Below are 113,296 nucleotides of genomic sequence, written 5' to 3'. Positions count from 1 at the left end.
CCGTGGAGAAGGCGGAGGTCGCGGTCGTACTGATCGACGCGACCGAGTCCATCAGCGTCCAGGACCAGCGGATCATCACCATGGCCGTCGAGGCGGGCCGCGCGATGGTCGTCGCCTTCAACAAGTGGGACAACCTCGACGAGGAGCGCCGCTACTACCTCGAGCGCGAGATCGAGACCGAGCTCGGGCAGATCGCCTGGGCGCCGCGGGTCAATGTCTCCGCCCGTACCGGCCGCCACATGGAGAAGCTGGTCCCGGCGATCGAGACGGCGCTGGCGGGATGGGAGACCCGGGTCCCCACCGGTCGGCTCAACGCCTTCCTCGGCGAGATCGTCGCCTCGCACCCGCACCCCATCCGCGGTGGCAAGCAGCCCCGCATCCTCTTCGGCACGCAGGCCGGCACCAAGCCGCCGCGGTTCGTGCTCTTCGCCTCCGGCTTCCTGGAGCACGGCTACCGGCGCTTCGTCGAGCGCCGGCTGCGTGAGGAGTTCGGCTTCGAGGGCACCCCGATCCACATCTCGGTTCGGGTGCGCGAGAAGCGCGGCCGCAAGAAGTGACGTAACGACGTGGCGCTGCCCCGGACCGGTGAACGGTCCGGGGCAGCGCCATATGGTCTCTCGCGGGTCACAGACCTCTGCGGGGTGCCGGTGGCAGCGCCGCCGGCTTGTGCATACCGCTGTGCGGACGGACCCCGGGATACGACTGCCAGGTCCCGGGGTGGACCGTATGGCCCGGATGACCTGAGGGGCCGCCGTGGCTGCTGTGCGGCCCCGTGCCGAAGGCCCTGAAGTCGAGATCCTCCTCCCCGCTCCGGTCGCCCGGAAAGGCCCGGAACGCCCTGCGGTACTCGGAGTACAGCGCGTCGTAGATCGGCGTGGGCGAGTGGCCTGCCGGTCCGTCGCTCGCGGGGCGCATGGAGGGGATCTGGCTCTGGTACGGCTGGCGGGAGGGGTCGTATGAGTGCACGTACCTGCAACGAACTCGCCGTCGGACAGATGCGGTCTCGGCGGAGCCGGATTCTTCCGGGGGACGGTACAAAGACGTGCGCCGGGTGTACGTCTCCGTACTCCCGGCGTATGTCGCGCGCTCCGTCAGTCGTTCCTCAGGTGCCTGCTCAGGTGCCCGCGAGCGGCATGGCCGCGGCGACCAGCCGGCCGCCGGCCGCCGCCTTCTCCAGCGCCGCACGCAGCAGGTCCTCGCGGGGCTGCTGGCCGATGGAGCCCACCGGCGCGGCGAAGACCAGGACCGTGTGCGACTTGTTGGCGGCCGCGCGCCAGCCGTCCGTGACCTGCAGTGGCTGATGGGCCTGCCACCAGGCGACCGGGCTGCCGCCGCCGGTGCCGGGCTGGAGCACGGCGTGCAGCTGGCCCATGGCGACCAGGACGGACCAGCCGGGCAGTTGATTGGGCCGCTGGTTCACGTCGGCGATCGGCAGGAAGCCCTGTTCGATGAGGAGCGGGAGGAAGTCGTCGCCGCCGCTGCCGGTCGTGCCGGGGCGGGCGATGGGCGCGGTCGGTTCGACGACCAGGGCCGGGTGCAGTTCGCCCTCGATCAGTACCAGTCCGCTGGTGATGCCGAGGACGGCCTGCTTGGGACCGGCGCCGGGGATCTGCTGCTCCTCGCCGGTGATGGACCGTACCGCGCCCAGCAGTTGGTCCTCGGCGACCTGGACGACCTGTGAGGGGATGCAGGAGGCGTGGGCGAAGGCGAGAACGGCGGTCTCGTCGCCGACGAACAGCACCGTGCTGGTGCGTTCCTGCTCGGAGTCGCCCGGGGTGCGGCAGGAGGTGCAGTCGTAGCTGCCCGGGCTGTTCCTGCCGGCGAGCAGCCGGTCGGCCTCTTCGTCGCCGATCTCGGCGCGTACGTCCTCGCTGACGTCGAGCATGCGCGGCACGGGTGGCTCCTCGAACTTGAGCGGACTTGATACGTGCGCCGGGCGGTTCCCGGCTCGTCATGAGCTCAACGGGTGATCTGTGGCCGGAGTCACGCGCGAGAAGGAACGGAATCGCACCATCCAACGCAAGCGGTGATGTGACGGCCGGAATTGGTTACTCCATGTCAACAGCTGCTGGGTGCATGGAAGTTGGCGCGGTGAACCGAGTCACAGATCAGTTCACCGGCAGGTCGACAAATCATGAAATCAGCGAATCAAGTGGGTGACCGGAAATCGTCAGTACTGCGAGTAACAGGCAACTGGCCTGGAATGACAAGGGATTGGTTGATACCAGAGGGTTGACCTCTCTAGATTCCTCCGCCGTGTGCAGAGAGCACCGCCCGGGACAACCCGCCGGGCCGTACAGCCAGTACGGCACAGAAGCAGCACAGCACGACCACCTCAGGCGGGTGAGGCGGAGCGGACAAGGGCGCCGGATGCGCCGAAGTCCGCACCGCCCCGAGGGACCCCGGGTCCTTCGAGAGGGATTTGATGTTCACGAGTTCCCGTTCCATACGCAGGCGTGACACAGCAGCGCTCGTAGGTGCCGCACTGGTGGCACCGCTGGCACTGCTCGCCTCCACGGGCGAGGCCCGGGCGGCGGACAACGGAGTATGGGACCGCATCGCATCGTGCGAGAGCGGCGGAAACTGGCACATCAACACAGGCAACGGCTACTACGGCGGGCTGCAGTTCTCCGCCGGCACCTGGCGCGCCTACGGTGGCGGGGCGTACGCGTCCACCGCCGACAAGGCGAGCAAGGGGCAGCAGATCGCCGTCGCCGCGAAGGTCCAGCGGGCGCAGGGCTGGGGCGCATGGCCCACCTGCGCGGCGCGGGCCGACGCGTACGGCACTGCACCGGGGGCATCCGAGGCCGCCGCTCCCAAGGCCCACACCAACGCCAGGACCAAGGCCAAGGTCAGGACCAAGGCCAATGTCCAGGCCGAGGCTCCGGCAAAGGCGCCGGAGCGGGCATCGAACCACACCGGCCGCGGCAGCGCCCGCGGCGGCGACTACACCGTCCGCCGCGGCGACACCCTGAGCGGGATCGCCGCCGCGCACGGCGCGGACTGGCGCGTCCTGTACGCCGCCAACAAGACCGTCATCGGCGGTGATCCGAACCTCATCGTGCCCGGGCAGAAGCTCGCTCTCTGAGGCGTCCTTCGGCAGCCCCGCCCGGGTCCGACCGGGTGGGGCTGCCTGCCGTCGCGCGCGGCACCCGCTCTCGCCGTGCCGCGCTGCCTAGCGTGACCCGATGCCGAAGATCAGCTTTTGGCCCGCGGCCCTTTTGGCCCTGCTGCTGGCGCTCGTCCCGTTGCGCGGTGCGTACGCCGCGCCCCGCCTTCCACCGCCGCCCGCCCCCGGCAGTCCCGGTATCGGCAGCCCCGGTATCGGCGCAGACGCGGGGCCGCCCGACTGTGCCGCCAGTGGCTGGCCCTGGAGCTGCCTCGCCGAGTGCGAGGGCGGCGGGAACTGGCACATCAACACAGGCAACGGCTACTACGGAGGGCTGCAGTTCTGGCAGTCCACCTGGGTGAAGTACGGCGGACTCGTGTACGCGCCGCGCGCCGATCTCGCCACCCGCGAGGAGCAGATCGAGGTGGCGCAGGAGGTGCTGCGTATGCAGGGCTGGGGCGCCTGGCCCGCCTGCTCCAGGAAGTACGGGCTCAGCGGCCGGGTCCATACGGTCGAGCCGGGCGACACCCTCTTCGCGATCGCCACGCGCTACCGGATCACGGGTGGCTGGCAGGCCCTCTACACAGCCAACAAGAAGCTGATCGGGAGCTCTCCGGACCGGCTCAAGGCAGACACGATGCTGGTCATTCCGGCGTCGGCATCGGCATCGGCAGCTCGGTGGGCTCTCCGCCCGTCTCATCCCGCAGGGCCTGAAGGCTGAGGGCTACCACGTCGTCAGCGAACAGACCGACTTCGCCCTTCCGAATTTCCGTGCGGTCGCCGCCGGCCTCGAACCATCTCGGTACCGGCCGAGCCTCCCATGGCCGCCGCACCTGTCCGTCGTTCGCCCGCCGACAGGATGACAAGGGGCCGGGTCACCCGGAATGGAGAGATGAACGACAGCTGCTTCACCGTGCCCCAGCTTCCCTACCGGCCTTAGGAGCCAAGTAAAGTCCACTCGTGCCGAAACCAAGACCAGGGGGACGCGGCAGCGTATGCACATCTCTTTCCTGCTCCACAACGCGTACGGCATCGGCGGGACGATCCGGACGGCGTTCAACCTGGCCCATGCCCTGGCTCAGCGGCACGACGTCGAGATCGTCTCCGTCTTCCGCCACCGTGACGAGCCCACCCTCGGCGCCCCCTCCGGCGTCACCATGAAGCACCTGGTCGATCTGCGCAGAAACAGCCCCGACTACGACGGCAACCACCCGGACTACAAGCGCCCGGCGAAGGTCTTCCCGCGCGGCGACGGCCGGCACAAGCAGTACAGCCGCCTCACCGACGCCCGGATCGCTGCCCACTTGGGATCCCTCCGGGCCGATGTCGTGATCGGCACCCGGCCCGGGCTCAATGTCCATATCGCCCGCCAGACCAGGAACGGCCCGGTCCGTGTCGCCCAGGAGCACCTCACGCTGGACAGCCACGGCTACCGGCTCCGCCGCGAGATCGGCCACCGCTACCGCTTGCTCGACGCTGTCACCACTGTCACCGAGGCGGACGCCGGGTCCTACCGCACGCAGCTGAAGCTGCGCGGCGTACGCATCGACTCCGTCCCCAACAGCGTGCCCGTGCCCACCGTCCCCCCGGCCGACGCCTCCCGCAAATGGATCGTCGCGGCCGGTCGGCTGACCAAGGTCAAGCGGTACGACGTGCTGGTCAAGGCCTTCTCCAAGGTGGTCGCGGCCCGCCCCGACTGGCGGCTGCGGATCTACGGCAGCGGAGACGCGACGGGCAACGAGAAGAACGCCCTGCACGCCCTCATCGGGGAGCGCGGGCTGCACAACCATGTCTTCCTGATGGGGCCCGCCAATCCGCTCGAACCGGAGTGGGTCAAGGGCTCGATCGCCGCCGTCACCTCCAGCATGGAGTCGTTCGGCATGACCATCGTCGAGGCGATGCGCTGCGGCGTCCCCGTCGTCTCCACCGACTGCCCGCACGGGCCCGGCGAGATCATCGAGGACGGTGTCGACGGCCGGCTGGTGCCGGTCGGCGACGTGGACGCGATCGCCGACGCACTGCTCGAGCTGATCAACGACGACGAACTGCGCCGGCGCACAGGCCGGGCGGCGCTCACCGCATCCGCCCGCTTCGACCCGGCGAGGATCGCGGAGCGCCACGAGGCCCTGTTCACCGAGCTGGTCGCACGCGCCAGGAGCGGTCGCTCGCGCAGCGCGCTGCGCGACGCGCTGCACCGCGGCTGGGGCGCGGTGTACGACGCGGTCTACTCCCTGCGCTATCTGGCCGCCGACGCGATCCGGAAAAGGAAGAAGACCTCATGACCATGTCCACCACCTCGGCCACCGAGCGGCGGACACCACGGGCGGACTGCGTCGCGGACGCGGCCTGCGGTATCACCTTCGACCTGGCCGGTGCCAGCTCGCCGGACGCGGTGCTCGTGCTGAAGCGGCACGGCAAGGACGCGACGGACGAGGTGCGGCTGCGGCTGACCCCTTCGGGGGACGGCACTTCGCGCGCCGTACTGCCCAGCACGGTCGAACTGGCCGAGGGCCGCTGGGATGTCCGCACCGCCGACGGAGACGCCGTCGAGCCCGGCATACGGGATCTGCGGGCGCTCGTCGACCGCGCCCCCGAAGCCGGCCGGATCGACGTGCGCGTCCCGTACCCGACGGCGGACGGCAAGCTCGCGGTGCGCTGCTGGGTGCGCGCGCCGCACGCCGAGGCGGGCGACATCGGCCTGGCGCGCGAGCGGGGCGCGGTGACGGTGGAGGGCCGGCTGTACGGGGCCGAGCTGGGCGAGGGAGCCGTGGCCGAGGCCAGGCTCCGCTCCGGCGACCGGGTCCACAAAGTGCCGGTGACCGGCGAGGGCAGCTCCTTCGCCTTCACTCTGCCGTGCGGGCCGATGGCCGAAGTGCCTGTCGGCAAAGAGCAGTTGTGGGAGCTGTGGCTGCGCCCCGCCGCGGACGCAGCCGGGGTGCGGATCTCCCGCATCCTCGACGACATCTGGGACAAGAGGGCCATCTTCGTGTACCCCAAGGTGACCACGGACACCTGCCACGCAGCCGCCTGCTACACGGCCGACAACGACCTCGGCGTACGTCTCACCGCAGCGGGCTGACGTCGCCCTGCGCATCTTTGAGGACAGTGGCTGTCCTCAATGGCTGGCAGACTCGCAGCCATGTTGGAGACCTCGGCAAGACTGCTGCGCCTGCTCTCATTGCTGCAGGCCCACCGCGAATGGTCCGGCTCCGATCTGGCCGACCGGCTCGGTGTCACCCCGCGCACCGTACGGCGCGATGTCGACCGGCTGCGCGAGCTCGGCTACCCGGTCAACGCCAGCCCCGGCACGGGCGGCGGCTATCAGCTCGGCGCGGGGGCCGAGCTGCCGCCGCTGCTGCTCGACGACGAGGAGGCGGTGGCCGTCGCGGTCGGCCTGCGTACCGCCGCCGGAAACGGCATCGAGGGCATCGGCGAAACGTCCGTACGCGCCCTGGCCAAGCTGGAGCAGGTGCTGCCCAGCCGGCTGCGCCGCCGGGTCGGCGCGCTCAACGCCTTCACCGTGCCGATGCTGCGCAGCCCGCACGGCTCCACCGTCGACGCGAGTGTGCTGACCGAGCTGGCCAACGCCTGCCGGGACAGCGAGCGACTGCGTTTCGACTACCTCGACCACAGCGGCTCCGTCACCCGCCGCAGCGTCGAACCGCACCGCCTCGTCTGCACCGAGCGGCGCTGGTATCTCGTCGCCTGGGACCTGGAGCGCGCCGACTGGCGCACGTTCCGGGCCGACCGCGTCACGCCGAAGCCGCCGCACGGCCCCCGCTTCGCCCCGCGTACTCCGCCGGCCGAGGATCTCGCCGCATATGTCTCCCGTGGCGTCTCCACCCGCGCCTACGCGGCACAGGCGGTCATCCGGCTCCATACGTCCGCCGAGCTGGCCGCCCGGACCATCGGCCCGTCCGACGGGGTGCTGGAGGCGGTCGACGACAGCAGCTGTCTGCTGCGCACCGGGGCCGCGAGCCTGGATGTGCTGGTCATCCATGTGATGCTGATGGGCGTGGACTTCGAGGTGATCGAGCCGCAGGAGCTGACCGAGCACATCAGGACGGTGCGGGACCGGCTGTCCCGGGCCCTCGGTTGATGGCCTCCTGCTCTTCCACCAGCTGCTCCAGTACCGCGAACTCGGGATGGTGCAGATCGAAGGCGGGCGACTCGGAGCGGATGCGCGGGAGGGTCACGAAGTTGTGGCGCGGCGGTGGGCACGAGGTCGCCCACTCCAGTGAACGCCCGAATCCCCATGGGTCGTCCACCTCGACCTTCTTCCCGTACTTGGCCGTCTTCCAGACGTTGTAGAGGAACGGCAGCGTCGAGATGCCGAGCAGGAACGAGCCGATGGTCGAGACGGTGTTGAGGACCGTGAAGCCGTCGGCCGCCAGATAGTCCGCGTACCGCCGCGGCATGCCCTCCGCGCCCAGCCAGTGCTGGACCAGGAAGGTGGTGTGGAAGCCGATGAACAGCGTCCAGAACTGGATCTTGCCGAGCCGTTCGTCGAGCATCTTTCCGGTGAACTTGGGCCACCAGAAGAAGAAGCCGCCGAAGGTCGCGAAGACGACGGTGCCGAAGACGACGTAGTGGAAGTGCGCCACCACGAAGTACGAGTCGGTGACATGGAAGTCCATCGGGGGCGAGGCCAGGATGACGCCGGTCAGCCCGCCGAAGAGGAACGAGACCAGGAAACCGATGGCCCACAGCATCGGTGTCTCGAACGACAGTGAGCCCCTGAGCATCGTCCCCGTCCAGTTGAAGAACTTCACCCCGGTCGGGATCGCGATCAGGAAGGACATGAACGAGAAGAAGGGCAGCAGCACCGCTCCGGTGGCGAACATATGGTGCGCCCACACCACCACCGAGAGTCCGGTGATGGCCATGGTCGCGGCGACGAGCGTGAGGTAACCGAAGATCGGTTTCCGGGAGAAGACCGGGATGATCTCGGTGACGATGCCGAAGAAAGGCAGCGCGATGATGTAGACCTCGGGATGGCCGAAGAACCAGAACAGGTGCTGCCACAGCAGCGCCCCGCCGAACTGCGGCTGGAACACCATCGATCCGAGCCGCCGGTCCGACTCGAGCACCAGCAGCGCCGCCGCGAGCACGGGGAAGGCGAACAGCACCAGGATCGACGTGAAGAGCACGTTCCAGGTGAAGATCGGCAGCCGGAACATCGTCAGGCCGGGCGCGCGCATCCCGACGATGGTGGTGATGAAGTTGACCGCGCCGAGGATCGTGCCGAAGCCCGCCAGGGCGAGACCCATGATCCACATGTCGGCGCCGATGCCCGGCGAGCGCTCCAGGGAGTTGAGCGGGGCGTAGGCGAACCAGCCGAAGTTCGCCGGGCCGCTCGGGCTCAGCAGGGAGCCGAGCACGATCAGGGCGCCGAAGAGATACAGCCAGTACGAGAGCATGTTCAGCCGGGGGAAGGCCACGTCGGGCGAGCCGATCTGCAGCGGCATGATCTCGTTGGCGAAGCCGGCGAAGGCCGGAGTGGCGAAGAGCAGCAGCATGATCGTGCCGTGCATCGTGAACAGCTGGTTGAACTGGTTGTTGCTCATCAGCTGCAGCCCCGGGCGGGCCAGCTCGGCCCGCATCATCAGGGCCATCAGTCCGGCGATCAGGAAGAAGAGGAACGACGTGATCAGGTAGAGATGCCCGATCTTCTTGTGGTCGGTGGTGGTCAACCAGTCCACGAGCACCGTGCCCGGCCGCCGTACCCGGGCCGGCCCCGCTGTGGCCTCGGCGGTCTCCGTACCCATCGCTGCCCCCAGGCTGTCCGCGGCTCGGGCTTCGGTCATTCGGTATCGGGCTCCAGACATGATGCTCGCCGTCGGTCGTCTCCAACAGGGTGCGTACGCGGGGGAGTGGACGTTCGGCCGAGAGACGGTACGAAGGTGTCGGTGGATTCCGTAAGGAACCGGTGAATTCTCTACGCCCCGTCAATTCGCCCTCTCTCGCTTGACGGAGGGTATTTCTGCCGGGAATTGAGCATGGTAGCCAAGGGCTCCTGAATTACCGTGCAAGCCGCTCTGAACTGCTCGTTCGAGTGATGGCGTTCGAGTTAAACGCGTGTCGTGATCCTGTGACAGAAGCGTGACCGGTGAGGTACGTGGGACTGCTGATGCGTAAGCGGGCCCGGCTTCCGTCACCGTCCGCCGCCGCCTACGGTGGGTGGCATGGTTCCCACACCGACTCCTCCCGCACAGCCCGACGACGCCGCCGAGGCGTATGTCGGACTCGCCGCCGAGGACGCCGAGCAACTGGCCCGCGAGCGCGGCTGGACCACCGTCAGAGCGCTGCCGCCGGGCGCGATCATCACCATGGAGTACCTGATGGGCCGGCTCAACTTCGAGGTGGAGGGCGGCACCGTCATCCGCTGCTGGCCAGGCTGACCCAGCTGACATCCGGGTACGACGAAGGCCCCGACCAGGACGGTCGGGGCCTTTGTCGTACGGGCAACGGAGCGCGCTCCGTTCCCCGTCAGCCGCCCGTGGCCGGCCGTGAGGTCGGCGGACGGCGGCTGCCGGACGGAGTGATCGGCATCCGCTCGGAGCGCACCGCGTGCGACCGCGGCTGCGTGAGCTGCGACGTCGTCCTCGTGCTGGACGGCGGCCGGGTGCCGCCGCCTGCGGCCACCGGCTCGCGGCTCTGACCCTCGTCCTGCCCGGCCCCGCGCTGCGGGAACATCGAGGGCCTCGGACCACCGGCCGCGACCGGCAGCGAAGGAGCGAGCCGACGGCGCGCACGCCACTGCTCGCGCAGCGAGAGGATCCAGGCCTCCGCACGGCCGATCAGCGGCTCGCACCAGGGCAGGGCGAGCAGGATCAGCAGCCCGGCTGCCCAGCCGAGCAGCACATCGCTCAGCCAGTGCGTACCGAGATAGACGGTCGTGAGGCCGACACCGAGGGAGACCACCGCCGAGACCGCCGACAGATAGCGTCTGGCTCGCGGAGTGGTGGCCAGATACGCCAGGATTCCCCAGGTCACGACCGCGTTCGCGGTATGCCCGGAGGGAAATATATCGCCGCCGGCGAAGAGTTCGGCGGAACCGATCTGCGTCGCGTAGTGGGGGCCGAGGCGGCCGAGACCGATCTTGACGGCGCCAACCGTCGCGTTGAGCAGCAGCAGCGAGGCGCCGAGCGCGAGCAGGGGGCGCAGGGTGTGCTGACGCCAGGAGCGCCAGCCCAGCCAGGCCGCCACCATCACGGCCGTAGGCCCGCGCTGGCCGAGCACCACGAAGTAGTCGAGAAAGGCGTGCAGCTCCGGCCACTGCTGATAAGGCCGGAAGAGCATGACCTTCCAGTCGATGATCACCAGCCAGGTCGGGGCAAGCACGGCCACGACGATGGCGAGATAGAACACCAACGTCCCGCCGAAGAGGGCGAGACGGGTGCGGCTCATCCGCGGGATCTCTATCTTCGGCGGTTCCGGCTCCCGGTCCAGCCGGGCAAAGATGTCGGTACGCACCCAATCGACGTTACAGCGAGTGAGTGTCGGCCCAGGTCGATCCGGCGTGTTTGTGATGACGATGTGATGTGGAGTATGTCTCAGCTCCGGCTTTATTCCGGGCCAATACGGAAATCCCGGTGACCTCGTGTCCCATTTCCTCGGCGGCGCTCTCGGGGGTGCTCTTTCTGTGCATCAGAAATAGTTCACCGCTTGCCCGTACGGAATTTTCCCCCCATTCGGAGCCGCCCAAGATCGGCTCCGGTGAGGCCCTGGTCAGGGCGTCCACGGGGGGCCGACAGGGCGTCCGCGGGGCGTCCAGAGGGTTGCGGAGTGGCGTACGCCACACGCGAGTGGGCTTCGGGGTGAGAGATGGACCACGCGCCACACGCCTGAACTCGCGTACGCTGACGGCTCACTCGCCCGTCGATGCCGGGCCGCTCTGTGGGACACCACTCAATACCGTCCCCGGCTGGCCCACCGAGCGCGAGGGACTCATGGGAGGTACGTGTACATGTCCGGGACGACCACGGCCGGAGCGCGGCTGCGTGCCGTCGGCGGCGGTGCCAACCGCTGGGTCGTCCTTGTCGTCCTCTGCATCAGTCTTCTGCTGGTCGCCCTCGACGCGACCGTGCTGCATGTCGCCGTCCCCGCCGTCACCGAGGACCTCCGCCCCAGCGGCGTCGAGCTGCTGTGGATCGTGGACGCGTACCCCCTCATCTGTGCCGCGCTGCTGATCCTCTTCGGCACTCTCGGTGACCGGGTCGGCCGCCGCCGTGTTCTGCTGATCGGCTACGGAATCTTCGGCGCCGCCTCCGCGGTCGCCGCCCTCGCCACCAACCCCGAGGTGCTGATCGGGGCGCGCGCCCTGCTCGGCGTCGGCGGCGCGATGATCATGCCCGCGACGCTCTCGATCCTCCGCGCGGTCTTCCCGGACCGGCGGGAGCGGGCGATGGCGATCGGCATGTGGACCGCGGTCGCCGCGGTCGGCGCCGCCACCGGACCCGTACTCGGCGGCTTTCTCGTCGAGCACTTCTGGTGGGGCTCGGTCTTCCTGATCAACATTCCGCTGATGGCACTGATCCTGCCGATGGGCCGCTGGCTGCTCCCCGAGTCCAGGGGCGGCGCCGACGGACCCTGGGACGTGCTCGGCGCGCTGATGGCGGCAGGCGGAGTGCTCGGCGCGGTCCTCGGCGTGAAGCGGCTGGGCGCCGGCGATACGGTCCTCGACGTCAGAACGGTCGGCCCGCTGCTGCTCGGCGGTGTGCTGCTCGCCCTGTTCGTACGGCGGCAGAGGCGCCGTGCGCACCCGCTGATCGATATGCGGATGTTCGCCAGGGTCGCCTTCTCCACCTCCGTCGGCTGCATCGTGCTCGCCATGCTGGCGCTGGTCGGCCTGGAGCTGATCGCCGTCCAGTATCTGCAGCTGATCCTCGGGCTCAGCCCGCTGGAGACCGGTCTGCGGCTGCTGCCGCTGACCTTCGCCGCGATGGCTGCCGGCGCCACCGGCTCGCACACGCTGCACCGGATCGGCCCGCGCCGGATGGTCGGCTGGGGCTTCGTCCTGACCGCCGCGGCGGTGCTGCTGCTGACCCTGATGGGACAGCACGACCGGCCGTGGCTGCTCACCACGGGCTTCGTATTCCTCGGCTTCGGGCTGCAGACCACGCTGTTTGCCGCGTACGAGTCGATGCTCAGCGAGGCTCCGCCGGACCAGGCGGGCGGCGCGGCCGCGATCGGCGAGACCTCCTACCAACTCGGTGCGGGCATGGGGATAGCCCTGCTCGGCAGCGTCATGAACGCGGCCTATGCGCCGTCGCTCGTCAACCTCACGGGCGTCCCCGGCTCGGCGAGCTCCGCCGCGGCCCACTCGCTGGGCGAGGCCTACCAGGTGGCGGACCGGCTGGGCGGTGGCTCCGGAGAGTTGCTGCGCACCACTGCCCGTCACTCCTTCGTCAACGGCCTCCATGTCACGCTCCTGGTCAGCGCGGGCCTGCTGCTGCTCGGCGCGCTCGCCGCGCTGCGGCTGCCACGGGTGATGGAGTGCGCGACGGTCGAGAAGTGCCCGAAGCCGAGGCGCCCGGAAGTCTCGCTGCCGGCAAGCCGCCGGCCCGCCGAGGTGACCGGGTCTGGACGCACGGCACGCTGAGCCGTAACGTCAGCCCGTGCCGTAACTAACACTGCTAGTTTTCGGTGATCCTGTCCGTCACCTTCTCCGTTTCCCCGTTTCTCCGTGAACTTTTCTGTGAACCGCTGTGTGAGCGCCACCGGAGGCCACGTCATGTCCGCACCCTCGAAGCTGCCGCCCTTCGACGCCGGTGACCCCCTCGGTCTCGACGATCTGCTCGACCCCGAGGACCTCGCGATCCGCGACACGGTCCGCACCTGGGCCGCCGACCGCGTCCTGCCGTACATCTCCGACTGGTACGAGAGCGGAGAGCTCCCCGCCATCCGTGAACTGGCCCGCGAGCTCGGCTCGATCGGCGCGCTCGGTATGTCGCTGAAGGGATACGGCTGCGCGGGCGCCACCGCCGTCCAGTACGGATTGGCCTGCCTGGAGCTCGAGGCCGCCGACTCCGGCATCCGCTCCCTCGTCTCCGTACAGGGCTCGCTCGCCATGTACGCGATCCACCGCTTCGGCTCCGAGGAGCAGAAGCAGCGGTGGCTGCCCGGCATGGCAGCCGGCGAGATCATCGGCTGCTTCGGCCTGACCGAGCCCGACCACGGCTCCGACCCGGCCGGTATGCGCACCTTCGCCAAGCGCGACGGCGGCGACTGGGTGCTCACCGGCCGCAAGATGTGGATCACCAATGGTTCGGTGGCCGGTGTCGCCGTGGTGTGGGCACAGACCGACGAGGGCATTCGCGGGTTCGTCGTACCGACCGACGCCGCCGGCTTCTCCGCGCCCGAGATCAAGCACAAGTGGTCCCTGCGCGCGAGCGTCACCAGCGAACTCGTCCTCGACGAGGTGCGGTTGCCGGCCGACGCCGTACTGCCGGAAGTCACCGGTCTGAAGGGTCCGCTGAGCTGTCTGTCGCACGCGCGCTACGGCATCGTCTGGGGCTCGATGGGCGCCGCGCGGTCCAGCTTCGAGGCGGCTGTTGAATACGCGAAGACGCGCGAGCAGTTCGGCAGGCCGATCGGCGGCTTCCAGCTCACCCAGGCCAAGCTCGCCGACATGGCCGTCGAACTGCACAAGGGGATCCTGCTCGCGCACCATCTGGGCCGTCGTATGGACGCCGGGAAGCTCCGCCCCGAACAGGTCAGCTTCGGGAAGCTCAACAATGTGCGGGAGGCGATCGAGATCTGCCGCACCTCGCGCACCATCCTCGGTGCGAACGGGATTTCGCTGGAGTACCCCGTGATGCGTCATGCGACAAACCTCGAGTCGGTGCTCACCTACGAGGGCACCGTCGAGATGCACCAGCTGGTGCTGGGCAAGGCACTCACCGGCCTGGACGCCTTCCGGTAGGCCGGCGGACTGTCGTCCTTGAACGCCGGACAGGCTCGCGAGCCGGCGAGCACCTTGCTCAGCTCTGGTTGAAGAAACCGTCCTGAGTGGAACGGCCTGCGGCCTCCCCGCTGACCACCTGAGTGTCGGCGGGGCTCAGCAGGAAGACCCGGGTGGCGACGCGCTCGATCGAGCCGCGCAGGCCGAAGGTCAGTCCCGCGGCGAAGTCCACCACCCGCTTTGCGTCACTGGGCTCCATGGACGTCAGGTTCACGATGACCGGGACGCCGTCCCGGAACAGCTCGCCGATGGCACGGGCGTCCCGGAAGCTGTCCGGGGAGACCGTCGCGATCCGGCGGCCCTGCTCCTGGGCGGACTCGGAAGCCACGCGCACCCGGGGGTCGGTGACCCACGCGTCGCCCGTCTCCGCGCCCTCGGCGTACTCGTCGTCGTAGTAACGCTCGTCACTGTCCTCGACGAGTCCCAGCCAGGCGCTCGCCTTGCGCACCGAACCCATGACGCCTCCTTCCGCTCCAGTCCGCTCACTGCGGTCTTGTATCGTTCCGCATCCCTATGGTCGTCCATAGTGCGGATCGCGCGCCAAGTAGATAGTCGCCGCGCAGGTGATTCGTGACGGTACTGGTGCAGAAGATATGGCGATTCGTCAAGATTCGTCGTGCGCACGGGGCGTGGCGGACTCAAAATATGAAAGTCGGGCCGGACGGGTGATGGTGGAGCGTACGGGTGAACGGGTGGCTCGATACGATGCCTCCCGCACTGTTGAACGACTCTCGGGGGACCGTCGTGTTCGGAATCGTCAGACCATGCACTCACCGGCTCACGGACGGCCTCAAGGCCGAGTGGATGGCTCATCTCTGCGGGCTCTGCCTGGCACTTCGCTCCGACCACGGCCAGTTCGCCAGGGTCGTCACCAACTACGACGGCCTGATCGTCTCGGTTCTGACGGAGGCTCAGACCGAACGCACCCCCGCCGCACGGCGCATCGCGGGCCCCTGCCCGCTGCGCGCCATGCGTACCGCGCCCGTCGCCCGGGGCGAGGGTGCGCGCCTGGCGGCGGCCGTCTCGCTGGTGCTGGCCTCGGCGAAGGTACGGGACCACGTGGCCGACCGGGACGGGGTGTTGGCCCGCAAGCCGGTGGCCGCCGCGGCGCGCCGGGTCGCCGCGGGCTGGGACCGGGCCGGGGCACGCACCGGCGCCGAGCTCGGCTTCGACACGGCGGTGCTGCTCGACGCCATCGACCGGCAGACCGGGATCGAGTCGCTGGCCGGTCCTGGCACCCCGCTGCTGACCGTCACCGAGCCGACCGAGACGGCGACCGCGGCAGCCTTCGCGCACACCGCCGTACTCGCCGGAAGGCCGGAGAACGTGGCGCCGCTCGCCGAGGCCGGCAAGCTCTTCGGACGGCTGGCACATCTGCTGGATGCCGTGGAGGACAGGGAAGCTGACGCAGCGTCGGGTGCCTGGAACCCGCTGACCGCGACCGGCACCTCACTGGCCGAGGCACGCCGGCTCGCCGACGACGCGGTGCACGGGGTGCGCCTCGCACTGCGCGACGCCCGCTTCATCGACGACAGGCTGGTGCATGTGCTGCTCGCCCACGAGCTGCGTACCTCGGTGAACCGTGCGTTCCGCACGACGACCTGCTCGCATCAGGGGCACGGCGCGCCACAGCCGCCCCAGCACGGAAATCCGTACCAGGGCGGCGGCTACGGCCCTTACGGCTCGAACAACCCCTACGGCGGCGGCAACCCGGGAGTGCCCGGCGGGCCCGGCGGCCCCGGTGGGCTGCCTCCGCAGTTCGGCGGTGAACCGCCGAAGCCCAAGAAGCGCGGCTTCCTGGCCGGCTGCGCCGTCTTTACCGGGCTGTTCTGCACCTGCCAGATCTGCTGTGCCAAGGAGTACGAGGGCCCCTGGTCCCGCAAGAAGCGCGAGGGCTGCTGCCGCGACTGCGACTGCGATTGTTCCGGCTGCGACTGCTGCTGCCCCTGCGACGGTTGCTGACGGACCGTCGGATCACTTCGGTTCCGCCGTCGGATCACTTCAGCTCCGGCGGCGAGATCTGCGACTTCTCGATCGCCGACTCCGTGGTGCCCCACTTCTTCAGGATCCGGTCGTACGTCCCGTCCGTCTTGAGCTTGTTCACCGCGGCCTGGAAGGCGGGCGCCAGCGGTGTGCCCTTCTTGAAGGCGAAGCCGACGTCGAGCCGCTTGAACTCATTGAGGAACTTGGTGCCCTGCTGCTGGGTGACGGCGTAGCGGAGCCCGTTGATGGTGCTCATCACCACATCGCTGCGGCCCTGCTGCAGCGAGATCCAGATCGCGCCCGACTCGCCGTACGTCTGGACCTTGTACGGCTTCTTGCCCGCCTCGGAGCAGCGGCCCTTGTTCTTCTCCAGGGACGCCTCGAACGTGGTGCCCGCGCCGGTCGCGACATTCAGACCGCAGAGATCGGTGAAGTCCGAGATCTTCGTCAGTCTGCTGTTCTCGAGCGCGGCGAAGCCCTGGCCGTCATTGATGTACGTGACGAAGTCGATGGTCCTGCGTCGCTCGTCCGTCACCCCGAAATTGCCGGTGCCCAGGTCGTACTTGCCGCTGCTCAGCGCCGGCAGGATCGCCTCGAAGCTCGCCACCTCGCGCTTCAGCTTCAGCCCCAGCACCTTGGCGGCGGCCTCCGCGAAGTCGATGTCCTGGCCCGCGACGGTCTTGCCGTCCTCCAGGTAGGCGGCGCCCGGCGGATTGCCGACGGAGGTGGCGATGGTGAGGGTTCCCCTGCTGCGTACGTCCGCGGGCAGCAGTTTCGCGATCGCCTCGTCCTTCGGCACCGACGACACCACATCGTCGGTCGGGATCCGGCCGGGCCCGCCACTTGGCTTGGCGCCGACGCCGGCGGTTGCCGGGTCGCCCGAGCCGCACGCGGTGACGGTGAGCGCGGCGGCGGTGATCAGCGCGAAGACGGCGGCGTGGCGTTTCCTGCTCATGATGCGGGGGTCCCCAGGTGCTTCTCGAACGGCAGCGGGCCGATCGACTCCGGATCTGCGGACAGATCGAAGAGCGGGCGGTATCCGGCGGCCAGATAGAGGCCCTTGGCCTCGGGCTGGCGCGGACCGGTGGTCAGATGGATCCGGGAGTAGCCGTGCTCGGCTGCATCCCGTTCGAGTACGCGCAGCACGCGCCGGGCCAGGCCGCGGCGGCGGTGCGCGGAGTGCGTCCAGATCCTCTTGAGTTCGGCCGTCGTGGCGTCGTAGCGGCGGTACGCGCCACCGGCCACCGGCCGGCCCTGCTCCAGGAGCAGCAGAAACGCACCGCCCGGCGGAGCGAACTCCTCGGACGGGTAGCGCTCCAGATCGAAGGCGGAGCCGTACCGGCTGATGTACTCGTGCGCCAGTTCCTCGAGGAGCGGACGGGCGAGCGGGTCGTCGACCGTGGTCCGGCGTACGGACAGCGCGGAACCACGGCTCGGGGTGAAAGTCATGTGTGCCCTTCTTCGAGCAGGCAGAAGGAACCAGGGTGTGGCGAGGGGGAGTGATACGCGGCGTTATGCGGGTGAAGGCGCGACATGCGAGAAATGCAGGAAGACGGCGCGAAGGCGCGAGCGCGGGCGCGAGAAAGGCAGCGGGGTCAGCTCAACAGGAAGAGGACCACACGCGACCGAAGTCGATGTGGGAGCGCGTGACCAGCCACTGCTGCGAATGCATGGCCCAAGTGGAACAGGCATCCGTTTCTGCGTCAACTGTCCTGAGACGGACGGCTCACAGTACGGACAGGCTTGACATCGGGCCGTGCGCACCCCCTACCCTCAGGAACGGATCGTGCTGAGGGGCTCGGTCCGCGTTGTGTTTCTGGTGAAGGCATTCCCGTGTTCGATCTCTGCATCCACGGAGCCTTCGCATGGCTGTGCCTACAGACACCCTCCCCGAATCTCCCGCGGCTCCGCCCTCCAAGACCGACACCGTGCAGCCGCGCATCGTGCCCGTACGCCGAACCGGCCAGTGGGCGGCCGCAGTTGTCGTCCTGCTGCTGCTCGCGGGCGCCGTCAGTTCCGTCGTACGCAATGACGCCTTCCAGTGGGACGTGGTCGGCGACTACTTCACCTCGACGTCCGTACTGCGTGGCCTCGGCCTCACTCTCTGGCTGACCGGCGTCGTCATGGTGCTGGGCTTCGCGCTCGGCACACTGCTCGCCGTGATGCGGCTGTCCGGCAATCCCGTGCTGCGAAACGTCAGTTGGGGATACATCTGGCTGTTGCGCTCGACGCCGATCCTGGTGCAGCTGCTGTTCTGGTTCAACATCGGTGCGCTCTACCCGCAGATCCTCGGAGTCAGGACGGTCAATCTGCTCAGCCCGGTCACCATCGCGATCATCGGGCTCACCCTCCATGAGGCCGCGTACGCCGCCGAAGTGGTACGCGGCGGCATCCTGTCCGTCGAACGCGGACAGATCGAGGCCGCCGAATCGCTCGGCCTCGGACGGTGGCGCCGGCTGCGCCGGATCGTTCTGCCGCAGGCGATGCGCTCCATCGTGCCGCCGGCCGGGAACATGCTCATCGGCACCCTCAAAGGCACCTCGATCGTCAGCGTGATCGCCGTGCAGGACCTGCTCTACTCGGTGCAGCTCGTCTACCACCGCACCTACCAGGTCGTACCGCTGCTGCTCGTCGCCACCCTCTGGTACGTCGCGGTGACCTCACTCCTCAGCGTCGGTCAGCACTATGTCGAGAAGTACTACGCGCGCGGCACGGCAGGTGCGCGATGACGTCCATCGTCGTGATCGGAGCCGGTCCGCGGGGGACCGGTTTCCTGGAGCGGCTGGCCGCCAACGCCCCTGAGCTGTACGCCGGTCTTCCGCTGGACATCCATCTGGTGGACCCGCATCCGCCGGGCGGCGGCCGGATCTGGCGGCACGAGCAGTCCCCGCTCCTGTGGATGAACTCCATGGCCGAGGACGTCACCATGTTCACCGACGACACGGTGACGCTGGACGGGCCCGTACTGCCGGGCCCCACGCTCGCGGAGTGGGCAGGTCTCGACGGCCAGACCTTTCCCAGCAGACAGCAGCAGGGCGCGTATCTGCGCTGGGTGTACGAGGAGGCGGTGGCCGCCCTGCCGCCGGCCGTCGCCGTGCACGAGCACCGGGCGCGGGCGCTGCGCGTCAGCGGTCCGCGTGAAGGCCGCCAGCGGGTCTGGCTCGAAGGGCGAAGAGAGCCGCTCATCGCCGATCTCGTGGTGCTCACCCTGGGCCATCTCGACGCCGAACTCGACGGTGAACAGAAGGAGTTGGCGGACTTCGCGCGCCGCCGCGGGCTGCTCCACCTGCCGCCGGACTTCACCGCCGACAGCGATCTCGAAGGCCTGCCTGCGGGCGAGCCGGTCATCGTCCGTGGCTTCGGGCTCGCCTTTGTCGATTTGATGGTGCTGCTCACCGAAGGCCGTGGCGGACGGTACGAGCACGGCGAGTACCTGCCGTCGGGCCAGGAGCCCGTCCTGTACGTCGGATCACGGCGCGGTGTGCCGTACCACTCCAAGATCGGCTACGGCTGGGAGGGTGAACGGCCGCCGCTGCCGCGCTTCTTCGGTCCCGCCGAGGTGGACGCGCTGCTGAGCCGGCCCGGCCCCGTCGACTATCAGCGCGACCTGTGGCCGCTCATCGACAAAGAGCTGGGCTTCGCCCACTACCACCGTCTCTTCGCCGCCCACCCCGAGCGAACCTCGGTCAACTGGCCCGACTTCGAGGAGAAGTACGCCGCCGCCGCACCGGGCAGCCCCGAACTGCACACTCTGGTTGCCGCCTCCGTCCCCGACCCCGCCGACCGCCTCGACCTCGAGGCGCTCGACCATCCGCTGGACGGGCTGCGCTTCGGCTCGTACGACGCACTCCAGGACGGATTGCGCAGCTACATCACCGCAGACCTCGAACGCCGCCACGACCGCGCCCACAGCGAAGACCTCGCGGTCTTCCTCGGACTGCTCTCCGTCTACGGGCAGCTGATCCGCCTCGGCGACATCGGCGGCCGATGGCACGGCTTCTTCAGCTATCTCGCCTCCGGCCCGCCCGGGCCCCGGCTGCGCCAGCTCCTCGCGCTCTCCCGCGCCGGTGTCGTCCGCTTCCTCGGCGCGGGCATCACCGTCGAGGCCGACGAGGAACGGGCGGTCTTCCGGGCAGGCGGCGCCGGCGTGCCCGGGGAGTGGATCGAGGCGCGGGTGCTGGTCGAGGCCCGGCTGCCCGAGCCCTCGCTGGAACGCACCCGCAGCCCGCTGCTGCGCTCCCTGTACGCGGACGGTGCCGACGCGACCCCCACCGGTCTGCTGTCGGTGGACCCCGAGGACGGCCGGGTGCTGGAGCGAGGCGGCCGGCCGCATCCACGCCGCTTCGCGCTCGGCCCGCACACCACCGCGCGGGCGGGCGGGGCCTTCACCCGGCCGCGCACGGGCGGCGCGGCGTTCCGGCAGAACGACGCCACCGCGCGTACCGCGCTCGCCCTGCTTCGTGATCTCGCCTGTCGCGAGCGCCTGAGCGCCTGAGCCCCTCATCGCCCTGAGAACCACCCCCTGTCTCGTACGTACGAACGTGAGGACCCCATGTCGCTGACCAGCGATCCACCTGTCGACAAAGCGCCACCACCCACCGTCGCGGAACCCGAGGACTACGGTGCGCTGAAGGTGGTGCCCGTGCGCCACCCCTGGCGCTGGGCGGCCGTCGCCGCCACCGCGATCCTGCTTGTGCAGTTCCTGCACGGGCTGGTCACCAACCCCGGCTGGGAGTGGGAGGTTTTCGCGGAGTTCTTCACGGCCGAAGTGATCCTCAAGGCCGTCTGGATCACCCTCCAGCTCACCTTCTACGGCACGGCGATCGGCTTCGCCCTCGGCATCGTCCTCGCCTTCATGCGGCTGTCGGCGAGCCCCTTCCTCAAGTCGGTGGCCTTCGCCTACATCTGGGCGTTCCGCTCCATCCCGCTCATCGTGCAGCTGCTGTTCTGGTTCAACCTCGCCTACCTCTACAAGGAGCTGCAGTTCGGCATCCCCTTCGGACCCGGCTTCTTCTCCTTCGACACGATGGGTCTGGTCGGCGCGATGAGCGCGGCCGTCCTCGGACTCGCCCTGCACCAGGCGGCGTACGCGGCGGAGATCGTCCGCGGCGGAGTACTGGCCGTGGACAGCGGTCAGCTGGAGGCGGCGGCCGCGCTCGGCATTCCCAGGCTGCGCCAGCTGCGCCGCATCGTGCTGCCCCAGGCGATGCGCTCGATCCTCCCCAACGCCGCCAACGAGATCATCTCCCTCTTCAAGGGCACCTCGATCGTCTCCGTCATGGCGATCGGTGAGCTCTTCTACCAGGTCCAGGTCATCTACGGACGCAACGGCCGGGTCGTCCCGCTGCTGATGGTCGCCACCGCCTGGTACATCCTCCTGACCACCGTGCTCTCCGTCCTCCAGCACTACGTGGAACGCCACTTCGCAAAGGGGGCCACGCGATGAGCGCGATGGTCGACGTACGGTCCGTGCACAAGAGCTTCGGCGCGCTGGAGGTGCTGCGCGGAGTCGATCTCGAAGTGCGCACGGGGGAGGTCGCCGTCGTACTCGGGCCCTCGGGCTCGGGCAAGTCCACGCTGCTGCGCACCATCAACCATCTGGAGAAGGTGGACAGCGGCTGGATCAGCGTCGACGGCTCGCTCGTCGGCTACCGGCGCTCCGGCGACAAGCTGTACGAGCTGCGCGAGCGCGAGGTACTCAAGCAGCGCACCCAGATCGGCTTCGTCTTCCAGAACTTCAACCTCTTCCCGCACCTCACCGTGGTCGAGAACATCATCGAGGCACCGGTCTCCGCGCTGAAGCGGCCCCGCAAGGAAGCCATCGCGACCGCGGAGAAACTCCTCGCCAGGGTGGGACTCGAGGACAAGGCGTCCGCCTACCCCAAGCAGCTCTCCGGCGGACAGCAGCAGCGCGTCGCCATCGCCCGCGCGCTGGCCCTGGAGCCGAAACTGCTGCTCTTCGACGAGCCGACGTCCGCACTCGACCCCGAGCTGGTCGGCGAAGTCCTCGACGTCATCAAGGACTTGGCGCACCAGGGCACCACGATGATCGTCGTCACCCACGAGATCGGCTTCGCCCGTGAGGTCGCCGACACCGTGATCTTCATGGACGACGGCCGGATCGTCGAGCAGGGCGCCCCCGCCGACGTACTCGACAACCCCCGGCACGAGCGCACCCGCGCATTCCTTTCCAAGGTCCTGTGAACCACCCATGTCTGCAAGGAGTTTCCACGTGAACACCCGCCGCACTTTCGCCGTCGCCGCGATCGCCGCCTCCGGTCTGCTCGCCGCCTGCGGAGGCACCGGCGACGCGGCGACCGACGTGGTGAAGCCCAAGGGCCAGCAGGGCGCGGGCATCAATATCTCGCCCGACCAGCACCGCATCCGCGGCAAGAAGGTCGACGCCGTCGCCGCCAAGGTGCCCGCCGCGATCCGCATGCGCGGCACGCTACGCATCGGCGCCAGCGCCGATGCCTCGCCGCCGCTCGGCTTCTACGCGACCGACGACAAGACGCGGATCGGCGCCGAGATCGACATCGCCACTCTGATCGTCGACACCCTCGGCCTGAAGCCGCAGTTCGAAGAGGTCTCCTGGGAGAACCTCTTCGTCGGCCTGGACAGTTCCAAGTTCGACGGGGTCCTCTCCAATGTCACCGTCACCGAGGAGCGCAAGGAGAAGTACGACTTCGCGACCTACCGGCTCGACAACCTGGCCTTCGAGGCGAAGAAGGGCACCGGCTGGCGGGTGAAGGGGCCGAAGGACGTGGCAGGGAAGACCATCTCCGTCTCCTCCGGCACCAACCAGGAGAAGATCCTCGTCGACTGGAGCGAGCAGAACGTCAAGGCAGGTCTCAAGCCCGTCGACATCAAGTACTTCCAGAAGGACACCGACTACTACCTCGCCCTCCAGTCGGGCCGCATCGACGCCTATCTCGGGCCGAACCCGTCGGCGGCGTACCACGTGGCCTCGGCCGGACAGACCCAGGTCATCGGCACCCTGTCGGGAGGCGGCTCGCAGGTTCAGGGCAAGATCGCGGCCACCACGAAGAAGGACAGCGGTCTGGCCGCGGCGTACGCCGCGGCCATCGACCACATCATCGAAGACGGGTCGTACGCCAAGGTCCTGAAGCGCTGGGGCCTCTCGGGCGAGGCCGTCGCGAAGTCGGAGATCAATCCGCCGGGTCTGCCCAAGACCAAGAAGTGACCAGCGCCGGCTCCAGAGAGGCATTCATCGCCATGTCCCCCACCAGGCCCCTCCATCTGGCCGTCGCTCTCGACGGCCCGGCCCGGTACGACGCCGAGTACTACGCCGGGCTCGCCCGGCTCGCCGAGCAGGGCGCCCTCGACTTCGTCACCCTCGGCGATTCCTTCGCCCGGCCGGGACTCGACGCCCTCGCGGTGCTGTCGAGGGTCGCGCCCACCACCGAACGGATCGGTCTCGTACCGACCGTGACCACCACGCACACCGAGCCCTTCCATGTGTCCACGGCCGTGGCCACCCTCGACTGGGTGAGCCGCGGCCGAGCGGGCTGGCAGGTCGATGTGTCGACCACCGAGGCCGAGGCCCGGCTCTTCGGCCGTCGTCCGGCCACGCCCGGCGACGCGCTGTGGCGGGAGGCCGGCGAGGTCGCCGATGTCGCGGCCCGGCTGTGGGACAGCTGGGAGGACGACGCGGAGATCCGCGACATATCGACAGGGCGCTTCATCGACCGCGACAAGCTCCACCGTGTCGACTTCCAAGGCGGCACGTTCAGTGTGCGCGGCCCCTCGATCGTGCCGAGGCCGCCGCAGGGCCGTCCCGTCACCGTCGCGGACGGCACGGGGGAGCCGGGCCGGGACGCGGCCGCCCGGCACGCCGATGTCGTTCTCGTACGGGCGGACGCACCCGAACAGGCCGCCGCGCTCCGCGACGACATACGCCGGCGCGCCGAGGCGCAGGGCCGTGACCCGGACACGCTGCGCGTCCTGGTCTCGCTCGTCGTCGACCTGGGCGAGAGCGAGCCCGGACTGGACAGTGAGCCCCGTCTCGCCGGCGGTCCGCACTACAGCGGCGGCCCGGTCGACCTCGCCGAGCTGATCACCCAGTGGCACGCGGAGGCGGCGGTGGACGGCTTCCATCTGGCGCCCATCGCACCCCACCGGGACCTGGAGCGGATCGTCAACGGCACGGTCGCGCTGCTCCAGCACCGCAGTCTGTTCCGCACCTTCTATCCGGGCGGCACGCTCCGTGAGCATCTCGTTCTCGCCCGCCCGGCCAACCAGTACGCCCTCTCGGGGGGAACCTCATGACCGCCGAACGCAAACAGATGCATCTCGCCGCCCACTTCCCGGGCGTCAACAGCACCACCGTCTGGGCCGACCCGCGCTCGATGAGCCAGATCGACTTCTCCTCCTTCGAGCATCTCGCCCGCACCGCCGAGCGCGGACTCTTCGATTTCTTCTTCCTCGCCGAGGGGCTGCGGCTGCGCGAGCACAAGGGCGAGATCCACGATCTGGACGTGGTCGGCCGACCCGAGTCCCTCACGGTGCTCAATGCCCTGGCGGCCGTCACCGAACGGCTCGGCCTCGCAGCCACCGTCAACGCCACCTTCAACGAGCCGTACGAACTGGCTCGCCGACTCGCCTCCCTGGACCATCTCAGCGGCGGCCGGGCCGCCTGGAACGTTGTCACCTCCTCCGACGCCTTCACCGGGGAGAACTTCCGCCGCGGCGGCTATCTCGACCGGGCCGACCGCTACACCCGCGCCGCCGAGTTCGTCTCCGTCGCCCGTACGCTCTGGGACTCCTGGACGCCTGACGGGACGCCCCGTCCCTTCGCGCACTCAGGCCAACACTTCGCGATTGAGGGCGAGTTCACCGTTCCCCGGTCACCGCAGGGCCACCCCGTGGTCATCCAGGCGGGCGACTCCGACGAGGGCCGGGAGTTCGCCGCATCCACCGCGGACGTGATCTTCACCCGGCACGGCACGCTGGAGGCGGGCCGCGCCTTCTACGCCGACGTCAAGGCCCGGCTCGCCGCGTACGGACGGGAGCCCGGCGACCTCAAGATCATGCCCGGGGTCAGCTTCGTCCTCGGCGACACGGACGCCGAGGCGCAGGAGCGGGCCGCGGAGATCCGCCGCCGGCAGGTCTCGCCGCAGAACGCGATCCTCGCCCTTGAGCTGGTCTGGGGCCGCGACCTCTCCTCGTACGACCCCGAAGGGCCGCTCCCCGACATCGATCCCGATCCGGACTCGGTCCTCGTCCAGGGCCGGGTCAAGGCCGGCGACCCGTTCGCGATCGCCGCCAAGTGGCGTGCGCTGTCGGAGGCCAAGGGCCTGTCCATACGGCAGACCGTCATCGAGACGACCAGCCGGCAGTCCTTCATCGGCACCGCGAGGAGCGTCGCCGCCGCGCTGGAGGAGTTCGTGTCGAAGGACGCGGCCGACGGCTTCATCCTCGTCCCCCATCTCACCCCCGGCGGTCTCGACGACTTCGTCGACCAGGTGGTACCGCTCCTCCAGGAGCGCGGGGTCTTCCGCGCGGAGTACACCGGCTCGACGCTGCGATCGCACCTCGGGCTCGCCGAGCCGGTGTGGAAGGGTTGATCGTATGAGCAAGGACGCACACGCAGCCAAGGACCAGCAGAACTGGCAGAACTGGCACGAACAGCGTGCCGCCACGGTCGCGGCCCCGTACGGACCGCTCTCGCTCACCGGTACCCACTGGCTCTCCGACTACCCGGAAGGTCGAATTCCGGCCGTCCCCGGGAGTTGGCTGGAGGACGGTGACGCGGTGGTGCTGACGGCCTCGGCCGAGGACGGTCTCACCGTGGACGACAAGCCCCTCACCGGCCCCGTCCGCCTCACCGCGGACCACGGACCGATCCCCGAATCCCGGGTCGCGCACGGCGAACGGCGACTGGTCGTACTGCGCCGCGAAGGTCTGTGGGCGGTACGGGACTTCGACCCGGACTCACCGTCGCGGCACGCCTTCCAGGGCATCGAGGCGACGGCGTACGACGCCCGCTGGGCGCTGCCGGGACGCTTCCGTCCGTACAAGGAACACCGCAGCGTACGGGTCGAGAACGCCGACGGGCGTGAGCGCGGCCTCGGCCTCGGCGGCGAGATCGCCTTCGAGCTCGACGGCGAGGAGCGCACGCTGCAGGTCGCGGTCGAGCCGGACGGCTCGCTCTGGGCGGTCTTCGCCGATGCGACCAGCGGAAACAGTAGTTACCGCTTCCGTTTTCTGCGGCCCTCCGCACCGGCCGCCGACGGCACGGTGACCGTCGACTTCAACCGGTCCCTGCTGCCGCCGTGTGCCTTCGCGGACCACTTCATCTGCCCCTTCCCGCCCCCCGGGAACACCCTCGATACCGCCGTCCCGGCGGGCGAACGGAACCTTCGGAGTCACTGACCCGTCCTACGGGTCGGACAAGTACGGCACAGCCCCGGTGGCCAACGAGCCACCGGGGCCGTCCGGCATGGGGGCGCGGAGAGGCCGAAAGGCGCCCTTGCGCGGGAAGTTGACGCACCGAATACTCCCGAACAGCGCTTGTCAGGAGCACAGTCTGTCCGAAAACCGAACGTGCTCCCTGGCTGCGCCTCACGGGCCCGGAACCCCACAAAGGGCCCCCGATTCCCCTCGGGAGGAACGACAAGTGAGGATCAAGCGCACCATCCCCCGCAGTGGCACGGCGAGACGCATGCGTCTGCTCGCCGTCACCACTGGCCTGATCGCCGCCGCAGCGCTGGCCGTCCCCGCCGCCAGCGCCAACCCTGCACAGACCTTCAGCGCCAACCAGCTCACCGCCGCGAGCGACGCCGTACTCGACGCGGATGTGGCAGGCACCGCCTGGCTCATCGACAAGGCGACCAACACCCTGGTCGTCACGGCCGACAGCACCGTCTCGAAGGCCGAAATAACAAAGATCAAGCAGGAAGCCGGGGCCAACGCAGGCGCGATACGCATCGAGCGCACCGCCGGCACGTTCTCCAAGCTCATCTCCGGCGGCGACGCCATCTACGCCACCAGCTGGCGTTGCTCGCTCGGCTTCAACGTCCGCAGCGGCAGCACCTACTACTTCCTGACCGCAGGCCACTGCACCGACGGCAACCCGCCCTGGTACACCAACTCCTCGCACTCCACGAGCATCGGTCCGACGGCCGGATCCAGCTTCCCGGGCAACGACTACGGCATCGTGAGGTACTCCAACACCTCGATCGCCCACCCGGGTACCGTCGGCAGCCAGGACATCACCAGCGCGGCCAACGCCACCGTCGGCATGTCCGTCTGTCGCCGCGGCTCCACCACCGGCATCCACTGCGGCAGCGTCACCGGCCTCAACGCCACGGTCAACTACGGCGGCGGTGACATCGTCTACGGCATGATCCGCACCAACGTCTGCGCCGAACCCGGCGACAGCGGCGGCTCGCTCTACTCCGGCAGCCGGGCCATCGGCCTGACCTCCGGCGGCAGCGGCAACTGCACCTCCGGCGGTACGACATTCTTCCAGCCGGTCACCGAGGCGCTGAGCGCCTACGGAGTCAGTGTCTACTGACGCACCACCACCGCAACCGACAGCAGTCGAGCCCCCGTCCAATATCAGCGGACGGGGGCTCGACGTCGCTCTCCCTTTTGAGAGGATGTCAGAGCGGTCGGGCACCGGAACAACGGGGGTTGCGGATCAGTGAAACGCATTGGAGTGACCGGCCACAGAGGCATCCCGCCCGAGGCGCACGCCCATATCCGCGCCGGGATGCGCGCCGAGTTCTGCGGCCACGAGGGCTCGATGGAAGCACTCTCCAGTCTCGCGGCGGGCGCTGACCAGCTCTTCGCGGACATCGCTCTGGAGTACGGCGCGGAACTGACCGTGGTGATCCCCAGTGGCGACTACGAAGCCGGTTTCACGGCCCCGGACGAGCTCGCCAGGTACCAGTTCCTCAGGGGCAGGGCGAGCCGGGAGGTCCAGCTGTCCTTCCCGCACTCCACGGACGAGGCCTACTACGCGGCCGGCGCCTATATCGCCGACAACTGCGACCGTCTGCTGGCGGTTTGGGACGGACTCCCGGCCCGCGGTCTCGGCGGCACGGGCGACATCGTCCGCTACGCCCGACACCTCGGCAGGCCCGTGACGGTCATCTGGCGCGAGGGTGTCGAGCGCTACTGACCATCTCTCAACTTCGATGTCTCACAAGCCAGTCGGTGTGCTGGGGCGAGACGATGCGCTCGGTCTCGTAGACCGCCGACGGCCACTCCACATCACTGACCGAGGTCTCCATCGCCGTATGCATCGCCGCCAGGTCCTCCTCGACCAACGAGTGGGCGGCGATGAGGGGTTGATGGCGCCGGATCTCGCTCCAGGCCAGACAGGCGGCGGCCGCCGCCGACAACAGGCCCATCACATCGACGGATTCGGCGATCGAGAAGGTCCTCAGCAGCGCGAAGAAGAGTGCGAGCAGGGTGAGCAGCCCGATCGAGGCGGACCAGAGCGCGGTGGCGCGGCGGGAGTTCTCCGTGCTCCGGTGGTACCAGTTGCGCTGCTCGATCAGCCGGTCCCTGACATAAGTCTCCTTGCGGATGCTGAACGTCTTCGCGTGCAGCCGCCGCATGGGTGTGGTGATCAGGTCCGCGGCGGCCACCTCGGCATCGCCGTGGCGCGGGTCCTGCCAGCCGACTTTGGCCAGCTCCCGCAGCCCTTCCTCCAGGCGTACGGCGAACAGCTCGTCCGCATCGGTGGAGTGGGAGTCGAAGGGCGCTCCATGGACGGCGTACCGCCAGCACATCGACTTGATGAACTCCGCTGCGGAGCGGTTGAGTTGCCAGTGCGACTTTGCTCTGCGCCGGGAGGTGCGATAGCCCAGCGCGAGCACCCCGGCATAGGCCAACGTGCTGAGTGCGCCCGCGAGTTGGAAGGTGTCACCGAGCCTCAGTGAGGACGGCAGCGTGGCCAGGGCGGCGCCCAGGACCAGGAGCAGCAGCTGGGAGCGGGTGGAGCCGACAGCCTCGCGCTGGTGCGAGATCGCGACGCTGTCCGTGCGATGGAAGAGAACCGGCAGATCAGTGTTACGAAAGACCATGCTGTGCAGTGGGCCGGAAAATTCGGTCACGCGCACTCCCGTCTGCAGTTTTGCCTTCACTCTTTAGGCGGAATGGCTTGTTCCGTACTGTCCTGCGAGAATGCGCCACAACTCTTTTGTTCCGTCTCCATGTGCTGAGTTGCTGCGAGTGGCCATGAGAGTAAAGTCGTGCCGCCGGCATCGCAACGGTGCGTGGTATCTGTGCTGGACACAACGCTGGACACAACATCAAGGACGGCCCCTCATGAAGTTTCAGACCTCAGCGTCCTTCGCCGCTGCGAAGAAGAATCGCGTCCCGTTGGCTCAGATCGATCTCCGTGGCGCCGTTGCCGCCAGGAAGCTTGCCCGGGTGCTCCCCGTCTCGGTCGACGTCACTCGGCATGCGTCCACGTTCAACTCGGCGCTCTAGACTGGCGGAATGACTGGACCCCTGGTCCCATTCCGCGAGATCGTATTGAAGGTCCATAGCAGATGTGATCTTGCATGTGACCACTGTTATATCTACGAACACGCTGATCAGAGCTGGCGCACTCGCCCGAAGGCAATCTCTGACGAAGCGATTTCCTGGACAGCTCTGCGACTGGCCGAGCATGCCAAGAGTCATGCCCTGCCCTCCGTGTCAGTGATCCTGCACGGAGGGGAGCCTCTTCTGGCAGGGCTCGCACGGCTGCGGCATATCTGCGAGGAGCTCACCAAGGCCCTCGACGGAATCGCCGAACTCGATCTTCGTATCCATACGAACGGCCTCCAGCTCAGCCCCCGCTACCTCGACCTCTTCAGCGAGTACGACGTCAAGGTCGGGATCTCCCTCGACGGCGACCGGAGCGCGAACGACCGCCATCGCCGCTTCGCGGACGGCCGCACCAGCCATCCCCTGGTCCTCAGAGCCGTCGACCTGCTCCGCCAGGAGCGCTACCGCCACCTCTATCTCGGTCTCCTCTGCACCATTGACGTGGCCAACGATCCGATCGCGGTGTATGACGCGCTCACCGAGCTGGAACCGCCGCGTATCGACTTTCTGCTGCCGCACGCCACCTGGGACGCCCCGCCGGCCCGCCCGGACGGCTCGGCCACCGCCTACGCCGACTGGCTCCTTGCCGTCTTCGACCGCTGGGACGAGCAGGGCCGCAGCATTCCGGTACGGCTCTTCGAATCGGTGCTCTCCACCCTCGACGGCGGCCCCAGCCTCACCGAATCCCTCGGCCTCGCGCCCACCGACCTCGTCGTCGTCGAGACCGACGGCACCCTGGAGCAGGTCGACTCCCTCAAGAGCGCCTACGAGGGCGCCGCAGCCACCGGATTCGATGTGTATGCCCACCCTTTCGACGAGGTCGCGGCCCACCCCGGAATCAGAGCACGCCAGCAGGGACTCGCCGGAGTGAGCGAGACCTGCCACCGGTGCCCGGTCGTACGGTCCTGCGGCGGCGGGCTCTACACCCACCGCTACAGCTCCCGGAACGACTTCGACAACACCTCCGTGTACTGCGGCGATCTCGAGGCGCTGATCCGCGGTATCGAACAGCGCACCGCCGCCGCGACCGTGTCCGCCGCGGTCACGGACCCCGGCGTACTCATGGCCGAGCACCAGGACGTGACCCGCACCCTGCTCGCCGACGTCCACCTGGAGCTCGACGGACAGGGCGGCGAGGCCTGGGACGAGGCCTGGGAGTTGGCGTCCGCCCTGGAGGGGCGCTCCGACGCGCTCGACGTGGTGCTCGGCCATCCCTACACCTACACCTGGCTGCAGGACTGTCTGGCCGCCCTGCGCGAGGAGCGGCCGGAGGCGGCCGGGCTCGCGCTCCGGCTGCCGTCCTACCTCGCCGCCGCGGTCGTACGAGCCGGGCTCGAGATGCCCGTCCGGGCGCCGTACCGGAACGGCAGGCTCTGGCTCCCCACACTCGGCGAGCTGCGGCTGACGGGCCTGGGGGAGCACGGCGAGGCCGAGGTGCGCGCGGCCGAGAAGGGGTTCCTGGTACGCGTGGACGGCCGCGAGCGGTGGCACGTACGCGCCGATGAGGACAGCGGCGACTGGCGGCCCGTGCGCAGGCTCGGCGGCGACGGGGTGCCCGCGCTGCGCCTCGACGACATCGACCCGTACCGGGACTGCTTCGGCTTACCCGTGCGGGAGCGGCTCGGCTCCCGTGAGGCGGACGGCTGGAGCGGGCGGCTGGCCGAGGCCTGGCAGCTGCTGCGGCAGACCGTACCCGCACAGGCCGCGGAGGCCGCCGACTGTCTGACGACCCTGACACCGCTGGTCTCGGGTGAGGCGTCGGTGCGCCGGCACGGCTATGGAGCGCTCGGGATCGCGGTGCCCGGCACGCCCGAGGAGCTGGCAACCGCGCTGCTGCGCGGTTTCAGGCGGGCCAAACTGCAGGCACTGGTCGAGGTCACCGATCTCTACGCGCAGGACGGCTGGTGGACCCACCGGGCGCCCTGGCGGGAGACGCCGATGCCCCTCTCCGAGCTGCTGGCCGGAGCGTACGAACGTGTGGGCCTCGCGGCCTTCGAACCGGCCGGAGCCGAGCAGGCCAGGCCCGCGCTGGAAACCCTGGCGCGCGCGGCCGAACTGACCGTCAGCGGCCGGCGCCTGCTGGACGAGCTGTGGAAAGAGTCGGACTGTGGCTGAGCCCGGGCGGACACGCCGGCCGGCCGTCACCCCGGTGACGTGATGACACCCGAGCAGGCGGCGGCCTTCCGGGCGGACCTGCCGGCCCTCGACGCCGCCGGATCCGCAGCTCTCGGATGGGCCGGTTGGCCGAGTCCGCGCGGAGCGCCGAAGGGCCGGGTGGATTTCGCCGCCGCACTGCATTCCATCTCGCCGAATACCGGACCGGAGCACGCCCGCGCACCTACCGTTGTGTGGTGCAGCGACCGGGTGGGGACAATCAATGGGCCGAGTGCAAGGCCGTCTTCTTCTGGAAAAAGGAGCAGAAGGGACAACTGGGAGGAAGGCTCGCAAGGTTGTTCCCGATCAAGGAACGGGTCGGGCCGTGCGGAGAGCTGGATGACCGAAAAGCGGTGTTGATTGACCGAACATCGGGGGGATGGAGAGTGACCGGCTCCGGAATGATTAATTCGCTCGCAGCCTTAGGCGCTTGTGGGTCTGGGTGTGGGCGTTCACACAGGACGGGGGTCGTGTGTCAGATTCAGCGCAACGAGCGGCGGATCACCGGCCGTACTTCTTCTTGAGCTATGCGCACACACCGCGGTACGGGGCCGGCGGCCCGGACCCCGATATGTGGGTCGAACGGCTTTTCCGTGATCTGTGCGGCCATGTGATGGCCATGACCGATCTGCCGGCCGGTGCGCCCGCCGGGTTCATGGACCGGGAAATCCGCTCCGGGGAGGGCTGGTCGGAGCGGCTGGGCGAAGTGCTGGCCACCTGCCGGGTGTTCGTCCCGCTCTTCTCACCGCGGTACTTCGCCAGCGAGATGTGCGGCAAGGAGTGGTACGCCTTCGCCCAGCGGGCCATCTACCACCATGCGAAGAGCAACCGGCCGGCGGAGGCGATCGTGCCCGCGCTGTGGGTGCCGATGCCACCGGAGCAACTCCCGGGTCCCGCCGAGCGGTTGCAGTTCAACCACCGCGCCTTCGGCGACCGGTATGTCACCGACGGGCTCTACGGGCTGATCAAGTTACGGATATTCGCCGAGGAGTACGAGGCCGCCGTCTATGAACTCGCCAAACGCATCGTCAGCGTGGCGGACACTACGCGCGTCGGTTCCGGCAGCCCGGTCGACTACCGGCAGGCGCCCAGCGCCTTCGGCAAGCCCACCGGCGGCCCCCGCCCGATGCATGTGACCGTTGCCGCGCCCACCCGCCACGATCTGCCCGAGGGACGCGCCCCGGACTACTACGGCAAGCAGTCCCAGGAGTGGAATCCCTACCACCCGGACTCCGCACGGCCGTTGGCGTACATCGCCCAGGACCTGGTCCGCTCCCTCAACTACCAGGCGACCGTCTCCTCCTTCGACCACGAGACGCCACCCGACATCAGCCAGCCACCCACCCGGCCCGAGATACTTCTGGTCGACCGCTGGGCCCTGGAGGACGACGAACGGCGCGAACGGCTCGCCGCCTTCGACGCGGAGCCGCGCCCCTGGGTGAGCGTCGTCGTCCCCTGGAACCGCGACGACCCGCAGAGCCGGACATCGGAGGCCGAACTGGTCGAGAAGCTGGAACGGACCATGCCGCACCAGATGCGCCAGGGCCGGACCGCCTGCCGGGCGGCCGCCAAGGGCGTGCTCAGCATGGAGGCCTTCGGCCAGCTTCTGCCCCAGGTGGTGGAGGCGGCCGCCCAGGAGTATCTGCGGCACGCCGAGGTCTTCCCGCCGGTGCCACCGGCCGGCGCCGGTGCGCGCGAACGGCCCCGGCTGCGCGGCCCGATGGCCGAGTACGGCACCACCCACTACGTCCCGCACACGCATGACATCGCCCCTGATGCGGAGGACACGGATGACAGGCAGTCGTGACGGACGCATCGTCACCTTCTATTCGTACAAGGGAGGTACGGGCCGCACGATGGCCCTGGCCAACACCGCCTGGATTCTCGCCGCGAACGGCAAGCGGGTCCTTGCGGTCGACTGGGACCTGGAAGCGCCCGGCCTGCACCGCTTCTTCCACCCCTTCCTCGACCCCTCCACGCTCGGCGCCACCACCGGAGTCATCGATCTGATCACCGAGTACGCCTGGGCCGCGACCAGCCCCGAGCCGCGCCGCGACGACTGGCATCTCGACTATGCGCGCATACAGCCGCACGCCGTCTCCCTCACCCCCGAGAGCCTGGGCTGGGAGTTCCCGGACGGCGGCACGCTCGACTTCGTCTCCGCCGGGAAGCAGAACCGCGAGTACTCCGCGACCGTCTCCACCTTCGACTGGGACAACTTCTACGACCGGCTCGGCGGCGGCCACTTCTTCGACGCGCTGCGCGAGGACATGAAGGCCAACTACGACTACGTCCTCATCGACAGCCGTACCGGCCTCAGCGATATCGCCGACATCTGCACCGTCCATCTGCCCGACGTCCTGGTCGACTGCTTCACCCTCAGCGACCAGTCCATCGACGGCGCCGCCTCGGTGGCCCGGCAGATCGACGAGCGGTACGGCGGCCGCGGCATCAAGATCTTCCCGGTGCCGATGCGGATCGACGAGGGCGAGAAGGAGAAGGCGGACGCCGGACGCGCGCTGGCCAGGCTGAAGTTCGACCGCTTCCCCTCCGGGCTCAGCGGCGACGAACTGACCGCCTACTGGGGCGCGGTGGAGATTCCGTACCGGCCCTACTACGCCTACGAGGAGACGCTCGCCACCTTCGGCGACGAAGCCGGTCTGACCAACTCCCTGCTCTCCGCCTTCGAACGGCTGACCTCCGTCATCACCGAGCAGCGGATCACCTCCATGCCGCAGGTCGGCGAGGAGATCAGGCTCCGGATCAGGGACGCCTTCACCCGCCGCCGTCCCGCCCTGCCCGCCGACCTCTTCCTCAGCTATGTGGCCGAGAACCGCATGTGGGCCGACTGGGTCGAGTACATGCTCACCCGGGCCGGCTTCCGGGTCGTGCCACGCGATGTCTCCGTCGAACAGGAACCGGCCGGCGCGGACGCGCTCGCCGCCGAGAACGCCGCCCGCACGGTCGTGCTGCTGTCCAGCGCGTATCTCAAGTCCGCCCGGGCGGTGGAGGTCTGGTCGCGGGCCGCGGCCGAGGACCCGAGCGGCGGCCGACGGCATCTGCTGCCGATCAGAGTCGGCGACGTCCGGCTCACCACCCCGTACATCGACCGCAACCCGGTGGACCTCTTCCGCCTCGACGAGGTGGCCGCCACCACCGCGCTGCTGCGCGCACTGGACCGGCCGGTGCAGCTCCCCGACAGCGCGTCGCCCGGACCGCGCTTCCCCGGCACCGTGCCGAAGATCTGGAACGCGCCGCCCCGCAACCCCGGCTTCACCGGACGCTCGGTGGTGCTGGAGCGGATGCGCGACCAGCTCGGCGGCGGCATGGCCGTGGCCGCGGTGCTGCCCCAGCCGCAGACCCTCTACGGGCTCGGCGGCGTCGGCAAGACCCAGGTGGCGCTGGAGTACGTCCACCGCTTCATGGCCGACTACGACCTGGTGTGGTGGATCTCCTCCGAGCAGCCCGACGACGTGGTCGCCGGACTCGCCGAACTCGCCGTCCGGCTCGGCGCCCAGGGCGGCGAGGACATGGCGGCCGCCTCGGAGGAGGCCATCGAACTGCTGCGGAACGGAGTGCCGTCCTCGCGCTGGCTGCTGGTCTTCGACAACGCCGACGACCCCGAGCAGCTCAAGCGGTTCTTCCCGCCGCAGGGGCCCGGGCACATCCTGGTCACCTCGAGGAATCAGGCCTGGTCGCAGTACGGGGACGCGCTGCCCGTCGATGTGTTCCTGCGCGAGGAGTCCATCGAGCACCTCAGGCGGCGTGCCCGCGGACTGACCATCGAGGACGCCGACCAGGTCGCCACCGCCGTCGGCGACCTGCCGCTCGCCGTCGAACAGGCCGCGGCGTGGATCGCGGAGACTGCCACACCCGTCGCCTCGTATCTCGAGCAGCTGAAGGAACAGGCCGCGAGCGTCCTCGCGCTCAACCAGCCCGCCGGATATCCCGAGCCGGTCGCCGCGACCTGGAACGTCTCCATCGAGCGGCTCAAGGAGCGCTCGCCCGCCGCGGTGCGTCTGCTCCAGCTCTGTGCGTTCTTCGCACCCGAGCCGATCTCCGCGAACCTCCTCTACAGCAAGGAGATGATCGACGCGCTCAAGCCGTACGACGCCTCGCTCCAGGAGAAGCTGGTGCTCGGGCGGGTCATCCGGGAGATCGGCCGGTTCGCCCTGGCCAAGGTCGACCAGGTCTCCAACAGCATCCAGGTGCACCGGCTGGTGCAGGCGGTCATCAGGGCTCAGCTGACCGAACAGGAGCAGCAGGACGCGCGGCACGCGGTCCACCGGATCCTCGCGGGTGCGCGGCCCGACGACGACGAGCCGATCGACAACCCCGAGACCTGGCCGAGGTTCGCCACCATCTGGCCGCACCTCGGCACCTCGGAGGCGCGGTTCTGCAAGGAGCCTGAGACCCGTCGGCTGATGATCGACCGTGTGCGCTATCTGTGGAAGCGCGGCGACTGGAACGCCGCCTACACGCTTGCCGGCGAACTGCGCGACACCTGGAAGGAGATGCTGGGCAACGACGATCTGCAGTATCTCTACCTGCGCTTCCATCTCTCCAACATCCTTCGCTCGCAAGGCCGTTATGTGGAGGCCAAGGAGCTGGACGAGGTGACCCTGGAGCGCCAGCAGGAGGTGCTGGGCCTGTCCCATCCGCATACGTACATGACCACCAGCGGGCTGGCGATGGACCTGGGCACCCTCGGCCAGTACGGCAGGGCGATGGAGCTGGCGACCGAGGCGCACGAGGGATTCAGCCAGATCTTCCACGAGTCCCATCCGCGTACCCTCGCGGCCGCCAACAACCTGGCGCTGAATCTGCGCATGGTCGGCCAGTACGCCAGGGCGCGCGAGATCGACCAGGAGGTCTTCGACCGGCGTACCGAGGTGCTCGGCCCGGAGCATCCGTACACCCTCTCCTCCGCCGTCAGCCTCGCCAGGGATCTGCGGGAGGTCGGACGGTACGAGGACTCGGTCTCGGTGCTCGTGCGTACGTACGACATCTACAAGGAGCAGCTCGGCCGGACCTTCCCGGGCACCTTGGCGGCGGGCAAGAGCCTCGCCGTGTCGCTGCGCAGGGCCGGCCGTCTCGAGGACGCGCGGCGGCTGACCACGGCCACCCGCAACCGCTACCGCGCCAAGTACACCTCGGCCAACCCGGATTCGCTCGCCTGCGATCTGAATCTGGCGGCCGACCTGTTCGCGGCCGGGGAGCCGGTGGCGGCACGGGATCTGGCGCAGGAGGTCGTCGACCAGTACATGAAGGTGCCGGGGGAGCGGCATCCGTACACTCTCGCCGCCCTCAACAACCTCGGCATCTTCCACTGGGGCTGCGGCGCTCCGGAAGCTGCGGAACAACTGCTCGCGAAGGTGTCCAGGACGATGCGGGAGGTCCTCGGGGAATCCCATCCGCATGCGCTGTACAGCACCATCAACCTCGCCAACGCCCTCGCCGACCTGGGCGGTCTGGAGGAGGCGCTGGAGATCGAGCAGCGGACCGTGACCAGGCTGCGCGAGGTGCTGGGCGCGCACCATCCCGAAGTGCTCGGTATCGCCTCCAACATGTCCGTCACACTCGGCCTGCTGGGCCGCAAGGCCGAGGCGGCGCATCTGCGGGCGGAGACCGTGGAGGAGCTGCAGCGGCTGCTCGGCGAGGAGCATGCGCTGACCCGGATCGCACGCGACGAGCGCAGGGTGCACCGCGATCTGGAGCCGCTGGCGGTCTGAACCCGGGGCTCCGTCCAGGGCCCCGCTCCTCGAACTCCCCCCGGACCTGGTCCGGGGGGACCCGACGGTGGCTGGAATTCAGTGGTCCAGCAGCCAGGTGAGGATCCGGGGCAGTGCGTGCAGGGCGTCGAAGTGCGCGGCGGTCGGTTCGAGGACGGCCGTCGCGCCCGGGATGCGCTCCGCGAGCCAGCGGGAGTGGCCCACGGGTGAGAAGACGTCCTTCTCTCCGTGCCAGAGCATCACCGGGCCCTTGATGTCGGCGGGGTCGAAGCCCCAGGGACTGCAGAAGGCGAGCGCGTCGTCGACCCAGCCGTACGCGGAAGTGCGCAGCGCCTCCTGGTAGTTGCGGAGCAGCATGGACCTGACGCCCGCGTCCGACACCACCATCCGGTCGGAGTCGGTCAGCTCCCTGCGCAGATCGTCGAGCAGCCGGATCGGGTCCTGCCTGATTTCGGCGGAACGCAGGATGAACCGTTCGGTCATCCCTGCCGGGTCGTCCGACGCGCTGGTGTACTCCAGGACATTGGACGCGGCCATGCCCTCGAACCAGTCGAGTCCGTCGGCGTCCCTGGGCGCGAGCGTCACCAGAGCGGCGGTGCGGGTGACCCGCTCCGGCATCAGGGCCGCGCAGGCCAGCGCGTGCGGTGCGCCGCCCGAGCGGCCCACCACGGCGAACCGCTCCAGGCCGAGCTCGTCGGCGATCGCCCTCACGTCCTGTGCCACATCGGCGACGCTGCGGCCCGCCAGCCGGTCGGAACCGCCGTAGCCGGGGCGGTCGTACGCGATCAGCTGCGTACCGCGCTGGTACAGCACCATGCCGCGTGGTGCCGGGCCCAGTCGGCTGCCGGGGGTGCCGTGCAGCAGGAAGACCGGTCTGCCGCGCGGATCCCCCAGCCGTTCCACCATCAGATGCCGCCCGTCCGTCACGCGCATCCGACGTCGCACTCCCGCGCCCCCTTCGTCGTAAGTGCTCTGTGCAGGCATGGTGAGCCTGGCATTCCCCACCGATTCGATGATTACCCATCAGCGGGTCATACGGGGACTCCCTTTGACGTCATTTGGGGTCTACCGTCGAAGAGGTACGTGCACGCGCGTCCACATCGCACCCCAGGGGGCCGTGATGGTAGAGGCACTGGTGACGGCCGGCGCGACGGCAGTGTCCGTCGGAGCCGTCTACGTGATGGCGGCGGCCCGGGTCGTCAAGCAGTACGAGCGGGGTGTGGTCTTCCGGCTCGGAAGGCTCAAGTCTTCAGTGCGCGGGCCAGGTTTCACACTTGTTGTCCCGTTTGTCGACCGGCTGCGTAAGGTCAATATGCAGATCGTGACGATGCCGGTGCCCGCGCAGGACGGCATCACGCGGGACAACGTGACGGTGCGCGTGGACGCCGTGATCTATTTCAAGGTCGTGGACGCCGCCGAGGCCATCGTGCAAGTGGAGGACTATCGCTTCGCGGTCTCGCAGATGGCGCAGACATCACTGCGGTCGATCATCGGCAAGAGCGATCTGGACGATCTGCTCTCCAACCGCGAAAAGCTCAATCAGGGGCTGGAGTTGATGATCGACAGTCCGGCGATGGGCTGGGGTGTGCAGATCGACCGGGTCGAGATCAAGGATGTGTCGCTGCCGGAGACGATGAAGCGCTCGATGGCGCGCCAGGCGGAGGCGGACCGTGAGCGCCGGGCCCGGGTCATCAACGCCGACGCCGAACTCCAGGCCTCCAAGAAGCTCGCCGAGGCCGCCAAGGAGATGTCGGAGCAGCCCGCCGCCCTTCAGTTGAGGCTGCTGCAGACGGTCGTCGCCGTCGCGGCCGAGAAGAACTCCACCCTGGTGCTGCCGTTCCCGGTGGAGTTGCTGCGCTTCTTGGAGCGGGCCGCTCCGCCGCCGGCGGCACCGCCTCCCGCAGCGGCGCAACCGCCCTTGGAAACCGGTCCCGCAGAGTCGGAAACAAGACAGGACTAGTCCTTACGCGCTGCCCATGGCGTCGTTGCACGCGGTGTTCGCAAACGAAACCGACCAGTGTGGACGCTTTCCGTGAAGGTGCTGTGAACGCCTACGCGTTGTCGTGTGCCCGTCCTGAAGTCGACCTTGTGTGCTACCGAGCGGTATCGGAATAGTGGGCGCTCCATCCTCCGTGTCCGGGCACCCCACTTGTCCGGGCGCGGCCCCCACAGGAGGTTGATGTTGAAGCACCGACGCATGCCCAAAAGGAAAGTGGCGATGGCAGGCGGCGCTGTTGTCGCCCTGGTAGCCGCGGGCGTCACCTTCCAGAGTGCGAACGCCAGTGACAATACTGAGCAGTTCGCCGCCAAGCCGCTGTCGGCGGTGGCGGCCGGAAACCTTGCTTCCACCCTCAGCAAGGACCTGGGCGCCGACTCGGCCGGCACGTACTACGACGCCGAGGCGAAGTCCCTCGTCGTGAACGTCGTCGACGAGGCGGCGGCCCAGATCGTCCGCAAGGCGGGCGGCAAGGCCAGAATCGTGGAGAACACCCTCGCCGAGCTGAAGACCGCCCGGCAGACGCTCACCACCAAGGCGACCATTCCCGGCACCTCCTGGTCCGTGAACCCGGTCACCAACACGGTGGTCGTCACCGCCGACCGTACGGTCAAGGGCGCTCAGTGGACCAAGCTCAGCCAGGTGGTGAAGGCTCTGGGCGGCAAGGCGGAACTGAAGAAGTCCGCCGGGGAGTTCAAGCCGCTCATAGCGGGCGGCGACGCCATCCATTCGGGCGGCGGACGCTGTTCGCTCGGCTTCAACGTGGTCAAGGGCGGCGAGCCGCACTTCATCACCGCCGGTCACTGCGGGAAGGCCGGCAGCGAGTGGTCCGATTCCGCGGGCGGCGCGCCGATCGGCACCATGGTCGACTCGCAGTTCCCCGGCAACGACTTCTCGATCGTCAAGTACAGCGACAGCACCGAGCACCCGAGCGAGGTCGACCTCTACAACGGCAGCTCGCAGCCGATCACCAAGGCGGGTGAGGCGACCGTCGGCATGAAGGTGCAGCGCAGCGGTTCAACCACCCAGGTGCACGACGGTGAGGTCACCGGCCTCGACGCCACGGTCAACTACGGCAACGGTGACATCGTCGAGGGCCTCATCCAGACCACGGTCTGCGCCGAGCCCGGCGACAGCGGCGGCTCGCTCTTCGCGGGCGACACCGCGATCGGTCTGACCTCCGGCGGCAGCGGCGACTGCTCCGCGGGTGGCGAGACCTTCTTCCAGCCGGTACCGGAGGCGCTCGCGGCCTTCGGCGCCGAGATCGGCTGACGCGCGCCAGGCAAGAACCGGGGCTCCGCCCCGGACCCCGCGCCTCAAACGCCGGCGGGGCTGAATTTTCAGCCCGTCCGGCGTTTGAGGACTGGGGGGCCGGGGGTGAAGCCCCCAGTTCGCCGCCCGGCCCTCATACGAGGGTCCCGGCCGCGGTCCCGCCCCCGACTGTCACGTCGGCCCCGATCGTCGTCGGCCCGCGGCCGCGGACCAGCGCGCACGCCATCGTGACCAGCGCCCCGCCCACCGCCCACGCGGCGAGCACCAGCATCGGGCCACCCGCGCCGTTGCCCTTGAAGTACGCGATCGAGCGTGCCGTGAAGGTGCCGGCGCCCGGCGGCAGCGCGGGCCCGATGGCCCGCCGGAACGGCGGCAGCAGCGGATACGGGATACGCGCCGCCCGCGCTCGGATTGCCGAGGACGACCACGAGCAGGATCGCCAGGCCGATACCGACGATGCCCGCCAGCCCCTGGAACGCGAGGGTGATCGCCCCGACCGCGAAGACCACCAGGGCTCCGAGGCCCCACAGCGCCATGATGCTGCCGGGCAGCGCGCCGAGGATCGGGCCCGCGATCACCGTGCCGAGCAGGCCCGCGGTGATCGCGTACAGCAGCAGCGCCCAGTCTGATCAGGGCGCGTGCCGTATTCACGGGCCGCGCGCCCGCACTGATCGCGAGGGCCGCCGCGCAGAGGTAGCCGCCCACGCACCATCCGATCACCAGATGGAACGAGGACAGCCCGCGGGCGTCACCCTTGGCGTCCGGGACCATGTCCACGACGGTCACGGTGCGCCGCTGCTGTGTCTGAGCCATGGCCCCACGCTCCGTGGCGCACGGTGTCCATGCAGGTGGGACGGGGGCGAACGGACGATGGGACCGGTGTCGCACGAATGTTCGAAACTTGGTCTATGGTGGAGACGGGGGAGGTGAGACGGTCTGATCCAGGAGGTGCGGGTGCCCGGGTTCACGCATCTGCACACCGTTTCCGGGTTCTCCCTGCGCTATGGAGCCTCGCACCCGGAGCGGCTTGCCGAGCGCGCCGCCGAGCGGGGCATGGACGCCCTCGCTCTGACCGACCGCGACACCTTCGCGGGCGCGGTCCGCTTCGCCAAGGCCTGCGACAAGGCCGGAGTGCGGCCGCTGTTCGGTGTGGACCTCGCGGTGGGCGAGCGGGCGCGCAAGGAGGAGCCCACCGAGCGGCGGCGCACCCCGGTGCGCGGCGGGGCGTTCGTGGACGAGTCCGCGCCCCGTACCGTCTTTCTCGCCCGGTCCCGCCAGGGCTGGGCCGAGCTGTGCCGCATGGTGACCGTCGCCCACGCGGCGGACGACGGCGGCCCGCTGCTGCCCTGGAGCGAGAACCACGGCGACGGGCTGGCCGTGCTGCTCGGCCCGGCATCCGAGATCGGCCGGGCACTGGCCGCAGGACGTCCCGACCGCGCGGCCAAGCTGCTCGTGCCCTGGCAGGAGCGCTACGGCGACCGGCTGCGCCTCGAGGTCGTGCACCACGGCCTCAAGGGCACCGGCCCCGGCTCGCTGCGACATGCCGCCCGCACCCTCGGCTTCGCCGCCGAACAGGGCGTACGGGCCGTGCTGACCAATGCCGTCCGGTACGCCGACCAGGGGCAGGGCCCGGTCGCCGACGTCCTCGACGCGGCCCGCCGCCTCGTCCCGATCGACCCGCGCAAGGGCCTCGACAGCGGGGAGCGCTGGCTCAAGGACCCGGCCGGGATGGCCAGTACCGCCGAGCGGGTCGCCGAAGCCGCCGGCTTCCGGAGCGACACCGCCCACCGGCTGCTCGCCATGACGGAGGAGACGGCGGCCGAGTGTCTGGTCGACCCCGAGGACGATCTGGGGATCGGTGCCGTCCACTTCCCGGAGCCGCATCTGGTCGGCGCGGGTCTGCGCACCCCGCAGCGGGTACTGGCCTCCCGCGCCGCCGCCGGAATGGTGCTGCGCGGCTATGACGGCCGCCGTGAGTACTGGGAGCGGATGCACCACGAGCTGGACATCATCGCGCACTGGGGCTATGCCTCGTACTTCCTGACGGTCGCTCAAGTCGTCGACGACGTACGAGAGATGGGCATCCGGGTCGCCGCGCGCGGCTCCGGGGCCGGCTCGCTCGTCAACCACCTCCTCGGCATCGCGCACGCCGACCCCGTGGAGCACGGGCTGCTGATGGAGCGCTTCCTCTCCAAGCGGCGCGCCGTGCTGCCCGATATCGACATCGACGTCGAGTCCGCCCGTCGGCTCGAGGTCTACCGCGCGATCATCGGCCGCTTCGGCGAGGAGCGGGTCGCGACCGTCGCCATGCCCGAGACCTACCGGGTGCGCCATGCGGTACGGGACGTGGGCGCCGCGCTCTCCATGGACCCGGCCGAGATCGACAGGATCGCCAAGTCCTTCCCGCACATCCGCGCCCGCGACGCCCGCGCCGCCATGGAGGAACTGCCCGAACTGCGCGAGGTGGCAAGGGAGTACCGACAGGAAGGGGCACGGCACGGCCGGCTGTGGGAGCTGGTCGAGGCGCTGGACGCGCTGCCGCGCGGGATCGCCATGCACCCGTGCGGGGTGCTGCTCTCGGACGCCACGCTCCTCGCCCGTACGCCGGTGGTGCCCACCAGCGGCGAGGGCTTCCCCATGTCGCAGTTCGACAAGGAGGACGTCGAGGACCTCGGGTTGCTCAAGCTCGACGTCCTGGGGGTGCGGATGCAGTCGGCGATGGCGCACGCGGTCGCCGAGCTGCGGCGGGCGACGGGGGAGGAGCTCGACCTCGACGACCCGGAGCAGGTGCCGCCGGGCGACCCGACGACGTACCAACTCATCAAGTCCACCGAGACGTTGGGCTGCTTCCAGATCGAATCGCCGGGCCAGCGCGATCTGGTCGGCCGGCTGCAGCCCTCGACCTTCGACGACCTGGTCGTCGACATCTCGCTCTTCAGGCCGGGGCCGGTCGCGGCCGACATGGTGCGGCCGTTCATCGAGGCCCGGCACGGCCGGGCGCCCGTCCGCTATCCGCATCCGGATCTGGAAGGGCCGCTGAAGGAGACGTACGGAGTGGTCGTCTTCCATGAGCAGATCATCGAGATGGTGCACATCATGACCGGCTGCGGTCTGGACGAGGCCGACCGGGTGCGGCGCGGGCTCTCCCATTCCGAGTCGCAGGGGAAGATCAAGGTCTGGTTCGCGCAGCACGCGGAGGTGAGGGGGTACGGGCCAGAAGTGATCGCCCGGGCCTGGGAGATCATCGAGGCTTTCGGCTCGTACGGCTTCTGCAAGGCGCACGCGGTGGCCTTCGCCGTGCCGACGTACCAGTCGGCGTGGCTCAAGGCGCACCACCCGGCGGCCTTCTACGCCGGGCTGCTCACGCACGACCCCGGGATGTATCCGAAGCGGCTGCTGCTGGCGGACGCGCGGCGGCGCGGAGTACCGGTGCTGCCGCTGGATGTGAACCGGTCCGCGGTCGCTCACCGAATCGAACTGGTGTCTGATGAGGGGGCTGGGCAGGGGGTGTGGGGGCTGCGGCTCGCGCTCTCGGACGTCCATGGCATCAGCGAGGCGGAGACGGCGCGGATCGAGGCCGGGCAGCCCTACTCCTCGCTGCTGGACTTCTGGCAGCGGGCCCGTCCCGGGCGGCCGGTCGCCGAACGGCTGGCGCAGGTCGGCGCGTTGGATGCCTTCGGCGCGAACCGGCGCGATCTGCTGCTGCATCTTGCCGAACTCCATCGGAGCCATCGGGGCCATCGGGGCCACCGGGGTTCCGGGGCGGGTTCGGGAGCGTACGGAAGTCAACTCCCGCTGGGCGACGGGCAGAAGACGGCCCCGGTCGGCCTCCCGGACCTCGGCGACGCGGAACGCCTCAGCGCCGAGCTCGGCGTCCTCGGCATGGATGCCTCCCGCCATCTGATGGGCGATCACCACACCTTCCTGAAGGAGCTGGGAGTGCTTTCCGCGCAGCGGCTGCGCTCTGCACAGCACGGGCAGACGGTGCTGGTCGCGGGCGCGAAGGCGGCCACCCAGACACCGCCGATCCGGTCCGGCAAGCGGGTCATCTTCACCACGCTCGACGACGGTACGGGCCTGGTCGACCTGGCCTTCTTCGACGACAGCCACGCCGCGTGCGCGCACACCGTCTTCCACTCCTGGCTGCTGCTGGTGCGCGGGGTGGTGCAGCGGCGCGGACCGCGCAGCCTCAGCGTGGTCGGCGCGGCGGCCTGGAACCTGGCGGAGCTGGTGGAGCTGCGGCGTACGGGCGGGCTCGACGCGGTCGCGGCGCGGCTGGCCGCACCCGTACCGGTGGAAGGGGAGGGGCCGGGCGACAACGGCCGCCGGATTCAGCTGCCGACGGGCTATGAGCTGAACCCCTGGGCCGACCTTCAGCCGCCGGGTGAGCAACAGGCCGCCACCGGGCGGAAGTTGTGGCACCAGAGCCCTGGGAGCGCGGGATGATCCTCTATGTACGCTTCCGGCGGCCGCCGCTGCGTGAGGCGGGGCACGACGCGGGGCGCAAGGCGGGGCACGGCGCGGGGCGTGAGGCGGGGCGCGAAGCGGGGCGTGAGGCGGGCGGCGGGGTCGAGGCGGCGCTGCCCGCGCTGCTCGGTCTGGCCGAGGACATCAGCCCCGTCGTACAGGCGCTCCCGCCGGACGCCGCGCTCATCGATGTACGGGGCGCCGAACGGTACTTCGGACGGGACGCGGCCCAGCTCGCCTCGCTGCTGCGGGTGCGTGCGCTCGCACACTGCGGGATGGACTGCGTGATCGGGGCGGGACTGAACCCGATGCTGGCCAGGATGGCGGCACGGGAGGCCACGCCGGGGACGACCCTGGTGGTGGCGGACGACGAGGCGGCGGGGTTCCTGGCCGACAAACCGGTCGCCGCGCTGGACGGGGTCGGGGCGGCGACGGCCCGCACCCTGTGCGCGTACGGCCTCGACTCCATCGGCAGAGTCGCCGGCGCGCCGCTCGCCGTACTCCAGCGGATCGTCGGCGCTCGCGCCGGGCGCGAGCTGTGGGAGCGGGCGCACGGCATCGACCGTACGAAGGTCGTCCCGAACGCTGCCGCGCGTTCGATCGCCGCCGAACGATCCTTTGCGCGCGATGAGTTGGATCCGGTGCAGCACCGCAGGGCGCTGCTCTCGATCGCCGAGGAGCTGGGGCTGAGGATGCGCGGCGAGGGCCAGGTGTGCCGCTCGCTGAGCCTCACCGTGCGGTACGCCGACCGGTCGACGACCACGCGTGCGCGCGCCCTGCGCGAGCCGACCGCCCACTCCATGGCGCTCACCGGTGTCGCGTACCGGATCCATGAGTCGCTCGGCCTGCAGCGGGCCAGGGTGCGGAGCCTGTCGCTGCGGGCGGAGGATCTGACGCCTGTCGAACGGGCCGCGCGGCAGCTGACGTTCGACCCCGCGGACGAACGGGCGCGGCGGATCGAGGCGGTGGCGGACCGGGCGCGGGCCAGGTTCGGGCCGCAGGCGGTCCTGCCGGGCTCGCTCGCCGCGTAGCACCCGCTATTGACACGCATTCAGTTTTTACCGGCGCGTAACTTCCAATCTTTCGTTACTCGTGCGTAAGTTAGCGAGAGCACCAAAAACCAGCCATCGCTACTCCCTTGAGCCGCAAGGAGACTGCTCGATGCTGCCCTGGAAACGTGCCCTCAGACCGCTGGCCGCCCTGTTCCTGGCCGCGGCTGTCGCCCTCACCCCCGCCGCCGCCGCGAACGCCGATTCGGCCAATGTCGCCTCTGCCAACGCGGAATCCGCACCCCACAGCGGATGGAACAACTACTCTTGCCGGCCCTCCACCGCCCATCCCCGCCCCGTCGTCCTCGTCCACGGAACCTTCGGGAACGCCGTGGACAACTGGCTCGCTCTCGCTCCGTACCTGGTGAACCGCGGCTACTGCGTCTTCAGCCTCGACTACGGACAGCTCCCCGGCGTGCCCTTCTTCAACGGCCTCGGCCCGATCGACAAGTCGGCCGAGCAGCTCGACACGTACGTCGACAAGGTGCTCGCCGCGACCGGCGCGTCCAAAGCGGACCTCGTCGGCCACTCCCAGGGCGGCCTGATGCCGCGCTACTACCTCAAGTTCCTGGGCGGGGCCGACAAGGTGAACGCGCTGGTCGGCCTCGGGCCCGACAATCACGGCACCACGCTGAGCGGCCTTGCCAACCTGCTGCCGTACTTCCCGGGCGCCGAGGATCTGCTCAAGGCCGCCACCCCGGGGCTGGCCGACCAGACGGTCGGCTCCGCCTTCCTGACGAAACTCAACGCGGGCGGCGACACCGTGCCCGGCGTGCACTACACCGTCATCGCCACGCGCTACGACGAGGTCGTCACCCCGTATCGCTCGGCGTTCCTGGTCGGACCGGACGTGCGCAACGTCTTTCTCCAGGACCTGTGCGCGGTCGACCTGTCGGAGCATCTGGCGATCGGGCTGTTCGACCGGATTGCATACCATGAGGTCGCGAACGCGCTTGACCCGGCGCACGCGACGCGGACGAACTGCGCGTCGGTCTTCTCCTGAGATTCCCGGGAGATTCCCGAGAAACGAGCGACTGCGGTCCGTTTCCCCTCGGGGGAGCGGACCGCAGTCGTTTCTCCCGTGCTGACGATCAGCGGCCGTGGCGCCCGCCGGCGGCCGTGGCCTTACGGCGGACGGTGCCGAACATCGCGGCGGCACCGATGGCGAGGGCGGCGGCGCCGACGACGGCGATGTACGGGGTGTTGCTGTCGCCGCCGGTTTCGGCGAGGTTCTCGCTGCGGGCGTCCGGCGCGACGGCGGGCTCGGCGGCGCCATTGGCATCGGGAGCGTTGCCGGCCGACTGCTCGTCCGACTGCTCGTCCGACTGCTCGGCCGGGGTGGCCGGAGCCGCCGAGTGCTCCGAATGCTCGTCGCCGCCATGGCCGTTGTGGTCGACCGTGGACTTGTCCGTGCCCTCCGCGATCTCCTTGTCGGAGGGGGCGGAGGCGACCGGGGCCGCACTGCCGCCCGCGCTGCCGTTGTCCTTGCCGAACACGACGTCGGAGCAGGTGTAGAAGGCCTCGGGGGAGTCCGAGCGCTGCCAGATGGAGTAGATCAGGTGACGGCCGGACTTGTTCGGGACGATGCCGTCGAAGACGTACTCACCGTTCATCAGCTTGGGGTTGGTGACCTTCGCGAACGGCTTCTCCTCCAGGTCCCACCACTTGAGGGCCTTCGACGGGTCGTAACCGTCCTTGGTGAGATACAGCTCGAAGGAACCCTTGTGCGGGGCGGTCGCCTTGTAGTGGAAGGTGTGATTGCCGGAGGCGAGCTTGGACGACGGCCAGTCGACGCGGGGCAGATCGAGGCCCTTGTACTTGTCGCGACCCGCGCTGCACAGCTTGCCGTCCGGGATCAACTGCTTGTGGTTGCCAGCGGCGTTGGCGATGTTGACTTCGTTCCAGTCGTAGAAGGCCTGCGTCCCACTGGCCGCGACCGCCGCCTTACAGGCTGCCGAGTCCGGGCTCTCCGGCCCCTCGGCAAAACAGGCGGACACCCGGCTGACCGGGTCCGTCATCGACCCGTGCGCAACGGCCGGAGCGGCAGCCAGCCCGGCCAACGCGAACGGTGCGAACCCAAGGGCGGCGACCGAGGCGGCCTTACGGCGAGCGGTCATGGTGACGTTCTCCTTCAAGCGGCATATGGGGGGACCCGAGGCAGGCTCGAACGGGCGGTGCGGCCCCCCGTAGGACCTACTGCGCCGACTGTTCGAACCGGCCCCGGCGATCAGCAAGCTAGCCGCTCGGAACGTCGAAATCGCCTGCTGGGAGGGGGTGATGGCGATCCTTATGGTGGTTTTAAGGAGGCGGTAAGGAGGGGCTCAGGAAACGGCAGCGTTGAGGATGCCGGCCCCCTGGTGGAGGTGGGGTCATCGTCCGTAGTCGTCCAGGGGGACCTCCGTCGCGCTGATCCGCTGCTCCTCGCTGCCAAGGAAGTTGTAGACGTAGTGCAGCCGGTTGTCCTTGACGTCGTCGGGTGATGCCTGTGCGCGGGCGTCCAGTGCGGTGACGGCAGGGATGCCGCGGCGTCGGTAAGGGGAGAGCAGGTGTCGCATGTCGACGACGGCTTGGCGGGCTCGGCCCGGAGTAGATCCCGTCCTCCATCGCATCCAGGACGCTGCCCCAGGTCGCGCATGCCTCCTCGACGCTCGCCGCCGGCGATCTGCGTCGTGCCGAGGTATCCGAGGGTTACCGCATGGGTACGGCGGAAGGCTGCGCCGCGGGTGCGGACGGAGTGGCGGAACTCCCGAATGGCCCGAGGCCGGTCGCCCAGGTCCCGCAGTGTGCAGGCCGTCTCGTGCGCAAGTGCAGCCTCGCCGAAGAAAAAGGTTCGGTTCGGCTCCTGTATCCCGTCGCTCGCCGCGGCCAGGTCGTCTTCGGCGCGCAACAGTGCCTTCGCCGCTGACTGCTTCTTCCCGTTCGCTGCCAGACCGCGCGCGTGGATCAGACCGAGCAGGGCCCGCTCCCTCGGGGTGGCGGCTGCGTACCGCTCGCCGTGCACGGAAGCCTCCGCGACCTGGAGACCTTCGCGAGCGCAGCCGAGATCGATGGCCTGGTGGGCCATGGCCCGCAGGATGTGCCCGGACAGGGGGGCGTCGTCGGCTCGCGCGGCGAGCTTCACGGCCAGGACGAAGTACTTCTGGGCTACGGCGTGCTCACCGTTGTCGAATGCCATCCACCCGGACAGGTACGAAAGCTCGGCGGCGGCTGAGAACATCTCGCGCCTGACCCGTTCGTCGGGAAAGCGGCCGTGCAGGAAGTCCCGGACGTCGGAGTGCAGGTACTGCACCAGGGCCTTGCGTCCGTGGCCACCGCCGCGGCAACCTTTGCGCTTTTGGGCGGGGTTGCGCGTCCTGCTTTGAACGTGACGTCTGATATCCGCCAGCGCGATCAATGCCGAGTCGAGAGTCTGGGTGCATGACTACGACATCGACAATCGCCTTCCGCGTCCGTGCGCTGCCCGCTGAGGTGCTGGACAGGGTGCGCGCCAGTGGAGTCGACGCCTTCGGGAATCGTGTGGAGCGCATCACCGCCGAGGGCGGCGAACCCCTCCGCTGCTGTCTGCGCAACGCCGAGTCCGGCGAAGACCTGCTGCTCTTCGGTTACCAGCCGCCGCTCCCGGCCACCCCCTACCGTGAGGTCGGCGCCGTGCTCGCACACGCTGCCCCCTGCGCGGGACCCGCCGACGTCAACAGCTGTCCGCCGGACTGGCGCGGACGTCCGCAGGTGCTGCGGGCATACGATGCTCGCGGCTGGATCCACGACGCGACCAGAGTGCACGACGGCCAGGATCCAGAGGGAGCCATCGCTGAGCTGCTCGCGGAGCCTGACGTGGTGCAGGTCCACAGCCGCAACGTCGCCTGGGGCTGCTACATGTTCACGATCACCCGCGCCGGATAGGGCGGGGTCGCACCGGCCGGCGTCCGCAACAGTCGCGCCGATGGGCCGCGGTCCCGCTGCGGCCGATGCGATCGTCCACACTCTGCACATGGCCGAGCGAGTGCGGGTGCGTGAGATCAACGACGATGAGGGCAGGCGGCTGCTGCGGATCATCCGCAGAGGCACCGGGTCGGTGGTGACTTGGCGGCGGGCCCAGAGGGTGCCGCTGTCCGCGCAGGGCATGACCATGGCGAAGATCGCGGAGGTTACCTTCACCAGCGCGGACCGGGTCCGGGACGTGGTCCACAATTGACTCCCTCTACCCCAAGTACAGGGGCGGACGGCCGAAGACCTTCATGCTGCCCGAGCGCCGCGAGATCAAGAAGATCGCCAAGTCCCGGCCGGCCGAGCACGGCCTGCCGTTCTCGGCCTGGAGCCTGACCAAGCCGGCGGACTTCCTGGTCGCCGAGGCGGTGGTCGACGACATCAGCCACGAGGGCCTGCGCGTCCTGCTCCGCGAGGAAGGCGTCTCCTTTCAACTTAAAGACCTGGAAGACCTCACGCGATCCCGACTACGCCACGAAGAAGGCCAGGGTTGAGCACCTCTACGCGATCGCCGCCCGTGAGGTCATACCCGACGAGGGCGAGCCCGAAGTCGTTTTCTGTCTGGACGAGTTCGGGCCGCTCAACTTCCAGCCCCATCCCGGCCAGCAATGGGCCGAACGCGGCGGCACGCACAAGGTCCCCGATCGCGAGCCCCGCCCGCGGCGGCGGGCGACCTACACCCGCCCGCACGGAGTCCGGCCCATGAGGTTGCAATGGTGGCGAGCGACAAAGTGGCTGACATGGTCCGCGGGACAGCCAACCGTGTCCGCGCACTTTGCATGATCCTCCGTCCCAACAACCACGAGCGCTGGTCCGAGCACGTAGCACCGCTGCGTCGTGAACTCGATAAAGCGATCAGAGAGGAACTACGCTCGGAGCCGTGGGCGCTTGCGGCGCTGGAAGGCGGCTGGACGCGTAGCGAGCCACCAGCCCGGTGAAGATACGGTGAGACGGAAAAGATCGCTGGTCATCCAGGGTGCACGAGTCGGGGATGGTGGTCCGCGACATCAGCTGATCGGGCTGCCCTGCCTAGGGCTTGACCGGCTCGATGGACGACCAGAACGGGGACTCGTCGCGCGGGGTCAGGTCCGGCAGGCCGCTGGGACCGCCGGGCTTGCCGGGAGTTCCCTCGGGGAAGGTCAGTTCGGACTTCGCCGCGCACGGCGAAGTAACACGCAGCCAGACGTTGCCTATGGCGCCGACCCCGAGGGAAACAGTGAAGCCGTCCGAGGTCTTGGCATTGACCGTGGGCATGGCCCGGTCGGAGTTCACGCTGGTGATTGTGAAGCCCTGCGCTTCCCAGTGGCGCTGCACCACACCCAGCAGGCTGCCGCGTCGCTGCTCCGAGATCTTGGTGGAGATGTAGCGGTTGCGGTGGACCGAGGTACTGCCGGTCGGCAGGTTCAGTCCGGTGCTGCAGGCAACTTCGTTCGGCGTGTTGTAGTCCCACTTCACGGGTGGCTTGATCGCGTTCAGTGTGGCGTCAAGGATGTCCTCCGCCCGTTCCCCGGCGTGCTGCATGTCCATGCTTGATTCCTCTGCTGCAGGCGTCCGGTCCTTCGACGGTGAGTCCGGTCCGCACCCCGCCAGTGATACCGCCATCACGAGCGAGACGGTGAATCGGACGATGGTCGCTGATCGTTTCATCGCGGTTCCGTCACCTGGATGCTGTCCCCGTGTCCTGTGACGACGTTGGCGATGTTCTGCAAGGAAGTGGGTCCTTTCTCTGGATCGAAGTAGTGGGAGTGTGCAGGGGTTTTGCCGGTGAGGAGACCGGCGAATCCCGTGTCCTCGCCCGGTTCCACCGCGAAGTGATGGCCGCCGAAGTTACGGCTGGACGGGTCCGTGCCGAACGCAAGCTTCCGATCACCGAACTCGCTGCCGGGGGCCATGTACTCCAGTGGGTTCCGGGGCGGCATTTTCGTCACCTGGTCATGTTCGGCGGCGCCGATGTAGACGTGGTCCGCCCCCACGCCCAGTTCGCTCGCTCTGTCGACGCCGACGCCCGGGCTGCCGACGAGGATGACGTCGTCGGCGGGCAGGCCACCGGGCTGCTGGCTGGCCTGGCCCACGGTCAGCGATCCGTAGGAGTGACCGAGTGCCGTGATATGGGGGTCCCCACCCTCGTGGGTGGCCTGGATGCCGCGGAGGAATTGGTTGTAGGCCGGGGCGCCGGCCTGGGCGTTGTCGTCGAACATGACGTCGGTCGCGTCCAGTCCGACACCGCGCAACTGTGGGGCGTCGTAGCCGAGCCACACGAGGGATGCGGTGGTGCTCGACGGGTCGGCGTCGCGCGACGCGATCGCCACGTCACGGGCCCGCTTCACGTCCGCGGACGCGAAGTGCTCCTCCAGCCGCGTGTTCAGCCCCGGTACATACGCCGAGACGTTCTTCGCGGTGTCCGGATTGCCGAACGACACGATCGCGCGGCCGTTGCCCTGGGAGCCGATGCCCAGCAGATACGGACGGGGCTCACCGCCCGCCGTGAGCTGCTGTTGGATGCCCTTCACGCCCTCGATCTTCGCCTTCAGGGCCTCTGCGCGGTCCCCCGACGCGCCCGCGTAGTCGGCCTCCAGGCTGTTCAGGAGCATCGGCAGATACGTCCGATTGGCCCGGTCCCGGTCATCGGCCGGGATGCCGTCCCGGTTGCCCAGCTCCTGCGGATAGTCGGCGATCAGCTCCGCCTGAAGGCTGGGGGACAGGTCCTCCCACCAGTCGCGCACGGCCTTCGGTGACGCCTTCTCGCCGGGCATGCCCAGCTCGGCCAGCAACTCCTGATGGAGGCCGTTCGCGGTGGCCGTCTCGATGATGTGCACGCTCCAGTCGCCCTTGGCGCACCGGTTGGCGGCATCCGTGAAGAGCTTGACCGCGGCCGCGTACTCCTTGTCAGCGGTCTCCGCCGCGCTCAGCGCGTCCCCGATCCGGTCCGCGTACCCCTGCGCCCGATCGGTCTGGCTGCGTCGCAGGGCGGCGACATCGTCCGCCGGCATGTTCCGCGTGCTGACTTCCGGGGCGGTCACGGACCCGTCCGCGCCCACGGTGTAACCGGCTTCCGCCGCCTCGGCCAGTACTTCCTTGAGGCGACCCTGGTACGTGAGGAACGCCTCGCCCGCGGCTCGCAGGACGGTGCCCACGGCGTCCAGTTCCTGTTTGGCTACCCCCAAGTACCGCTGCATCCGGGCGAGCCGGTCGGCGGCGGACTCGGCCGCGAGCCCGCCCCAGTTCTCCGCGCTGAGGCGGCGGTTCAGATACTTGCCGCAGTCCTCGATGTGCTTGCCGAACCGCTCCGCGAGTTTGTCCCAGGCGTCGCCCGCATCGGTCAATTCCTGGGGTTTCGCGTCTCTGAGTGTGGCGATCTGCATGCTCACCGCCTCCCGGCGGTGGGCGGCAGAATGCCGTTGAACTCCCGCTTGCGTTCCTCGTCCTTGCTGTCGAAGCCTTTCGCCGAAGTGATGACGGCATCCCCGGCGCCCTCCACCATCCCGCCGAGCGATTTCAGCGCTTTGGCCCATGCTTCGACGCACGTATCGAGCGCCGTGGCGGTCTGCCACCCGGACAGACCGGCCACCGCGGTATCGGTGGGCGTGTACAAGGTCTTGACCTCTCCGGGGATGTCCTCGGCCACCTTGCGGGCGGCGCTCCCGGCTTTCTGTACTTCGCCCGACTTGATCCAGAACCCGCCGGTCCCACCAATCGGCATCGACATGTGTCCCGCCCCCCGTATCTCCGCAGTCGCTGTCACGCATGCGTAGCGCAGCAGTTTACCGAGGTGGCGATTCGCGGACGCACCGCGGGTGCCCGGGAGGCGGGTTACGCCTGCCCGAGGGCGCGGCGAGGTCAGACGGCCGGGAAGTTCCCGGAACTCGTTTCCCTTCACACCGAGTTCACCGCCCTCGGCGGGGCCACTCCGTCTACTCCCGCAACTCCTGGGCCGTGTCCGATGGGTCGTGTGACGCATTTGATGGTGGATCGTTCCGGTCACTGTGGGGCGGGGTGATTTTTCGGATGACGAGTGGGCTCGGTTGGAACCGCATCTGCCGAAGAGCCGCGGGCGGGGCGGACGTTGGCAGTGTCGCCGGCGGGTGATCCACGCCCCGGCGCCCGCGTCGCGCAGGCGGCCGGGGTCGGGCTCGGGCGCCCTTTCGCCCGGAACCCGGAGGCCCGGTGGCGAAGTTGACGACGGTCGGGGCGGCCCGTGCCGCGTCACCCGCGCGGGCTGGATGCCTCCAGGGTCGCTTTGCTCTCGGGAGTGGGTGCCTCCGGCCTCGCTCCGCTCTCGGGAGCCGGTGCCTTCCGGTTCGGCGTGATTGCCTGAAGGGCCCATTCCAGCGGCCCGCGCCTGAGCGAAGTGGCGCGGAAGGCATACGCCCAGATGACACACCCCACCAGCGAGACGCCGCAGAACGCGCCCAGGGCCGGCCAACCGTGCTGCGGTTGCAGCTCGGCCCGCGCGAGGACGTGAGCGGTGTACACCGACAGGCCCATCGTTCCGACGACGGCCAGCGGGCGCAGGAGCAGTTCGAGCACGTGAAGGCGGCAGGCGGCCACGGCGAGGCCGATGAGTACCCAGCTGAACCCGATGTTGGCGACAGTCTCGAAGGGCGTCTGGCTGTAGGGATCGTCGACCAACAGCCAGGCCCAGGAGGTGCTGGGTATCGCGCCCGCCTGTTTGGCGAGCACGGCCTGCACCGGATCGGGGCCGTTCACAGCGAATGCGTGGCTGTGGGCGATGGCCCGCAGCAGCACCTCGCGCCCGCCGCCGGGCCCCAGAGCCAGCGCGGACAGCCCGTGCCCGGCGAGCGTGGTCAGCGCTCCCCAACCGATGAGGCGGCCGGCGATGCCGGGCCGGCTCAGGTTTGCGACCCGGCCCAGTGCCATGCCGACGACGACGTAAGGGAAGTAGGTCAGCCAGGGGTACGCGCCGGACAGCAGCAGCGTATCCAGCGCGTCGCCGAATCCGGACCAGCTGGTGACGGCCTCGAAGCCGGGGTAGCGGCCGCGACCGATGATGCGGTAACCGAAGTACGGCCCCAGGGCGTACGACAGGACGGGACCGAGGACCACGGAGACTGCGGCGACCGCGATCAGTGCGCGGGTGCGCAGGCGGGCGAGCGGCTCGGCGGCCAGGAAATACAGCGCGAAAAACGTGAGTATCACCGCTATCCCCGACCTCAGCTCCGTCAGCGCCAACCCGAGCGCCGCGAGCACGGCACACCGAATGAGGGTGCCGCGCAGCGCCCCGGTCGGCTGCGTGCGGGGCTTTGTGCCGCCGCGGGAGAGAGTGAGGGAGAGACCCGCGATCAGGGTGAAGATGGCGGGCGCGCGCCCGTCGAACGCGACCAGGAGGTAACCCGCGCCCTCGGGCTTCACCGGGGGGCCGATGTGCGCGGCGAACATGGCGAACACGGCGACGGCGCGGGCAGAGTCCACGCTGAGCAGCCGCTTGTTGGCCGACGGTGCTGTACGTTCCTGCATTCTTGCTGCCCGCTCCCGCGTCTGTTCGTATCAACGGGCAGCGTTCAGGGACCGTCTGCGACCGATGCCGACAGAATGTCTGTGCGCCCATGCGGTCTTTAGGAGGACGAGTCGGCCGTCCAGGTTGCCTGGTCCTACAATCGGAAATCTTGGTGTTGGTGGGTGATGCGCGATCGGGCCGAGTCGCGGAGGTTGGCCTGCCCCCGACATCAGCCACCCGCCACTCCCGTTTCAGAAGGTGCTCATGTGCGCTGGCAAGATGCATGCCGACGAGGCGGACATCGACGAATCTCTTGTGCGCCGACTACTCGCCGCGCAGTTTCCGCAGTGGGCTGACCTTCCCGTCGAGTTGGTCGACTCCGCCGGGACGTGCAACGCCATGTACCGGCTCGGCGAGGACATGGCCGTACGACTCCCACGCGTCGAGTGGGCCGTCGCTGACGTGGAGAGGGAGTACGAGTGGCTGCCGCGGCTTGCCCCGCCGCTTCCGGTTGCCATTCCCGTCCCGCTCGAGAAGGGAATGCCCGCCGAGGGCTACCCCTGGCCCTGGTCCGTCTACCGCTGGCTCGACGGCGAGACCCCGGCCGTCGGCCGCATCGCCGAACCCGGCCTGCTCGCAAAGGATCTGGCGGAGTTCGTCGCCGCGTTGCACCGGATCGAACCCGTGGACGGGCCTCCTGCGGACCGCGGCGTACCCCTGGCGACGCGAGACGCTCCGACGCGCGCCGCGATCCGGGAACTGCACGGAATCATCGACACCGACGCGGCGACCGCCGCGTGGGATCTGGCCCTGCAGGCCCCCGAGTGGCCTGGCCCTGCCGTATGGGTCCACGGAGATCTGCAACCCGGGAATCTGCTGACCGTCCGTGGACAGCTCAGCGCCGTCATCGACTTCGGATGCCTGGGCGTGGGTGATCCGGCCGTCGACCTGATCGTGGCGTGGAGCCTGCTGACCGCCGACACGAGGGACGTCTTCCGGACCGGCCTGCGGGTCGATGACGCGACCTGGGCGCGAGGTCGCGGCTGGGCGCTGTCGATCGCGCTCATCGAGCTTCCGTACTACCGGGACTCGAATCCCGTGATGGCGGCCACCGCGCGACACGTGATCCACGAAGTGCTCGCCGATCACGAGCACGCCCCATGAGGCGGACCGCGATCGGACCGCGATCGGATCGGAGCGGGACCAGCGGGCGGCGGCGCTCCAGGCGCTCCGGGCGCGTGGTGCGGCTCAGGCGGCCATGCTCGTCCGCGCCGCAGTCATGAACGCGGTCTTGCTCGCCTCGAGGTGCTCGTTCACCTCGGTGCCGTCGATCTCTCGCCACACCGCCTGGTTGAGCGCCCGGCCGTAGACGTGAACGGGTGCCTGCAGGGTCTCGTCGCAGAGCAGCACCACCGTCCGCTCCGCGGTCCACAGTGAGGTCATGACGGCCTGCGTGTGTGTCATCCAGCCTTCCTCGTCGTCACCCCACGGCTCGGGACGGCGATAGGCGGCCCGTTCGGCGTCCTGGGCGCACGCGATGAACTCCTTGATCGCCTGCAGCTGCTCCGCCCGGCGAACCTCCGCGGTGGCGGCGGACTGCCTCCGTTCCTCCGTTCGCTCGGCGGACCGTTGGGTGGCGCGCTGGGCGAAGGCCGTCAGCCCACCGCCGAGTACAACACCCGTGAGCGACAAGACCGATGCCCACACTTCCCCAGCCACAGCAATGCCCCCTCGAAGACTCTTCTGCCCATGAAACACCAGGCAGGTCAGCCGATCCGCCGGTACCGCCGCTCCGGACGCCCCGTCCCCCCGTACCGCAGCGTCACCTCCACCCGACCCGTCTCCACGAAGTACTCCAGATACCGCCGCGCGCTGACCCGCGACAGTGAGCCCGCCTCCGCGCACTCCGTGGCCGAAAGACCGCCCGGGTGCTCCCGCAGGATCCGTTCCACCAGTTCCGCGGTGTGCGGCGCGAGGCCCTTGGGGAGTTCGCGGGAGCCCGGCGGACGCGTGCCGAAGATCTGGTCGACGTCCTCCTGGCGCGCCTCGCCCAGGCGGTCGAGGCGGGAGCGCAGCGAGGCCACGTGGCGCAGCTGTTCCTGCAGTGCCGCCTGGTTGAAGGGCTTGATGAGGTAGTGGAGGGCGCCCGCGCGCAGTGCCGCCCGCACAAGTCCCGCATCCCGCGCGGCCGTGATGAACAGGGCGTCCACGGAAGCGCGTCCGTCGCGCTCCTCGGCCGCGCGCAGCTCCCGCAGCACCCTGATCCCGTCCATATCGGGCAGATAGATGTCGAGCAGTACGAGATCGGGCCGAAGCCTCTCGGCCGCGCGCAGCGCTTCGGCGCCGCAGTGCGCCACCCCGACGACCGTGAAGCCCTCCGTCGCCGACACATAGCGGCTGTGCAGCTTGGCGACCATGAAGTCGTCGTCCACCACCAGCACCTTCGTCACGCCGACACGCTAAGCCGCGACCACAAGGACCACAACGTCCGTTGATTCCGGAAGAGAGACAGCTTCTTAACGCGCAGGCAACATGTGGGCCACGTCACACCTCTCCCCATCTCCCGGAAAGGCGGCACACGTGCGATTGCGCACTCCCCTCGCCCTGCTCGGGGCGGCGTTGCTGGTGCTCGTGGGGCCGCCGCTGCTCACCGCAGGCAGCGGCTCCGACACCGGTACGCAGATCCCCGGCCTGCGCTTCATGGTCCCCAACACGCCCGGCGGCGGCTACGACATCACTGCGCGTACGGCCGCCAAGAACGCCGAGGACGCCGAACTCACCCACAACATCGAGGTGTTCAACCTGCCGGGCGCCGGCGGCACCGTCGGTCTGACCCGGCTCGTCGGCGAGCACGGCAACGGCAAGCTCGCCATGTCCATGGGCCTCGGTGTCGTCGGCGCCGTACACACCAACAAGTCGCCGAAGACCCTCGCCGACACCACCCCTATCGCCCGGCTCACCGAGGAGCAGGACATCGTGGTGGTGAGCAAGGACTCGCCGTACAAGACCATTCAGGATCTCCTCGCGGCCTGGAAGAAGAACCCCGGAAAGCTGCCGGTCGGCGGCGGATCCTCGCCCGGCGGCCCGGACCATCTCGCGCCGATGCTGATGGCGCAGGCCGCCGGGATAGCCCCGAAGACCGTCAACTACATCCCCTTCGACGGCGGCGGGGAGCTCCTCGCATCCATCCTGGGCAACAAGGTCGCCTTCGGCGTCTCGGGCGTCGGCGAGTACCTCGACCAGATCAAGGCGGGCGAGCTGCGGCTGCTGGCCGTCACCGGACCCGAGCGCGTCCCGGGCCTTGACGCCCCCACCCTGCGCGAGGCCGGACTCGACACCGACTTCACCAACTGGCGCGGCATCGTCGCCCCGCCCGGCCTCTCCGGCGCCGAGCGCGACAAGCTCGTCGGCCTCGTCGAGAAGCTGCACGATTCCCGGCAGTGGAAGGAGTCGATGAAGAAGAACGGCTGGGACGACGCCTTTCTGGCCGGTGACAAGTTCGGTGACTTCCTGGATGAACAGGACAAGAGCGTGGACTCGGTGCTGAAGGAGCTCGGGCTGTGACGACAGATACCGGAACAGAGACCGAAGCGCCGGCCGTGCGCCGCTCCTGGCCGGACTGGCTGCGCGAATACTCCGAACTCGGCGTCAGCGCCCTGCTGTTCGTCATCGGCGTGCTCGTCCTCACCGACGCGCTGACGATGGATGTCGACATGACGCAGCGCGGGCCCGTCGGTCCCAGGACCGTCCCCGTCGTCGTCGGCATCGGCCTGCTGATCGTCGCCGCACTGCTCGCCGTCGACGTACTGCGCGGCGGCCGCGGCGAGGCCGAGGGCGGCGAGGACATCGACCTGAGTGAACCGAGCGACTGGCGTACGGTGCTGCTCCTCGCGGGCGTCTTCCTCGCCTTCGCCGTACTCGTCGGTCCGGTCGGCTTCCCCATCGCCGGAGCCCTGCTCTTCTGGGGCGCCGCCTTTGCCCTCGGCAGCCGCCACGTCGACCGCGATCCGCTGATCGCCGCGGCCCTCTCCTTGGTCACCTACCTCGTCTTCAACAACCTGCTCGGTGTTCCGCTGCCGGGTGGCCCGCTGATGGGAGTGCTTTAGCCGATGGACTCTCTCAACTCCCTCATCGACGGTTTCGGTACGGCGCTGACCCCCGTCAATCTGCTCTGGGCGGCGATAGGCGTGCTGCTCGGCACGGCAATCGGCGTACTGCCCGGAATCGGCCCGGCGATGGCGGTGGCGCTGCTGCTGCCGGTGACGTACGGACTCGAACCGACCGGCGCGTTCATCATGTTCGCCGGCATCTACTACGGCGCGATGTTCGGCGGTTCCACGACGTCGATCCTGCTCAACACGCCCGGTGAGAGCGCCGCCGTGGTCGCCGCCCTCGAAGGCAATCCCATGGCGAAGGCCGGACGCGGCGCACAGGCCCTCGCGGCCGCCGCCGTCGGACACTTCGCCGGCGGCATGATCGGCACCATCCTGCTGGTCCTACTCGCCCCGACCGTCGCCGAACTGGCCGTGGACATCGGCGCACCCGACTACTTCGCGATCATGGTGCTGGCCTTTGTCGCGGTGACGTCGGTACTGGGCTCGTCCCGTATTCGCGGGCTCGCGTCGCTGCTCATCGGTCTGACCCTGGGCCTCGTCGGCCTGGACCAGATGACCGGCCAGCAGCGGCTCACCTTCGGCTCGCTCCAGCTCGCCGACGGCATCGACGTCGTGATTGTCGCGGTCGGTCTCTTCGCGATCGGCGAGGCACTGTGGGTCGCGGCCCATCTGCGGCGCAGCAGCGGAGAAGCCATCCCGGTCGGCCGGCCCTGGCTCGCCAAGTCCGATGTCAGGCGCACCTGGAAGTCCTGGCTGCGCGGCCCCGTCATCGGCTTCCCGTTCGGCGCGATCCCGGCCGGCGGCGCGGAGATCCCCACCTTCCTCTCGTACGTCACCGAGAAGCGGCTCTCCAAGCACAAGGAGGAGTTCGGCAAGGGCGCCATCGAGGGTGTGGCAGGACCGGAGTCGGCGGCCTCGGCCTCGGCGGCGGGCACCCTGGTGTCGATGCTGACGCTGGGCCTGCCCACGACCGCCGTCGCGGCCGTGATGCTGGCCGCCTTCCAGCAGTACGGAATCCAGCCGGGACCGCTGCTCTTCGAGCGCGAGCCCGACCTGGTGTGGGGTCTGATCGCCTCGCTCTTCGTCGGCATGGTGCTGCTGCTCGCGCTGAACCTGCCGCTGGCGCCGGTCTGGGCGAAGCTGCTGCGCATCCCGCGCCCGTACCTCTACGCGGGAATCATGTTCTTCGCGGCGGTCGGCGCGTACGCGGTCGGCGGCGAGGCACTCGACCTGGTCATCCTGCTGATCATCGGTCTGATCGGCTTCGGTATGCGGCGGTACGGACTTCCCGTGCTGCCGGCGGTGATCGGAGTCATTCTCGGCCCGGCCGCGGAGCAGCAGCTGCGCCGTGCGCTGCAGATCAGCGACGGCAGCGTCAGCGGACTGGTCAACACGCCGTTCTCAGTGACGGTGTACGCCGTGATCCTGATTCTGGTGGCGTGGCCCTGGCTGAGGAAGCTGATCGTACGGAGCCGCCGTAACGTATCGGCATGACCGATGACATCCGTCCCGCCGCCCTGGACGACGTACCGCTGGTGAAGGCCGTGACCGATGCGGCCTACCACCACTACATCGAACGGATCGGCGTCGTGCCTGCCCCGATGGAGGCGGACCACACGGCCGAGGTGGCGGCGGGGCGGGTGTTCGTGGTCGGCGATCCGGTTCAAGGAGTCATCGTCCTGGTCCCGGAGGCCGGCCATCTGCTGCTGGAGTCGATCGCCGTCCATCCGGGCGCCCATGGCACGGGACTCGGCCGCAGGCTGCTGATCTTTGCCGAGGAGTACGCGGGTGAGCTGGGCCTGAGCGAGATCCGGCTGTATACGAACGCGCTGATGTGGGAGAACCAGCAGCTCTATCCGCGGTACGGGTACGAGGTGGTGGAACGGCGCGTGGACGGACCGTACGACCGGATTCACTACCGCAAGTCGCCGGTCCGGCCATCGGGCCACTGAGTGAGCCCCGCGAGTGCGGCCTACGAGCCGGTGTGACCGAGCGGTCCGGTCAACTCGCCGTCGCGGGCGAGGAGTTCGAGCTCGTCGAGTGCCCGGACGGCGCGGTCCGCCGCCTCCGGGTCACGGGTGGCGAGGCCGCTCTCCTCGAACTCGTCCTCGTCCAGGCGCAGTACGGACGACAGGTCCGCCGACACCCACAGATCGAGGTCCAGGTCCTCGACGACCAGCTCGCCGCCGTCGAGGAGGGCAGGGCGGGTGATGTCGCAGTACCAGCCCTTCAGCGTGCCGTCCCCGGCGCGGACCTCCTTCACCGCGTACCAGCGGTCCCGCCAGTAGTACTCGGTGAAGACATCACCGGGCTCGAACCGTACGAAGCCGAAGTCGCGCGTCCCCGCACCCGCCCACGGCGCGCGGACCGTGACGCGGTCGCCGTTGTCCTCGACCAGCTCGGCGGGATAGCGGATCTTGGTCCGGCCGGCCTTGACCAGCCGCACCTCAACCGAGGGTGCGGACATGACGTACCTCCGTCGCGCAGATCTCGTAGCCGAACCACTTGTTGATCGCCAGCATGGGGCCATTGTCCGCGTCATTGCTGGTGAACGCCTCCTTGTAGCCCGCGGCGCGGGCGCGGCGCAGCGAGTCGGTCTTGGCGAGCTTCGCGAATCCCCGCCCGCGGTGGGCGCGCAGCGTGCCCGTCATGCCGGACATATAGCGGGTGCTGCCGTCCGAGTGGGCCGCTGTGAAGGCAGCGACCTCGCCGCCCACGAGCACGACCGTGCTCAGATCGCGGTCGAGCAGCGGGTTGTTCCAGGTGTGGGTGATCCAGTCGTCGTAGTCGTCGAACTCCGCGCCGATGTCGCTGGGCTCGTCCGACGTGGCCTCGGCATCGGCCCTGAACATCGGCCGCGGATCGGCCTCGAAGTCCGCGGCGGTACGCAGCTCGACGCCCGCGGGCAGCTCGGGCATCGGCGGCAGCGTGCCGTTCGCCAGGTCAAGACGCTGGAAGTGGGCCGGACGGGTAGGCCGGTAGCCGTGCTTCTCCGCGAAGGCGCGGGACTCCGGCTCGTCCATCACCCAGGCATAGACGGTCCTCGCGCCCTCGGCCGTCAGATGCTCCTCGGCGGCGCGCAGAATCAGCGCACCCGCGCCTTGGCCACGGTGCTCCGGGTGGACGTGCGGAGTGACGAACGACTGACCCGGCTCACCGGAGTCGTACGCGATGCCGACATGGGCCGTGCCGATGATCTCCCCGTCCTTCTCGGCGATCAACAACCGGTACTTCTTGGCGGGGTTGGCGGACTGCACACCGAAGGCGACGGCCTCGGGTGTCGTCACCATGTAAGGCAGCGCGGCACGCCTGACGCGGGACACCGATGCGGCGTCAGCGAGGCGGAAATCGCGGACGATCAAGGTCATGGGTAGGGACGGTACGTGCCCGCCGGGTGGCGTCGCCTCTCATTTTCCGGCGGTGAGAGAGAATCGGCGGGTGACCCTGAAGATCGCCATTGATGCCGATGCGGATGTCGCTCCGTACGAACAGCTGCGTACCCAGGTCTCCGAGCAGGCGCGGTCGGGCGCACTGCCGGTGGGCTACAAACTGCCGACTGTGCGCGGGCTTGCCGAGGACCTCGGTCTCGCCCCCAACACCGTTGCCAAGGCGTACCGCGCGCTGGAGACCGACGGAGTGATCGAGACCCGAGGCCGGAACGGCACGTTCATCGCGGCTGCGGGCGACGCGGCCGAGCGCCGGGCGGCCGCGGCCGCGGCGGCGTACGCCGAGCAGGCGCACCGCCTGGGCCTGACCCGCGCCGCCGCGCAGTCGGCGGTGGAGGAAGCGCTGCGCGCGGCGTACGGGAAGTAGGAGGAGTCCGCCGCCACTTGCGGGCCCCGGGCTCACGCGTCCGGGCCCACGCTGAGCGGTGGCGCGGCTGTGGGCTCGCGCCGACGGTGCTCTCGCCATACGAAGGCGCGGCGGCGCACCCGCGCCGTCCGGCTCCGCCGTACGTCAGCAGACGTCGCACTCGCGCCGTCCGTGCTCGCGCCGTCCGTGCTCGCGCCGTCCGTGCTCGCGCCGTCCGTGCTCGCGCCGTCCGTGCTCGCGCCGTCCGGCTTCGCCGTATGCCAGCGGGTGCCGCGCACGCGGCGTTCATACCCGCGCCGTCCGGCTCCGCTCTACGCCAGCGGGCGCCGTACTCACGTCAATCGTGCTCGCGCGGTGCGTCGACGGTGCACCGTACGCGCGCCGTCCGGCTTCGCCGTATGCCGGCCAGGTGGCGTGCACGCGGTGTTCGTAGTCGCGGCGCGTCCGACTCCGCTCTACGCCATCGGGCGCCGTGCACGCGGCGTTCATACCCGCGCCGTCCGGCTCCGCTACGCCGGCGGGCGCCGTGCTCGCGCGGTACGCCGACGGGTGCACCGTACTCGCGCCGTCACGCTCACGCCGTACGACAGCGGTGCGTCGCGCTCACGACGCACCACCCCTGCTCACAGATACAAGCCCGCGTCCGCGCCGTCGTTCTGGGCCGGGACCGAGGCCGGGCTGCTGCCGCGGCGCAGTGCGTAGAGCTCGGCCAGTGTCGCGCCCTCGCGGCCCACGCCCTCCTCCGTGCCCAGCCAGTTCACCGACTCCTTGCGGGTCAGCGAGCCCACCTCGATCCGGGCCAGACAGCGCCCCGGGCGGACCACCGCCGGGTGGAGGCGTTCCAGGTCCTCGTTGGTCGTCACGCCCACCAGGACGTTACGGCCCTGGCCCAGCAGGCCGTCCGTGAGATTCAGCAGCCGGGACAGCGCCTGGCCCGCGGTGTGCTTGGCCTCGCCGCGGATCAGCTCGTCGCAGTCCTCGAGCAGCAGCAGCCGCCAGCGGCCCTTCGACGTGCCCTCGTCCTCGCCGATCGCGATGTCCATCAGATAGCCGACGTCGTTGAAGAGCCGCTCCGGGTCGAGTACGCAGTCGACCTGGCACCAGTCACGCCAGGAGCGGGCCAGGGTCCGCAGCGCCGAGGTCTTGCCGGTGCCCGGCGGGCCGTGCAGGAGGAGCAGCCGGCCGGAGATGTCGTCCGGCGTGACCTTCATCAGCTGGTCCATCGCGTCGGCCACCGGCGCCGTGTAGTTGGGCCGGACCTCCTCCCAGGTGCCCGCGGCGATCTGGCGCGTGGTGCGGTGCGGACCGCGCCGCGGCGAGACGTACCAGAACCCCATGGTGACGTTCTCCGGCTGCGGTTCCGGCTCGTCGTGGGCGCCGTCCGTCGCCTGGCCCAGGACCTTTTCGGCCAGCTCGGAGCTGACCGCCGTGACGGTGACGTCGGCGCCCCGGTTCCAGCGGGATACCAGCAGCGTCCAGCCGTCCCCCTCGGCGAGAGTGGCGCTGCGGTCGTCGTCGCGCGCGGAGCGCAGTACGGAGGCGGCCGGCGGCAGCAGCGTGGCGCCGGGCTTGACGCGGTCGATGGTGGAGCTGTGGGAGTACGGCTGCTCGCCCGTCGCGAAGCGGCCGAGGAAAAGCGCGTCGATGACATCCGAAGGCGAATCGCTGTCGTCGACGTTGAGCCGGATCGGCAGAGCGTCCTGAGGCTTGGCAGACATGCGGCCATGATCCGGCACGGGGCCGCTGAGCGCACGGTGTTTTGACCGGTGGCGCGCCCGGGGCCGGTCGGCGGCCGGTTCCGGCATCAGCCACCGGGCCGGCGGAGCCGCCCACCGGCCCGGCGGAGCAGCCCGCCCGTCCTGCGGGCCCCGCGCACCAGCGCGTAACCCTTGGTCATCGCACGGTCCTTGGCGAAGTTCCGGGCGATTGATCTGCCGACGACGAGCCGCTCGAACTCCTCGATGTCCGTGCCGCGCCGCACGGTCACCCGCTCCAGGGCGTACGGCCCCTGCCGGCGCACGGCGAGTGCGTTGCCCACGGCGAGCGACTGCGCGAAACCGGCCGCGCGGACCGTACGCCGTACCCGGCGGCTGGAGTAGCCGTACGGATAGGCGAAGGAGACCGGCCCGGTGCCCAGTTCGTCGGCGATGATGTCCCGGCAGCGGACCGTCTCGTACCAGAGGCGGCCGTCGTCGAGCTGGTCGAGCTGCGGATGGGTGTGGGTGTGGCCGCCGATCTCCGTGCCGGCGGCGGCCAGTTCGCGCACCTGGTCCCAGTCGAGCATGGTGTCGAGCGCACCGCCCTCGTCGTAGGCGCCGCGCAGCCACCCGGTCGAGACGAACAGCGTCGACACGAAGCCGTGTTTGGCGAGGGCGGGGAGGGCGTGCCGGTGCACACCCTCGTAACCGTCGTCGAAGGTGATCAGCACGGGACGGCGCGGCAACGGGCCGCCGCCCGACCGCCAGGCAGCGCCCAGCTGCGCGGTGGTGACCGGCGTGAACCCGCGCTCGCCGAGCAGCTCCATCTGCTCGGCGAAGGCGTCGGGCGAAACGGAGAGACCGTACGCGGCCTTCGCCGGGCGGTGTCCGACCGCGTGGTACATCAGAATGGGCACCGGCTGGTTCACTCGGGTTCACCTCGCGATGCAGCAAGGGGACCGGACGAGAACGTGGCGCCGCCCCGGCGGGCCCGCACGCTCCCCACCACATAGCCGCCCGCCGCCGCCGCGACCCCGGTGACGATCGCGCCCGCCCGGCCCGCACCGCCACGCCGCCCCAGCAGCACGTCGCGCAGCCCGCGCACGACTCCGGCCGGCAGGACCCGCGTGGTGTAGCGGCGCTCGGACTCGAGTCCCCTGGCCGCGCCCACACTCCGGGCCACGAGCGCCTTGGAGAGGCCCTCGGCGTAGGCGCGGGTGCGGAAGTAGCCGAACCGCTCCCGGACGGCAGGCACCTTGTGGTGGATCACCGCGCGGTCGTCGATCAGGAGCACCGCGTCCGGCAGCGCCTTGGCGAGCCGGATGCACAGCTCGGTCTCCTCGCAGCCCAGCGGCCGTTTGTCACCGTCCCGTCCGATCCCCGTGGCGAAGCCGCCCGAGGCGTCGAAGGCGCTGCGCCGGAAGGAGGCGTTGCCGCCCAGGACGTTACGGACGCGTACCTTGCCGGGCGGCAGCCCCCGGTAGGTACAGCCGACGACCCAGTCGAACTCCTCGGGGAACCAGACCGGTCGGCGGCCCGATGCCCAGGCGGCCATCGTCCGCCCGCCGACGGCCATCACCTGCCGGTCGTCGTACCCCTCGGCGAAGTACCGCAGCCAGTCACGCTCGGCCACGGCGTCGTCGTCGAGGAAGGCGACAAACTCGCCGCGGGCGGCGGCGATCCCCGTGTTGCGGCCGGCGGAGAGGCCGCGGGGGCCCGCGTTGGCGAGCACCCGCACCTCCTCACCGTCTGCCGCGCTTTCCTTGTACTCCTTGCCGAGCCGTTCGAGCAGCGCCGCGTTGTGGTCGACCACGAGCAGCGTCTCGAGAGCCGGCAGTGACTGGGCCCGTACCGAGTCGACGGCCGCCAGGATGTCCTCCCAGCGGTCCTCGGTGTAGACGCAGATCACCACGGAGAAGGCGCGGTCGCTCAAGACGCCTCTCCCCGCGGAATCCTGAGGCTGAGCGTCGCCGACGCACGACGGCGGGCTGCTCTTCCCACGCCTTTCTCCTTGAGTATCACTCTGAGGACCCGCAGTCCGTCCCGTACGGCGCTGAGGTTGCTGACGCCGTGGATGCGGAGGTACTCGTGGCTGGGGACCTCCTGGACCCGCAGCCCGGCCTTGACGACCCGGATGTTCATCAGGGTCTCGATCTCGAAGCCGGTGCAGTCCAGCGTGATGCTGTCCAGGCAGTGCTTCCAGAAGGCGTTGTAGCCGTAGCAGAGATCGGTGTAGCGGGCCCCGAACTTGGCGTTGACGACCGCGCACAGCACCCAGTTGCCGAGCTTGCGGATCGGAGTCATGTCGTCGGTGCCACCGCCGTTGGCGAAACGCGAGCCCTTGGCGAAATCGGCGCCGGAGACCAGTGCGGAGACATACGAGACGATCTCCTGGCCGTCCGCCGAACCGTCGGCGTCGACCATCACGATGATGTCGCCGGTGCAGGCGGCGAATCCGCTGATGAGGGCATCCCCTTTGCCCTTGCCGACCTGCTTCACGACCTTGACGTCCGGCCACAGTTCGCGAGCGACCTGGACGGTGTTGTCGCTGGAATTCCCGTCGACCAGAACGACTTCATGAATCCAGTCGGGAAGGGTCTTGAAGACGTACGGAAGATTCTCCGCCTCATTCATTGCGGGGATCACGACGCTCACGGGCGGAGTGATCGCGAGATGCGAGGAGATCGGGCGGTAGGTGGCGGATATTCGGCCGATTCCGCGCACCGGTCCTTCCGGATCAACGGCTGTTTCGGCGCTGTCCTCGTGGTGCGACGGTGCGTGGTGCGACGGTTCGGTGAACGGATCTTGCCCCGGAGCGGCCGGGCGCAGGACTGAGCTCATGAGTCTGTTTCCCTCTCCACCGGTGGACCGCCCGCCCCCGGGCAGTCCGGATGAGTTTCCGGTTTGAAAGGGGGGTACTTCTCACCCCGGCCATGACGGCATAACGCTCCCTGCCTGGTTGGGTGAGCTGGCAAAACAGGCCGCGCGGTGTACGGCTCGGAATGAGCGCGAAAACCGAGCACGGCACCCCCCTACCGCGCCCCGCTCCGGATCCATCGCGACGCTTGAGCCCTCCCCTAGAGCCGCTTTGCATGATGAACCGTTGCGGGTGGATGTACGACGGTATTGATGATTAGGACTGTATGGCAAGACCTGGGACATGACCCCGCTTTTTTACTTTTTTGGTACCACTTCGGTGGTCAGATGTGGAACCGTCCCGATCGGATCTTCTTGATCCCTTTCGTCAATCGATCTGCCGGGTTGATGAGTTACGGCTTCCGCATTCGCCGGCCCAGTGCCCAGAGGAAGAGCAGAGCGGTGATCGCGGCCACCGCGATGATCCCTCCGCCGACCGTCAGGGTGTGCGGGGACGACCTGGTCCGAGCCACCAGCAGATCGATGACGAGCGCCCCGGCCGCTGCAGTGGTGGCGCGGGCAGCCGGGGCCGGCCGTGACAGCGCCGCGGCGATGCCGCAGGCCGGTCCGGCGAACAGGAAGAAGAGGATGAACGGCGCGCGCAGCGGCGACCGGACGTCGGCGAGCGCCAGCGCGACGCCCACCCCCGAGATGGCGACCGCGATGCCCGCGAGCACCGGCAGCAGGTCTGTCCGGACAGCTGTCGGCTTGTCTCCGAAGTTCTGCATGACCGACTTACCCCCCAAGGCGTCGGATGCCAGGTCTCAATGCTGCGCAGCCGCCGACGCTCCGTCAAGAAGTTCTCACGGAAAAGTCTTGGCATGGACACTTCCGGTGAAGTATGGGGCCTGCTACGAAAGTTGTGGCAGAGATCCTGCTAAAGGGAGGTTCCATGAAACTGTCCCGAATCGCGGCATTCTCATCCTCACTCCTCCTCGGCGCCGTACTCGCTCTCACCGGAGCCGGCCAGGCGCAAGCGTCGGACACCGCCCTGGCGCTCGACTACGTGGCCCTCGGCGACTCCTACTCATCGGGTCTCGGGGCCGGCAGCTACGACAGCGCAAGCGGCAACTGCAAGCGCAGCAGCCGTGCCTATCCCAAACTCTGGGCGGCCGCGCATTCACCCTCGTCGTTCGGGTTCACCGCTTGCTCGGGCGCTCGTACGGGTGATGTCACGGCCGGTCAGCTCGGCCCCCTCAACTCCGCGACCGACCTCGTCTCGATCACCATCGGCGGCAATGACGCCGGCTTCTCCGACGTCATGACCACCTGCGTCCTGCAGTCCGAGTCCAGCTGCATCAACCGGATCAACCAGGCGAAGAGCTACGTCGACTCGACCCTGCCCGGCAAGCTCGACTCGGTCTACTCGGCGATCAGATCCAAGGCACCGGCGGCCCAGGTCGTCGTCCTCGGCTACCCCCGCTTCTACAAGCTCGGCGGCAGCTGCATCGCCGGACTGAGCGAGAACGAACGGTCCGCGATCAACGGGGCCGCGAACTATCTCAACGCCGCCATCGCGAAGCGCGCCGCCGACCACGGCTACGACTTCGCGGATGTCGCACCCGCCTTCAACGGACACGAGATCTGCTCCGGGTCGGCCTGGCTGCACAGCCTCAACTGGCTCAACATCAGCGAGTCCTACCACCCCACCTCGTCCGGACAGTCCGGCGGCTACCTGCCCGTCTTCACCTCCCACGCCTGACCGTCACGGTCAGCCCGACCCTGTCGTTCCGTATGTGTTGGCCGTGTAGGAGCCCCCGTCCGTCGGGGTCTCCTGCGCACACGTGACCGAGAAGTCGATCCAGTTGGAGCGCACCTCGACCGGACTCCGGATTTCCACCCGGATCTGGTCGTGGTGTGTCCCGTTCGGCTCGTAGGTCAGCTCGATGTGGTTGACCTGCTGCTGCCTGCCGCCCCCCGCCCCGAAGTCCAGCGTCTTCCAGCCGGAGTCGGAGCTCTCCCCGCTCCTGGTCGCCCAGCGGTACTCGACAGCCGCCGGAGTGCGGCCGACCGTGATCGTCGCCCTGAAGGCCGGAGCCTCCGCCTCGGGCGGCGGACAGCTGCCCGAGTAACTTCCGTGCACGGTCCGGGCGTAGACCTTCACGCTCTGCGGCGGCGTGTGCGCGCCGCCGTTGCCGCCAGTGGCCGCGTTGGACCCATTGCCTGCGTTGGCCGACCCGCCGTCCGTACCTGCGCCCGTACCTGCGCCCGTACCGGCGCCCGTGCCGCCGTCCGTGGTGCCGCCGTCCGGTCCGCCGCTGCTCGGGGGCGTGCTGCCCGGACTGGCGGTGCCGGCACTCCCGCCCGCGGGTGCCGTGCTGCCGCTGTTGTCCGATCCGCCCAGGTCCTTGCCCTTGTTGACCAGAGCCCAGGCGAGGCCGCCGACCGCGAGAAGCAGTACCGCCACACCGGCGACCAGCGCCGTGGCCGCCTGCCGCGAGCGGTCCCGCGGCACTCCCGTCGTCGCCGTTGTCGCGGGCGTCGGTGGCGGACCGAACGACGCAGGCCCCGGGGCCGGTGCGGCCGGCGAGGCCGCCACCGTAGGGCTGTACGGACCGGGGGAGGGGGGAGGTGCGGTACGCGCGCCGCCACCCGCGGCCACCACCCGCAGCTGATGCTCGGCCTCCGCCGCCGAGAGCCGGTCCGCCGGATCCTTGCGCAGCAGCCCCGCGATGACCGGCTCCAGCGCACCGGCCCTGCGGGGCGGCGGCAGCTCCTCGTCGACGACGGCGCGCAGCGTGCTGAGCGGAGTGTTCTGCCGGAACGGGGAGTTGCCCTCGACCGCGGCGTACAGCAGCACTCCGAGCGACCACAGATCCGACTCGGGCCCCGGAGTGCGCCCCAGCGCGCGCTCGGGCGCGAGGAATTCGGGAGAGCCGATCAGCTCGCCCGTCATCGTGAGATTGGAGGTCCCCTCGACCATGGCGATCCCGAAGTCCGAGAGCACCACCCGGCCGTCATTGGCGATGAGTACGTTCCCCGGCTTCACGTCGCGGTGCAGCACACCCGCCTCGTGCGCGGCGCGCAGGGCCGCGAGAATCTCGGCGCCGATGTGGGCCGCGCGCTGCGGGGTGATCGGCCCCTCCGCGTCGAGCACATCGGAGAGCGCGAGCCCGCGCACCAGCTCCATCACGATCCAGGGCCGGCCGTCCTCGGTCGCCACGTCGTAGACGGTCACCACATTGCGGTGCGAGATCCGGCCCGCCGCCCATGCCTCCCGCTCCAGGCGTGCGTAGAGCCGCCGCTCGTCGGCACCGCCGAGTCCGGCGGGAGCGCGGACCTCCTTGACGGCGACCTCGCGTATCAGCACTTCGTCGCGGGCCCGCCACACGACGCCCATCCCGCCCTCGCCCAGCGGGCTCAGCAGTCGGTAGCGCCCCGCGACCAGCCGCTCATCGCCCGGCACTTCGCTCACAGCGAGCCCCCATCCGTAGCAGAGCAACTACCCCAAGTTAGCTCACGCAAGGGCTGTTGCCGCCCCCTTGAGCGCCAATCCGCATCCGAGGGCGAGTACCACGCACGCCGTGCCGAGCGGCAGTACGCGCTGCACGGCGGAGAACATCTTTCCCTTGCGGAGGCTCCTTTCGCGGAGAAGGCGGGAGGCCCGGTCGCCCAGCCGGACGGCTGCGAAGCCGGCGGCGGTGAGGGTGAGGGCGAGGCCGGCGCCGTACGCGAGGACGAGCAGCAGACCGAACCAGGCGCGGCCCAGAGCGGCGGCGCCGACGAGCACGACGACGGCGGAGGGACTGGGGACGAGTCCGCCGGCGAAGCCGAGCAGGAGGGTGGAGCGGAGACTCAGCGTGCGGTGGTCGTGGGTGTGGCCATGGCTGTGTCCGTGTCCGTGCGTGTGCCCATGGCCGTGTCCGTGCTCGGCCGAGTGCGTATGTCCGTCGCCGTGCTCGTGCGCGTGGTCGTGCCCGTGACTGTGTCCGTGACCATGTCCGTGGCTGTGTCCGTGCGCATGACCGCGGTTCCGCCAGGCTCTGCGCACCAGTACCGCTCCCGCCACGGCCACCAGCACTCCGCTCGCGACGCCCAGCCACGCCACCACCGACGGCGCAGCCGCCGAGCCCGCGGCGATCAGCGCGCCGAGCGCGAACACTCCGAGCGTGTGCGTGACCGTCACCGACGCACCCAGCGACAGGACGTCGCGCAGCGAGTTCCGTCCGCCGGCCGCCGCGGCGGCCGCCATCACGGTCTTGCCGTGGCCCGGCGCGAGCGCGTGCAGCGCACCGAGCAGCAACGCGGTCGCCAGGGCCAGCGCGGCGAATCCCGCGGTCAGTTCGCGCCGGGCCACCAGCCCGGTCAGCGCCTGTGTCCAGCGATCCGCGCCGCGCGGCAGTACGGAGGCCGGGGCCACCGCCTCCCCGGGTCGGTCCGCCGCCGCCGGGGCGCCGCCCGGAGTGACCGAGAGCTCGGCCGCCCTCTGGTCCGGCGCCGAGGAGAGCTGGCCGTTCGGGTACACCGTCAGCCGCCGTGACGTCGTTGCCTTCGGCACGTCGGAGGAGGCGAGCGTCATCCGGTCCCCGCGGGCCGTGATCTCCCGCCAGCCCGGACCCTTGTCGCCGCCCGGCGCTCGGAAGGCGATCGTCTGCCGCCCTTCCGGCAGTGCGGCCGTCAGCCTGCACTCGACGCGGAGCGTCGGCAGCCCGGCCTGTCCGGGGCGTACTTCGGCGCGGCTCGCGCCGGATGTGAGCGCAGTCGTCTGTCGCTCGACGGTGACCTGGCTGTCCTGCGCCGCGTCCCGGCAGCGGCCCTGTGCCCACGCCGACAGTTCATCCGTGGACATCTTCCGGTCGCCGTCCCGGTCGATCTTGGAACGCGCCTGGGCGGCGGGTATCTCCGCGAGGTCCTCGACATGATCGATGCTCAGCAGCTTCGGGGCGACGAGAAGCCCGTCGTACCGGTTGACCGTGAAGTTGCCCAGAGGGTGCGCGGCGGCAGTCCCCGCGGGCAGCAGCGCGAGCGCCGCCCCGGCGACGAGCACCGCCGCGCCGGCGACGGTGGTACGCCTCCTCATGACGCCTCCAGTGCCTTCAGTGCGGCACGAGCCGCACGCGAACCGGTCGGTGAGAAGCCCGGGTTGACCTTCAGGGCGGCTGCGAGGGAGGTCCGGGCCGCCGCGGTCTTGCCCGCGGCGCGTTCGATCATGCCGCGGTGGTACAGGAACACCGCGTTGCGGCAGCCGGGCGGTGCGGACTTCCCGACGTACGAAAGGGCCTCGGTGGAGCGGCCGTTCACCTGCAGCGCCCAGGCCAGGGCGTCCGCGGTGTGCACGGTCTGTCGCTGCTTCCACTCGGCGCGTGCGGCGCGCAGCGCCTCGGGCCGGTCGCCGTGGTCCGCGAGAGCCAGGGCGGTGTCCAGATCGGTGTCCACGCCGTTGGCGCGGGCCAACTCGGTCCAGGTGCCGATCAGTTCGTACTGGGCGCGGGCCTCGGCCGTACGTCCGCGGGCCTCGTACACCTCACCGAGCGCCACCAGCTGACCCGGCAGCGGCAGCCGCTCCACCACGTCTTCGAGCCCGCGCTCGGCGGTCTTTGTGTCGCCCTGCGCGGCCTGGATGCGGGCCCGGCCCTCCAGGGCGGGCAGATACGCGGGATCGGCGGCCAGTGCGGTAGCGAACCGGCGCAGCGCCGGAGCGTATGCGCCCTGGGTCCACTCCAGTTGGCCGAGAGCGGTGGCCACATACGCGGTGTCGCCGGGGGAGACGGCCGAGTCGAGTGCGCGGCCGAGCACCCGGCGCGCGCCGGCGATGTCGCCGCGCAGCTCCAGGACGTACGCATAGCGCGTGAAGACGGGGATGCCGGGGCGGCGGCCGTCGGCCTCTTCGGCTGCCGCCAACGCCTTTGGGTAGTTGCCCAGTTCGACGAGGGCGTCGATCCGGGAGGCGAGAGCCCGCTCGCTGAAGGGATTGACCTTCAGCGCCGCTTCCGCGTCCCGCAGCGCGCCGTGGAAATCGTGCCGCGCCGCCGCGAGCGCGGCGCGACCGGCAAGCGCCGCGTCGTTGTCCTGCGGCTGGAGAGCGAGGGAGCGGTCGAGCGCCTTGCCGGCCTGCGGATACCGGGTCGGGTCGCCGCCGGTCCTGGCCTGCTCCACATAGGCGGTGCCCAGGGTCGCCCACCCCCGGGCGTCCTTGGGCTGGGCCCGCAGATGCGCCTGGAGGCCGGCGACCCCGTGCGCGAGGTCACCGGTGGCGATCCGGTCGAACGGCGCGTCTGCCGCGGGCGCGGCGGTGGGTGCGGTCGGGGGCGCCTCGTCCGCCTGCCCGAAGGCGAGAGCGCCCGCGGTGAGCACGAGCGCGAGCGCCCCGGCGGGCAGGAGAACTCCCCGGACCCGCCCGGCCCCGGCCGCCCCGGCCCCGGCCGCCCTCGGGCCGGCCCCGGGCCCGGCGGAGGCGCCGGTTTCGCGGCTCCCGCCGGAGCCGTCGGCGAGCGCCGTCTCGGCATGCCCGCCCGACGTCTTTGGGCCGGGCCCGGCCGGGCCGCCCGCTTCGCGGCTTCCGACGGAGCGGTGCGCGAGCCTCGCCCCGGCGCGGGCGAGTATCGACGGCCGACTCCCCGGCGCCGACGCCGGGTCGTCGTCATGCCCGCCCGGCACCACGGGGTCGAGCACGGCCGGTGTCGCCGCGTCGAGCCCGCCCGGCGTGCCCGCCTCGCCGTGCCGGGTGGCCCGGCCGGCGAGCCGGGGACCTATGCGCCCCGACGGAGCAGGATTGCCGGGGAGCGGCGGCGCCGCTCCTGCTCGCGCCCTTCGCAGGGACATCTGTCTGCCCTTTCCGTTCGTAGATGCGTCGAGGCGGCCCGGTGGGTGCCGGCCGGCTCAGCTGTACTGGTTGCGTCGCCGCATCCGCCACCAGCTGAGGCCCAGGGCGATCAGCAGCACTCCCGCACCCGCGGCGACCGACGTGGCGATCAGCGTCGTGCTGGTGTCGTCGCTGCTGGAGGCGGCCCCTCCGGTGAGCAGGTTGCCCGCGGCGTCCTTGGTCCCGGCGCCCTTGGCCAGCGGGCCACGGGAGCCGGACGTCGGCAGTGCCAGGTACGGGAAGGAGTGGCCGAACTTCTGGTCGTTCTCGTTGACCGCGTCGCCCAAGTCGTTCTTCTGACCGAGCAGTTCGCCCTCGACGGCCTGGAGCGCGATGTCCAGAACGTCGTCCGTCAGCCGCCGCCCGTTGGGGAATCCGGCGTTGTCGCCGTCCAGTACGCCAAGCCTCTTGGGCTCGGCCGTGGGCGGGACGGAGGTGTTGAGCCGCAGCGCCTCCGCCGGGCGGACGTGCGGCGGCTTGTTGAGCTTGTCGACGCCGGTCAGGAACACCGAGACCAGGTCGTTGCGCGGTTCGGCCGGGGCCTTGATCTTGTAGATGCCCTCGATCAGCTTCGGCAGCTCGGGCTGGGTGACGAACTTGAGGAAGTCACCGTCGTTCCACGGGTGGGACGCGTTGAACTTGTCCTTGTCCTTCACGGGGATGACGACCTCGTTGACCAGCGGCATACCGAGGCGGGACACCTGGGTCCAGTGACCGCTCGCACTCTTGCGCTGGGTGGTCGACCAGATGCCGACGATCGGCTGCTTCTCCGACTGCTGGATGTACGCGGTCGGCACCTGCAGCGCTATGGAGTTGACGCTGTAGCCCTTGAGCGTGTCGTTGCCGACCTCGGAGAGGTTGGCGCCGTAGAGCAGGTCGAAGACGCGCAGGTCGGCGAAGAAGGGATCGTCCGCCTGACCCGCGAACGCCGTGGATCCGCCGGGGATTTGGCGCACGGCGTGGTCGCGCAGTTTCTGGTAGTCCGGCATGGAGGCCTTGCCCACGTTCGACGGTGCCACCGGCAGATCGTCGGCGATCTTCGTGGTGTGCATCACATGCTGGTTCTTCAGCCTCAGCAGTTCGATGTCGTACGTCTGCGTGATGTTGAGGTCCGGGTCGTCGAGCGACGTGACGGGACCGGTGTTGTAGAGGAACGTATTGCCGTTCTTGACGTGGTCCTTGAAGGTCCACCGGTAGATCAGGTCACCCTGGGCGTCGCCGTCACTGTCGATGTGGATGTCGTACTGGGCGTCGTCGGCGAACTTGAAGAAGTTCGGGCCGCCGGCCGGTTCCTGGAACGGCAGCACGTTGGCGACGAGCGTGGTGGTGTCCGGTTTGTCGGGGCTGACGAACGCGTACACGTCGGTGTTGTCGTACTGGGGCTGTCCGGAGATCAGCGGGGCCTCGCGGTGGCTGGAGGCCCGGGCCGTCCCGGGCTCGGCGCCGGTCAGGCCGGAGGCCACCAGGGCTCCGGAGGCCAGCGTCACGCAGGTGAGTGCGGCGAGCCTGTTGAACCCCCGCCGCCCGCTGCTGCTGATTGCGGTCATCGAACCGTCCTTCGCGAGTGCTGGTCGTGCTTCGATGCCAGCCATTCGGTGCGGAGGGCCGTTCGGATTGGTCGACGGGGCAAGAATTTTTTCGCTGACGAACTGTCCAACTCGCCCTGGAATCAGATGCATTCGGTGATTATTCGTCAACCTTCGTACAGGTGTGGTGAATTCCGTGGCCGGAATACACGAGTGTCACGATGGAGCGATAGGGTTAACCTGCCCGGGCCGGGTGCCCTCGTACGGGTGGGGAGTGACATGGAACAGATAACGGTGCGCAGCAGGCCACGAGTGCCTGCGATCACGTGTGGGAGCAGTGCGACCAGCACGCGTCTCGACCGCCATCTCGCTGTGCTCGGCGGCCCTGCCGTCCCGCAGCACGAGGCAGCCGAGGCGACGTCGCTGATGCTCGAGCTCACCTCGCGTGATGTCGCGCACACCCGCAAGAGCAAGAGCGCGCGGGTGTCGCTCTTCGCACCGCTCCGGCGGCTGCGTCGCTCGCTCTTCGGCAGCCGCGGCTGACCCGACCACCAGGACGTCAGCTCGTACGCGAACGCGCTCAGGCGATCACACCGTCCCGGCGCAGCGCCGCTGTAGCCTCATCCGTCATCCCCAGGGCCTTCAGCAGTGCGTCGGTGTGCTCGCCGAGCGCGGGAACCGCGCCCATCCGTGCCTCCGCTCCACCCGGCAGGGTGATCGGCGGCAGCAGAGCCCGCAGCGGTCCGACCGGTGACTCCACTTCCCGCCACCGGTCCCGCGCCGCGAGCTGTGGATGTCCGGCCACATCCGCCACGCTGTTGAGCCGGGCACATGCGATGCCCGCCGCCTCCAGCCGGCCGATCGCCTCCTGAGTGCCCAGCTCCGCCAGCGCCTCGGTCACCACCGCATCCGTCCTCGCGCGGTTCGCCGTACGGGCGGTGTTGGTCGCGAAGACCGGATCCTCGCCCAACTCGGGCCGTCCGAGGACCTGTTCGGCCAGCCGCCGCCACTCCCGGTCGTTCTGCACCGACAGCAGTACCTGTCCGCCGTCGGCCGTCGCATAGGCGTCGTACGGCGAAATGACGGCGTGCGCGACCCCGGCGCGCGCCGGGGCTTCACCTCCGTGCATCCCGTAGTTCAGCGGATGCCCCATCCACTCGGCCAGTGACTCCAGCATGGAGATCTCCACCGGACCGCCGCGGCCCGTGGTGGCCCGCCGCAGCAGTGCCGCGAGCACACCGGAGAACGCGTACATCGCCGCCGCGATATCGGCCGCGGGAATGCCCGCCTTGACCGGCTGATGCGCGGTCCCGGTCACCGACACCAGGCCCGCCTCGCACTGCACGAGCATGTCGTACGCCCGCTTGTGCGCGTAGGGCCCCTCCGCGCCGTAGCCGGAGATGTCCACGGCGATCAGCCGCGGATGCGCCGCGCACAGCGTGGCGGCGTCCAGGCCGAGCCGCGCGGCCGCGCCCTGAGCGAGGTTCTGCACAAACACATCGGCGTCCGCGACGAGTTGCCGCACGATGTCGATGCCGCGCGGGTCCTTGAGATCGACGGCGAGGGACTCCTTGCCGCGGTTGCACCAGACGAAGTGCGAGGCGAGCCCGCGGGCGGCGGTGTCGTAGCCGCGCGCGAAGTCACCGCCGTCCGGACGCTCGATCTTGATGACGCGGGCGCCGAGATCCGCGAGCTGGCGGGTGGCGAAGGGCGCCGAGACGGCCTGTTCGACGGCGACGACCGTGATCCCGTCGAGCGGAAGGGGCTGATGGTTCATGACAGCCGTACCTATCGTGTACGGGCCACCTTTGTCACCCCCGGACCCTTCACCGGTCGTTCTGCGCGAAACGGCGTACGGCGAGCGGCAGGAACAGCGCCAGCAGCGCCAGCGACCAGCACAGCGCTCCGGGGACCGGATGGGCCACCGGCCAGGCCGCGTCCGCCGGCGGCCGGGCGTTGCCGAACAGATCCCGTACCGCCGCCGTCACCGCGGAGATCGGGTTCCACTCGGCGACCGTACGCAGCCAGGCCGGCAGATTGTCCGTCGGGAGGTACGCGTTCGACAGCAGCGGCAGCATGAACGTCGCGCCGCCCAGCTGGCCGGCCGCCTCCTCGCTCCGCGAGGCCAGGCCGAGAAGGATCCCGATCCAGGTGGTCGCGAAGCGGAACAGCAGCAACAGCCCGAAGGCGCCCATCGCTTCGAGCGGGCTCCCCTCGATCCGCCAGCCCATCGCGAGGCCGACGAGCAGCAGCGGAACCATCCCGACGGCGGTGGCCGGCAGATCGGCGACGGCCTGCCCGAGGGGGATCGCGGTCCGGCTCATCGGCAGAGTGCGGAAGCGGTCCATGACTCCGCGGTGGGAGTCCTGGGCGGCGGCGAACATCCCCGTCATGATGCCGTTCGCCGCGGTCGCCACCAGCAGTCCGGGCACCAGGAACGCGCGGTACTCCGTGCCCGGCATCGCCATCGCGCTGCCGAAGACATACCCGAAGAACAGCAGGAACACGATCGGCATCGTCTGCGTCATCACCATGATGGCGGGCGCGTGCCGGATTCGCCGGAGATGGCGGCCGAGTACGGCAGTGCTGTCGTAGACGATCGCGCTCATGCGACGAGCTCCTTGCGGTCGGTGAGGCGGAGGAAGACCTCATCCAGCGTGGGCGGGCGCAGACTGGCGTCGACGACCAGGACACCGGCCGCGTCCAGCTCGCGGACGATGCGCGGCAGGGTCAGCGTCGGGTCGGTCGTGACCGCCCCCACGGTGTGCCTCTCCGCGTCGAGGACCGGCTCCGAGCCGGTCAGCTGGTCGAGCACGGCCGCGGCGGCGGGCAGCCCCGAGACATGTCCGACGACAACCTCCGCGTAACTGCCGATCCTGGCCTTGAGACCGGCGGGCGTGCCGTGGTGGGCGGCCCGGCCCTCGTCGATCAGCACGATGTCGTCGGCCAGCCGGTCGGCCTCCTCGAGGTACTGCGTGGTGAGCAGCACGGTGGTGCCCTCGTGCGCCAACTCCCTTACGACGTCCCAGATTTCGCCCCTGCTGTGCGGGTCGAGACCGGCGGTCGGCTCGTCCAGGAACAGCACCTGCGGCCGGACGATCAGGCTTGCCGCGAGATCCAGCCGGCGCCGCATACCACCCGAGTACGTGCGGGCGGGACGGTCCGCGGCATCCGCCAGCTCGAACTGCTCCAGCAATTCGGCCGCACGAGACCTGGGCGCCCGCAGCAGCCGCGCGAACAGCCGCAGATTCTCCGCGCCGGTGAGATCGCCGTCGACCGAGGTGTTCTGCCCGGTGACGCCGATCAGGCGACGCACGGCCGCCGGATCGCGCCGCAGATCGTGCCCGGCGACCCGCGCGGTGCCCGAATCAGGCGTGAGCAGAGTCGTCAGCACCCGTACGGCAGTGGTCTTTCCGGCGCCATTGGGCCCCAGCACCCCGCAGACCGTGCCCTCCGGCACAGCGAGATCCAGCCCGCGCAGCGCGTGGACCTGACCGAACCGCTTCTTCAGACCTTCACTAAGTACAGCGTACGTAGTTGTCATGGTGCGACCTTACCCCACTGCGTACGCTGTACGTAACTAGGATGGTGGGCGAGGTGATGAATCCATGGCAGGCCGAGCGGCCGAACCGGGAGTGATCTGGGCGCGCCCCGAGCGCACGGGCCGTGGCCCGAAACCGGCGTACAGCCGCGCCGACATCGCGACGGCGGCCGTGCGCATCGCCGATGCGGACGGCATCGACGCGGTCTCCATGCGGAAGGTGGCGGGCGAGCTGGGCTGCGGCACCATGTCGCTCTACAACTATGTGCCGCGCAAGGAAGACCTGTACGAGCTGATGGTCGACGCGGTCAGCGGTGAGTACGAACTGCCCGACAAGTCCAGCGGCGACTGGCGCGCGGACATGCTGGCCCTCGCCCGCCAGACCCGGGCGATCATGCAGCGCCACCCCTGGCTGCCCCGGCTCATGTCGACGGTCTACGGCTTCAGCCCCAACGCCCTGCGCTATCTCGAGTCCTGCCTCCGCTGCCTGGACGGTCTCGACGCGCCGTACGGCACCAAGATGGAGCTGATCGCGACGGTCAACGGCTCGGTCATGACGTCGGTGGCCAACGAACTGGCCATCGCCGAGCGCAGTCGCGGGCTCCCGTGGTCCGAGGAACAGGAGCAGGCGGTGCGCGGCGCGTATCTGTCCCGCGAGGTCGCCAGCGGCGCGTATCCGCGGCTGGCGGCCGTACTCGGCGAGGGCGTCGGCCCGATCGACCCGGACGAGGTCTTCGACCGCGTGCTGACCCGGGTCCTGGACTCATTCGACCCTCACAGCAAGGCGAACTGACCCTCCGGTCCTTCTTCGTGATGGTCGAGCACGGAGGCGGGCCGCCGAGCCGCGGCGGACGGCGGCAGCACACTCCCGAGCTCGTCGCGGGTGATCTCCGCCCCTACCTTCAACTCCCTTTGCTGTTCCCGCAGTTCGCCCAGCAGTGCCAGCACGGTGATCAGCTCCAGCAGCTCGGAGGTCCACTCCTGCGGCCACGAGGCGGGCCGTATCGCGTCCAGCGTGCCGGCCTCGGCCCCGCCGGTCCGGCGCTCGAACCAGAGCTCCAGCACGCGTACGCCGGAGACCTCGAATTCCCAGGCTTCACGTGGCACGGGTGAGATGCGCCCGTCGCCGAGACTGAGCACCTCCTCCTCCGCGTCGTAGCCGATCGCACCCGGCCGGGCGGGCACGGCGGCACGGACGTACGGTCTACGTCCCCCGGGCAGCCGCGGCCGCGCTCCACCACGGGCCCCGCGCAGCTGGATCTCCATGATCCGACGCCCCAGCTCCACGCCGGTCAGCCACACCTGGGGGTCGGCCGGCAGGGGCACCACACATCCGGCGGGCGCCGATTCGGCGACGGCGAGAACCCAGGCGACCACCTCGTCGGCGTCGACCTCGCGCCCGTACGCGGACCTCAGCGCGGACAGCAGCCCCGGCGCGAGATTGGGCTCGAGCCCACCGGGCCGCCGGTAGAGCGGCCGGATCCGCCCGGGCCTCCCGGCAGGCGAGCGCCCGTCCGGCAGCAAGGCGGACACCACCACCGCGCCCTCCGGCGCACCTGTCACGTACCCCTGCTCGACGACGAACACCTGCTGCTGGTCGGCGACGCGCCACAACTCGGGGCGAGCCACGTCGATCAGCCGGTGGTCGGGTATGAGCCACTGCTCGTCGAAGGCCCCGTGCAACACCCGAACCGGCGCGGGACACCGCCCGTCCTCCCGGACCAACCTGCCGGTGCCGGTGGACTGGCCGGGCAACTGACTGACGGCACTCCGCGGCGTACGCGCCCGGGTGCACCCGAACAACGCGTCACGCTCGTCGGCCTCGGCCCCCACAAGAACATCCCACCGCGCCCTGAGGGAGGCAGCATCCGGGGCCATCACCCACTCGCGCCCCAGCCGCAACGGAGGCGCGCTCCAGGGCATCAGCTCATCGAGCATCGGCATGCGGACATCCTCCCCCTCACCATGGGCCCGTACCGCGGGGAATGGTAGTCGCGCCCGCAGGGGTCGTGTTCTGGACGTAAAGCGTCGCAACTCGCGCGAAGCGCGGTGAGGAAAGCAGTCCAGGACACGAGCCCCGGAGCGGCCCGCACCCGCGCCTGGCGGACCCGGCTGCCCCCCAGCGACCAAGGGCCCACACCTGCGCCCGAGCGGACTGGTCTGCCCCCAAGGGACCAAAGACCCGCACCCCGCGCCCCCGCGCCCCCGGCGCCCCGCACCGACCGCCCCCCGTGAGGATCAATCCGCGTCCACCGTCACCGAGAACGAGAACCTGTCCCCCCGGTACCGGATCCGCGCCACATCCACCACCCGCCCGCCCTCGTCGTACGTCACCCCCGTGTAATGCAGGATCGGGCTCAGCAACGGCACCCTCAGCAGCTCCGCCGTCGGCGGATCCGCCAGCCGTGCCTCCACCGTGTCCGTGATCCTGCTGATCCGCACGCCCCGTACATCCCGCAGCACCTTCGTCATCGGCCAGCGCTCCAGGTCGGCGGGGTCGAGCCCTGCCGCCACATCCGAGCGGACCGCGTTCTCCGCCCAGTTCGTCGGCTCACCGCTCTCCCCGTCGCAGCGCAGCCGCCTGTACATCACGACCTCCGCCGCCTGTGGGAAGTACTCCGCGAGCTCGCCCGGCACCGGCTCCGGCCCGTGCCCCAGGATCGTCGTCCGCTCGCCCGACTGCTGGGCCACGATCGCGTCGATCGAGCCCAGCAGACGCCTCGGCGCACCCCGCCACGCCCCTGGTTCGATGAATGTGCCACGCCGCCGGTGCCTGCTGATCAGGCCCTCCTCCTCCAGCTCCTTGAGGGCCTGGCGCATGGTCAGCACGCTGACGCCGTAGTGCGCGGCGAGCTGCTCCTCGGTGGGCAGCCGCAGCGACGCCTCGGGCGCTCGGCCGAGTATCGAGGCACGCAGCGACTGCGAGACCTGGTACCACAGCGGCAGCTTGCGGTTCAGGACCAGCGAGTCGGGGGCGAAGGAGGAGGTCACGGGGACTCCGTATCAGGACCGGCTGTCATTTCTGGGGGAGTATCCCTCAGATCCCCAATGGCGCTGGAGCCCCTGCCACACGTCGTCGTATCCCGTCTGCAGATGCCCCGCGCTCATCGCCTGCCCGGTCGCCGTCACCGGCCACCGTGTCTCGAACATGAACGCAAGCCCGTCGTCGATCTTCTGCGGCTTCAGTTCGGCAGCACTGGCCCGGTCGAAGGTCTCACGATCCGGCCCGTGGGCGGACATCATGTTGTGCAGCGACCCGCCTCCCGGAACAAAGCCCTCCGCCTTGGCGTCGTATGCGCCCTCGATGAGCCCCATGTACTCGCTCATCACATTGCGGTGGAAGTACGGCGGCCGGAAGGTGTCCTCGCCGACCAGCCAGCGCGGCGCGAAGACCACGAAGTCGACACCCGCGAGCCCAGGCGTGTCCGAAGGCGACGTCAGCACGGTGAAGATCGACGGATCCGGGTGGTCGTAGCTGATGGTGCCGAGCACATTGAAGCGCCGCAGATCGTAGACGTACGGAACGTGGTTGCCGTGCCAGGCGACGACGTCGAGCGGCGAGTGGTCGTACGTCGCGGCCCAGAGGTTCCCGCAGAACTTGTTGACGACCTCCACCGGCCGCTCCTCGTCCTCGTACGCCGCCACCGGCGCGAGGAAGTCCCGGGCGTTGGCGAGTCCGTTCGCACCGATCGGCCCCAGATCCGGCAGCTGGAAAGGCTGCCCGTAGTTCTCGCAGACATATCCGCGCGCGCTCTCGTCCAGGAGCTCCACCCGGAAGCGGACCCCGCGCGGAATCAGCGCGACCTCGCCGGGCCGGGCGGCGAGCAGCCCGAGCTCCGTACGGAGCAGCAGCCCACCCCGCTCGGGCACGATCAGCAGCTCTCCGTCCGCGTCGCTGAACACCCGGTCCGTCATGGAGGAGTTGGCGTGGTAGAGGTGCACGGCCATGCCGGTGCGCTGGGTCGTGTCGCCGTTGCCGCCGAGTGTCCACAGACCGGCCAGCCAGTCCGTTCCCGGCGCGGGTTCCGGCAGCGGATTCCAGCGCAGCCGGTTCGGGTCGGGCACGGACTCGGTGAAGGGTGCGCTGCGCAGCCCGCCGTTGTCGATGCGTACAAACGGCGGATGCGCCGCGGAGGGGCGGATCCGGTACAGCCATGAGCGGCGGTTGTGGGCGCGCGGCTCGGTGAACGCCGAGCCGCTCAGCTGCTCCGCGTACAGCCCGAGGGGCGCGCGCTGCGGCGAATTGCGTCCGTGCGGCAGTGCGCCCGGCACAGCCTCGGAAGTGTGTTCATTGCCGAAGCCGGGGGAGTGGCCAAGACTCTCGGCCGTCTTCCGCGCCTGCTCGATGCCGCTCATCGTCCGCTCCCCGGTGCTGAAGGATTCCTATGCATCACCGTAGGATTGCAGGGCCGCCCCCGTCAACGGGAACAGGGCGGCATGATGGACCGCGTGTCCCACGCCGGCCCCGCCCCGCATCTCCGCCGTATGCCCGTGCAGCAGCGCAGCGCCGATCGGCTCGCCCGGATACTGGACGCCTGCGCCGAACTCCTCGACGAGACCGGCTACGAGGACCTCTCCACCCGCGCGGTGGCTGCCAGAGCCGGTGTACCCATCGGCTCCGTCTACCGTTTCTTCGGCAATAAGCGCGCCCTCGCCGATGCCCTCGCGCACCGCAATCTGGACAGCTACGCCGAGCGCATCGGCGGCCGTCTCGCCTCGCTCCCGGCGGCCGACTGGCGCGGTGTCCTCGATGTCGTACTCGACGAGTACCTGGAGATGAAGCGGACCGTCCCCGGGTTCGCGCTGATCGACTTCGGCTCCCAGATCCCGGTCGGCACGCCCGCGACCGGGGCGAACCACCAGGTCGCCGACCGTCTCGCCGAGCTGCTTGCCGGTCATCTGGGCCGCGGTGCCGACGACGAGCTGCGCCGGACGGTCCTGGTCTCCGTCGAGGCGGCGGACGCGCTTCTGCAACTCGCCTTCCGGGTGGACCCGGCGGGGGACGAGGAGATCGTGGGGGAGACGCGGGAGCTGTTGCGCGCGTATCTGGCGAGGCTGCTGGACTGACGGCTGCTGTCCAGGGGCTCCGCTCCGGACCCGCTCCTCCATCTTCGGAGGGGCTGGAAAACCAGCCCGTCCGGCGATTGAGGACACGCCCGGAGGGCGTACACGGCTAGACCCCTCCCGCTCATGCATACCGGTCGGTATGCTCGGCCCTGAATCGCGCGCCACCGCCGTCGCCCCGGGGAGGGCCCATGTCCCGCACCAATGCCGCCCAGACCGCACCGACGGACAGCACCCCTGCCGCACCGCCCGAGGCGGCCCGTACCGCATTGCGCGTCTGTCCCCTTTGCGAAGCCACCTGCGGGCTGACCCTCACCATCGAGGGCACCCGTGTCACCGGTGCCCGCGGAGACCGCGACGACGTTTTCAGCCATGGCTTCATCTGCCCCAAGGGCGCGTCCTTCGGGGAGCTCGACGGCGACCCCGACCGGCTGCGCACCCCCCTCGTGCGCAAGGACGGCGAGCTGAGGGAGGCGAGTTGGGAGGAAGCGTTCGACGAGGTCGCGGCCCGGATCAGGCCGCTGATCGAGGAGTACGGGCCGAACGCCGTGGGCGTCGTCCTCGGCAACCCGAACGTCCACACCATGGCCGGCGCCCTCTATCCCCCCGTACTGCTCTCCTTGCTGCGCACCCGCAGCCTCTTCACCGCCAGCACCCTGGACCAGATGCCCAAGCATGTCTCCAGCGGACTGCTCTTCGGCAACGCCATCGCCATCCCCGTCCCGGACCTGGACCGCACCGACCATCTGCTGCTCCTCGGCGCCAACCCCTTCGACTCCAACGGCAGCCTCTGCACCGCGGCCGACTTCCCCGGCAAGCTCAAGGCACTCCGCAAGCGCGGCGGCACACTCACCGTCGTCGACCCGCGCCGCACCCGCACCGCTCAGCTCGCCGACCGGCACGTCCCGATCCGGCCCGGCGCTGACGCCCTGCTGCTCGCAGCCCTCGCCCAAGTCCTCTTCGAGGAGAAGCTCACCGACCTCGGGACGCTGGAGGCGCAGGTCGAGGGCCTCGATGAACTCCGGGAAGCCATAGCGGAGTTCACACCGGAAGCGGTCGCCGCCACTTGTGACATGGACGCGGAGGAGATCCGTACGATCGCCCGCGAGCTCGCCGCCGCACCCACCGCCGCCGTATACGGCCGCGTCGGCAGCAGCACCGTCGAGTTCGGCACCCTCGCCAACTGGCTCGTCGACGTGCTCAATGTGCTGACCGGCAATCTCGACCGCGCCGGCGGCGCGCTCTTCCCGCTCGCCGCCACCGACCGCGCCCCCCGCCCCGCCGCCCCCGGCAAGGGCTTCACGCTCGGCCGCTGGGCCAGCAGGGTCAGCGGCCACCCCGAGGCCAAGGGCGAACTGCCGATGGCAGCGCTCGCCGAGGAGATCGACACCCCCGGCGACGGACGGATCCGCGCGGTCATCTCCATCGCCGCCAACCCGGTGCTCTCCGCCCCCGACGGCGACCGCCTCGACCGCGCGCTGGCCGAACTCGACTTCATGGTCAGCGTCGACCCGTATCTCAATGAGACGTCCCGGCACGCGGATGTGGTGCTGCCCCCGCCGCCGCCCTCCCAGAGCGCGCACTTCGACTTCTCCTTCAACAACTTCGCCGTACGCAACCAGGCGCGCTACAGCCCGGCGGTCGTCCCTCTGGAGGAGGGCAGGCTCGGCGAGTGCGAGATCCAGGCCCGGCTGGTGCTCGCCGTGGCCGGCATGCACGGCGCCGCCCCGTCGGCCGTCGACGACATGGTCATCGAGAGCTCGCTCGCCAAGGCCGTCGCCGACCCGCACTCCCCGCTCCACGGCGGAGACCCCGAGAACCTGGCCCGTCTGCTCATCGGCAGCACCGGACCCGAGCGACGCCTCGACCTGATGCTGCGCATGGGGCCGTACGACCTCATCCTCGAGGATCTCCTCCAGAACCCGCACGGCGTCGACCTCGGCCCGCTGCAGCCCCGCCTCCCGCAGATCCTCAAGACCCGCAGCGGACGCGTCGAGCTGCTGCCGGAACCCGTCGCAGGCGATCTGCCGAGGCTGCGGCGCGCCCTCGACGAGCGGCCCGGCACACTCGTCCTCGTCGGCCGCCGCCATCTGCGCTCCAACAACAGCTGGATGCACAACGTCGCCACGCTCAACGGCGGCTCCAACCGGTGCACCCTCCAGATCCATCCCATCGACGCGGCCCGGCTGGGTCTCGAGGACGGCGCCCCGGTCCGTATCGGTGCGGACGGAGGAGAGCTCGAGGCGCCGGTGGAGATCACCGACACGGTACGGACCGGAGTCGTGAGCCTGCCGCACGGCTGGGGACACGACCGGCCCGGCACCCGGATGTCGGTGGCTGCCGCGCGTCCCGGAGTCAATGTCAATCAGCTGCTCGACGGCTCGCGGCTCGACCCGCTGTCCGGCACCGCTGTGCTCAACGGCTTCCCGGTCGAACTATCACCTGCGCGATGACCTGGGGTTTTGCTCGTATTGCTCACGCGTCAACATCTTGTTAACGGCAATTGGCGCCACCTAACGTCATCCGAACCGCCGCTCCGGTGGGAGTTCAAGGATGAACGTTAGGTGTCCCCCATGCTGACAATCCTCGGCTTTGCCATGATTGCGACCTTCCTGGTCCTGATCATGATGAAGAAGATGTCGCCGATCGCGTCGTTGGTCCTCATCCCCGCACTCTTCTGCGTACTCGTCGGAAAGGGCGCGCACCTCGGGGACTACGTCATCGAAGGCGTCGGCAATCTCGCCCCCACCGCGGCGATGCTGATGTTCGCGATCGTCTACTTCGGCGTCATGATCGACGTCGGCCTCTTCGACCCGATCGTCCGCGGCATCCTGCGCTTCTGCAAGGCGGACCCGCTGCGCATCGTGGTCGGTACGGCGGTGCTCGCCGCCATCGTCTCGCTGGACGGCGACGGCTCCACCACCTTCATGATCACCGTCTCGGCGATGTATCCGCTCTACAAGCGCCTCAAGATGAGCCTGGTCGTGATGACCGGTGTCGCCGCCACGGCGAACGGCGTGATGAACACCCTGCCCTGGGGCGGCCCCACCGCCCGTGCGGCGACCGCGCTGAAGGTGGACGCGGCCGACATCTTCGTCCCGATGATCCCGGCGCTCGGCGTCGGACTGCTCTTCGTCTTCGTCCTCGCCTATGTGCTGGGCCGGCGCGAGCGCAAGCGCCTCGGTGTGCTCACCCTCGACGACGTGCTGGGGACCGAGACCGCCACCGAGAGCGACACCGAGACCGAGACCGAGGCTGTGCTGGTCACGTCGGGCGGCGGCGCCGGCAACGGTACGAAGAAGAGCCTCACCGGTGGCACCGGTACGGGCGCCGACGCCGAACCCGCGAAGGCTGACGCAGACGACCGCAAGGACGGGACCGACGACAACGACGGGGACGACGAGGGCTTCCAGGGACTCGACCCGAACCGCGTCACCCTCCGCCCCAAGCTCTACTGGTTCAACGCCGGGCTCACCGTCGCCCTCCTCGCCGCCATGATCATGGAGTACCTCCCCATCCCGGTGCTCTTCCTCCTCGGCGCGGCTCTCGCCCTCACGGTCAACTTCCCGAATATGGCCGATCAGAAGGCCCGGGTCGCCGCCCACGCCGAGAACGTCCTCAACGTCGCCGGCATGGTCTTCGCCGCCGCCGTCTTCACCGGCGTCCTCACCGGCACCGGCATGGTGAAGCACATGGCTGACTGGCTGGTCGGCGCCATCCCCGAGGGCATGGGCCCGCACATGGGCATCGTCACCGGCCTGCTGAGCCTCCCGCTCACGTACTTCATGTCGAACGACGGCTTCTACTTCGGCGTTCTGCCGGTCCTCGCCGAAGCGGGCTCCGCGCACGGCGTCTCCTCGCTGGAGATCGCCCGCGCATCGCTGGTCGGCCAGGCCCTGCACATGTCGAGCCCGCTGGTCCCCGCCGTGTACGTCCTCGTCGGCATGGCCAAGGTCGAGTTCGGCGACCACACCAGGTTCACGGTCAAATGGGCCGCGCTCACCTCACTGGTGGTGCTCGGTGCCGGAGTCCTCTTCGGCATCATCTGATGGTGCCTGCTTCTCAAGAGCCCGGCAGGAGCTGGCTGCTGCGCCTCGTCATCGCCTTCGCTTTCGCGCAGGGCGCGGTGTCGATGGCACGGCCGGCCGTCTCCTACCGGGCTCTTGCCCTGGGCGCCGACGAGCGCGCGATCGGTGTGATCGCGGGCGTGTACGCGCTGCTTCCCCTGTTCGCCGCCGTACCGCTGGGGCGCAGGACGGACCACGGGCGGTGTGCACCCCTGCTGCCCATCGGTGTCGTCCTGATCTCCGGCGGGTGTGCCCTCAGCGGTACGGCGGTCTCACTTGCCGCGATGGCGGCCTGGAGCGGAGTGATGGGCCTCGGCCATCTCTGCTTCGTCATCGGTGCCCAGTCGATCGTCGCCCGCCAGTCGGCCCCGCACGAACAGGACCGCAACTTCGGGCACTTCACCATCGGCGCCTCGCTCGGCCAGCTCGTCGGACCGATCGCCGCCGGGTTCCTGGTCTCCGAACAGGACGGCGCCATGGGCCGTACGAGCGCACTCGCCCTGGTCGTCTCGGCGGCCGTGGCGGCCGTCTCCTTCACCTCGCTCTGGCGCATCGAGCACCGCAGCACCGGCCGGCCGGCCCGCGAACCGCGGTCCAAGGTCCCCGTACACCGCATTCTGCGCACCCGCGGCGTACCTGCCGGGATCTTCATCAGCCTCGCCGTGCTCTCGGCCACCGACATCCTCACGGCCTATCTGCCGGTGATCGGCGAGCACCGCGGTATCGCCCCCGCCACCATCGGTCTGCTGCTGAGCCTGCGCGCGGCGGCGACCGTCGCCTGCCGCCTTGTGATGACGCCGATGATCCGGCTGCTGGGCCGTACGATGCTGATGACCGTGACCTGTCTGCTCGGCGGTCTCCTGTGCGCGGGCATCGCGCTGCCCGTCCCGGTCTGGGCGCTCGCCGTGATGCTCGCTGTCCTCGGCTTCTGCCTGGGCGTCGGTCAGCCGCTGTCGATGACGACGGTCGTCCAGGCCGCCCCGGAGGAGGCGCGCTCAACCGCACTCGCCCTGAGGCTGACCGGAAACCGCCTCGGCCAGGTCGCCGCTCCCGCTTCCGCCGGACTGGTCGCGGGGATCGCGGGCACGGCCGCGCCGTTCGTCATGCTGGGCACGCTTCTGCTGGTCGCGGCCGGATTGGGCGCCCGGCGGTCAACCCACCCGGCGGAGACCGGGGTTCGCGACGGACGAGACCATGGCCGAGGTCGTCTCCTGGTGACGGACGGCTCCGTACAAAGAGCCCACCCCCAACCTTCGCGCGAAACATTCCCCGACGGGGAGTAGTCGGCTAGTTTCAGGCGTCTCAGTCGCTCCTCCTCTTCTCCTGGCGGAACCATATGAGTCGCGCCATTTCACTGCACAGCGTCAGCAAGAGGTACGGACGCGCCACCCGTGCCGTCGAACGCTTTTCCCTCGACATCGAGCCGGGAGAGTTCGTGGTGCTGCTGGGCCCCTCGGGCTGCGGCAAGTCGACCGTGCTGCGCATGATCGCCGGCCTCGAGGACATCACCGAGGGGGAGTTGCTGCTCGACGGCGAGTACGCCAACCACATCCCGCCCCGCGACCGTGCGATGGCCATGGTGTTCCAGAACTTCGCGCTGTATCCGAGCATGACGAACCGCGAGAACATCGGCTTCCCGCTGCGACTGGAGAACCCCCGCCTGGACAGCGGCCCGCAGGTCGAGGCCACCGCCCGGATGCTCGGTATCGAGGACGTCCTCGACCGCTATCCCAACCAGCTGTCCGGCGGCGAACGCCAGCGGGTCGCGATGGGCCGGGCCATCTCCCGGCGGCCGTCCGTCTTCCTGATGGACGAGCCGCTGTCCAACCTCGACGCCAAGCTGCGCAACCATCTGCGCGCCGAAATCTCGCAGCTCACCGCCGAGTTGGGCGTGACGACCGTCTATGTCACGCACGACCAGGCCGAGGCGATGTCGCTCGGCGACCGGGTCGCGGTGATGCGGGGTGGCGTGCTGCAGCAGGTGAGCACTCCGCGCGAGACCTACGCCCTGCCGGAGAATGTCTTCGTCGCCGCGTTCATCGGCACCCCGCGCATCAACCTGCTGCAGGCCGTCGTGTACGCGCCGCTGGACGGCCGTATGTCGATCGACCTGGGCAAGCAGCGGCTGCCGCTGCCCGAGCCCCTCAGCATCGACCACCAGCTGCTCCGTATCCAGCAGGGCCGGCAGATCATCGTCGGCCTGCGTTCCGAGGCGACCCGGATCGCTCCGCCGAGCCAGGCGCGCCCCGGCGAGGTCGCGCTGACCGGGATCGTCGAGCACATGGAGTACCAGGGGCACGAAGCGCTGGTGTACTTCAAGACCGGATCGCAGCCCGCGGTGGTGGCCGATCTGGAGTCGCCCAAGCCGCAGCCCACCGCGCGCCGGCGCCGGGGCAGAAGCGGCGGCGGCCCGAGCGTCCTGACCTGGCTGAAGGAGCGTGCGGCCGCGCATGTCTCGGGTCCTGTCGTGGTGCTCGACGACCCGGAACCGGCACCGGAGCCCGCCGCTCCCGCGTACGAGCGTCAAGCCGGTTCCGTGAGCGACCTGGTCGTCAGGACCGGCCCCGACGTCCGGCTGCGTACCGGCGCGCAGGTGCCGCTCCTGGTCGACCTCGCGCATCTCTACGTCTTCGACCACCAAGGACGACGGATCTGTCCCGCTCCCCCCGACCTCCTCGGGCTGGACGCCTGACACCTGCGGCGGTCTCCTCACCCCGGGTGCCCCTGGCGCCCAAAAACTAACACCGCTAGTTTGGGGTCCGGACGACTACCGCAGGTTCTGGAGGAGTGCGATGAAGGCTCACGACGGCATGTATATCGGCGGCCAGTGGCGGCCGGCCGCCGGACCCGACACGATCGCGGTGGTGAATCCGGCGGACGAGCAGGTCATCGCCCATGTCCCGGCCGGTACGGCGGAGGATGTCGACGCCGCCGTACGCGCCGCCCGCGAGGCCTTCCCGGCCTGGGCCGCCACCCCGCCCGCCGAACGCGCGGCGCGGATCGCGGCGCTGCGCGACGTACTCGTGGCCCGAAAGGACGAGATCGCCCAGACGGTCACCGCCGAACTCGGCGCACCCCTCGCCCTCTCGCAGATGGTCCACGCGGGAGTGCCGGTCCTGGTCGCCGGCTCGTACGCGGAACTGGCCGCCTCCTACTCCTTCGAGGAGAAGATCGGCAACTCCACCGTGCTGCTGGAGCCGGTCGGTGTGGTCGGCGCCATCACGCCCTGGAACTACCCGCTGCACCAGGTCGTCGCCAAGGTGGCCCCGGCCCTCGCTGCGGGCTGCACGGTCGTACTCAAGCCGGCCGAGGACACCCCGCTGACCGCGCAGCTCTTCGCCGAGGCCGCGCACGAGGCCCGCCTGCCCGCCGGAGTGTTCAACCTGGTGACCGGCCTCGGCCCGGTCGCCGGCCAGGCACTCGCCGCGCACGAGGGTGTCGACCTGGTCTCCTTCACCGGCTCCACCGCGGTCGGCAAGCAGATCGGCGCGACGGCCGGCGCCGCTGTCAAGCGGGTCGCCCTGGAGCTCGGCGGCAAGTCGGCCAATGTCATCCTGCCGAGCGCCGACCTGGCCAAGGCCGTCAGTGTCGGCATCGCCAACGTCATGTCCAACTCCGGCCAGACCTGCAGCGCCTGGACCCGGATGCTGGTGCACAAGGACCAGTACGACGAGGCGGTCGCGCTCGCGGCCGCCGCGGTCGCCAAGTATGTGCCGGGCGAGCGGGTCGGCCCGCTGGTCAACGCCAAGCAGCAGCAGCGCGTACGCGGCTATATCGAGAAGGGCGTCGCCGAGGGCGCCCGCCTGGTCGCGGGCGGCCCCGATGCCCCGCACGAGACGGGCTACTACGTGAGCCCGACCGTCTTCGCCGATGTCACCGAGGACATGACCATCGCGCAGGAGGAGATCTTCGGTCCGGTGGTCTCCGTACTCAAGTACGAGGACGAGGAGGACGCGCTCCGTATCGCCAACGGCACCGTCTACGGTCTCGCGGGCGCGGTCTGGGCCGGCGACGAGGCGGAGGCCGTCGCCTTCGCGCGCCGGATGGACACAGGACAGGTCGACATCAACGGCGGCCGCTTCAACCCCCTTGCACCGTTCGGCGGCTACAAGCAGTCCGGCGTCGGCCGCGAGCTCGGCTCGCACGGTCTGTCCGAGTACCTTCAGACCAAGTCCCTCCAGTTCTGAGCCGGGAGCCTCACGCATCATGGTCCGCGCCGCCGTACTGCCCGCCGTCGGCTCTCCGCTGGAGATCACCGACATCGAACTGCCCGAGCCGGGCCCCGGCAGGGTGAGGGTCCGCCTCGCCGCCGCCGGGGTCTGCCACTCCGATCTGTCCCTGTCCAACGGCACCATGCGCGTCCCCGTCCCGGCCGTCCTCGGGCATGAGGGCGCCGGCACGGTCGTCTCCGTCGGAGAAGGTGTCACCCATGTCGCCCCCGGCGACGGTGTCGTCCTCAACTGGGCGCCGTCGTGCGGGAGTTGCCACCACTGCGGGATCGGCGAGGTGTGGCTGTGCGCCAACGCGCTCACCGGCGCCGCAAGCGTCTACGCCCGTACCGCCGACGGCACCGAACTCCACCCCGGCCTGAACGTCGCGGCCTTCGCCGAGGAGACCGTCGTCGCCGCGAACTGTGTTCTGCCGGTCCCGGACGGCGTTCCGCTCGCCGATGCCGCCCTGCTCGGCTGCGCGGTCCTCACCGGCTACGGCGCCGTCCATCACTCCGCCCGAGTCCGTCAGGGAGAGTCGGTGGCGGTCTTCGGTGTCGGCGGCGTCGGCCTCGCCACCCTCCAGTCCGCCCGTATCGCCGGCGCGGCGACGATCATCGCCGTCGATGTCTCCCCGGAGAAGGAGTCACTCGCCCGCGGGGCGGGCGCCACCGACTACGTCATCGCCTCCGACACCACCGCCAAGGAGATCCGTAAGCTCACCGGCGGCCAGGGCGCTGACGTCGCCATCGAGTGCGTCGGCCGGGCCGCCACCATCCGCACCGCCTGGGACTCCACCCGCCGCGGCGGCCGCACCACGGTGGTCGGCATCGGAGGCAAGGACCAGCAGGTCAGCTTTAACGCACTGGAGATCTTCCACTGGGGCCGTACGCTCTCCGGCTGTGTCTACGGCAACAGCGATCCGGCCCGTGACCTGCCCGTCCTCGCCGCACACATCCGCGCCGGACGCCTCGACCTGAGCTCCATGGTCACCGAGCGGATCGCGCTCGACGGCATCCCCGCCGCCTTCGACAACATGCTCGCGGGCAAGGGGGGACGAGCCCTGGTCGTCTTCTAGATCCCGCTCCCGCAGCACCCCGGCCGCCCGTGCGCGGCCGGGGTGTCGGTGCTGCCCTTTCACCCCTCGCTCACGGGTCATGATCAAGTAAAAACTCCTGGTGCGCGAACCGTTGACCTCCATACCACCCGGTCGGTACGTTCCCCGCACTCCTCGTCCCCGCACCCATCGGAGTGTGCACAGCATGGACACGGCCGCACAGCTCACCGGCGCCACGACGCCGGCCCCCGCCGACCCGAACCGACGCAGGGTGGCCACCGCCGCCGCCCTCGCCTCCGCCGTCGAGTGGTACGACTACTTCGTCTTCGGTATCGCCGCGGCTCTCGTCCTCGGCGACCTCTACTTCCCCTCCGGCAGCTCCTCGGCCGGCGTGCTCGCCGCCTTCGCCACCTTCGCGGTCGGCTTCCTCGCCCGGCCCGTCGGCGGGATCATCGCGGGCCAGCTCGGCGACAAGCACGGCCGCAAGCCGATGCTCGTCCTCGCGCTGACCCTGATGGGCGTCGCCACCACCGGAATCGGCCTCCTCCCGACGTACGAGACGATCGGCATCGCAGCGCCTGTGCTGCTCGTGCTGCTCCGCGTGGTCCAGGGCATCGCGGTAGGCGCCCAGTGGGGCGGCGCGATGCTGATGGCCACCGAGTACGCCCCCGAGGGCAAGCGCGGGCTGTACGGCAGCCTGGTCCAACTCGGCGTCCCCATCGGGGTGGTGACCGCCAACACGGTCTTCCTGGTCGCCGGTGCCGTCACCAGTGACTCGACCTTCGCCGCCTGGGGATGGCGGGTCCCGTTCTTCGTCGGCTTCCTCGTCCTCGCCCTCGCCTGGTTCATCCACACCCGGGTCGAGGAGACGCCCGCATTCCGCGAGGCCGAACAGGCCCTGGCCGCACAGGAGAAGAACGAGTCCCGCTCACCGCTCCGTACGATCCTGCGCAAGCACCTCGGCACGGTCTTCCTGGCCGGTGGTTCCTTCGCGGTCAACACCGCGACCTTCTACATCATCATCACCGGCGTGCTCGACTACGCGACCCGCGAACTCGAGATGAAGCGCAGCGCCGTGCTCACCGTCTCGCTCTGCGTCAGCCTCACCCAGCTGGCGCTGATCCCCGCGGCCGCAGCCCTCTCCGACCGCATCGGACGGCTGCGCATCTACGCCGCGGGCGCGGTCGGCCTGCTGGTCTGGGCGATCCCGATGTTCCTGCTGATCGACACCAAGTCGCTGCTCTGGCTGGGCGTCGGCACCTTTGTCACCAGCTGTTTCCTCAGCATCATGTACGGGCCGCAGGCGGCGCTGTTCGCCGAACTGTTCACCGCCGAGATGCGCTACACCGGAGCCTCGCTCGGCTACCAGATCGCCGCGGTCTTCGGCGGCGGCCTGGCCCCGTTCATGATGGTCCTGCTGCTGGAGGCGACCGGCACCTCGATGGCCGTCGCCGGCTACATCATCGGCCTCGCGGTGATCGCCCTCGTCTCGATCAAGATCCTGGCTTCACGGGCCGCCGCCCGGGACTGAGCCGACCCTCCTTCCCGTCCTCTCCCCCTCCCGCCGCCGGCTTCCGCGCCCGGCCGCGGGAGCGGGAGACCGCCACACCGGCCAGGCACAGCGCGCCCCCTGCCAGCGTCAGCCCGGCCGGCACCTCGTCCAGCGCCAGCCAGGACATCAGGACGACCAGTGCGGGGACGGCGTACGTCGTCGCGCCCATCCGTCCCGCCGTCGTACGTGCCAGGGCGTAGGCCCACGTCGTAAAAGCCAGCGCGGTCGGGAACACGCCGAGGTAGACCATGTTGAGCGTTGCCGACAGGGGCGCCCGGCTCGCCTCGTCGACCAGCTGCCCGACGAACGGCAGACAGGCCACCGCCCCGACCAGACAGCCGAACGTCGTCACCTGCAGTGCGCTCGCACGGGCCAGCGCCGGCTTCTGCCCGACCACCCCGGCCGCGTACCCCACCGCAGCCAGCAGACACAGCAGCACACCCAGCGTCGAGGCGCTGCCCTCGCCCGACATCGAGAGCCCCACGGTCACCGCTCCCGCGAACGACACCGCCATCCCGGCCAGCAGCCGCGGCGGCAGCGCCTCGCCCAGCAGCCGTGCGCCGAGCAGCGCGATGAGGATCGGCCCGATGTTCACCACCATCGCGGCCGTACCCGCGTCGACCTCCTGCTCACCCCAGTTGAGCACCACCATGTAGACGCCGAACCAGAGCAGCCCCGAGACGGCGATCCCGGGCCAGGCGGCGCGCGGCGGCAGCCCCTCGCGCCGTATCAGCAGAAAGACGCCGAGTACGAGGGACCCGGCGAGCAGCCGTCCGAGGGCGAGTGCGCCGGGAGAGTACGCCCCGCCTGCGCTGCGGATCGACACAAAGGCCGAGGCCCACAGCAGGACGGTGACGCCGGCCGCGGCCAGCGCGGGCCACTGCGGGCGGGGGGCGGGGTGCGCGGGGTTCGTCATGGGGCGACCGTACGTCCCCGACCCTTCGGCGCTCACCGCAATATCTCCGGCTCGATGCCGAGCAGTTCGCCCAGCGCCAGCTCGCCGTCCGCGGTCACCTTCACCGCACGCTCGGACCCGATCCGTACACACCAGCCCGCATCCAGCGCGTGCCGGCACAGCTCCGCCCCGGCGATCCCCGCGAGATGCGGTTTGCGCTCGGTCCAGTCCAGGCATCCTCGTACGAGCGGACGTCGCCCCCGCCGCTGCAGCTCGATGCCCAACTCCCCGAACCAGGCCGCCCCTTGATCGGTCAGCGCGAACCCGGTGTCCTGGCGCAGCAGCCCGCGTACGGTCATGGCCTGCGTGATCGCGATTCCGAGCCGCCCGGCGAGATGGTCGTAGCAGGTCCGCCCGCGCGCCATGGCGCTGCGCGCACTGGCCACCCGCAGTGACCGCGGTGCCGGATCGGCTGCCGGCGCGGCATACGAGGCGAGCTCCTCGACGAGATGCGCGACGCGTTCGTCGGCAAGGCGCACATACCGGTGCCGGCCCTGCCGCTCCTCGGCGAGCAGCCCGCCCGTGACGAGCTTGCCGAGATGCTCACTGGCGGTCGACGCCGCGACTCCCGCATGCCGTGCGAGCTCGCCGGCGGTCCAGGCCCGCCCGTCGAGCAGTACAAGACAGAAGGAGGCGCGGGTCTCATCGGCGAGCAGCGCGGCGAGTGCGGCCAGGTCTCCGGATTGCATGACTCCAGGATCGGCCATTCCTCCTTCGGCAGCGGCCGAACTGTCCCGGTGCATCCGGTATGGGGGGCGCCTGGACCGGGGCGCGCCGCCCGCTATGCGCGCACCAGGGCCGTGTACTGGACGGCGAGGCCGTCGATGAGCGCCCGCAGCCCTGTCTCGAACGCGCCTTCGTCCACCTTCTGCTGTCGGTCGGCGAGCAGATGGGCCTGGCCGAGATGCGGATAGTCGGCCGGGTCGTACGCCGTCTCGTCGTCGACGAATCCGCGGGCGAAGGAGCCGAGCGCCGAGCCGGTGATGAAGTACCGCATCAGGGCGCCGATATGAGTCGCCTGGGCCGGGGGCCAGCCGGCGCGGACCATCGCGCCGAAGACGGCGTCGGCCACCCGCAGACCGGCCGGGCGGCGGCCGGGGCCGCGGGCGAGGACAGGGACCGTGTTGGGGTGGGCGGTCAGGGCGGCGCGGTAGGAGACGGCCCAGTCGTGGAGCGCGGTGCGCCAGTCGCGGCCGTCGCCCTCCTCGAACATCGACAGATCGACCTGGGCGCTGACCGCGTCGGCGACCGCTTCGAGGATCTCGTCCTTATTGCGGAAGTGGTTGTACAGGGAGGGCCCGCTGACGCCCAGCTCGGCGGCGAGCCGTCGGGTGGAGACGGCGTCCAGACCCTCCGCGTCCACGAGTGCGCTCGCCGTTTCGACGATGCGTTCTCTGCTGAGGAGGGGCTTGCGCGGTCGGGCCATGCGGCACATAGTAGGGCCTGCCAACAGGAAACTAGCAGTGATAGTTAAAAGTGGGGTGGTCGCATATGGACCTGGAGCTCAGCGAGGAGCAGGCAGCCGTCCGGCAGCTGGCCAAGGACTTCGTCGACCGTGAGATCACCCCGCATGTCGTCGTATGGGACCGCGCCGAGAACGTCGACAAGTCGATCGTGAAGAAGCTGGGCGCGCTGGGCTTCCTCGGGCTCACCATCGATGAGCGGTACGGCGGCTCCGGCGGTGACCACCTGGCGTACTGCCTGGTCACGGAGGAGCTCGGGCGAGGCGATTCCTCGGTGCGCGGCATCGTCTCCGTATCCCTCGGCCTGGTCACCAAGACGATCGCCGCCTGGGGAGACGAGTCGCAGAAGCGCGAGTGGCTGCCCCGGCTCACCGCCGGCGAGTCGATCGGCTGCTTCGGGCTCACCGAGCCGGACACCGGCTCCGACGCGGGAAATCTGACCACCAGGGCCGTGCGCGACGGCGACGACTATGTCATCAACGGCTCCAAGATGTTCATCACCAACGGCACCTGGGCCGATGTGGTGCTCCTCTTCGCCCGTACCAACGACACGCCCGGCCACAAGGGAGTCTCCGCCTTTCTGGTGCCGGCCGACACCCCCGGGCTGAGCCGTCGCACCATCCACGGAAAGCTCGGCCTGCGCGGCCAGGCCACCGCCGAGCTGGTTCTCGAGGACGTCCGTGTCCCCGCCGCCACCCTGCTCGGCCCCGAGGGCAAGGGCTTCTCCATCGCCATGTCCGCGCTCGCCAAGGGCCGGATGTCGGTCGCGGCGGGCTGCGTGGGCATCGCGCAGGCCGCCCTCGACGCGGCCGTCGGCTATGCGGGCGAGCGCGAGCAGTTCGGCAGGTCCATCGCCTCGTACCAGCTGGTCCAGGAGCTGATCAGCGACATCTCGGTGGACGTGGACGCGGCCCGGCTGCTGACCTGGCGGGTCGCCGACCTCGTCGACCGCGGCGAGGAGTTCGCCACCGCCGCGTCCCAGGCCAAGCTCTTCGCCTCCGAGGCCGCCGTGCGATGCGCCAACAACGCTCTGCAGGTCTTCGGCGGCTACGGGTACATCGACGAGTACCCGGTCGGCAAACTGCTGCGCGACGCCCGGGTGATGACCCTCTATGAAGGCACCAGTCAGATCCAGAAGCTGATCATCGGTCGCGCGCTCACCGGAGTCTCCGCGTTCTGAGCCGGCGGTTCCCCGGCCTCTGTGTTGTGGGCTTGTGGTTTCCGGGCTTCTGAGTACGCGGGTGAGTACGGGAGCGGATGCCGCACCGGCCACACCGGCCGATGCTGACCGGCATGAGTGAAACACCGGTCAAGCAGCAGAACACGGCGGCTTTCTACGGACAGGCCGTCGCCTCCTTCGCCGTCGCCCTGGCGGCAGTCGGCCTCGGCATCCTCTATCTCGACGCGGACGCCTGGGTACGCGGCTTCCTCGCCATCGCCGTCCTCTACCTCACGACTTCGGCGTTCACCCTGGCCAAGGTGATCAGGGACCGTCAGGAGGCCGGGCAGATCGTCAGCCGCGTCGACCAGGCACGGCTGGAGAAGATGCTCGCCGAGCACGACCCCTTCCAGAAGCTCTGACCAGAAGTCCTAAGCGCTTGCTCACCGGCGGGGTATGGTGTTCGTTCTGGTGAACGGAAGGGGCGAGTGGATGAGTACGGCGCAGGACACGGCCGACGAGGACATGCCGTGGGGCGAGGTTACGCCCGAGGCGGCCAGAAAGCTGCTCGTCGCCGCCGTCGAGGCCTTCGCCGAACGCGGCTACCACGCGACGACGACCCGGGACATCGCCGGCCGCGCCGGGATGAGCCCGGCCGCGCTCTACATCCACTACAAGACCAAGGAAGAGCTGCTCCACCGGATCAGCCGGATCGGGCACGACAAGGCGCTGGAGATCCTTTCGGCGGCGGCCGCCGGCGACGGCACACCGTCCGAGCGGCTCGCCGACGCAGTGCGCTCCTTCGTACGCTGGCACGCCGGGCGGCACGACACCGCGCACGTGGTGCAGTACGAAATCGACGCGCTCTCCGACGACCACCGCACCGAGATCGTGGAGCTGCGGCGCCGCAGCGACGCCGTCGTGCGGGGCATTCTGCGCGACGGCGTGGAGACGGGGGAGTTCGACGTCCCCGATGTGCCCGGCACCACGGTCGCCGTGCTGTCGCTCTGCATCGATGTGGCGCGCTGGTTCAACGTGCGGGGGAGCAGGACGCCCGACGAGGTCGGCGCGCTCTACGCCGACCTCGTCCTGCGTATGGTCGCCGCTCAGAAGTAGTTCAGCAGCGGCCTCGGCCGACGCTCAGAAGTAGTAGCGGGACACCGACTCGGCCACGCACACAGGCTTGTCGCCGCCCTCGCGCTCCACCGTGACGAGGGCGGTCACCTGCACACCGCCGCCCGCCTCCTCGACGTTCTGCAGGACCGCCGACGCGCGCAGCCGCGAGCCCACCGGCACGGGGGAGGGGAAACGGACCTTGTTGGCCCCGTAGTTGATGCCCATCTTCATGCCCTCGACCCGCAGGATCTGCGGTACGAAGGTCGGCAGCAGCGACAGTGTGAGATAGCCGTGCGCGATCGTCGTACCGAAGGGGCCGCTCGCGGCCCGCTCCGGGTCCACATGGATCCACTGGTGGTCCCCGGTGGCGTCGGCGAAGAGATCGATCCGCTTCTGCTCGATTTCCAGCCATTCGCTGTGCCCCAGCTGCTCGCCGACTCCGGCGCGCAGCTCATCGGCGGAGGTGAAGATCCTCGGCTCGGCCATGTCCCTGGTCCCTGCCTCTCAAGCGTTCACAAGCTTCTGTCTAAGCGCTTGCTCAGCATGGTTGCGCAGACGCACTCCTGTCAACGGACGACCGTGAACCCTCGACCAGTAGGGTTCGAGGAGTGCCACAGATTCCCGAGAAGATCCACGAGCTCACGGTCGGCCAGCTGTCCGCGCGCAGTGGCGCGGCCGTGTCCGCCCTGCACTTCTACGAGTCCAAGGGCCTGATCAGCAGCCGCAGGACCACCGGCAACCAGCGCCGCTACAGCAGGGACGCCCTGCGCCGCGTCGCATTCGTGCGCGCCGCGCAGCGCGTCGGTATTCCGCTTGCCACCATCCGGGACGCGCTCGCCGAGCTGCCCGAGGAGCGCACGCCCGACCGTGAGGACTGGGCGCGGCTGTCCGCGGCCTGGCGGACCGAACTCGACGAGCGCATCAAGCAGCTCGGCCGGCTCCGTGACCATCTCACCGACTGCATCGGCTGCGGCTGTCTCTCGCTGGAGACCTGTGTGCTGTCCAACCCGGACGACATCTCCGGCGAGCGGATGACCGGCTCGCGGCTGCTGCCGGAGCGCCGCCGGCCCGCGCAGGACTGCTGCTGACAATCGCCGGACGGGCTTGAAAATCAAGCCCGTCCGGCGATTGAGCACGGCCGAGGGACGGTGGGCCCGCACCCCCGTGACGGGCCCGCCTCTTCCCCTCGGCCGCGCAGGGCCGACCTACTCGTACTCCGTGCCGCCCTTGCGCGTCAGATACGCGGGGCTGACCGCCTTGGCGATCGCCCGGCCGCCCACCACCGGGCTGTAGCGCTCGGTGGCCGGACGGATCACGACCCCCTCGCGCAGATGCAGCTCGCGCCCGGACACGGTCTCCCGCCCGCTCGCCAGCTCCAGCACCTTCTCGATGTCGTACGGGCCCTCGTACAGCCGTGGCACGAGCGGCAGTTCACCCTCCAGCAGCTCGGCCGGGTCCAGCCAGCGGACCTGGCCGTCGATCTCCGCCGATACGTCGAAGACGGCGTAACCCAGTGCCTCGGAGCGTGCGTTGGCACCGTAGGCGAGGTCCTGCACCCCGGCGCCGTACACCTCGCCGAAGAGACCGATCCGGCTGGCCCCCAGCTTCTCGGCGAGGCGCGCCGCGACCGCGGGGGCGTCATGGCCGAGCACCGCGCGCCAGTACAGATTCCGCGGATCCTCTGTGAGCGCCAGGCCCTTGGAGCCGAAGCCCTTCGACGACACCTGGACCCTCCCGCCTTCGGCCGGCGGGACTTCCGTCCCACTTCGCTCGCCGTCCGCCACGCTGTACGTCAGGAGGCAGGCCGAGCCGTGCAGCTTCTCGGTCAGCACCACAGGCTCGCCCGGCTCGAATATCTCCGGGTAGCGCTGGATGTTCTCGATGTCGACCCACGGCAGCAGCTCCGGCGCCCGCTCCACCTCCCCGTCCATCGTGGGCGGGATGGGCGGCGACCACTTGGTGATCGAGAGCAGTTCCGCGAAGTCCGTGCCGTCGGCGGCCGCCTGCGCCAGATCGAGGTCCGCGAGCGCCCGCGGCCGGCACACGATGCCCTGCGACAGCTCGCCGCGCAGCCGCACCGCCTTGACCCGGTTGGACGCCCCGCCGGCAAGACGCCCGGTCAGTCCCAGTTCCTCGATCAACTCCGCGGGCAGCACGGCTTGTTCGGGGATGTACACGGCGGCGTCGCCACTGCGGTACGCGCCCTTGGCGACGACCGCGCGGTACAGACCCACCTGGGCCAGTTCGAGCGCATCGGCGTTCGGGTGCTCGTGGACGGTGAGCAGTTCTGCGGTGACTCGCAGCGTCGACATCGGCGCCTCCTCGGTTACGGATTGCGGTCACCACTCTGAGGGCTGCCGTCGGTGGGGGCCACCCAATATCGGCGACATCCGGGGCGGCGCACACCAGTTGGGCACCGGACGCGGCACGTCGGCCGTCCGGCGGGAAGAGGGGATGCGCCTGCCTCGTCCCCGGCACGGCGCTTTGGGGTGCACACGCACAGCGGCGGCGCCGGCCGCGACAGCCTCGGCCGCGGACTTGGCCCTCGCCCGGGGGCAGCGGCGCGGCGACGCCGTCACCGGCCGAACGGGGCCCGTTGGGACAGACCTGGATCACGCCCTCGATGGTGCCGGTCGCCACTGACAACGGCACCGTCCCCGGGCCGGCAACGCGGGGGCGCAACGCCGCCGTGGCGCCCCCGCGTTCCTCATGCCACCGACGCCAGTTCCCTGCGCCCGGCCCTCTTGGCCGCCGCCACGGCCTCGGACGTCAGAACGGGCTGCGGCACGACGATGCCGCAGCCCGCGCAGACCGGCCCGAACCACGGTTCATGGGCAAGGTCCTGTCGCCAAATGATGTTCGTTCCCTCGCACACCGGACAGGCCGCACCGGGATCGGTCTCCAGCGCGGATATCAGCCGGCGCAGCACCTCACCGAGCGGTGCCGCCGGATGGGCGGCCGGGATGTCGCAGCGCGCGACCCCGTTCCCGCCCCAGGTCCGGCGGTGCCAGTCGTCGATGAATCCGGGCCGCCGCAGCCCGTCGTGCTTCTCGCGCTTCCGACGGTCGGCGAAACTCTCCTCGTACGCGAGCCAGACGGCCCGCGCCTCCTCCAACTCCTCGAGCGCGGCCACCAGCCGCGCCGGATCGGGAGCCCTGTCCTCGGGCTCGATTCTGTGCTTCCCGCACAGATGATCCCAGGTCGCCCGGTGCCCATAAGGGGCAAACCGCTCCAGGCACTTGCGCAGTGAATAGCGCCGAAGCGCCAGATCACACCGTGGGTCGCGCACCTGTCTCGCGAGACTCCGGAAACCGGCCATCGCACTGCCACCTCCGTCGCTGGTACATCGGCGTCAAAGAGTGGACGTACGAGTACCCGATCCGGCTCCATCGAAAATTCGATGGCGGCCATCAGCGGGACGGCGCCTCGCCTTGTGGCGATTCGGAAAAGGTGACGCATGTTCACCTTACTCGCGAGTCGTACCGTCGGTAACCTCCGGCGCATCGGCCTCCCTGAGGAGCATCCATGCGACGACGCACCGGAAGACTCAGAACTGCCACCATTGCCGCGGTGTTCGCGCTCGCCGCGGGGCTGCCGGCCCCGCTGCCGCAGGCCGCGGCCGAAGCCGCGGCCCCCACCGCATCCGCCGACGGCGACCGCTGCCAGAGCCAGTGCGCCGACATCCTGCCGCCCGGCGAGAACGGCAACGCCACCCTCGCCGATATCCTCGCCCACCGCGTCTTCGGTACCCGCCCCGCCCACAGCTCCGACCAACTCGGCCGCTACGACTCCCTGGTGGGCGGCTACGGCGGACTCACCGATGCCAAGCTCACCGACTTCTTCAACGACTCCTCCTTCGGTGTCCCCGCAGGCCAGGCCGAGTCCGTCAGCACCCCCCGCCCCGACGTCACGATCACCCGCGACAAGAAGACCGGCGTCCCGCACATCAAGGGCACCACCCGCTACGGCACCGAGTTCGGCGCCGGATTCGCCGCCGGCCAGGACCGGCTGTGGATGATGGACCTCTTCCGGCACATCGGCCGCGGCGAACTCACCCCGTTCGCCGGCGTTGCGCTCGCCAACCAGGGCCTGGAGCAGCAGTTCTGGCCCTCCGCCCCGTACACCGAGGCCGACTACGAGGCGCAGATCGAGCGGATCCGCGCCACCGAGGGCGCCCGTGGCGAGCAGGCCATGGCCGACGCCCAGGCGTACGTCGACGGCATCAACGCCTACCGGGTGCAGTCCAAGAACGGACGGTACTTCCCCGGCGAGTACGTCCTGACCGGCCATATCGACTCGATCACCAACGTCGGTGAGATCCAGCCCTTCAAGCTCACCGACCTGATCTCCATCGCCTCGGTGGTCGGCGGCCAGTTCGGCGGCGGAGGCGGCGGCGAGGTGCAGGCAGCTCTCTCCCTGCTCGCCGCCCAGCAGAAGTACGGCCTGGTGGAAGGCACCAGGGTCTGGGAGTCCTTCCGGCAGCGCGAGGACCCCGAGGCCGTGCTCACCGTCCACGACGGCACCAGTTTCCCGTACGCCAACAAGCCCGCGAACCCGCGCGGTACCGCACTGCCCGACACCGGATCCGTCGTCCCCGAGCAGCTTGTCCATGACAGAACCGGCGCCGCGGGCACCGATGCCAAGTCCCCGCTGCGGGTCCCGAAGAGCCTCAGGCCGGCACAGGGCATGTACGACGACGGAGTCATCGCGCCCGGCTCGATCGGCGGTGGGCGCGGGATGTCCAACGCGCTCGTCGTCTCCGGCAGGAACACCGCGAGCGGCAACCCGATCGCCGTCTTCGGCCCGCAAACCGGCTATTTCGCGCCACAGCTGATGATGCTCCAGGAGCTCCAGGGCCCCGGCATCTCCGCTCGCGGGGTCTCCTTCGCCGGCGTCGGCATGTACGTCCAGATGGGCCGCGGCCAGGACTACGCCTGGTCCGCCACCTCCGCCGCCCAGGACATCACCGACACCTATGCGATCGAGCTGTGCGCACCGGGCGGCGGCACCCCGGGCAAGGATGCCGACCACTACCTCTACCGAGGCGTCTGCACTCCCATGGAGAAACTGGAGCGCCGCAACGCGTGGAAGCCGACGGTGGCCGACTCCACCGCCGCCGGCTCCTACCGGATGCAGGTCTGGCGCACCAAGTACGGCATGGTCACCCACCGCGCCACGGTGGGCGGCAAGCCCGTCGCGTACACCTCGCTGCGCACCACCTACCGCCACGAGGCCGACTCGATCATCGGCTTCCAGATGCTCAACGACCCGTCGTACGTGACGGACGCCAAGTCCTTCCAGCAGGCCGCCCACAACATCGACTACGCCTTCAACTGGTTCTATGCCGACTCGCGCGCCGCCGCCTATTTCAACAGCGGAATGAACCCGGTGCGGGCGGCCGACGTCGACCCGGCGCTGCCGGTCAAGGCGGAGCAGCCGTACGAGTGGCAGGGCTTCGACCCGGCGGTCAACACCGCCTCGTACACGCCCTTCGCCCAGCACCCCCAGTCCATCGGCCAGGACTACTACATCTCCTGGAACAACCGGCAGGCCAAGGGATACGCCACCGCGGCCTTCGGCTTCGGCGCCGTGCACCGTGGCGATCTGCTCGACGACCGGGTGGCGAAACTCGTCGCGGACGGCGCAGTGACCCGCGCCGCGCTCACCCGGGCGATGGCGGACGCGGCCGTCACCGATCTGCGCGGCGAGCAGCTGCTGCCCGAGCTGTTGAAGGTGCTGCGCTCCCGGCCCGTGACCGATCCCCAACTGGACGCGGCTGTCCAGAAGTTGGAGTCCTGGCGGGCGGCAGGCTCGCAGCGCAGGGAGACCGCGCCCGGCTCGCACAGCTACACCCATGCCGACGCGGTGCGCATCATGGACGCCTGGTGGGCGCTGCTGATCGAGGCCGAGTTCAAACCCGGGCTCGGCGACGGTCTCTACCAGGCTCTGGCCGGGAACCTCGCGATCGACGAGTCCCCGGCGGCCAGCCACGGCGCGACCGGCGCGCACAGCGGCTCCGCCTTCCAGAACGGCTGGTGGGCCTTCGCCGACAAGGATCTGCGTCAGGTACTGGGCGAGCCGGTCCAGGGCCCGCTGGCGAAGACGTACTGCGGCAACGGTGACCTCGCCGTCTGCCGTGACGCACTCCTCGCCACGCTGAAGCAGGCCACGGCCAAGCCCGCGACCGAGGTCTACCCCGGCGACGGCAGCTGCGGTGCGGGCAACCAGTGGTGCACGGACTCGATCATCCACCGTGCGCTGGGCGGCATCACCCACCCGGCGGTCAACTGGCAGAACCGGCCGACGTATCAGCAGGTCGTGGAGTTCCCATCACACCGGTGACCACGCATCGGTGACCGCATAGGTGACCGTTCAGCGGTGACCACTCATCGTGACGCTCACCGATGGCGGTCGGCCGGCGTCGACCGGGCGAGGCAACCACCGTGTGTCGCACGGGCGTTGAGGAGACTCAGCGCCCGATGCGGCCGGCGGCAACCACCACCCGCGCCAGCTCCTCATGGCAGATGTCGCTGTGCGCACCGGCCGGCGGCCCGCCGCGCCGCACCACCGACGCCGTGTCCACACTGACGCAGCCCGAGCCCGGAATCCCGTCGCGCAGCGCCTGCTCCAGCGTCAGCCGCGAGGTCTGCCCGACGGCCTGTATGCCGTCGTGTCCCATCGCCCACCACCGCTTGTCCAGCCCGACCGCGCTCGCGTCGTCCCCGGCCAGGCTCGACGCCAGCGGATAGATCACCCCGAGCGCGATGTCGTGCCGTGAATAGCAGGCGACCACAGGACCGTCGACCCGGTGCTCCATACTGCGCAGAGCCCCGCCGCTGTGCGTCGAGTGCGGCAGGCTCGGCGCGAACGCATAGTGCGAGAAGGCACCCTGAAGGAGCGTCAGCGATTTCACGTTCTGTACGCCGTCGGGCAGTCCGCGCAGCGCGAAGGAGACCAGCCGAGCCCCCTGGCTGTGTCCGACCAGATGGATGCGTACCTCGGGGGAGGACCGGGCCAGCTGCCCGAGCAGCGGGCCGAGGCCCAGCTCGCCGACCGTGCCGGCGCGCCGCTTCATCGCGTAGTACGTCGTCTGCCGCAGCAGCTCCTTCGCGCCCTTCCATGCCTTCTTCAGTCCGCCGCCGAGCGAGAAGGACTGAACGGCAGGCTTCTCCGTCACGGCGCCGGTCTCCTCCAGCGCCAGGGTGAACTTCCGGCACATCGTGAGCGCGTCCTCGTACAGCACAGCCGGCGGGCCCTGCTCCGCCTGCGGCAGATCGTCCGTGAAGCCGGACTCGAGACCGCCGGCCGGCACTTCGGCCAACTGCCGGGCCAGTACGCCGAACTCCGCGAACGCGGCCTCCGACTCGGGCTGCTCGTCGAGGAGCCGGGCCAGCCGTTCCACCGTCGCCCGGTGTCCGGGGAAGAGCTCGACCAGGGCGTCCTGCGTCGCCTTGTCGAGCCCTGGTTCCGTCGGCGGGCCGAAGACGGACGGACTGAAGTCGGGGACCGGCTCGTCCGTGAACTTCATCGACGGCCACACGACACCCGCGTATCCGAGCCGTACACCGGGAGAGGCCGCCAGCAGCCCCGGAAACGGCGCGAAGAAGGCCGAGTACAACTGGGCGGCAATGGATGGCGAGTTGTTCCAGCCGTGCGCGAACATCACCAGATCGGTGACATCCAGCTCCGCCAGCCGGTCGCGCTGCCGGGCATCGACATCGCCGTCCTTGTCGAAGGTGATGTCCCGGTACGGCTCCACACTCATATCCGGCATGACCGGCCCTCCCCGTTTTTGTCACCTGATGACACAGCATCCTGCGGGAAGGGAGGGACGGCCATACCCGCTACATATGTCGGCCGCGGTCGGTCGAAGACGGTCAGGGTCGGTCGGAGCCGGTCGTACGGTGGGGCCGGCCCCGTCAGTACCGCAGATACCTCTTCCGTACCGCCCGGAACGCGGCCAGCTCGCCCCGCCACGCCCCGACCACCTCGTCCGTCCCGGCGCCCGCGTCGATCATCGTGCGTACCTTCGCCGAGCCCGTCAGTTTGTCGATCCAGTTGTCCGGGCGCCAGGCGAAACCGCTCCAGGTCCGCTTGGCCGTCACCAGCAGCGCGATCCCTGTGCGGACCGGGTCGTACGACTTCCGGTCGTGGACGTGGAGTTGGACCCCGCCGATCGTTTTGCCCTGGAACTTGGAGAACGTCGGAGCGAAGTACGCCTCGCGGAAGCGGACGCCGGGCAGCCCCAGCGCGTTCGCGGCCTCCGCCCACTTGCGGTCGATGCCCTCCGCGCCCAGCAGCTCGAACGGCCGTGTCGTCCCGCGCCCCTCCGACAGATTCGTGCCCTCGAAGAGACAGGTCCCCGAGTAGACGAGCGCGGTGTCCGGCGTCGGCATATTGGGGCTCGGCGGCACCCACGGCAGGCCCGTCCCGTCGAAGAAGTCCGAGCGCCGCCAGCCCGACATCCGTACCGTCTCCAGCTCCACCGGCTTTGCCAGGAACTCACCGTTGAACAGCCCCGCCAGCTCGGTCACGGTCATGCCGTGGGCCTGCGAGATCGGCTCGCGGCCCACGAAGGTCGCGAAGGCCTTGTCGAGCACGGGACCGAGGGCGGCCCGGCCCGTCACCGGGTTCGGCCGGTCGAGCACCACGAAGCGCTTGCCCGCCAGCGCCGCCGCCTGCATGCAGTCGTAGAGCGTCCAGATGTACGTGTAGAAACGGGCGCCGGCGTCCTGGATGTCGAAGACCAGCGTCTGCGCGCCCGATGTGGTGAAGATGTCGGCGAGCGGCTGCCCGCTCTTGCCGAATGTGTCGTAGACGGGCAGCCCGGTCGCCGGGTCGTCGTAGCGGCCCTCGGAACCGCCCGCCTGCGCCGTACCGCGGAAGCCGTGCTCGGGACCGAAGACGGCGACGATGTTCACCCGTTCGTCGGCGTGCATGACATCCACGATGTGGCGCACGTCCTCGGTGATCCCGGTGGGGTTGGTGACCACCCCGACCCGCTGTCCGGACAGCTGCGCGTAACCGTCGGCGGCCAGCCGGTCGAATCCGGTACGGACCCGGCTGCCGTGGCCGGACCGCGCGACCGACGCACCGGACTGCTCGACGGTCGCTCCGGACTGCGCCTCGGCACAACCGGATGTCGCCGCCAGCGCGCCCACCGCGCCGCCCGCAGCCAGCAAGCCTCGTCTGGACAGGCTCATCGCGCCACCTCCGTGACCGCCGTCTGTCATGGCCACGCACGCTAGCGCGCGCACCGGCCGCGGGGAACGACCCCGGCTCCAGGTTCGCGCATCGGGCCTTTCCCGTCCTGTGGCCACGCCCTTGTGCCCGGCCCCTTCCCTCGTTACATACCGACTGGTTAGTCTGTTGTCGTAGTCGGCACGCAGAGAGGCGGAGCTTGATGGGTACGGTGCAGGGCGCTGGAGTTGTGGTCACAGGCGCGGGCGGCGGCATTGGCGCGGCACTCGCCCGCCGGTTCGCGGCGGAGGGCGCCCGCGTCGTGGTCAACGACCTCGATGCCACAAGGACCAAGGCGATCGCCGACGAGATCGGCGCGACCGCGGTACCCGGCGACGCCTCCGAGATCGTGGAAGCGGCCCGCGACGCGCTGGACGGCACCGTGGACGTGTACTGCGCCAACGCCGGCCTCGCGTCGCCCGGCGACGCCTTCGCCGACGAAGAGGTCTGGGCGGCTGCCTGGGACGTCAATCTCATGGCGCATGTCCGCGCGGCCCGCATCCTGCTGCCCGACTGGCTGGAGCGCGGCAGCGGCCGCTTCGTCTCCACCGTCTCCGCCGCCGGGCTGCTCACCATGGTCGGCGCGGCCCCGTACAGCGTCACGAAGCACGGCGCGTACGCCTTCGCCGAGTGGCTCTCGCTCACCTACCGCCACCGCGGCATCAAGGTCCATGCGATCTGCCCCCAGGGCGTGCGTACGGACATGCTGACGGCGGCCGGGTCGGCGGGCGAGCTCGTCCTCGCGCCGACCGCGATCGAGCCCGAGGACGTCGCCGACGCGCTCTTCGAGGGCATGGAGGCCGACCGCTTCCTGATCCTGCCGCACCCCGAGGTCGCCGAGTACTACCAGGCCCGCGCCGCCACGCCCGAACGCTGGCTCAACGGTATGAACCACATCCAGCAGAAGTGGGAAGGGGCGGCGCGGTGACCTCGATCTACGCCGCCAAGCCGTGGCTCTCCCAGCTCACTGACGCCCAGCGCGCCGACATCACCCCGCCGGCGACCGTCGTGCACTCCTTCCGTGCCGCCGTCGACCGGGCCCCCGAGCACACCGCCCTCGCCTACTTCGACGGACGCCTCAGCTACCGCGAGACCGACGCGCTCTCCGACTCCGTCGCGGGCCATCTCGCCGAGCGCGGCATCCAGCGCGGCGACCGCGTCGCGATCATGCTGCAGAACACGCCGCACTTCGTGATCGCGCTGCTGGGCGCATGGAAGGCCGGCGCCACCGTCGTCCCGCTCAACCCGATGTACAAGTCGGCCGAGGTGTCGCACGTACTGAGCGACGCCGAGGTCACCGCGCTGATCTGCTCGGACCGCGCCTGGGAGACGTATCTGCGCGAGAGCGCCGCCGCCTCGTCCGTACGTATCGCGCTCACCGCCTGCGAACTCGATCTGCAGACCAGGAACGACGCCCGCGTCCTCGGCTTCGAGCGGCTGCCGCAGGCGGACGACGCCCACGACCTGGTGGGCGTGGCCCGCGCCGGGCACACTGCCCCGGTGGACCGTGAACTCGCCGCCGCCGACGTGGCGTTGATCAGCTACACCTCGGGCACCAGTGGCACCCCCAAGGGCGCCATGAACCTCCACGGGGGCATCACCCACAACGCCGAGCGCCAGCGCACCGGTCACCCCCTGCCCGAGGGCTCCTGTTACTTCGCGCTCGCGCCCCTGTTCCACATCACCGGCATGGTCTGCGAGCTCGCCGCCTGTATCGCCAACGCCGGAACCCTGGCTCTCGCCTATCGCTTCGAGGCGGGCGTCGTCCTCGACGCCTTCGCCGAGCACCGGCCCGCCTACACCGTCGGCCCCTCCACGGCCTTCATGGCGCTCGCCGCGCAACCCACTGCCACCCGCGAGCACTTCGACTCCTTCCAGGTGATCTCCTCGGGCGGGGCCCCGGTACCGCCCGCGCTGATCGAGAAGTTCCGCGCCGGCTTCGGCCCGTACATCCGCAACGGCTACGGCCTCACCGAGTGCACCGCACCCTGCGCCTCCGTGCCGCCGGAGAAGGAGGCCCCGGTCGACCCGGCCTCCGGCACTCTCTCCGTCGGCCTGCCGGGACCGGACACCATCGTGCGGATCATCGACGAGAAGGGCCAGGAGGTGCCCTTCGGCGAGCAGGGCGAGATCGCGGTCAGCGGCCCCCAGGTCGTGCCCGGCTACTGGAGGCTGCCGGAGGCCACCGCCGAGACGTTCCCGGACGGCGAGCTGCGCACCGGAGACATCGGCTTCATGGACGCGGACGGCTGGCTCTATGTCGTCGACCGCAAGAAGGACATGATCAACGCCTCCGGCTTCAAGGTCTGGCCGCGTGAGGTCGAGGACGTCCTCTACACCCACCCGGCGGTGCGCGAGGCGGCCGTGATCGGCGTCCCCGACGACTACCGTGGGGAAACGGTCAAGGCTTACATCAGCCTGCGCCCGGGGGCCAGTGCGGAAACGGCCGAGCTCTCCGCCTACTGCGCGGAGCGGCTGGCCGCGTACAAGTACCCGCGCGTGGTTGAGATCCTGCCGGAGCTGCCGAAAACGACAAGTGGGAAGATCCTCCGGCGGGAACTGCGTTTCCCCAGGTAAGTTACTCAGTGGTACCGAGTGAGAGGCGGGTGGCGGCAATGGCCAGGACGACGGACGGGGACGGCACCCCTGTCCCGCAGAGGCTGCTTGCTGCCGCCACCCGACTCTTCGCCGAACGCGGCTACGACCGCACCTCCGTGCAGGAGATCGTCGAGGCGGCCGGCGTCACCAAGGGCGCGCTCTACCACTACTTCGGCTCCAAGGAAGACCTGCTCCAGGAGGTCTATGCGCGGGTGCTCCGGATCCAGCAGGAGCGGCTCGACGCCTTCGCGGACGCCGACGAGCCGGTGGAGCAGCGGCTGCGCGGTGCCGCGGCCGATGTGGTCGTGACGACGATCGACAACCTCGACGACGCGGCGATCTTCTTCCGGTCCATGCACCATCTGAGCCCGGAGAAGCACAAGCAGGTGCGCGCCGAGCGCCGCCGCTACCACGAGCGGTTCCGCGCGCTGGTCGAGGAGGGTCAGCAGAGCGGGGTGTTCTCCTCGGCCACCCCCGCCGACCTGGTGGTGGACTACCACTTCGGCTCGGTCCACCATCTGTCCACCTGGTACAGCCCGGACGGTCCGCTCACTCCGCAGCAGGTCGCCGACCACCTCGCGGACATGCTGCTGCGCGCGCTGCGCCCGTAGCCGAAACCCGGGGCTCCGCCCCGGACCCGCGCCTCAATCGCCGGCGGGGCTCCTCTGGAG

The 113,296-nt window shown here is 69.8% G+C and carries 99 protein-coding genes and 3 pseudogenes (1 of these 102 cut by a window edge); 58 read left to right on the top strand and 44 right to left on the bottom strand.

Going from position 1 to position 113,296, the window contains the following annotated elements:
- Window positions 1-557 carry the 3' portion of a ribosome biogenesis GTPase Der gene (gene der, locus ACFWDI_RS25310; RefSeq protein WP_385307068.1) on the top strand. 904 nt of this gene lie to the left of the window's left edge, so only the last 557 of its 1,461 coding nucleotides appear in the window; the start codon falls outside the window, past its left edge; its stop codon occupies window positions 555-557.
- A 67-nt stretch (window positions 558-624) separates the two neighbouring features.
- Here der and ACFWDI_RS25305 read toward each other — a convergent pair whose 3' ends face one another.
- Entirely contained in the window at window positions 625-915 is a 291-nt protein-coding gene (locus ACFWDI_RS25305; protein ID WP_385307066.1) for a hypothetical protein, read from the bottom strand.
- Window positions 916-1,114: 199 nt separating this feature from the next.
- Window positions 1,115-1,894, bottom strand: a complete 780-nt coding sequence (locus tag ACFWDI_RS25300) for a hypothetical protein (RefSeq protein ID WP_327322685.1) — start codon at window positions 1,892-1,894, stop codon at window positions 1,115-1,117.
- Between the two features lie 531 nt (window positions 1,895-2,425).
- Between ACFWDI_RS25300 and ACFWDI_RS25295 the strand changes: the two genes are divergently transcribed.
- The 5 genes from ACFWDI_RS25295 (at window position 2,426) to ACFWDI_RS25275 (ending at window position 7,208) form a co-directional block, all read left to right on the top strand.
- Window positions 2,426-3,088 (top strand): transglycosylase family protein, encoded by a 663-nt coding sequence (locus tag ACFWDI_RS25295; RefSeq protein ID WP_385307065.1) that lies wholly within the window; start codon window positions 2,426-2,428, stop codon window positions 3,086-3,088.
- A gap of 100 nt (window positions 3,089-3,188) precedes the next feature.
- Window positions 3,189-3,830 carry a transglycosylase family protein gene (locus ACFWDI_RS25290; RefSeq protein WP_385307064.1) on the top strand — a complete coding sequence of 214 codons (642 nt, stop codon included), beginning with the start codon at window positions 3,189-3,191 and terminating at the stop codon, window positions 3,828-3,830.
- A gap of 274 nt (window positions 3,831-4,104) precedes the next feature.
- Entirely contained in the window at window positions 4,105-5,391 is a 1,287-nt protein-coding gene (locus ACFWDI_RS25285; protein WP_385307063.1) for a glycosyltransferase family 4 protein, read from the top strand.
- Window positions 5,388-6,188, top strand: a complete 801-nt coding sequence (locus ACFWDI_RS25280) for a hypothetical protein (protein ID WP_385307062.1) — start codon at window positions 5,388-5,390, stop codon at window positions 6,186-6,188. The genes ACFWDI_RS25285 and ACFWDI_RS25280 overlap by 4 nt, the downstream gene beginning before the upstream one ends.
- A gap of 60 nt (window positions 6,189-6,248) precedes the next feature.
- On the top strand, window positions 6,249-7,208 hold the full coding sequence (locus ACFWDI_RS25275) for a helix-turn-helix transcriptional regulator (protein ID WP_385307060.1): 960 nt from the start codon (window positions 6,249-6,251) through the stop codon (window positions 7,206-7,208).
- Here ACFWDI_RS25275 and ctaD read toward each other — a convergent pair.
- Entirely contained in the window at window positions 7,168-8,877 is a 1,710-nt protein-coding gene (ctaD, locus tag ACFWDI_RS25270; protein WP_385307113.1) for a cytochrome c oxidase subunit I, read from the bottom strand. The genes ACFWDI_RS25275 and ctaD overlap by 41 nt on opposite strands.
- Before the next feature lie 417 nt (window positions 8,878-9,294).
- On the opposite strand from ctaD, the gene ACFWDI_RS25265 reads away from it, so the two are divergent.
- Window positions 9,295-9,510: an I78 family peptidase inhibitor gene (locus ACFWDI_RS25265; protein WP_327322679.1), complete on the top strand. Its 216-nt coding sequence runs from the start codon at window positions 9,295-9,297 to the stop codon at window positions 9,508-9,510.
- Window positions 9,511-9,598: 88 nt separating this feature from the next.
- On the opposite strand, the gene ACFWDI_RS25260 is transcribed toward ACFWDI_RS25265, so the two are convergent.
- A complete protein-coding gene (locus ACFWDI_RS25260; protein ID WP_385307059.1) occupies window positions 9,599-10,585 on the bottom strand; it encodes a phosphatase PAP2 family protein in 987 nt (328 codons plus the stop codon).
- 493 nt (window positions 10,586-11,078) lie between these two features.
- Between ACFWDI_RS25260 and ACFWDI_RS25255 the strand changes: the two genes are divergently transcribed.
- Both ACFWDI_RS25255 and ACFWDI_RS25250 read left to right on the top strand, forming a co-directional pair.
- Window positions 11,079-12,713: an MFS transporter gene (locus ACFWDI_RS25255; RefSeq protein ID WP_385307058.1), complete on the top strand. Its 1,635-nt coding sequence runs from the start codon at window positions 11,079-11,081 to the stop codon at window positions 12,711-12,713.
- 132 nt (window positions 12,714-12,845) lie between these two features.
- Window positions 12,846-14,036, top strand: coding sequence for an acyl-CoA dehydrogenase family protein (locus ACFWDI_RS25250; protein WP_385307056.1), 1,191 nt, complete (start codon window positions 12,846-12,848; stop codon window positions 14,034-14,036).
- Between the two features lie 58 nt (window positions 14,037-14,094).
- Here the strand turns inward: ACFWDI_RS25250 and ACFWDI_RS25245 are convergent, their stop codons facing one another.
- Complete coding sequence (locus tag ACFWDI_RS25245) at window positions 14,095-14,532, bottom strand: cell division protein SepF (RefSeq protein ID WP_362689608.1); 438 nt, start codon at window positions 14,530-14,532, stop codon at window positions 14,095-14,097.
- Between the two features lie 287 nt (window positions 14,533-14,819).
- On the opposite strand from ACFWDI_RS25245, the gene ACFWDI_RS25240 reads away from it, so the two are divergent.
- Entirely contained in the window at window positions 14,820-16,037 is a 1,218-nt protein-coding gene (locus ACFWDI_RS25240; protein ID WP_385307054.1) for a DUF5685 family protein, read from the top strand.
- A gap of 34 nt (window positions 16,038-16,071) precedes the next feature.
- On the opposite strand, the gene ACFWDI_RS25235 is transcribed toward ACFWDI_RS25240, so the two are convergent.
- Window positions 16,072-17,013 (bottom strand): transporter substrate-binding domain-containing protein, encoded by a 942-nt coding sequence (locus ACFWDI_RS25235; RefSeq protein WP_385307052.1) that lies wholly within the window; start codon window positions 17,011-17,013, stop codon window positions 16,072-16,074.
- On the bottom strand, window positions 17,010-17,507 hold the full coding sequence (locus ACFWDI_RS25230) for a GNAT family N-acetyltransferase (RefSeq protein WP_385307050.1): 498 nt from the start codon (window positions 17,505-17,507) through the stop codon (window positions 17,010-17,012). Before ACFWDI_RS25230 ends, ACFWDI_RS25235 begins: the two co-directional genes overlap by 4 nt.
- Before the next feature lie 416 nt (window positions 17,508-17,923).
- Here ACFWDI_RS25230 and ACFWDI_RS25225 point away from each other — a divergent pair, with 416 nt between their 5' ends.
- The 10 genes from ACFWDI_RS25225 (at window position 17,924) to ACFWDI_RS25180 (ending at window position 28,206) form a co-directional block, all read left to right on the top strand.
- Window positions 17,924-18,787 (top strand): amino acid ABC transporter permease, encoded by an 864-nt coding sequence (locus ACFWDI_RS25225; protein ID WP_385307049.1) that lies wholly within the window; start codon window positions 17,924-17,926, stop codon window positions 18,785-18,787.
- Window positions 18,784-20,553: an FAD/NAD(P)-binding protein gene (locus ACFWDI_RS25220; RefSeq protein WP_385307047.1), complete on the top strand. Its 1,770-nt coding sequence runs from the start codon at window positions 18,784-18,786 to the stop codon at window positions 20,551-20,553. Before ACFWDI_RS25225 ends, ACFWDI_RS25220 begins: the two co-directional genes overlap by 4 nt.
- A gap of 57 nt (window positions 20,554-20,610) precedes the next feature.
- Entirely contained in the window at window positions 20,611-21,504 is an 894-nt protein-coding gene (locus tag ACFWDI_RS25215) for an amino acid ABC transporter permease (protein ID WP_385307046.1), read from the top strand.
- Window positions 21,501-22,262 carry an amino acid ABC transporter ATP-binding protein gene (locus ACFWDI_RS25210; protein WP_385307044.1) on the top strand — a complete coding sequence of 254 codons (762 nt, stop codon included), beginning with the start codon at window positions 21,501-21,503 and terminating at the stop codon, window positions 22,260-22,262. The genes ACFWDI_RS25215 and ACFWDI_RS25210 overlap by 4 nt, the downstream gene beginning before the upstream one ends.
- Before the next feature lie 28 nt (window positions 22,263-22,290).
- Entirely contained in the window at window positions 22,291-23,262 is a 972-nt protein-coding gene (locus tag ACFWDI_RS25205; protein ID WP_385307042.1) for an ABC transporter substrate-binding protein, read from the top strand.
- Window positions 23,263-23,294: 32 nt separating this feature from the next.
- Window positions 23,295-24,347: an LLM class flavin-dependent oxidoreductase gene (locus ACFWDI_RS25200; RefSeq protein ID WP_385307041.1), complete on the top strand. Its 1,053-nt coding sequence runs from the start codon at window positions 23,295-23,297 to the stop codon at window positions 24,345-24,347.
- Complete coding sequence (locus ACFWDI_RS25195; protein WP_385307039.1) at window positions 24,344-25,645, top strand: NtaA/DmoA family FMN-dependent monooxygenase; 1,302 nt, start codon at window positions 24,344-24,346, stop codon at window positions 25,643-25,645. The genes ACFWDI_RS25200 and ACFWDI_RS25195 overlap by 4 nt, the downstream gene beginning before the upstream one ends.
- A 4-nt stretch (window positions 25,646-25,649) precedes the next feature.
- The gene (locus ACFWDI_RS25190; RefSeq protein ID WP_385307038.1) at window positions 25,650-26,453 is read left to right on the top strand and encodes a DUF1684 domain-containing protein; all 804 of its coding nucleotides are present in this window, start codon (window positions 25,650-25,652) and stop codon (window positions 26,451-26,453) included.
- A 244-nt stretch (window positions 26,454-26,697) separates the two neighbouring features.
- On the top strand, window positions 26,698-27,597 hold the full coding sequence (locus tag ACFWDI_RS25185) for a S1 family peptidase (protein WP_327322665.1): 900 nt from the start codon (window positions 26,698-26,700) through the stop codon (window positions 27,595-27,597).
- Window positions 27,598-27,726: 129 nt separating this feature from the next.
- Complete coding sequence (locus ACFWDI_RS25180; protein ID WP_385307037.1) at window positions 27,727-28,206, top strand: hypothetical protein; 480 nt, start codon at window positions 27,727-27,729, stop codon at window positions 28,204-28,206.
- A gap of 7 nt (window positions 28,207-28,213) precedes the next feature.
- Here the strand turns inward: ACFWDI_RS25180 and ACFWDI_RS25175 are convergent, their stop codons facing one another.
- A complete protein-coding gene (locus ACFWDI_RS25175) occupies window positions 28,214-29,116 on the bottom strand; it encodes a DUF4231 domain-containing protein (protein ID WP_385307112.1) in 903 nt (300 codons plus the stop codon).
- 244 nt (window positions 29,117-29,360) lie between these two features.
- Here ACFWDI_RS25175 and fxsA point away from each other — a divergent pair, with 244 nt between their 5' ends.
- The 4 genes from fxsA (at window position 29,361) to fxsT (ending at window position 37,513) form a co-directional block, all read left to right on the top strand.
- On the top strand, window positions 29,361-29,525 hold the full coding sequence (gene fxsA / locus ACFWDI_RS25170; RefSeq protein ID WP_385307035.1) for an FxSxx-COOH cyclophane-containing RiPP peptide: 165 nt from the start codon (window positions 29,361-29,363) through the stop codon (window positions 29,523-29,525).
- A gap of 9 nt (window positions 29,526-29,534) precedes the next feature.
- Entirely contained in the window at window positions 29,535-31,742 is a 2,208-nt protein-coding gene (gene fxsBH / locus ACFWDI_RS25165; protein WP_385307033.1) for a radical SAM/SPASM protein FxsBH, inactivated beta-hydroxylase extension form, read from the top strand.
- 511 nt (window positions 31,743-32,253) lie between these two features.
- The gene (locus ACFWDI_RS25160) at window positions 32,254-33,588 is read left to right on the top strand and encodes a TIR-like protein FxsC (protein WP_362689647.1); all 1,335 of its coding nucleotides are present in this window, start codon (window positions 32,254-32,256) and stop codon (window positions 33,586-33,588) included.
- Entirely contained in the window at window positions 33,572-37,513 is a 3,942-nt protein-coding gene (gene fxsT, locus ACFWDI_RS25155; protein ID WP_385307032.1) for an FxSxx-COOH system tetratricopeptide repeat protein, read from the top strand. Before ACFWDI_RS25160 ends, fxsT begins: the two co-directional genes overlap by 17 nt.
- A gap of 78 nt (window positions 37,514-37,591) precedes the next feature.
- Here fxsT and ACFWDI_RS25150 read toward each other — a convergent pair whose 3' ends face one another.
- Window positions 37,592-38,446: an alpha/beta fold hydrolase gene (locus ACFWDI_RS25150; RefSeq protein ID WP_362689653.1), complete on the bottom strand. Its 855-nt coding sequence runs from the start codon at window positions 38,444-38,446 to the stop codon at window positions 37,592-37,594.
- A 187-nt stretch (window positions 38,447-38,633) separates the two neighbouring features.
- Here ACFWDI_RS25150 and ACFWDI_RS25145 point away from each other — a divergent pair, with 187 nt between their 5' ends.
- Together ACFWDI_RS25145 and ACFWDI_RS25140 are read left to right on the top strand one after the other, a co-directional pair.
- Window positions 38,634-39,473: a slipin family protein gene (locus ACFWDI_RS25145; RefSeq protein ID WP_385307030.1), complete on the top strand. Its 840-nt coding sequence runs from the start codon at window positions 38,634-38,636 to the stop codon at window positions 39,471-39,473.
- Between the two features lie 222 nt (window positions 39,474-39,695).
- On the top strand, window positions 39,696-40,781 hold the full coding sequence (locus tag ACFWDI_RS25140; RefSeq protein ID WP_385307111.1) for a S1 family peptidase: 1,086 nt from the start codon (window positions 39,696-39,698) through the stop codon (window positions 40,779-40,781).
- Window positions 40,782-40,914: 133 nt separating this feature from the next.
- Here ACFWDI_RS25140 and ACFWDI_RS25135 read toward each other — a convergent pair.
- Window positions 40,915-41,591, bottom strand: a pseudogene (locus tag ACFWDI_RS25135) (DUF3533 domain-containing protein); the annotation flags it as partial.
- Window positions 41,592-41,735: 144 nt separating this feature from the next.
- On the opposite strand from ACFWDI_RS25135, the gene ACFWDI_RS25130 reads away from it, so the two are divergent.
- From ACFWDI_RS25130 to ACFWDI_RS25120, 3 genes are all read left to right on the top strand, one after another.
- Window positions 41,736-45,227, top strand: coding sequence for a DNA polymerase III subunit alpha (locus ACFWDI_RS25130; protein ID WP_385307029.1), 3,492 nt, complete (start codon window positions 41,736-41,738; stop codon window positions 45,225-45,227).
- On the top strand, window positions 45,224-46,279 hold the full coding sequence (locus ACFWDI_RS25125) for a hypothetical protein (RefSeq protein ID WP_385307027.1): 1,056 nt from the start codon (window positions 45,224-45,226) through the stop codon (window positions 46,277-46,279). The genes ACFWDI_RS25130 and ACFWDI_RS25125 overlap by 4 nt, the downstream gene beginning before the upstream one ends.
- A gap of 130 nt (window positions 46,280-46,409) precedes the next feature.
- Window positions 46,410-47,300: a lipase family alpha/beta hydrolase gene (locus ACFWDI_RS25120; protein ID WP_385307025.1), complete on the top strand. Its 891-nt coding sequence runs from the start codon at window positions 46,410-46,412 to the stop codon at window positions 47,298-47,300.
- Between the two features lie 88 nt (window positions 47,301-47,388).
- Here the strand turns inward: ACFWDI_RS25120 and ACFWDI_RS25115 are convergent, their stop codons facing one another.
- Together ACFWDI_RS25115 and ACFWDI_RS25110 are read right to left on the bottom strand one after the other, a co-directional pair.
- Entirely contained in the window at window positions 47,389-48,414 is a 1,026-nt protein-coding gene (locus tag ACFWDI_RS25115; protein WP_385307023.1) for a lytic polysaccharide monooxygenase, read from the bottom strand.
- A gap of 252 nt (window positions 48,415-48,666) precedes the next feature.
- Window positions 48,667-48,852 (bottom strand): hypothetical protein, encoded by a 186-nt coding sequence (locus tag ACFWDI_RS25110; protein WP_385307022.1) that lies wholly within the window; start codon window positions 48,850-48,852, stop codon window positions 48,667-48,669.
- Window positions 48,853-49,235: 383 nt separating this feature from the next.
- Between ACFWDI_RS25110 and ACFWDI_RS25105 the strand changes: the two genes are divergently transcribed.
- From ACFWDI_RS25105 to ACFWDI_RS25095, 3 genes and pseudogenes are all read left to right on the top strand, one after another.
- Complete coding sequence (locus ACFWDI_RS25105; protein ID WP_385307020.1) at window positions 49,236-49,508, top strand: hypothetical protein; 273 nt, start codon at window positions 49,236-49,238, stop codon at window positions 49,506-49,508.
- Window positions 49,509-49,714: 206 nt separating this feature from the next.
- Entirely contained in the window at window positions 49,715-50,197 is a 483-nt protein-coding gene (locus tag ACFWDI_RS25100) for a DUF1203 domain-containing protein (protein WP_385307018.1), read from the top strand.
- Window positions 50,198-50,285: 88 nt separating this feature from the next.
- Window positions 50,286-51,072, top strand: a pseudogene (locus ACFWDI_RS25095) (IS630 family transposase); the annotation flags it as partial.
- Between the two features lie 238 nt (window positions 51,073-51,310).
- On the opposite strand, the gene ACFWDI_RS25090 reads toward ACFWDI_RS25095, so the two are convergent.
- The 3 genes from ACFWDI_RS25090 to ACFWDI_RS25080 all read right to left on the bottom strand — a co-directional run bounded on the left by ACFWDI_RS25090 (window position 51,311) and on the right by ACFWDI_RS25080 (window position 53,987).
- Window positions 51,311-51,808, bottom strand: a complete 498-nt coding sequence (locus tag ACFWDI_RS25090) for a hypothetical protein (RefSeq protein ID WP_385307016.1) — start codon at window positions 51,806-51,808, stop codon at window positions 51,311-51,313.
- Between the two features lie 116 nt (window positions 51,809-51,924).
- Window positions 51,925-53,643 carry an alpha/beta hydrolase gene (locus ACFWDI_RS25085; RefSeq protein ID WP_385307015.1) on the bottom strand — a complete coding sequence of 573 codons (1,719 nt, stop codon included), beginning with the start codon at window positions 53,641-53,643 and terminating at the stop codon, window positions 51,925-51,927.
- A 2-nt stretch (window positions 53,644-53,645) separates the two neighbouring features.
- Entirely contained in the window at window positions 53,646-53,987 is a 342-nt protein-coding gene (locus tag ACFWDI_RS25080) for a hypothetical protein (protein WP_385307014.1), read from the bottom strand.
- A 277-nt stretch (window positions 53,988-54,264) separates the two neighbouring features.
- Here ACFWDI_RS25080 and ACFWDI_RS25075 point away from each other — a divergent pair.
- A pseudogene (locus ACFWDI_RS25075) lies at window positions 54,265-54,372 on the top strand (IS5/IS1182 family transposase); the annotation flags it as partial.
- A gap of 112 nt (window positions 54,373-54,484) precedes the next feature.
- Here ACFWDI_RS25075 and ACFWDI_RS25070 read toward each other — a convergent pair.
- The gene (locus ACFWDI_RS25070) at window positions 54,485-55,756 is read right to left on the bottom strand and encodes a hypothetical protein (protein WP_385307012.1); all 1,272 of its coding nucleotides are present in this window, start codon (window positions 55,754-55,756) and stop codon (window positions 54,485-54,487) included.
- Between the two features lie 244 nt (window positions 55,757-56,000).
- On the opposite strand from ACFWDI_RS25070, the gene ACFWDI_RS25065 reads away from it, so the two are divergent.
- Window positions 56,001-56,900, top strand: coding sequence for an aminoglycoside phosphotransferase family protein (locus tag ACFWDI_RS25065; protein ID WP_385307010.1), 900 nt, complete (start codon window positions 56,001-56,003; stop codon window positions 56,898-56,900).
- Window positions 56,901-56,984: 84 nt separating this feature from the next.
- Here the strand turns inward: ACFWDI_RS25065 and ACFWDI_RS25060 are convergent, their stop codons facing one another.
- A complete protein-coding gene (locus ACFWDI_RS25060) occupies window positions 56,985-57,455 on the bottom strand; it encodes a hypothetical protein (RefSeq protein WP_385307008.1) in 471 nt (156 codons plus the stop codon).
- A 47-nt stretch (window positions 57,456-57,502) separates the two neighbouring features.
- Entirely contained in the window at window positions 57,503-58,186 is a 684-nt protein-coding gene (locus ACFWDI_RS25055) for a response regulator (RefSeq protein WP_385307006.1), read from the bottom strand.
- A gap of 130 nt (window positions 58,187-58,316) precedes the next feature.
- Between ACFWDI_RS25055 and ACFWDI_RS25050 the strand changes: the two genes are divergently transcribed.
- Genes ACFWDI_RS25050 through ACFWDI_RS25035 form a run of 4 tightly spaced genes read left to right on the top strand, consistent with a single transcriptional unit; the run spans window position 58,317 to window position 61,803 of the window.
- Complete coding sequence (locus tag ACFWDI_RS25050; RefSeq protein WP_385307004.1) at window positions 58,317-59,300, top strand: Bug family tripartite tricarboxylate transporter substrate binding protein; 984 nt, start codon at window positions 58,317-58,319, stop codon at window positions 59,298-59,300.
- Window positions 59,297-59,842 (top strand): tripartite tricarboxylate transporter TctB family protein, encoded by a 546-nt coding sequence (locus tag ACFWDI_RS25045; protein ID WP_385307002.1) that lies wholly within the window; start codon window positions 59,297-59,299, stop codon window positions 59,840-59,842. Before ACFWDI_RS25050 ends, ACFWDI_RS25045 begins: the two co-directional genes overlap by 4 nt.
- 3 nt (window positions 59,843-59,845) lie before the next feature.
- Window positions 59,846-61,345 (top strand): tripartite tricarboxylate transporter permease, encoded by a 1,500-nt coding sequence (locus ACFWDI_RS25040; RefSeq protein WP_385307001.1) that lies wholly within the window; start codon window positions 59,846-59,848, stop codon window positions 61,343-61,345.
- Window positions 61,342-61,803 carry a GNAT family N-acetyltransferase gene (locus ACFWDI_RS25035; protein ID WP_385307000.1) on the top strand — a complete coding sequence of 154 codons (462 nt, stop codon included), beginning with the start codon at window positions 61,342-61,344 and terminating at the stop codon, window positions 61,801-61,803. The genes ACFWDI_RS25040 and ACFWDI_RS25035 overlap by 4 nt, the downstream gene beginning before the upstream one ends.
- A gap of 20 nt (window positions 61,804-61,823) precedes the next feature.
- Here ACFWDI_RS25035 and ACFWDI_RS25030 read toward each other — a convergent pair whose 3' ends face one another.
- Together ACFWDI_RS25030 and ACFWDI_RS25025 are read right to left on the bottom strand one after the other, a co-directional pair.
- Complete coding sequence (locus ACFWDI_RS25030; protein WP_385306998.1) at window positions 61,824-62,318, bottom strand: DUF402 domain-containing protein; 495 nt, start codon at window positions 62,316-62,318, stop codon at window positions 61,824-61,826.
- Complete coding sequence (locus tag ACFWDI_RS25025) at window positions 62,299-63,219, bottom strand: GNAT family N-acetyltransferase (RefSeq protein WP_385306996.1); 921 nt, start codon at window positions 63,217-63,219, stop codon at window positions 62,299-62,301. Before ACFWDI_RS25025 ends, ACFWDI_RS25030 begins: the two co-directional genes overlap by 20 nt.
- A 70-nt stretch (window positions 63,220-63,289) precedes the next feature.
- Here ACFWDI_RS25025 and ACFWDI_RS25020 point away from each other — a divergent pair, with 70 nt between their 5' ends.
- Window positions 63,290-63,664, top strand: a complete 375-nt coding sequence (locus ACFWDI_RS25020) for a GntR family transcriptional regulator (RefSeq protein WP_385306995.1) — start codon at window positions 63,290-63,292, stop codon at window positions 63,662-63,664.
- 32 nt (window positions 63,665-63,696) lie between these two features.
- On the opposite strand, the gene ACFWDI_RS25015 is transcribed toward ACFWDI_RS25020, so the two are convergent.
- From ACFWDI_RS25015 to ACFWDI_RS24990, 6 genes are all read right to left on the bottom strand, one after another.
- On the bottom strand, window positions 63,697-63,942 hold the full coding sequence (locus ACFWDI_RS25015; protein ID WP_385306993.1) for a hypothetical protein: 246 nt from the start codon (window positions 63,940-63,942) through the stop codon (window positions 63,697-63,699).
- Between the two features lie 345 nt (window positions 63,943-64,287).
- Window positions 64,288-65,382 carry a DUF5925 domain-containing protein gene (locus tag ACFWDI_RS25010; protein ID WP_327322539.1) on the bottom strand — a complete coding sequence of 365 codons (1,095 nt, stop codon included), beginning with the start codon at window positions 65,380-65,382 and terminating at the stop codon, window positions 64,288-64,290.
- An 86-nt stretch (window positions 65,383-65,468) separates the two neighbouring features.
- Window positions 65,469-66,266, bottom strand: coding sequence for a polysaccharide deacetylase family protein (locus tag ACFWDI_RS25005; RefSeq protein WP_385307109.1), 798 nt, complete (start codon window positions 66,264-66,266; stop codon window positions 65,469-65,471).
- Between the two features lie 20 nt (window positions 66,267-66,286).
- Window positions 66,287-67,294 carry a glycosyltransferase family 2 protein gene (locus ACFWDI_RS25000; RefSeq protein WP_385306991.1) on the bottom strand — a complete coding sequence of 336 codons (1,008 nt, stop codon included), beginning with the start codon at window positions 67,292-67,294 and terminating at the stop codon, window positions 66,287-66,289.
- Entirely contained in the window at window positions 67,291-68,202 is a 912-nt protein-coding gene (locus ACFWDI_RS24995; protein WP_385306989.1) for a glycosyltransferase family 2 protein, read from the bottom strand. The genes ACFWDI_RS25000 and ACFWDI_RS24995 overlap by 4 nt, the downstream gene beginning before the upstream one ends.
- 428 nt (window positions 68,203-68,630) lie before the next feature.
- Window positions 68,631-69,005, bottom strand: coding sequence for a hypothetical protein (locus ACFWDI_RS24990; protein WP_385306988.1), 375 nt, complete (start codon window positions 69,003-69,005; stop codon window positions 68,631-68,633).
- Window positions 69,006-69,169: 164 nt separating this feature from the next.
- On the opposite strand from ACFWDI_RS24990, the gene ACFWDI_RS24985 reads away from it, so the two are divergent.
- A complete protein-coding gene (locus tag ACFWDI_RS24985; RefSeq protein WP_385306986.1) occupies window positions 69,170-69,979 on the top strand; it encodes an SGNH/GDSL hydrolase family protein in 810 nt (269 codons plus the stop codon).
- 9 nt (window positions 69,980-69,988) lie between these two features.
- Here ACFWDI_RS24985 and ACFWDI_RS24980 read toward each other — a convergent pair whose 3' ends face one another.
- The 4 genes from ACFWDI_RS24980 to ACFWDI_RS24965 are packed head-to-tail and all read right to left on the bottom strand — an operon-like array spanning window position 69,989 to window position 76,626.
- Window positions 69,989-71,692, bottom strand: a complete 1,704-nt coding sequence (locus tag ACFWDI_RS24980; RefSeq protein ID WP_385306984.1) for a serine/threonine-protein kinase — start codon at window positions 71,690-71,692, stop codon at window positions 69,989-69,991.
- Between the two features lie 42 nt (window positions 71,693-71,734).
- Complete coding sequence (locus ACFWDI_RS24975) at window positions 71,735-73,297, bottom strand: nickel transporter (RefSeq protein WP_385306983.1); 1,563 nt, start codon at window positions 73,295-73,297, stop codon at window positions 71,735-71,737.
- Complete coding sequence (locus ACFWDI_RS24970; protein ID WP_385306981.1) at window positions 73,294-75,039, bottom strand: hypothetical protein; 1,746 nt, start codon at window positions 75,037-75,039, stop codon at window positions 73,294-73,296. Before ACFWDI_RS24970 ends, ACFWDI_RS24975 begins: the two co-directional genes overlap by 4 nt.
- A gap of 57 nt (window positions 75,040-75,096) precedes the next feature.
- Entirely contained in the window at window positions 75,097-76,626 is a 1,530-nt protein-coding gene (locus ACFWDI_RS24965; RefSeq protein WP_385306980.1) for a DUF4331 domain-containing protein, read from the bottom strand.
- A 258-nt stretch (window positions 76,627-76,884) separates the two neighbouring features.
- Here ACFWDI_RS24965 and ACFWDI_RS24960 point away from each other — a divergent pair, with 258 nt between their 5' ends.
- A complete protein-coding gene (locus ACFWDI_RS24960; RefSeq protein WP_327322529.1) occupies window positions 76,885-77,148 on the top strand; it encodes a hypothetical protein in 264 nt (87 codons plus the stop codon).
- A 37-nt stretch (window positions 77,149-77,185) separates the two neighbouring features.
- Here ACFWDI_RS24960 and ACFWDI_RS24955 read toward each other — a convergent pair whose 3' ends face one another.
- From ACFWDI_RS24955 to ACFWDI_RS24945, 3 genes are read right to left on the bottom strand one after another with little or no spacing between them, the layout of a single operon-like run.
- Window positions 77,186-78,382 carry a CaiB/BaiF CoA transferase family protein gene (locus ACFWDI_RS24955; protein ID WP_385306978.1) on the bottom strand — a complete coding sequence of 399 codons (1,197 nt, stop codon included), beginning with the start codon at window positions 78,380-78,382 and terminating at the stop codon, window positions 77,186-77,188.
- A 49-nt stretch (window positions 78,383-78,431) separates the two neighbouring features.
- Entirely contained in the window at window positions 78,432-79,214 is a 783-nt protein-coding gene (locus ACFWDI_RS24950; protein WP_385306976.1) for an ABC transporter permease, read from the bottom strand.
- Entirely contained in the window at window positions 79,211-80,149 is a 939-nt protein-coding gene (locus ACFWDI_RS24945) for an ATP-binding cassette domain-containing protein (protein WP_385306974.1), read from the bottom strand. The genes ACFWDI_RS24950 and ACFWDI_RS24945 overlap by 4 nt, the downstream gene beginning before the upstream one ends.
- 64 nt (window positions 80,150-80,213) lie before the next feature.
- Here ACFWDI_RS24945 and ACFWDI_RS24940 point away from each other — a divergent pair, with 64 nt between their 5' ends.
- Window positions 80,214-80,939 carry a TetR/AcrR family transcriptional regulator gene (locus tag ACFWDI_RS24940; RefSeq protein WP_385306972.1) on the top strand — a complete coding sequence of 242 codons (726 nt, stop codon included), beginning with the start codon at window positions 80,214-80,216 and terminating at the stop codon, window positions 80,937-80,939.
- On the opposite strand, the gene ACFWDI_RS24935 is transcribed toward ACFWDI_RS24940, so the two are convergent.
- From ACFWDI_RS24935 to hmgA, 3 genes are all read right to left on the bottom strand, one after another.
- Complete coding sequence (locus ACFWDI_RS24935; protein ID WP_385306970.1) at window positions 80,921-82,090, bottom strand: type ISP restriction/modification enzyme; 1,170 nt, start codon at window positions 82,088-82,090, stop codon at window positions 80,921-80,923. The two genes, ACFWDI_RS24940 and ACFWDI_RS24935, sit on opposite strands and share 19 nt — an antisense overlap.
- A 294-nt stretch (window positions 82,091-82,384) precedes the next feature.
- The gene (locus ACFWDI_RS24930) at window positions 82,385-83,137 is read right to left on the bottom strand and encodes a GntR family transcriptional regulator (protein ID WP_327322523.1); all 753 of its coding nucleotides are present in this window, start codon (window positions 83,135-83,137) and stop codon (window positions 82,385-82,387) included.
- 12 nt (window positions 83,138-83,149) lie between these two features.
- Window positions 83,150-84,502: a homogentisate 1,2-dioxygenase gene (gene hmgA, locus ACFWDI_RS24925; protein WP_385306968.1), complete on the bottom strand. Its 1,353-nt coding sequence runs from the start codon at window positions 84,500-84,502 to the stop codon at window positions 83,150-83,152.
- Between the two features lie 84 nt (window positions 84,503-84,586).
- On the opposite strand from hmgA, the gene ACFWDI_RS24920 reads away from it, so the two are divergent.
- From ACFWDI_RS24920 to ACFWDI_RS24885, 8 genes are all read left to right on the top strand, one after another.
- Window positions 84,587-85,213: a TetR family transcriptional regulator gene (locus ACFWDI_RS24920; protein ID WP_385307108.1), complete on the top strand. Its 627-nt coding sequence runs from the start codon at window positions 84,587-84,589 to the stop codon at window positions 85,211-85,213.
- A 188-nt stretch (window positions 85,214-85,401) separates the two neighbouring features.
- Window positions 85,402-87,663, top strand: coding sequence for a molybdopterin oxidoreductase family protein (locus ACFWDI_RS24915; RefSeq protein WP_385306966.1), 2,262 nt, complete (start codon window positions 85,402-85,404; stop codon window positions 87,661-87,663).
- A 120-nt stretch (window positions 87,664-87,783) separates the two neighbouring features.
- Window positions 87,784-89,259, top strand: a complete 1,476-nt coding sequence (locus ACFWDI_RS24910) for a CitMHS family transporter (protein ID WP_385306964.1) — start codon at window positions 87,784-87,786, stop codon at window positions 89,257-89,259.
- Window positions 89,259-90,560 carry an MFS transporter gene (locus tag ACFWDI_RS24905; RefSeq protein ID WP_385306962.1) on the top strand — a complete coding sequence of 434 codons (1,302 nt, stop codon included), beginning with the start codon at window positions 89,259-89,261 and terminating at the stop codon, window positions 90,558-90,560. The genes ACFWDI_RS24910 and ACFWDI_RS24905 overlap by 1 nt, the downstream gene beginning before the upstream one ends.
- A 53-nt stretch (window positions 90,561-90,613) precedes the next feature.
- Window positions 90,614-91,969: an ABC transporter ATP-binding protein gene (locus tag ACFWDI_RS24900; protein ID WP_385306960.1), complete on the top strand. Its 1,356-nt coding sequence runs from the start codon at window positions 90,614-90,616 to the stop codon at window positions 91,967-91,969.
- Window positions 91,970-92,069: 100 nt separating this feature from the next.
- Complete coding sequence (locus ACFWDI_RS24895) at window positions 92,070-93,464, top strand: aldehyde dehydrogenase family protein (protein ID WP_385306958.1); 1,395 nt, start codon at window positions 92,070-92,072, stop codon at window positions 93,462-93,464.
- Window positions 93,465-93,483: 19 nt separating this feature from the next.
- Window positions 93,484-94,563 carry a Zn-dependent alcohol dehydrogenase gene (locus ACFWDI_RS24890; protein ID WP_385306956.1) on the top strand — a complete coding sequence of 360 codons (1,080 nt, stop codon included), beginning with the start codon at window positions 93,484-93,486 and terminating at the stop codon, window positions 94,561-94,563.
- A gap of 184 nt (window positions 94,564-94,747) precedes the next feature.
- Window positions 94,748-96,073, top strand: a complete 1,326-nt coding sequence (locus ACFWDI_RS24885; protein ID WP_385306954.1) for an MFS transporter — start codon at window positions 94,748-94,750, stop codon at window positions 96,071-96,073.
- On the opposite strand, the gene ACFWDI_RS24880 is transcribed toward ACFWDI_RS24885, so the two are convergent.
- From ACFWDI_RS24880 to ACFWDI_RS24870, 3 genes are all read right to left on the bottom strand, one after another.
- Window positions 96,036-97,010: a DMT family transporter gene (locus ACFWDI_RS24880; RefSeq protein ID WP_385306952.1), complete on the bottom strand. Its 975-nt coding sequence runs from the start codon at window positions 97,008-97,010 to the stop codon at window positions 96,036-96,038. The two genes, ACFWDI_RS24885 and ACFWDI_RS24880, sit on opposite strands and share 38 nt — an antisense overlap.
- Window positions 97,011-97,042: 32 nt before the next feature.
- Entirely contained in the window at window positions 97,043-97,738 is a 696-nt protein-coding gene (locus tag ACFWDI_RS24875; RefSeq protein WP_385306950.1) for an ArsR/SmtB family transcription factor, read from the bottom strand.
- 92 nt (window positions 97,739-97,830) lie between these two features.
- Window positions 97,831-98,475 carry a TetR/AcrR family transcriptional regulator gene (locus ACFWDI_RS24870; protein ID WP_385306948.1) on the bottom strand — a complete coding sequence of 215 codons (645 nt, stop codon included), beginning with the start codon at window positions 98,473-98,475 and terminating at the stop codon, window positions 97,831-97,833.
- Between the two features lie 65 nt (window positions 98,476-98,540).
- On the opposite strand from ACFWDI_RS24870, the gene ACFWDI_RS24865 reads away from it, so the two are divergent.
- The 3 genes from ACFWDI_RS24865 (at window position 98,541) to ACFWDI_RS24855 (ending at window position 100,787) form a co-directional block, all read left to right on the top strand.
- A complete protein-coding gene (locus ACFWDI_RS24865; protein WP_385306947.1) occupies window positions 98,541-99,692 on the top strand; it encodes an acyl-CoA dehydrogenase family protein in 1,152 nt (383 codons plus the stop codon).
- Window positions 99,693-99,805: 113 nt separating this feature from the next.
- Window positions 99,806-100,093: a YiaA/YiaB family inner membrane protein gene (locus tag ACFWDI_RS24860; protein WP_327322503.1), complete on the top strand. Its 288-nt coding sequence runs from the start codon at window positions 99,806-99,808 to the stop codon at window positions 100,091-100,093.
- Window positions 100,094-100,163: 70 nt separating this feature from the next.
- Window positions 100,164-100,787: a TetR/AcrR family transcriptional regulator gene (locus ACFWDI_RS24855; RefSeq protein WP_385306945.1), complete on the top strand. Its 624-nt coding sequence runs from the start codon at window positions 100,164-100,166 to the stop codon at window positions 100,785-100,787.
- A 24-nt stretch (window positions 100,788-100,811) separates the two neighbouring features.
- On the opposite strand, the gene ACFWDI_RS24850 is transcribed toward ACFWDI_RS24855, so the two are convergent.
- Window positions 100,812-101,273 carry a MaoC family dehydratase gene (locus tag ACFWDI_RS24850; protein ID WP_385306943.1) on the bottom strand — a complete coding sequence of 154 codons (462 nt, stop codon included), beginning with the start codon at window positions 101,271-101,273 and terminating at the stop codon, window positions 100,812-100,814.
- 122 nt (window positions 101,274-101,395) lie between these two features.
- Between ACFWDI_RS24850 and soxR the strand changes: the two genes are divergently transcribed.
- Entirely contained in the window at window positions 101,396-101,875 is a 480-nt protein-coding gene (gene soxR / locus ACFWDI_RS24845) for a redox-sensitive transcriptional activator SoxR (protein ID WP_385306941.1), read from the top strand.
- 117 nt (window positions 101,876-101,992) lie between these two features.
- Here soxR and ACFWDI_RS24840 read toward each other — a convergent pair whose 3' ends face one another.
- Window positions 101,993-103,099 carry an RNA ligase (ATP) gene (locus tag ACFWDI_RS24840; protein WP_385306939.1) on the bottom strand — a complete coding sequence of 369 codons (1,107 nt, stop codon included), beginning with the start codon at window positions 103,097-103,099 and terminating at the stop codon, window positions 101,993-101,995.
- A gap of 395 nt (window positions 103,100-103,494) precedes the next feature.
- On the bottom strand, window positions 103,495-104,106 hold the full coding sequence (locus tag ACFWDI_RS24835) for a hypothetical protein (protein ID WP_385306938.1): 612 nt from the start codon (window positions 104,104-104,106) through the stop codon (window positions 103,495-103,497).
- Between the two features lie 206 nt (window positions 104,107-104,312).
- On the opposite strand from ACFWDI_RS24835, the gene ACFWDI_RS24830 reads away from it, so the two are divergent.
- Window positions 104,313-107,129, top strand: coding sequence for a penicillin acylase family protein (locus ACFWDI_RS24830; RefSeq protein ID WP_385306937.1), 2,817 nt, complete (start codon window positions 104,313-104,315; stop codon window positions 107,127-107,129).
- A gap of 127 nt (window positions 107,130-107,256) precedes the next feature.
- Here ACFWDI_RS24830 and ACFWDI_RS24825 read toward each other — a convergent pair whose 3' ends face one another.
- Window positions 107,257-108,561 (bottom strand): serine-threonine protein kinase, encoded by a 1,305-nt coding sequence (locus ACFWDI_RS24825; RefSeq protein WP_385306935.1) that lies wholly within the window; start codon window positions 108,559-108,561, stop codon window positions 107,257-107,259.
- A gap of 145 nt (window positions 108,562-108,706) precedes the next feature.
- The gene (locus ACFWDI_RS24820) at window positions 108,707-109,990 is read right to left on the bottom strand and encodes an exo-beta-N-acetylmuramidase NamZ domain-containing protein (RefSeq protein WP_385306934.1); all 1,284 of its coding nucleotides are present in this window, start codon (window positions 109,988-109,990) and stop codon (window positions 108,707-108,709) included.
- Between the two features lie 200 nt (window positions 109,991-110,190).
- On the opposite strand from ACFWDI_RS24820, the gene ACFWDI_RS24815 reads away from it, so the two are divergent.
- From ACFWDI_RS24815 to ACFWDI_RS24805, 3 genes are read left to right on the top strand one after another with little or no spacing between them, the layout of a single operon-like run.
- Window positions 110,191-110,955 (top strand): SDR family oxidoreductase, encoded by a 765-nt coding sequence (locus ACFWDI_RS24815; protein ID WP_385306932.1) that lies wholly within the window; start codon window positions 110,191-110,193, stop codon window positions 110,953-110,955.
- On the top strand, window positions 110,952-112,604 hold the full coding sequence (locus tag ACFWDI_RS24810) for an AMP-binding protein (protein ID WP_385306930.1): 1,653 nt from the start codon (window positions 110,952-110,954) through the stop codon (window positions 112,602-112,604). Before ACFWDI_RS24815 ends, ACFWDI_RS24810 begins: the two co-directional genes overlap by 4 nt.
- Window positions 112,605-112,642: 38 nt before the next feature.
- A complete protein-coding gene (locus tag ACFWDI_RS24805; RefSeq protein ID WP_385306929.1) occupies window positions 112,643-113,236 on the top strand; it encodes a TetR/AcrR family transcriptional regulator in 594 nt (197 codons plus the stop codon).
- Window positions 113,237-113,296 lie beyond the last annotated feature (60 nt).

The sequence above is a fragment of the Streptomyces sp. NPDC060064 genome, assembly GCF_042736455.1.
Classification (GTDB): domain Bacteria; phylum Actinomycetota; class Actinomycetes; order Streptomycetales; family Streptomycetaceae; genus Streptomyces.
This window is presented reverse-complemented; position numbering and strand designations above follow the sequence as displayed.

Excerpts from the sequence above, each read along its gene's own strand:
- ACFWDI_RS25150 (WP_362689653.1), bottom strand. The coding sequence starts at position 38,446 with ATGCGCGTGACGGACGGGCGGCATCTGATGGTGGAACGGCTGGGGGAT.
- ACFWDI_RS25010 (WP_327322539.1), bottom strand. The coding sequence starts at position 65,382 with ATGTCTGCCAAGCCTCAGGACGCTCTGCCGATCCGGCTCAACGTCGAC.
- ACFWDI_RS24955 (WP_385306978.1), bottom strand. The coding sequence starts at position 78,382 with ATGAACCATCAGCCCCTTCCGCTCGACGGGATCACGGTCGTCGCCGTC.
- ACFWDI_RS24820 (WP_385306934.1), bottom strand. The coding sequence starts at position 109,990 with ATGAGCCTGTCCAGACGAGGCTTGCTGGCTGCGGGCGGCGCGGTGGGC.
- ACFWDI_RS24915 (WP_385306966.1), top strand. The coding sequence starts at position 85,402 with ATGTCCCGCACCAATGCCGCCCAGACCGCACCGACGGACAGCACCCCT.
- ACFWDI_RS25200 (WP_385307041.1), top strand. The coding sequence starts at position 23,295 with ATGTCCCCCACCAGGCCCCTCCATCTGGCCGTCGCTCTCGACGGCCCG.
- ACFWDI_RS25110 (WP_385307022.1), bottom strand. The coding sequence starts at position 48,852 with ATGCGACACCTGCTCTCCCCTTACCGACGCCGCGGCATCCCTGCCGTC.
- ACFWDI_RS25065 (WP_385307010.1), top strand. The coding sequence starts at position 56,001 with ATGTGCGCTGGCAAGATGCATGCCGACGAGGCGGACATCGACGAATCT.
- ACFWDI_RS24895 (WP_385306958.1), top strand. The coding sequence starts at position 92,070 with ATGAAGGCTCACGACGGCATGTATATCGGCGGCCAGTGGCGGCCGGCC.
- ACFWDI_RS25080 (WP_385307014.1), bottom strand. The coding sequence starts at position 53,987 with ATGTCGATGCCGATTGGTGGGACCGGCGGGTTCTGGATCAAGTCGGGC.
- ACFWDI_RS25285 (WP_385307063.1), top strand. The coding sequence starts at position 4,105 with ATGCACATCTCTTTCCTGCTCCACAACGCGTACGGCATCGGCGGGACG.
- ACFWDI_RS24890 (WP_385306956.1), top strand. The coding sequence starts at position 93,484 with ATGGTCCGCGCCGCCGTACTGCCCGCCGTCGGCTCTCCGCTGGAGATC.
- ACFWDI_RS24815 (WP_385306932.1), top strand. The coding sequence starts at position 110,191 with ATGGGTACGGTGCAGGGCGCTGGAGTTGTGGTCACAGGCGCGGGCGGC.
- ACFWDI_RS25305 (WP_385307066.1), bottom strand. The coding sequence starts at position 915 with ATGCGCCCCGCGAGCGACGGACCGGCAGGCCACTCGCCCACGCCGATC.
- ACFWDI_RS24830 (WP_385306937.1), top strand. The coding sequence starts at position 104,313 with ATGCGACGACGCACCGGAAGACTCAGAACTGCCACCATTGCCGCGGTG.
- ACFWDI_RS24880 (WP_385306952.1), bottom strand. The coding sequence starts at position 97,010 with ATGACGAACCCCGCGCACCCCGCCCCCCGCCCGCAGTGGCCCGCGCTG.
- ACFWDI_RS25265 (WP_327322679.1), top strand. The coding sequence starts at position 9,295 with ATGGTTCCCACACCGACTCCTCCCGCACAGCCCGACGACGCCGCCGAG.
- ACFWDI_RS24900 (WP_385306960.1), top strand. The coding sequence starts at position 90,614 with ATGAGTCGCGCCATTTCACTGCACAGCGTCAGCAAGAGGTACGGACGC.
- ACFWDI_RS24850 (WP_385306943.1), bottom strand. The coding sequence starts at position 101,273 with ATGGCCGAGCCGAGGATCTTCACCTCCGCCGATGAGCTGCGCGCCGGA.
- ACFWDI_RS25190 (WP_385307038.1), top strand. The coding sequence starts at position 25,650 with ATGAGCAAGGACGCACACGCAGCCAAGGACCAGCAGAACTGGCAGAAC.
- hmgA (WP_385306968.1), bottom strand. The coding sequence starts at position 84,502 with ATGAGCGGCATCGAGCAGGCGCGGAAGACGGCCGAGAGTCTTGGCCAC.
- ACFWDI_RS24920 (WP_385307108.1), top strand. The coding sequence starts at position 84,587 with ATGGACCGCGTGTCCCACGCCGGCCCCGCCCCGCATCTCCGCCGTATG.
- ACFWDI_RS25250 (WP_385307056.1), top strand. The coding sequence starts at position 12,846 with ATGTCCGCACCCTCGAAGCTGCCGCCCTTCGACGCCGGTGACCCCCTC.
- ACFWDI_RS25275 (WP_385307060.1), top strand. The coding sequence starts at position 6,249 with ATGTTGGAGACCTCGGCAAGACTGCTGCGCCTGCTCTCATTGCTGCAG.
- ACFWDI_RS25210 (WP_385307044.1), top strand. The coding sequence starts at position 21,501 with ATGAGCGCGATGGTCGACGTACGGTCCGTGCACAAGAGCTTCGGCGCG.
- fxsBH (WP_385307033.1), top strand. The coding sequence starts at position 29,535 with ATGACTGGACCCCTGGTCCCATTCCGCGAGATCGTATTGAAGGTCCAT.
- ACFWDI_RS25100 (WP_385307018.1), top strand. The coding sequence starts at position 49,715 with ATGACTACGACATCGACAATCGCCTTCCGCGTCCGTGCGCTGCCCGCT.
- ACFWDI_RS25070 (WP_385307012.1), bottom strand. The coding sequence starts at position 55,756 with ATGCAGGAACGTACAGCACCGTCGGCCAACAAGCGGCTGCTCAGCGTG.
- ACFWDI_RS25255 (WP_385307058.1), top strand. The coding sequence starts at position 11,079 with ATGTCCGGGACGACCACGGCCGGAGCGCGGCTGCGTGCCGTCGGCGGC.
- ACFWDI_RS24840 (WP_385306939.1), bottom strand. The coding sequence starts at position 103,099 with ATGTCGACGCTGCGAGTCACCGCAGAACTGCTCACCGTCCACGAGCAC.
- ACFWDI_RS24855 (WP_385306945.1), top strand. The coding sequence starts at position 100,164 with ATGAGTACGGCGCAGGACACGGCCGACGAGGACATGCCGTGGGGCGAG.
- ACFWDI_RS24825 (WP_385306935.1), bottom strand. The coding sequence starts at position 108,561 with ATGCCGGATATGAGTGTGGAGCCGTACCGGGACATCACCTTCGACAAG.
- ACFWDI_RS25220 (WP_385307047.1), top strand. The coding sequence starts at position 18,784 with ATGACGTCCATCGTCGTGATCGGAGCCGGTCCGCGGGGGACCGGTTTC.
- ACFWDI_RS25245 (WP_362689608.1), bottom strand. The coding sequence starts at position 14,532 with ATGGGTTCGGTGCGCAAGGCGAGCGCCTGGCTGGGACTCGTCGAGGAC.
- ACFWDI_RS25040 (WP_385307001.1), top strand. The coding sequence starts at position 59,846 with ATGGACTCTCTCAACTCCCTCATCGACGGTTTCGGTACGGCGCTGACC.
- ACFWDI_RS24865 (WP_385306947.1), top strand. The coding sequence starts at position 98,541 with ATGGACCTGGAGCTCAGCGAGGAGCAGGCAGCCGTCCGGCAGCTGGCC.
- ACFWDI_RS25215 (WP_385307046.1), top strand. The coding sequence starts at position 20,611 with ATGTCGCTGACCAGCGATCCACCTGTCGACAAAGCGCCACCACCCACC.
- ACFWDI_RS24910 (WP_385306964.1), top strand. The coding sequence starts at position 87,784 with ATGCTGACAATCCTCGGCTTTGCCATGATTGCGACCTTCCTGGTCCTG.
- ACFWDI_RS25120 (WP_385307025.1), top strand. The coding sequence starts at position 46,410 with ATGCTGCCCTGGAAACGTGCCCTCAGACCGCTGGCCGCCCTGTTCCTG.
- ACFWDI_RS25125 (WP_385307027.1), top strand. The coding sequence starts at position 45,224 with ATGATCCTCTATGTACGCTTCCGGCGGCCGCCGCTGCGTGAGGCGGGG.
- ACFWDI_RS25115 (WP_385307023.1), bottom strand. The coding sequence starts at position 48,414 with ATGACCGCTCGCCGTAAGGCCGCCTCGGTCGCCGCCCTTGGGTTCGCA.
- ACFWDI_RS25225 (WP_385307049.1), top strand. The coding sequence starts at position 17,924 with ATGGCTGTGCCTACAGACACCCTCCCCGAATCTCCCGCGGCTCCGCCC.
- ACFWDI_RS24885 (WP_385306954.1), top strand. The coding sequence starts at position 94,748 with ATGGACACGGCCGCACAGCTCACCGGCGCCACGACGCCGGCCCCCGCC.
- ACFWDI_RS24875 (WP_385306950.1), bottom strand. The coding sequence starts at position 97,738 with ATGCAATCCGGAGACCTGGCCGCACTCGCCGCGCTGCTCGCCGATGAG.
- ACFWDI_RS25280 (WP_385307062.1), top strand. The coding sequence starts at position 5,388 with ATGACCATGTCCACCACCTCGGCCACCGAGCGGCGGACACCACGGGCG.
- ACFWDI_RS25235 (WP_385307052.1), bottom strand. The coding sequence starts at position 17,013 with ATGAGCAGGAAACGCCACGCCGCCGTCTTCGCGCTGATCACCGCCGCC.
- ACFWDI_RS25005 (WP_385307109.1), bottom strand. The coding sequence starts at position 66,266 with ATGTACCACGCGGTCGGACACCGCCCGGCGAAGGCCGCGTACGGTCTC.
- ctaD (WP_385307113.1), bottom strand. The coding sequence starts at position 8,877 with ATGGGTACGGAGACCGCCGAGGCCACAGCGGGGCCGGCCCGGGTACGG.
- ACFWDI_RS24975 (WP_385306983.1), bottom strand. The coding sequence starts at position 73,297 with ATGAGGAGGCGTACCACCGTCGCCGGCGCGGCGGTGCTCGTCGCCGGG.
- ACFWDI_RS24990 (WP_385306988.1), bottom strand. The coding sequence starts at position 69,005 with ATGCAGAACTTCGGAGACAAGCCGACAGCTGTCCGGACAGACCTGCTG.
- ACFWDI_RS25090 (WP_385307016.1), bottom strand. The coding sequence starts at position 51,808 with ATGGACATGCAGCACGCCGGGGAACGGGCGGAGGACATCCTTGACGCC.
- ACFWDI_RS24965 (WP_385306980.1), bottom strand. The coding sequence starts at position 76,626 with ATGACCGCAATCAGCAGCAGCGGGCGGCGGGGGTTCAACAGGCTCGCC.
- ACFWDI_RS24860 (WP_327322503.1), top strand. The coding sequence starts at position 99,806 with ATGAGTGAAACACCGGTCAAGCAGCAGAACACGGCGGCTTTCTACGGA.
- ACFWDI_RS24985 (WP_385306986.1), top strand. The coding sequence starts at position 69,170 with ATGAAACTGTCCCGAATCGCGGCATTCTCATCCTCACTCCTCCTCGGC.
- ACFWDI_RS24970 (WP_385306981.1), bottom strand. The coding sequence starts at position 75,039 with ATGTCCCTGCGAAGGGCGCGAGCAGGAGCGGCGCCGCCGCTCCCCGGC.
- fxsA (WP_385307035.1), top strand. The coding sequence starts at position 29,361 with ATGAAGTTTCAGACCTCAGCGTCCTTCGCCGCTGCGAAGAAGAATCGC.
- ACFWDI_RS24950 (WP_385306976.1), bottom strand. The coding sequence starts at position 79,214 with ATGAGCGCGATCGTCTACGACAGCACTGCCGTACTCGGCCGCCATCTC.
- ACFWDI_RS24870 (WP_385306948.1), bottom strand. The coding sequence starts at position 98,475 with ATGGCCCGACCGCGCAAGCCCCTCCTCAGCAGAGAACGCATCGTCGAA.
- ACFWDI_RS24905 (WP_385306962.1), top strand. The coding sequence starts at position 89,259 with ATGGTGCCTGCTTCTCAAGAGCCCGGCAGGAGCTGGCTGCTGCGCCTC.
- ACFWDI_RS25025 (WP_385306996.1), bottom strand. The coding sequence starts at position 63,219 with ATGACCTTGATCGTCCGCGATTTCCGCCTCGCTGACGCCGCATCGGTG.
- ACFWDI_RS24960 (WP_327322529.1), top strand. The coding sequence starts at position 76,885 with ATGGAACAGATAACGGTGCGCAGCAGGCCACGAGTGCCTGCGATCACG.
- ACFWDI_RS24995 (WP_385306989.1), bottom strand. The coding sequence starts at position 68,202 with ATGAGCTCAGTCCTGCGCCCGGCCGCTCCGGGGCAAGATCCGTTCACC.
- ACFWDI_RS25290 (WP_385307064.1), top strand. The coding sequence starts at position 3,189 with ATGCCGAAGATCAGCTTTTGGCCCGCGGCCCTTTTGGCCCTGCTGCTG.
- ACFWDI_RS25175 (WP_385307112.1), bottom strand. The coding sequence starts at position 29,116 with ATGGTCTTTCGTAACACTGATCTGCCGGTTCTCTTCCATCGCACGGAC.
- ACFWDI_RS25195 (WP_385307039.1), top strand. The coding sequence starts at position 24,344 with ATGACCGCCGAACGCAAACAGATGCATCTCGCCGCCCACTTCCCGGGC.
- ACFWDI_RS25030 (WP_385306998.1), bottom strand. The coding sequence starts at position 62,318 with ATGTCCGCACCCTCGGTTGAGGTGCGGCTGGTCAAGGCCGGCCGGACC.
- ACFWDI_RS24805 (WP_385306929.1), top strand. The coding sequence starts at position 112,643 with ATGGCCAGGACGACGGACGGGGACGGCACCCCTGTCCCGCAGAGGCTG.
- ACFWDI_RS24945 (WP_385306974.1), bottom strand. The coding sequence starts at position 80,149 with ATGACAACTACGTACGCTGTACTTAGTGAAGGTCTGAAGAAGCGGTTC.
- ACFWDI_RS25085 (WP_385307015.1), bottom strand. The coding sequence starts at position 53,643 with ATGCAGATCGCCACACTCAGAGACGCGAAACCCCAGGAATTGACCGAT.
- ACFWDI_RS24935 (WP_385306970.1), bottom strand. The coding sequence starts at position 82,090 with ATGCCGATGCTCGATGAGCTGATGCCCTGGAGCGCGCCTCCGTTGCGG.
- ACFWDI_RS24835 (WP_385306938.1), bottom strand. The coding sequence starts at position 104,106 with ATGGCCGGTTTCCGGAGTCTCGCGAGACAGGTGCGCGACCCACGGTGT.
- ACFWDI_RS24940 (WP_385306972.1), top strand. The coding sequence starts at position 80,214 with ATGGCAGGCCGAGCGGCCGAACCGGGAGTGATCTGGGCGCGCCCCGAG.
- ACFWDI_RS25295 (WP_385307065.1), top strand. The coding sequence starts at position 2,426 with ATGTTCACGAGTTCCCGTTCCATACGCAGGCGTGACACAGCAGCGCTC.
- ACFWDI_RS25230 (WP_385307050.1), bottom strand. The coding sequence starts at position 17,507 with ATGACTTTCACCCCGAGCCGTGGTTCCGCGCTGTCCGTACGCCGGACC.
- fxsT (WP_385307032.1), top strand. The coding sequence starts at position 33,572 with ATGACAGGCAGTCGTGACGGACGCATCGTCACCTTCTATTCGTACAAG.
- ACFWDI_RS25035 (WP_385307000.1), top strand. The coding sequence starts at position 61,342 with ATGACCGATGACATCCGTCCCGCCGCCCTGGACGACGTACCGCTGGTG.
- ACFWDI_RS25145 (WP_385307030.1), top strand. The coding sequence starts at position 38,634 with ATGGTAGAGGCACTGGTGACGGCCGGCGCGACGGCAGTGTCCGTCGGA.